Genomic DNA, 115,343 nt, shown 5'->3' with positions numbered 1-115,343 from the left:
GCGCTACGTACTTCGCTTCCTTGAAGAAAGAGGTATTGCCGCTTAAATCCGGCGACGTAACGTACGACATCAAGAAAGGCCTGTTCACAGGCGGCACGCTTGCCATGAACATCGACGGCCCATGGGCAATCGGCGACATCAAGAAATCCGGCATCAACTTCGGCGCGGCGCCGATCCCAAGCATCAACGGCAAGTCGTCCGTGTCGTTCTCCGGCGTTAAAGCTTGGTACGTGAACTCGTACACGAAATACCCGAACGCTGCGAAATTGTTCGCTCGCTTCGCTTCCACGAAAGAAGCTCAGCTGGATGACTTCTCGCTGACTGGCGCGATTCCGGCGAACAAAGAAGCAACGCAAGATCCGAAGATCCAAAACGATGAAATCGTGAAAGCATTCGTCGAGCAGTTCAAGAACTCGCAGCCAATGCCTTCGATCCCGGAAATGGGCAACGTTTGGATGCCGATCGGCGCTTCGCTCTCCGACATCTGGAACGAGGGCAAGGATCCGAAAGCTTCGCTTGATAATGCCGTGAAGCAAATTCAAGACGCTAACGCAGCAGCAAAATAAATAATTAGCTGCTTATGCAGACACAGCCCAGCCGGCTGTCAATGATTCAATACCGTCACCCGCCCTTAATCTACTGGGGGCGGGTGACGTAACTTTATTCGGATACGGGAAAGGAGCTGGAGGTGGATGCGGCGGCATCAAAAAACAGCCACGATTTTATCTGTTCTCGCGATGGGTCTAGGCCAATTATACAATCGTCAGTTTATCAAAGGCATTCTTCTGCTATGCGTTGAAATTATGGGCGGCTACTATTTCCTTCAGAGGCTTCCCCATGCGGTTTGGGGATTGGTAACGCTCGGTGATACGCCGACGAAGCTTGTAAAGGTCGGCAAACGCTACAAGAACGTGGTCGGCGACCACTCCGTCAACCTGCTGATCGGCGGACTTGTCATTCTTATTCTATTCGGTTTATTTGTCACTCTCTACGTCATGAGCGTCAAGGATGCGAACCGAACCGGCAAGCTGCGGGACGAGGGCAAATCTCCGGCATCGTTCAAGGAAACGGTTCATTTTGTTACGGATAAGCGGTTCCCTCAGCTTCTGCTGACGCTGCCGGCTATCTCCGTGCTGTTCCTCACGATCATGCCGATTTTGATGGCCATCCTGCTCGCATTCACCAACTACTCCGCGCCGGAGCATATCCCGCCGGCCAAGCTTGTCGATTGGGTTGGCTTTCAGACGTTTATCGATTTGCTGCAGTTGAAAACATGGAGCCATACGTTCTACGGCGTTTTCATTTGGACGGTCATTTGGGCGGTTATCGCGACCGTTACGACTTACTTCGGCGGTTTGCTCGTCGCGCTGCTGATCGACCAGAAAGGCATTCGCTTTAAAGGCATGTGGCGCTCGATTTTTATTATTCCTTACGCTATTCCGCAGCTGATCTCGCTTCTGGTTATGCGGAACCTGTTTAACGGCCAGTTCGGCCCGATCAACCAGTATCTCGGGTACTTCGGCATTGGCAAGCTTCCATGGCTGACCGATCCGTTCTGGGCAAAGGTCACGGTCATCATCGTCAACATGTGGGTCGGCATACCGGTCTCCATGGTGCTGATTCTCGGCGTATTGACGGCCATTCCGAAGGACATGTACGAAGCGGCCGAGGTGGATGGCGCTTCGGCGTTCCAGAAGCTGCGCGTCATTACGCTGCCGTTCGTGTTCTTCGCGACGACGCCGATTCTCATTACGCAATTCGCGGGCAATATCAACAACTTCAACGTCATCTTCCTGCTGACGAACGGCGATCCGGTCAAGGGCGATTACCAGTATGCAGGCAGTACCGACTTGCTCGTTACCTGGCTGTATAAGCTGACGCTGAACAACAATAAATACAATTTCGCCTCGGCGATCGGCATTATTATTTTCGTCATCGTCGCTTCGCTCTCGATTTGGAGCTACCGCCGTTCGAAGTCGTATAAAGAGGAGGATATGATCCAATGAGCAGCATGAAATCAAGGAACATCTTCCGTCTTTCCGTTTCCTATGTCCTTCTGACGCTGATTGCGATTTGCGCGATTTATCCGGCGGCTTGGGTGTTGTTCTCGTCGCTCCGCCCCGGGAGCTCGCTGATGAGCGAAACCTTAATTCCGCGCAATCCGACGCTCATTCATTTCAAAGAGCTGTTCACCTCGCCGAGCTTCCAGTTCGGACGCTGGTATTGGAATACGCTGAAGATCGCCACGCTGTCGATGCTGCTGTCGACTTTGCTGACGACGCTCAGTATGTACGCGCTGTCGCGCTTCCGGTTTAGAGGACGGAAGACGCTGCTGACGACGATGCTCGTACTCGGGATGTTCCCGGGCTTTATGAGCATGGTGGCGATCTACATTTTGCTGCTTCAATTGGACTTGCTCGATACGCATGCGGCGCTTATTCTCGTGTATTCATCGGGCTCCGTTCTGGGCGGCTTCATTGTAAAAGGGTTCTACGACACCATTCCGCGCAGCTTGGATGAAGCGGCCCGAATTGACGGCGCTAGCCATTTGACGATTTTCTGGCGCATCATGCTGCCGTTGTCGCGTCCGATGCTGACGTATATCGGCCTCACGACCTTTACGGGCGCTTGGGTTGATTTTATCTTCGCGAGACTTGTCCTGCGTTCGAAAGAAAACTGGACGCTTGCCGTCGGCATGTGGGATATGGTGGCGACCTTCCAAAACAGTAATTTCACGATGTTCGCGGCGGGCTCCGTCTTGATCGCGGTTCCGATTATGATTCTGTTCGCTTTCCTGCAGAAGTTCCTTGTTCAGGGGCTTACGGCAGGCGCATCCAAGGGGTGAGGACCATCCGGACTACGAAGAAGGATCGTTTCGGCATGAGTCGGGGAGCAGCCGCTGCACTAAGCGCTGCGCTGCTTCTTCTTGCGCTCGCGGGGTGTTCCTCCGCGGAGAACAATATGGCGAAGACGGACCAGGACAGCCAAAAGGATCAAGCGGCCGTGCGGGTCGATGAACAGCCGGGAACGGTGTATTATGAAATCTTTGTCCGTTCCTTCTATGATTCGAACGGGGACGGGATCGGAGACCTGAACGGCGTCACCGAGAAGCTAAGCTACTTGAAAGAGCTTGGCATCGGCGGCATCTGGCTCATGCCGGTCAATCCGTCGCCGAGCTACCACGGGTATGACGTCACCGACTATTACGGCATCAATAAGGATTACGGCACTTTAGACGATTTGAACAAGCTGACGGAAGCCGCGCACAAGCTCGGCATCAAGGTCATCATGGATCTCGTCGTCAACCATACGAGCAAGGAGCATCCTTGGTTCAAAGAAGCGATCGGGAACCCGGACAGCAAGTACCGGAACTGGTACCGTATCGAGGCGGCGGACGCTCAGGTGCCGGCTGACGGCGCCGTTGGCGGCAATCCGTGGCATCCGTACGGCAGCGTCAAGTATTTGGCCGATTTCTGGGAAGGGATGCCCGATTTGAACTTTGACGAGCCGGCGGTCCGCAGCGAAATCATCAAGATCGGGAAGTACTGGCTCCAGCAGGGCGTTGACGGCTTCCGGCTGGACGCAGCGAAGCATATTTACGGGGATTTCGCCTCCACGATCAACACGGATGAGGTTAAAGCGAGCAACCGGAAGTGGTGGCAGGAATTCCGCAGCGGCATTGCTGGCGCGAAGAAGGATGCCTTCCTCATTGGCGAGGTTTGGGACTCCTCCGTCATCATCGCGCCGTATTTGGACAATGCGCTGGATTCGGCGTTCAATTTCGACTTGGCGAAGAAGCTGCTGTCCGGCGCGGACCGGGAGCAAAATCCCGATATCGCGTTTAGTTTAGGCCGGATCTACGACATGTACAGCAAAGCGTCGAATGGCAAGTTCGTGGATGCGCCTTTTTTGACCAACCACGACCAGAATCGGACGATGAGCGAGCTTGACGGCAATGTGGATCATGCCAAAATGGCAGCCTCGCTGCTCCTTACGCTCCCGGGCAATCCGTTCATTTATTACGGCGAGGAGATCGGCATGGCGGGCATGAAGCCGGACGAAGCGATCCGCGAGCCGATGCCTTGGTACGCCTCCGGTACCGGAACGGGGCAGACGACCTGGGAGGCATTACTCTATAATACGACGCCGAAAACGGTGTCGGTCGAAGCGCAGCAGACCGATCCGGATTCGCTGCTCTCGCATTACAAGAAGCTGATTGCCTGGCGGAATGAGCTTCCTGCGCTGCGTGACGGCGGGATCGCGGAGCTGAGCACCGGCAATCCGGCGGTAGCCGCTTATGTCCGGGCCGCGAACCAGGAGCAGGTGCTGGTCGTCCATAATCTGTCGGCTGCCGAGCAGACGGTCGATCTGACCGAGAGCGGCAAAGCATCGGGGATTGCGTTTAGCGAAATTGCCCGCGCCAGCAAGGACGGCGCGAAGCTGGACGGCGGCAAGCTGAAGCTGCCGGCATTTAGCACCGTTATTTTACAGTGAGGAAGAGGGACTGCCCTTTGGAGGGGCGGTCCTTTTTTGCGTTTTGCTGGGGCGTGGATTGTACGATGCATGCCGCTAACGAACCGTAGAACGCTTATTAGCGCTGAAAGGGTTCGTTAGGCGCGCGCGAGGGTGACCGGAAGGCCCGACCTGGCAGCGGGAAAGCGGATTTATGCGAGAGTTCCCATAGAGGAGACTCGTTGGCATTCTCTAAATATTTAATTTTAACCTTGTAAAATTAAAAACTATTTATTAATATAATCAATACATACCTTAACTTATTTAATTTTGAAGGAGGGACCACTCTGAAAAAGTACGCACCGCCGCAGCAATGCCCCGTATGCGACAGCAAGCTGACAATCCAGGAGCTAAAGTGCGACCACTGCCACACGACGATTAAAGGCAGCTTCGAGTCGACCCGGCTGGCGTCCTTAAATGACGAGCAGCTCAGATTCGTCGAGGTGTTCTTGAAGGTTCGCGGCAACATCCGGGAGATGGAGAAGGAGCTTGGCATCTCCTATCCGACCGTACGGAACCGGCTGGACCACATCGTTGAATCGCTCGGCTTCCAGACATCTCGGACGGACGAGCCTGCCGCGCCGGAGAATGACTCGCACCGCAAGCAAGTTTTGAAGCAGCTGGATGAGGGCGCCCTATCCGTGGAGGAAGCGCTCAAGCTCATCCAAGCCAGTAAAAAATAAGGAGCGATGAACCATGCATGAAGAGCGCACAATGATCGCCAGAATGATCGAGGAACGAAAAATTACCGCCGAGCAAGGCTTGGCTCTGCTAGAAGCGCTTGAACGCAGCGAAACGAAGCCGGAGGCAGCCGCGGCTGAGGACCGCGTGCAAGAGGATCGCTCGCCGGCGAAAGAGACGAGCGGCATGCAGGATGGACAGGCATACTGGGAGAGCAAGTGGCCGGCGTTTCCGACGGAATATGCCGAATTTAAAGTCGACAACGCTAACATCCAATATCGTGCATGGGATCAAACTTATACGCAGGTGCACGTCTCCGCGGTAAGCCGAAAGGCCAATGGCAGCCTCGATCTGCAGCGCTGGCTGGAAGACGCGATCAAGCAAAGCGGCGACGACGAACGCTACAAGTTCATCTTGCTGACCGAAGAAATGAACAAGTATCAGATCGAAGCCCAAGTCACCATCAGCGCTCCGGAAGGCCAATCCTATGAAATGTTCCGGCTGGAGTCGGAAAACGGGAATATCGATGCGGGGCAGGTGAATGCGGAAACGGCATTCTTCTCGACTACAAACGGCAACATCGGGCTTGCGGGCGTGAAAGCCGAAACGGTGCAATCGACAACCGTGAACGGAAACCTCTCGGTTAACGGCATGTTGGCGGAATCTGCGCATCTGAAAACAACGAACGGCGAAATTTCGGTAAACGGGCGCTGCGAGACGCTCGCATGCCAAACGACCAACGGCAATATTCGCCTGGACGATGTCGCGGCGGAACTGATCACGTCAACGACCTTGAACGGGAATATCCACGCGAACAGCCGTTACGAGGAGCTTTCCTGCAGGACGCAGAACGGGTTCATCGCCATCCAAATTCAAGAGGGCGGCGAATGCGGCGTGACGGCCGATACGCATAACGGCACTATCGACATCAAAATTCCGGAGCAAGCCGAGGGCGTTTATGGCGAACTAAGTACCTTCTCCGGCACGGCGACCTGCATCCTAAACGGCAAATGGCTTGTCAATAAGCAGGCCGACGGTCAGGTGCAATCCGCCTTTTTCCGTCAAGATGACGAGGAGCGGCTGCGCCTTAAGGCAACCTCCGTCAACGGATCGATTACGGTAACGAACGGGTAATAACCGATTTATGTATTGCCTTCGAGCGGCGGGCCGGATTAAAATGACCTAAACTCCCTAATGTTAGGAGAATCAAAAGGTGGAGACACATGCAACAAGCCGCAAGAGGAATACGCTCCTACGCAATTTGAAATGGCTCCTGAAGACGCTATGGCAGCATGACAAGCTCGCTGTTTTCTTCATGACCGTCGCTTCGGTCGCGGAAGCCGTCGTGCCGATGGTCGTGGTGCTCATCCCGAAGCTCGTGCTCGACGCGATTGAAAGCAGCGAAAACGTGAAAGCGCTGTACGGCATTATTGCGGCGCTTGGCCTGCTGCTGTTCGCGGCCCATTCCGCGGCCACGTGGTCATCCAATCAGCTTTGGCCCCGGTACTCGGTGTTCCGCATGCAGCTGGTCAGCCTGTTCGGCAGGAAGTTCATGAATATGAACCAGGAGGACATTGAAAATCCGCGCATACTCGACTTCAGCCAGAAGGCGGACAATGCGGTGCAGGATGACTTCAATGGGGTCGAAGGGATGCTGTACAATCTGACGGAGATCCTCAACCGGGCGCTTGTCGTGATCGGCTGCTCGGCCATCCTTTCCAATTTGAACGCAGTCGTCATCCTTGTGCTCGCCATTATCGTTTCAATCAATTTTTACGTCAATCTGCGAAATCGCCATGTGGAGAAGAGCATCCTCGACTCGCTTTCCACCGTGTTCAGGCAAACCGACTATATTATGGAGGCCACGAAAAACTTCAAGTTCGGCAAAGACATCCGGTTGTTCGGGCTTGGCAAATGGCTGTCCGATAAGTTTTGGAGCGTTGTAAGCGTTGACATTGAGAAAAGCTGGCTGCTCCGCAAACGGTACATCATTATCGACGCGGTGTACAACATCGGGGTCGTCGTGCAGGAAGCCGCCCTGTACGCATGGCTGATCTATAAAGTGCTCTATGCGGAAATGTCGATTGCCGATTTCACGATGTACGCGGCGGCGGTACGCGCCTTCTCGTCGAACCTTGGCCAACTGCTGGAACGTTTCACGGGGTATTTGCAGCAGAACTGGCGGATCGACGATTATCTCGCCTTTATCGAGCTTCCGATCCCCGACACCGGGCTGGAGCGGCTCCCGCTTACGCCGGACCGAAACGCGGCCTATACGATCGAATTCGAAAACGTGTCGTTCAAGTACAGCGGCAGGGACGAGTATGCGCTTCGAAACGTTTCAATCGTCTTGAAGCCAAAGGAGCGGCTGGCTATTATCGGGTTGAACGGCGCCGGCAAAACGACCTTCATCAAGCTGCTGACGCGGCTGTACGAGCCGACGGAAGGCCGGATTCTCTTAAACGGCACCGATATCCGCCATTTTGACAAGCAAACTTACTATAAGATGTTCTCCGTCGTCTTCCAGGAGATCATGATGTTCGCGTTCTCGGTTAAGGAGAATGTCGCGGTGCAGGAGGTCAGCGAGCTTGATGCGGCTAGAGTGGAGCGGGCCGTGCAAGGTGCGGGGCTCGGCGGCAAAATCGCGAATTTGCCGAAGGGCTATGACACCTACGTGCAAAAGGTGCTGGATGAGGAGGGCATCGAGTTCTCCGGCGGCCAGAATCAGAAAATCGCGCTTGCGCGGGCGCTTTACAAAGATGCGCCGATCGTCGTCCTCGACGAGCCGACCTCCGCGCTGGACGCCTTGGCGGAGTACGAAGTCTATCAGAGCTTCGACCGGATGATCGGCGACAAGACGGCCATCTACATCTCCCACCGGCTCTCGAGTACGCGGTTCTGCACCAATATCGCGGTATTCAATGACGGTCGAATCGAAGAGTACGGCGCGCATCAAGAGCTGATCGCGCAAGGCGGCACGTACAAAAAGATGTTCGACATGCAGGCCGTATATTACAGCAATGAGGTGAAGGTCGTTGGATAAGCATAATTCTGTAGGCCTCGCCAAGACGCTAAGCTATTTTTACCGGTTCACCTGGCGGCACAACAAGAAATACCCGCTGTATATCGTGCTCAGCATCGCCCTGAAGGCGATCCAGCCTTTTCCGAACATTCTGATTCCGAAATCTATCATCGATGAGCTGCTCGGCGGCAAGAGCATGGAGAAGCTGGTCATGTATACCGCGCTGCTGATCGGCATCAATCTCGTCATTTCCTCGCTGCTGTCCGTCTGCAACCATTTGCTGCAGTTCATCAACATGCGGACGAATAAGCTTCTCGACTTTGTCATCATCGGCAAGGCGATGGAAATGGATTATGAGCATGTCGAGAACGCCGAAATATTGAACTTATCGAAGAAAGCGACGTCGTCCATGAAGTGGGGGACGTGGGGCATGTATGGCGTTACCTCCAAAACGGTCGAAATTATCGCGGGGATCATTACGCTTGCAGGCCTCGGCTACGTGTTCTCCTCCGTAGAATGGTGGATTACGGCGCTTATTCTGCTGTTTGTCATTGCGAACATGTATTATGGGGCCAAGCTGTCCGACGCCAACCACGGCTTCTGGGAGAGAATGAGCGGTTATCACCGCAGGTTCGAGTATTTCCGGAACATTTTGAAGGATTTCCGCTTCGGCAAGGATATCCGCTTGTACGATGCGGGGGGACTCATTCTAAGCAGGCAGAGGGAGAGCATTCAATACGGCCGCAAAATGGCAGGCGAGTGGTCTTCGATGAATGTGAAGTACAATCTGTTTTTCAACTTCCTGAACGTGATGCAGCAGATGCTGCTGTACGGCTATTTTGCGGCGAAGGTGTTCGTAGGCACGATCACGGTCGGCAGCTTTACGATGTATATCGCCGCCGCTTCGGCCCTCAAGGACAGCATCCAAAATGTTTTCGGCGAAACGATGGGCTTGCGCGAGCAGGCCAAGTACTTGGCCGAGTTCGTCCGGTTCGCGGAGCTGCCTGACGTGAAGCCTCGCGGCCATGGGGCGCTGCCGGCGGAGCGGGATTTCGTCATCGAATTCCGGAACGTGTCCTTCAAGTATCCGGGCAGCGAACAGATGATTCTGAAAGACTTCTCGATGACGATTCCATTCGGGCAGAAGCTGTCCGTAGTCGGCATGAACGGCGCCGGCAAGACGACGTTCATCAAGCTGCTGACGCGGCTGTACGACCCGACGGAAGGCGAGATTTTGCTGAATGGCGTGGACATTCGGACGATCGACCTGGCAGAGTACGCGAAGCTGTTCTCCGTCGTGTTCCAGGACTTTGCGGTTTTCGCCTTCAGCATGAAGGAGAATATCCAGATGACGATGGGCGACGAAGCGGATAAGCTGCGGGAGGTCGTCGATAAAGCCGGGTTGACCGAAGTGGTCGGGGAGCTGGAGAAGGGCGCCGATACGGCGGTTTATAAATATTTCGACGAGGACGGCGTTGAATTTTCCGGCGGGGAGACGCAGAAGATCGCGCTCGCGCGGTCACTCTATAAGGATGCTCCGGTCGTCGTGCTGGATGAGCCGACGGCGGCGCTTGACCCGATCGCGGAGTATGAAATTTACAACCGGTTCAACGAGATTATCTCGGGCAAAACGGCCGTTTACATCTCTCACCGTTTGTCCAGCTGCCGGTTCTGCGACGTGATCGCCGTCTTCCATGAAGGCCGGCTGATCCAGTATGGCAGCCATGACGAGCTCATTCGCCAGCCGGATGGGAAGTATGCGGAGATGTTTAACGCGCAGGCGCAGTATTATGTGGATGAGGCAATGTCCGTTTAATGCATGAACCGTGCGAAGATACAGGCAATCGAGAGGACTCCGTCAGGAGGCTCTTCGGTTGCTTTTTTTATTTCCGCAGGATGAGGCTCGAGGTCTTTATTTTATAAAAAAGTGGCATCAGTTTAGAAAGACGGGCTATCCCGGTTTGGATACACTCAGAGGTGAAGCGCTTACATAAAAAATAAACCGGGGAGGCATTACAGAAATGAAAAAAATCGTTACCGTAGTCGTAAGTTTGCTGCTGGTCATGGCGTTGTCAGGCTGCTGGGCCGGCGACGTCAACTCGGGCTTGACCATTACCTCCGCAGCGGGAGCCGGGTACAAGACGCTGAGAATCGAGATTTTGAAAGATCATGTGGAGAAGCCGGACAAGAACGGGAAGGTAGACGACAACTCGGATTATTTTCCAAACGGCATGAACGCCGTAACGAAATTTCTGAAGAAAAGCGTACCGGCGGGCTTCAAAATCGGCTTCCGGGAAGAGAAGAACAAGTATGTCTATTCCGTTACTTACTCGTTCAAGGATATCAAGGATTACAATGCCAAAACGAAGCAGCTGATCGGCAGCAAAGTGTGGGCGGAGAAGAAGCTGAAAGACGCGACCATTACTTCCGTTGCGGCTGCTGGCGGCAAGAAGGTCACGTTCAAGGAGGATGCGAGCCTTACGGCGACGAGCGTTCTCGAAGTGATCAAGAAGGTCTACCTGAATCCGGACGTGTTCGATCCGACTCATGGCGGTCATGAAGTCATTACGATCGACCAAGTCTACGCGCTCAAAGGCATTTCGGCCAAGGTCGGCAACAGCGCCGTTAAGACGTTTGATATGACGGTGAAAGGGAAGCCGGTCACGACGATTCAACAAACGGGCTTCATTAAAACAGCGTCTAAATAATAGGAGTGGCATGGGGCGTTGGGGATCCAACGCCCTTGCTTTCCCTATCAAAGCGCACGGAGATTTTATTGTTCAGGGGGAATCGGGCGGTGAAAGCGAGACGAAAGATCAGCATGGTTCTCGCCATTGTTGCGTTGACTGCAGTGCTTGCTTTAGGCTATTTTCGCTTCTTCAATAAACAGGATGAGGCGTTTGCCGCTGAGCCCGCTTATGGGGTGCAGCTGTCGGCGATTGCGGCGTCGGCGGACGATGCGAAAGGCTTCAGTGCCAATAAAGCCGTGAATAATTCCGGGATGTCCGGATCGATCGGAAAGCTCCGCACGCACGGCAGAATGCCAAACGCCATGTGGCAAACGAAGGTGCTGGATCAAGAGGAAGTATCGATTACGTTCGATTTCGGCAAGGTGGAGCCGTTGTCTGAAATGTGGGTGTGGAATTACAACGAACCGGATCAGAAGGGCGATGCCTTTACCGCCCGGGGACTCAAGCATATCCAGATTTATTACTCGCAGGACGGAGAAACATGGTCGGAGTGGAAAGGCAAAGGCTACCCTTACCAGCTGGCGAAGGCGGAAGGCTCGAATGCGCAGCAGGCGACTAATCTGCGGGACAGTCATGCGCCTGTCGAGTTTGACGGCCTGCCGGCCCGTTTCGTGAAGCTTACGGCGAAAGCGGTGCCCGGGGAAGGGAATTGGGGCGGAAAATCGGGCCATGAGGCGGTCTTCGGCCTCAGTGAGGTCTGCTTCTATAAATATGTGCACCGGCCTGAGGCGGATGGCATGATCAGCGCCGAAGCGGTTGGCGGCGATGAGAGCCAGGAGACATTGGCTGTCAACACGGTTAACGGCTATGGCATGAGCGGCTTGCTGTCGAAGAAGGATACGCACGATAACGACGCGTCCGGCGCGACGATGTGGCTTGCGGAGCCAAAGCAGGGCCAGGCGGCGGTCGATGCCGTCTATGACCTGGGCGGAACTTATCCGCTGCGGGAAATGTGGGTCTGGAACTACAACCGCCTGGATCCGGAGCACCCGGAGAATGATTATACGGGCGAGGGAATGCGGCGGATCAAGGTGTTTTACTCGCTGGACGCGGTTCAATGGACGGAGTTAAAAGGCGAAGGGTTCCCTTATGAGCTGTCTAAAGCAGATGGCTCCGCGAAGCTGGACGCGACGAACCTGAACGACGAGGCGCATTCGCCGATCCAATTTGGAGACGTCTCGGCCCGCTATGTGAAGCTGTCCGTGGATGCCAATGATCCGGCGGGCAATTGGAGCGGCTCGAAGCGGGGGTTCGGCCTCAGCGAGGTGCGCTTCTATTGCGGAGAGGGCATGGCGGCAGAGCCGGCACCGGAATGGACCGCCATGTTCAGCAATAACTTAGAATGGACGGGCGCGGACGGTATTTTCTCCATCCCGGCTTCCGGTTACGACCAGCCGGGCGGCAGCGCTGACGAGAAGACGCTGTGGCTGTTCAGCGATACGTTTATCGGGCAAGCGGATCCGACCACGCATGTCAGAACGGGCAAGCTCGTGAACAATACGATGGCAGTGTTGAACGGACAGGAGCCGAGCCCGGGGCAGATGAAATTTTACTACGGGGATAAAGGCGAAGGAACGACGGTCGACGCGATCTTCAAGCCGGACGTGAGCCGGGTCAAGCCGGAAGCTTCTACCGGGGGGGACGGGATGCCTGCCGCCTACTGGTATTGGCTGCAGGATGGGATCGTGCTGAACGAGCAGCTGTACCTGCTCCCGATCTTGATGAAGCATGATCCGAACGGACCTGCGGGCTTTCAGTTCGCCATTGACGACGTTTCGATGATTCGGGTTCCGTTAGGCGGGGAAGATGGCCTTCCGCAATGGGCCCAGGCCGAGCAGCGGGATACGCCGCTGTTCCATCGCCCGGCTTCGGCGGATGCGGGGAACCACGTGTTCGGCGCCGGCATTATGGCCAATACGGAGTCGGCCGGCGCCCCCAGTCCCGATGGTTACGTGTATGTATACGGTTATCTGGACCAGCCTTCCGATAAGCAGCTGCTAGTGGCGCGCGTTAAACCGGAGCAGATCGAGCAGTTCGACAAGTGGACGTACTGGGACGGCGAAGGATGGTCGGCGGATATTGCGAAGGCGGCCGCGCTCGCCGACCACGTATCGCCCGAGCTTAGCGTCACTCCGATGAAGGAGGGGCCTTTCAAGGGCAGCTATGTGCTTGTCTATCAGAAAGGAACGGTCGGAAGCGGTACGGCTATCCGCGTAGCCGAGCATCCGTGGGGACCGTTCGGCGAGGAAACGGTTATCTACGCGAATGACGAGGCGAGCGCGGGCCAGGGGATATTCACGTACAATGCCAAAGCGCACCCGCATCTCTCGAAGCCGGGCGAGCTGCTGATTTCCTACAACGTCAATACGGCAGACGGAGCGGCCAATATGGCCAACAGCGATATTTACCGCCCGCGGTGGATGAATCTGCGGGAAATCAAAGCGAAGGAGTGAGCGTAATGGGAACAGGCATCTACCGGCCGCAGCGCAACTATGGCTGCCGCATCCATGATCAAGTGACGACCTTCGGCATGCGGACGGTCGTTCTGGAGAATGACAAGGTGCGGGTATCGATTTTGCCGGATAAAGGGACGGAAATTTTCGAATATCTCTATAAGTCTGCGGATCTAGACTTTATGTGGCTTAGCGCGCAGGGCGTTCAAAATCCCGGCGCCTACTTGCCGACGTCGCCGGATTCGGTATCTTCGTTCATCGATTACTATCCCGGCGGCTGGCAGGAGGTGTTTCCGAACGGAGGCCCGCCAAGCCTGTACATGGGCGCGCAATTCGGCCAGCACGGCGAGGTCGCGCATATGCCGTGGGACTATGAAATCGTAGAGGATACGCCGGAGCGGATCGGCGTGCGTTTCCGGGTACGCCCGAAGAAGGTGCCGTTCGAGCTGCGCAAGACGATACGGCTCGAACTAGGGTCGCCGGCGTTATTTATCGAGGAAGAGCTGGAGAATTTGGCAGGGCTGCCGCTGCAGTTTATGTGGGGTCATCATATTGCGCTCGGCCAGCCGTTCGTCGAACCGGGCTGCCGGATTCGGCTGCCGGAGGGTGCGGCAATCGTGACGGAGGAGATGGATTCACAGGTGCCGCCGGGCCGCGTGAAGCGGGGGAAGCGGTACGAATGGCCGCTAGCGGAAGACTTGAATGGGCAGCGCTTCGATCTATCGGTTCTCCCTGACCGAGGCGAGCCGTCGGATATCGTCTATTTAACCGGATTCGAAGACAAGGCCTGGTACGAGGTGGAGAATCAACGGCTCGGTCTCGGCCTGCGCGTGGAATGGGACGGGAAGCAGTTCCCGCACGCGTGGTACTGGCAGGAGTTCGGCGATACCAAAGCCTATCCGTGGTACGGCCGGCATTACAATATCGGCTTGGAGCCTTTCTGCGGCTATCCGACGAGCGGAATCGAGGAATCGCTGCGGAACGGCTCGGCAGGCACGATCGGGCCGATGCAGACGCTGCGGTTCTGGCTAAGAACCGTGCCTTATGAAGCGAAGAAATAAACAAGCAACGATCATGCGGGAAGGAGTGACTTGCCATGCAGATAGCGACGGAATTTCAAGGGAAGGTAGCGGTAGTGACAGGCGGGACCAAAGGAATCGGCTATGGGGCGGCAAGACGGCTGGCCCAGGGCGGCGCGGCTGTCGTCATCTGCGGAATTAGCGAAGCGGAATGCGATGAGGCGGTCGATGCCATGGCGAAGGAAGGTCTGAGCGTTACCGCCTATCGAGCGGATATTCGGCACGCCGAGGAGGTTCAGCGGCTGATGCAGGCGGCCGTCAGCCTTTATGGCGGCATCGACATTCTGGTGAACAGCGCCGGCGTCCAACGCTACGGGGATGTCGTGGATACGTCCGAAGAAACATGGGATGAAGTCCTCGGCATCAACGTGAAAGGCGTCTTCTTAAGCTGCAAGTACGCGCTTCCGGAAATGCGTAAACGCGGAGGAGGCGCGGTGGTGAACGTCTCTTCCGTGCAGGCGTTCGCTTCGCAGAAGGGCGTTGCCGCTTACACGGCGAGCAAAGGTGCGATCAATGCGCTCACGCGCGCCATGGCGCTAGACCACGCGGAGGAGGCGATTCGCTTCAACGCGGTATGCCCGGCTTCCGTGGATACGCCGATGCTGCGCTGGGCGGCCGACCTGTTCAAGGGCGACAAGTCCATGGAGCAAATGCTGGGCGATTGGGGCGGCATGCACCCGCTCGGACGCGTCGCCAGGGCGGATGAAGTGGCGGAGCTGATTGCCTTCTTGGCCAGCGACCGGGCTTCGTTTATTACCGGCGGGGAATACAAAATCGACGGAGGCATGACAGCCGCGCTGGGCGTTCATTTGCCGGAATGAGAAGGAGCTTGAGAAGATGAAAATTACCGATATTAAGGCGACGACCGTTACCGTTCCGCTCACGGCTCCCCTGCGCCACAGCAATGGCGCCCATTGGGGGCGGTTCGTGAGGACGATTATCGAAGTGGAAACCGATGAGGGCATTACGGGCTACGGCGAGATGGGCGGAGGCGGGGAGAGCGCGGAGCTTGCGTTTGCGGGACTGAAGCGCTACCTGTTGGGGCACAATCCGTTTCAGCTGGAGGAGCTGCGCTTCAAAATTTGCAATCCGACGGCAAGCCTCTACAATAACCGCACGCAGCTGTTTGCGGCGATTGAGTTTGCCTGCCTGGACATTATGGGCAAGAAGCTGAATCTGCCGGTGCACCAGCTACTGGGCGGCAAGGTCCGCGATCAGGTGCCTTTCGCAAGCTACTTATTCTACCGTCTTCCGAACGAGAAAGGCGAAGCGGAGGTGCGGACGGTTCAGCAGCTGATCGACCACTGCCGCGAGTTAAAAAACCAATATGGCTTCACGGTACATAAGCTCAAGGGCGGCGTATTCCATCCCGATTATGAGCTGGAATGCTACAAGGCGCTCGCCGCGGCATTTCCGCAGGATAAGCTGCGCTATGACCCCAATGCGGCGCTCAGCGTAGAGGAATCCATCCGTTTCGGGCAAGCGATCGAGCACTTGAACAACGATTACTACGAAGACCCGACTTGGGGGCTTAATGGCATGCGCCGCGTACGCTCCATGGTGCGGATTCCGACGGCGACGAATACGGTGGTCGTCAATTTCGAGCAGCTGGCCGCCAATATTCTGGACCTGTCCGTCGATGTCATTCTGCTCGATACGACGTTCTGGGGCGGCATCCGTGCTTGCATCAAAGCGGCGGGCGTTTGCGAGACCTTTCAGCTCGGGGTGGCCGTTCATTCCTCCGGCGAGCTCGGCATCCAGCTGGCGACCATGCTCCATCTGGGCGCGGTCGTGCCGAATCTGGCCCATGCGGCCGATGCGCACTATCACCATCTGGTAGATGACATTATCGTGGGCGGCAAAATGACGTATGAGAACGGTGCGATCCAGGTGCCTGAAGGCCCGGGACTCGGCATTGACATCGACCGCGATAAGCTGGCCCGGTATGCGGAGCTGTACCGGGAGCTGGGCGGCTATCCGTACGACAGAGATCCGTCGAGGCCGGAATGGTTTCCGCTTGTTCCGAACGATCGTTGGGCGGATCCTAATGCATAGGAAGCGTAAAGGGGGCTTACGATGAAACCGGCATGGCAAGGGCAAGAAGCGCTGCTCCCGGCCGAGAACGGGGTTATGTTCTTCGACGGGATTTTTACCGAGCCGCAGCTTAATCATCCGGAATGCATCGCCTTCGATCAAGAAGGCCATGTATGGTGCGGCGGCGAGCGGGGCGAAATATTCCGCATCGATGCGAACGGGCAATCCATCCGCCAAATCGCGACCACGTCCGGTTTCGTGCTCGGCATTGCCTTCGATTCCGCAGGGCAGCTATATATTTGCGATCTGAAGCATGCGGCCGTGTTCAAGCTGAGCGCGGACCGGCAAGAGCTTGTTCGGTTCGCGGGCGGAGACGGATCCATCCGTATTCCGAATTTCCCGGTCGTTGATGAGAAGAGGGGCCGTCTGTACGTGAGCGACAGCTACGATTCCAACGAGGCAGGTCCGGGAATCTGGAGCTTTGACCTGCAAACCGGAGAGGGAGAGCTATGGTACCGCGAGCCGATGCGTTTCGCGAACGGCATGGCGCTCGCTGCGGACGGCAGCTGCCTCTACGTAGCCGAGACGTTCGGCCGGCAAATCTCGCGGATCCCGATTCTGGCGGACGGCCGCCCGGGAGAGAAGGAGCTTGTCGTCCGCGTGGACGCGCTGCCTGACGGGCTTGCGCTCGATGGGGATGGGCGGCTCTATATCAGCTGCTATGAGCCTTCCATGATTTACCGCCATTCGCAAGAAGGCGGTTTGGAGCTGCTCTACTACGATCCCGAGGCGCACACGCTTTGCCACCCGACGAACTGCGCCGTTCGCGGCCAGGATGTATACACGGCTAATTTGGGCCGTTGGCATATTACGAAAATTATAAACGCAGTTACATAGCCGGCATGAACGAAAAGGGCGATTTGCGGGGCTTGATGCCGCAAATCGCCCTTTTCGCATGAACCGTGCGGCGAAATTAGCGGCGAGGCCCCATCTCTCTTCCGTGTCCTCAAATTGTAAAACTGTGGCCTTCGGTCGTAAAGACACCGCCGTTTAGCGCCAGTATAATCCGAGTAGGTCATGAAAGCGGTTTATTCATATTCGGAGGTGCCTTTTCCTTATGTCCAAAATCAAAGAGATATTAGTCTATCACCATAGCCATCTAGATGTCGGATATACGCATCCGCAGCCCGTACTGTGGGAGCTGCAGCGTGAATATATCGACCAGGCGATCGATCTGTGCGAGCGGACGGAGCAGGAGCCGGAGGAATCGCGGTTCTATTGGACCTGCGAAGCGACGGCGCCCGTTATGCGCTGGCTGGAATCGGCAACGCCTCCGCAAGTTGACCGGTTCGCCCGTTATTTGAAGAACGGCCAGATTTGCATCGCAGCCATGAACCTGCACACCACGCCGCTTTGCAATGCGGAGCAGCTCGCGCGGATGTTCTATCCGGTGAAGCAGCTGCGGGAGCGGTTTGGCATCGCCGCCAACACCGCCATCAATCACGATATTAACGGTCAGCCATGGGCTTTGTCGCAGCTGATGCTAGACGCCGGCATCGAGCTGTACACGACGGGGATCAATACTCACTTCGGCGGCATACCGCTTTCCCGCCCGGGCGCGTTCCGCTGGCAGGCTCCGGATGGCCGCGAGCTGATGACCTTCCATGGCGAGCATTATTCGATGCTTACGCAAATTTGCTATCTATGGGAGAAGAGCACGAAGCGTATGAAGGAAGGGCTGGATAAGTACATTCAACGCATTGAGAGCGAAGGATACAACCAGGACTTCATGTACATCTCCGCGACCAACATTCCGATGCTCGACAATACGCCGCCCGACCAGGATTTGCTCGAAATGTTCCGCAGATGGAACGAAGAGGGCCACGAGCAGCGCATCCGTCTCATCACGCCGGAAATGCTGCTTAAACGGCTGCGGACGATTCCGAAGGAACAAATCCCCGTGCATGCCGGCGATTGGACCGATTACTGGAATTTCGGCGCGGCAAGCTCGGCGGAGGAGACCAAACTGAACCGGAGAACGAAGGTCAGCTTGAAGAGCGCGGAATTGCTGGAGGCTTTTCAGGGTACGCCGAATTCCCGTTACAAGCAGCTGAACGAAGAAGCTTGGGATCATGCGAACTTGTATGACGAGCATACTTGGGGAGCCAACGTATCCATCCTTGAGCCGGACGCGCAGTTTACGAAGACGCAATGGATGCACAAGGCGCACTATGCTTACCAGGCCAACAGCGTCAGCAGCTACTTGCTTTCGAGCCAAATGGAGAAGCTGGCGAACAATCCGCTTCAATCCGAGCAGCCGGAAGGCATTCTGCTGGTCAACCCGACGCATGCCGAGGCGAGCTGCGACCTGCGCATCCCTGAAGAGTTTCTGCACGAAGGACGCCATACCGCGGCAAACCGGTACAAATTCCATTGGAACAACATGGACGATAACTGGAAAACGCCGTCCTACGGCATCGTCACGCTTCCGCCGTTCAGCTGGCGCACGATCCCTGTGAAGGAGCTCAAGCCGGTGCGAAACGCCGAAGCCGTCGTCACGACGGATCGTTCCATCGAAACGCCGTACTATCGGCTTGCGTTTGAGCCAACAACCGGACGCATTACGGAGCTCGTCGACAAGTCGCTGAATTGGCCGATGCTCGATACGTCGAGCGAATGGACCTTCTTCCAGTACGTGCATGAGAGCATCGATCCGCTGAAGCATCCGCAAACGCGGGTGACCTTGTTCCCTCGGGAAATCGAGAAATGCAACAATAGCATCAGCTGCTGGAACAACGAATGGTCGTCCGTCCGTAAAGGCGCGAGCAGGCTGATTTCCTCAAGCATCGAGCGGCATGATTCCGGCGCTACGCTTGTGCTGAAATGGGAAGCGCCCGGCGTGAGCGGTCTGGAGCAGCGGATCACGTTCTTTGCTCACCGCCCCGGCATCGAGCTGGTTGCGACGTTCCATAAGACCGATATCCGCGAGCCGGAAGCGATGTACTTCACGTTCCCGCTGAACTTGAAGAACGGCTGGGAGGCTGCGTTTGACAGCGCGGGCACGTTCGTCAAGCTGGACCAGGAGCAGCTTCCGGGCGTATGCCGCGACTGGGTGACCGTCGATCAGACCATCTCCGTCTATGATGGCTCGCACGGCGTCATCTTGGCCTGTCCGGACGCGCCGCTCGTGCAAATCGGCGGCTTCAACTTCGGCAAAGAGCAGAAAGCGGTGTCGCGCCAAGAGAACCCGCTGCTGCTGGCTTGGCCGGTCAACAACTACTGGGATACGAATTTCAGAGCTTCTCAGCCCGGCGTCCTGACGGTGAAGTACGAATTGCTGGGCATTTCCGAATTCAAGCCGGAGCAAGCAACGGCATACGGCATTCAGGTCTCCCATCCGGTTCAGAAATTCCCGGTGGTCAACTGTCCGCGCGAAGCCTCCGGCGAATGGCTCTCCGTGGAAGGGGACGGCGTGGCTGCATACCACGTCAAGCCGGCCGAGGGAGAAGAGGGCGCCGTCATCATCCGCGTCCAGAATCTGCTGGATACGGGCAATGCCGCGGTGATCAAGCTGGCTGACTCGGCCGTGAAATCAGCTTCGCTGACGGACCTCCTCGAGCAAGAGCTTGCTTCTCTTCCGGTCGATAATAATATCGTGCATCTGGAGCTTAAACCGAAGCAGCAGGCTACCGTGAAGGTAGCGCTGGAATAGCCTTTGAACGGACAAAAGTCCGCCTCCTGCGCATCTGCGCGGGAAAGGCGGACTTTTTAGCTGTAATTGAGTTTCTTATTGAATTCGCCGGGCGTAACTCCCATCTCGGCTTTGAATACCGAGGAGAAGTAGTGGACCGTATCGAAGCCGGTGTCTTCCGCGATTTTCTTAATGGACAGCCGGCCGGCCGAGAGAAGGGTAGCGGCCTGGGCGACTCGCTCCTTGCGCACGAAATTGGTGAACGTCATCCCTAATTCCTCGGTAAACAGACGCGACAGATGGCGAGGAGAAATATGCAAGTAATCCGCCACATTCTGCAGCCTTAGAGGCTGGGACAGGTTGTCCAGAATGTACAGCTTGGCGCGGTGGCAGATCGTCGTGGAGGCGCGGACAACCTGCTGATTCAAGTATGCAGGCGGGATGCCCTGCGAGATGTTGAATTCGTTCTCGAGCGAAGTGAGCAGCGCAATGCTTAGCGCTTCAATCGTATCCTTGACGAAGGCCGGCCGCTGCAGCACGAGCGTCAGCAGTGATTTCCACAGCTGTATCGCCGGCGAAGCGGCGGCATCGGTGATGTGAAACCTGTCGGTCTTGGCAAAGGACTGGAACCGCTTGATCGCAAAGGCGGAGGATTCCGATTCCAGCAGCTCGAAGGCTACGAAGATGATGTGCAGCCCTTTCTCGCTTTGAATCCGGTGCCGGATATGCGGCCGCGAAACGAACAGGACGCCTTTGTGAAGCGGGTATTCCTTTCCGTTCTCGGAGTAGACCCCTTCACCATCCTCGATATAGCAGACCTCGTAGAACGAATGCTTGTGCAGCACATTATCGTAGAGAACGAGCTCCCCGCCCCAGTAGTGGATATATAGGCCGACATCCGTCCCCTTGATCTGGACGGCATGTTTATTTAGAAAGGCATTGCTTTCATGAAGCTGCGCTTGCGTAAAGTCCAAGACTGAACCCTCCCAGTACCTTCCACTGACATGGCGGTATGTCTCCATTTTATAAAACTTTGGCACTTAAACGTAAAGACTGGTGTAGCACAAATCTATTATAATCAGTGATGAAAGCGGATTCAATAGGGAAGTTTGAATCCACGGGTATGGATGTATTTTGTAAAAGGGAGCTAAGTCATGAATACCTACAGCAGTGTGAAGACCAGTTTATTTATTCACCGAATTATGGTGTACAGCCTGTTGATCGCCGGCAGTGTCCTCTTTATTCTTCCTCTCTTATGGATGCTGTCCACTTCGCTCAAGGGCGACGTCGGACTGTTCGATCTCCCGCCGAAGTGGGTGCCGGAGCCTTTCCAATGGGACAACTACGTGAAAGCCGTACAGTCGTTTCCGTTTCTGAGGTACACCTACAACACGCTGTTTTTAACGTTCGTGTCGATGTTCGGGACGGTGTTGTCATCCTCGCTTGTCGCGTATGCGTTCGCCAAGCTTAGGTGGCCGGGCCGAAACGTCTGGTTCGTCATCTTGCTTGCCACGATGATGCTGCCCCCGCAAGTGACCATGATCCCGGTCTTCGTCCTCTTTAAGAAACTGAATTGGATTGATACCTATTTGCCGTTAACTGTGCCGTATTTCTTCGGAGGCGCCTTCTATATATTTTTGCTGCGGCAGTTCTTTATGACCATTCCGAAGGAGCTCTCCGAAGCGGCTAAGATCGACGGATGCAAGGAGATCATGATTTACGCCAAAATTTTTCTGCCGCTGTCTAAGCCGGCCCTTGCTACGCTGGCAATCTTCACCTTCATGGGAACTTGGAACGATTTTCTGGGGCCGCTCATTTATCTGAATGACCCCGACAAGTTTACGCTCGCTCTCGGGCTTCGGTCGTTCCAAATGCAGTACGGCACACGCTGGAATGTCATGATGGCGGCTTCGATTATTGTCATGCTGCCGACGATCGTGCTCTTCCTCAGCTGCCAGAAATACTTCATTGAAGGCATTACGCTCACGGGCATTAAGGGCTGATTGGTCCGCATGTGCTTCATCTGAATCTCAATAAATACTAGGGGGTTTATGCAATGAAGATGAAAAAAGGATTGAGTTTATTCTGTACCGCAACGATCATGCTTGGCGTTATGGCAGGCTGCTCCAATGGGGCTAACGAAGGAAGCAAGAATAACGGAGAGAATGCAGCTGCTCAAACCAACAACAGTCAAGGCACATCAACGAACAGCGGAACGGATACGGAGCCGGCGGCAGAGCCGGAGAAGAAAGAGCCGGTCGAAATCGACTTCTGGCACGTGTACTCGGAAGGGCCGATGAAGGATCTTTACGAGAAGCTGATAGCCGATTTCCAGAAGGAGCATGATTACATCACGGTCAAATCGCTCGGCGTTTCGTTCTGGGACTATTGGACGAAGCTCTCTACGGCGGTAGCCGGCGGAAGCGGCCCGGACCTTGCGCTCAATGATACGAGCACGGCGCTGAACCGCGCGAAGTCCGGCGTCATCCTCAATTTGGACAGCTACATCCAGCGGGACGGCATTAAGCTGGAAGACTACTTCCCTGTTCTTGTCGACCGGGTAAAATACAACGGCAGCATGTACGCCATGCCGAACGATACCGACGTCCGTCTGTTGTTCTATAACAAAGCGGCCTTCCGCGAAGTGGGCTTGGATCCGGAGAAGCCGCCTACCAATTGGGATGAGCTCGAACAGTACGCGGATAAGCTGACGATCGTCAACGAGGATAAGATGCTCGACCGCGTCGGGTTCTCCCCTACGATGGGCAACTTGAACTTCTGGACGCTGGCTTGGACCAACGGCGGCGATTTCTGGGATGACAGCTTGAAGCCGACCTACAATAAGCCTGAGAACGTCGAAACGCTCCAATGGATGGCGAAGATTCAAGGCAAGTACGGCTCGAAAGCGCTGCAAGCCTTCAATACGCAGAACGGTGCCCTGCAAATGAGCCCGTTCATCGCAGGACGCGTGGCGATGATCGTCGACGTCAACAACCTGTACGGCGACATTAAACGCAACAAGCCGGATATGGAGTTCGGCGTAGCGCCGATTCCGTTCCAGAAGCAGAATGCCAGCTGGTCTGCCGGCTTCGATCTGGAGATTATCGACAACAAGGATCAGGCCCAAGCCGATGCCGCATGGGAATTGATGAAGTATCTGACGAGCGTGGATGTCCAGAAGCAAATTCACCGCGAATCCGGTTCGTTGGTATCGAATATGCTGGCAGCCAAAGACGCGGAATTCATCAGTGACCCGGTATGGAAAATGGTCGTGGATCAAATGGACAGCTCCCGGTTCATCGAGTATGTGGAAGGCTCGCCGTCGTGGCATGCAAGCTTGTCTCCGAAGATCGACGAGGTGCTGCAAGGCAAGAAGGACGCTCAGGCCGCCCTGGATGAAGCGCAGCAGGCCATCGAGAAGGAACTGGAGAACTACGCGGCAACCCAATAGGTTTGAACCAGAGAATCAACTGCTTCCCGCCGGTGCGCGCTGCATCGGCGGGAAGCACATATAAAGGAGCAAAATGATGAACATGCCGAAGAAGCCGAGGATATCGATGGATAGGCAGGAAGCCATCAACGGATATTTGTTTTTTTCACCATGGCTGATTGGGTTTTTCCTATTTATGGCCGGTCCGATTCTGTACTCCCTCTACTTAAGCTTCACGTCGTACAACATGCTGAAGCCTCCCCGTTGGATCGGGTTTCTGAATTATAAAATTTTGTTCACGGAAGATCCGCTCTTCTGGAAGAGCTTGTACAATACGCTTTATTTCGTGTTTTTCAGCGTGCCGATCAATATTTTCTTCGGCGTCCTGATCGCGCTGCTGATGAACCAGAAGGTTCGCGGCATCCGCGTTTTCCGGGCGATCTTCTATTTGCCTAGCATCGTGACGGGCGTCGCCGTCGCGCTGCTCTGGCAGTGGCTGCTGGACCCGAACTTCGGGCTGATCAACGACGGGTTAGCCAAGCTTGGGATCGAAGGTCCCGGCTGGCTGTCGGACGAGAACTGGTCGAAGCCGTCGTTGATACTGATGAATATTTGGAGCGTCGGCGGCGGGATGATCGTCTATCTCGCGGGACTGCAAGGGGTGCCGAAGGATTTGTATGAAGCGGCTACCGTAGACGGCGCAGGCAAAATGAAGCAGTTCTGGCGCATTACGCTGCCGATGCTGTCGCCTACGATTTTCTTCAACCTGGTGATGGGCATCCTCGGCGGGTTCCAGGTCTTCATTCAAGCTTATATCATGACGGGCGGCGGTCCGGTCAATTCGACGACCTTCTACGCGCTCTATTTGTATAACAAAGCCTTTAAAGATTTGCAGATGGGTTACGCATCCGCGATGGCGTGGGTGTTAATGCTGATTACGCTCATTTTCACCTTGATTATTATTAAAACGAGCCGCAGCTGGGTGTACTACGAGGGTGCGGAGAACAAATAGCGGATTGGGGAACCAGGCATGTCAGGGAAAGCAACGTGGATTTGGTATCCGGATGATTTCGAAATCTGGCTGCATCAGAAGGTATCGCTGCGCCGGCAGGAGAGGCATGCGACCGTTCCGCCGATCTGGAAGCTGGATTCCTGCCACAGCAGCGTCAGCTTTCGCAAACGCGTTGAGCTCGAGCGGGAAGAAACGATTCTCCTGGCGGCTGAAGGACAATTTTACGTGTCCATTGATTATGTCATCATTCATGACCCGCCGGACGCTATTCTTCTTCGACCGGGGACTTATGAGCTTACGGTATGGGTAGCCAATGAAAACGGGCTTCCGGCCATTTATGTAGAGGGCGACACCATTAACAGCGACGGCAGCTGGGAGGTGTCCTACAATACGCGTAAGTTCGTGCCCGCGGCGCATTTGCAGTTCAATGATGCCTCCGAACCGCCGAGCTGCTACCGGCTTGAGGTAGAGCCGATCCGTCCGGTAGGCTGGATGGCGTCCACGGAGTCGCCGTACGGCCGCATTTATGATTTTGGGAAACAGACCTTCGGCTATGTTCGTCTTCATGGCTTGCAGGGCACGGGCACCATTCATCTGTATTATGGCGAGTCGCTTGAGGAAGCTCTGTCGAAGCGCTTCTGCGAAACGCTTGACACCATTAAGGCGGAGTCCGATTCGGCCGTCTATACGAACCCCCGTTCAAGGGCATTTCGCTATGTCCATGTTGAATGCGAGGGAGAGGGCGCTTCCTTCGAGGAGCTAACCGCGCTTTACGAATACTTGCCTATCGAGCCCAAAGGAACGTTTCGCTGCTCGGATGAGCTCGTAAACCGAATATGGGATACGTCCGTATACACCCTTCATTTGAATACGCGGGAGTTTTTTCTGGATGGCGTCAAACGCGATCGCTGGGTTTGGTCCGGCGACGTCTATCAGAGCGTCTTGATGAATTTCTACAGCTTCTTCGACGATGATGTTTGCAAGCGGACGATGATTGCCGTGAGAGGCAAGGATCCCGTCGAGACGCATTTGAATCATATCATGGATTATTCTTTCTATTGGTTTATAAGCATATACGACTATTACACGTACACGGGAGACACGTCTTTCCTTGCGCATCTCTATCCGAAAATGGTTTCGCTGATGGCGTTCTGTCTGGAGCGCCGCAACAAGGACGGCTTCATGGAGGGGTATCCGGAGGACTGGGTGTTCGTGGACTGGGCGGAGATGGATAACCGCGGCGTTGTCAGCACGGAGCAGCTGCTGCTTGCGCGCAGCTTGGAGGCGATGAGCGCATTTGCTTCGGCCATGGGCGACTCAGAACGCGCGCGTACGTATCGGGAACTGCATGATGCGCTGCTGCCGCAAATTGAAGAGCGCTTCTGGGACGAACGGCAATCAGGGCTTGTCCACAGTTGGAACGAGGGGAAGCTGAACCGCCATTTGACCAAATACCCGAATTTGTTTGCGGTGCTGTTCCGTTATCTAAGCGAGGAGAAGAGACGCGGCATTGCAGCCGGCGTCCTGTTGAATGAAGGCGTACAAAGTATTACTACGCCCTACATGCGATTCTATGAACTGGCGGCGCTTTGCGAATGCGGCGAGCACGATCGCGTGATGGAGGAGATCGTGAGCTACTGGGGCGGCATGCTCGATTTGGGAGCGACTACGTTCTGGGAAGCGTACGATCCTTCGCAAACAGGAGCGGAGCATTATGCGATGTATGGAAGGCCCTTCGGCAAAAGCCTCTGCCATGCTTGGGGAGCGAGTCCGCTTTACTTGCTGGGCAAGTATTATTTGGGTGTTCGACCGGACGCGCCAGGATATGAGCGATATACAGTGGAACCTCGGCTAGGCGGGTTGGAGTGGTTGGAAGGCAGCGTTCCTACGCCTAGAGGACCGATTGATGTCTATATGGATCAAACAACGATTAAAGTGAAGGCTTCGTCCGGAACAGGACGATTGCGCATCCCGGCCGGCAAACGGGCGGTCGCTTCCATTGGGGAAGTGATTGAACGGGAAGGCGGATACGAAATCGTGATCGACCGCCCCGGGGAGACGTATGTAGTGACGTATGGCTAGCGCAAGAGAAGACGCGAGAGAGAGGCTGCTTGTATGAATGAATATGCCATTGCGTTTGATGTAGGCGGGTTGTTTATCAAATCGGCGGTGCTGAGCAGCCACGGGAACGTGTGTAAGGATACGATGGTTATTTACCCGGCTAAAGCGAAAGAAGAGAAAGAGAAGCTGCTGGAGCACTTCGTTTCGATTATTCAACAGCAGATTAACAAGATCAACGACAAATGGTTTAAGGTATTCGGCATCGGGTTTGCTTTTCCCGGACCTTTCGATTATGAGAACGGCATCAGCTACATTCGGGGCATCGATAAATTCGAGCATATTTACGGCGTGAACCTGCGCGAGGAATTAATGGAACGGCTCGGCTCCCAGCCCGGTTTGAAGAAGAAGCTGTCGCCGAACTACAGGATCGTCTTCGATAACGATGCGAATTTATTCGCTCTTGGCGAGCTCTTATCGGGCAAAGCCAAGACGTATGCCAAGTCGATGTGCGTCACGATCGGAACCGGGACGGGCTCGGCTTTCATCGAGCATGGCCTGCTGGTCAAGGAACGCTCCGATGTGCCGGAGAACGGGTGGATTTACAATACGCCGTTCGAAGCATCCATTATTGACGATTACATTTCCAAACGGGGCATTATGCGCTTGGCGGCAGAGCAGGGATTGCCGTCCGGCTTGGATGTGAAAGAGTTAGCGGAACTATCCAGATCAGGGCATGAAGGGGCTGCAGCCGTATTCCATCAATTCGGAACGAATATGGGGCGTGCCTTCCTGCCGCTGATTGACGCTTTTCAGCCGGAGGCCGTAATTATCGGGGGGCAAATCGCCAAGAGCCATGATTTGTTTGGGCGGGCATTCTTGGAGCAGCTTCAGGGCGTAACGCTTCAGATCGAATATGTCGAGCAAACGTCGCACAGCACGTTCGTCGGGGTATCCAAGCTGCTTCGGCTGGCCATGGATCAAGATTCGGAACAATCCGAGGGGAGTGAACGGCTTGATAAATTATCTTAATAGGCCTGAAAAGAAAGGCGACCGGATTCCCGTTCGCGGCGTCTCCAGCAGCAAACCGGCATCGGAAGGGATGTCGGCGGACAATTTAATTGTCCAAGCCGGCGCAATCGAGCATTCCGGCAAAGCGATGCTTTACACGAATGCGGTGTCAGGCCAGTCCATGTGGCTGTCCCATCATACGCCCGAGTGCCCGGCTTGGGTCTCCTTTGACTTTGGAGCGACCTACCCGATCGGGGAAATGCGGGTATGGAACTATAACCAGCATCATGACGACTTTCCGGAGCTGCATCGGCGCGGCATGAAGCGCGTTGCTATCGAATATTCGCTTAACGGTAAAGACTGGACGGAACTGCGGAGCGAAGGGCATCCGTTCGAGTTGGCACCAGCGGATGGATCCCCGGCTTTGAAGGCGACAAATCTGAATGACGGCGCCGGCAGTCCGGTTCTGTTTCGTAACGCGCTGGCCCGCTATGTCCGCATTTCCGCACATGCCGAGCATGGCGCCGGCAATTGGGCGGCAGATGAGAAGCAAGTCCCTTATTGCGGCTTAAGCGCCGTTCAATTCTATGCGGGTGCGGGCTTGGCCGCGGAACCGGCGGACGATTGGACGGCATTGTTCCACAAGCGTTCAGGCTGGAGCGGATCGGACGGAATCAATTCCATTCCGTTCAACGGCAACGAATCGAGCGGCGCTGCTTGGGAGACAAAAACGCTGTTTCTATTCGGCGACACCTTCGTCGGGGAAGTGGATGAAGCGACCGACAACCGCCTTTCCTTTGCCATGGTGAATAACACGTTTGCGGTGCTGGAAGGGGAGGCGCCGGATCCGTCCAGCATTTCCTTCCATTGGGGGGCGGGGGAGAATGGCGAACCGGATAGCGTTCTGGTACCCGCTACTTCGGCTGCGCTGTCGGAAGCGGATACCTATTACTGGCTTCAGGATGGGACCTCGATCGGAGGCAGGTTCTATTGCTTCCCTTTAATCATCGGACCCGATCCGTCAGGGCCGGAAGGGTTTCAATTCAAGGTTCACGGCGTCACGCTCGTATCGGCTCCGTTCGGCGAGCATGGGCTGCAGCTGTCTGAGCAGGAGCAGGTCGATACGCCGCTCTATTACCGGGCCGCAAACGGTTTGATGACGTATTTCGGGGCAGCGGTTATGCCGAATACGATAGAAGCGGGTGCGCCCAAGGCAGACGGATTCGTCTATATTTACGGCCTGCAAAATGACACGGGCGTCGTCAGGTTGATGGCGGCCCGCGCAGCTGCTGAACAAATTAGCGCTTTCGAGCAGTGGACCTATTGGAACGGCACGGAATGGGTTCCGGATAAAGAGCAGGCTGTGCCCGTAGCGCAGGAAACCTCCTGCGAGGTCAGCATTTCGCCGATGAGCGGCGGGGAGCTGGACGGCAAATACGTTGTAGCTTTTCATCAGAAGAATGTTACGGGCGATTACGTTTCCATCTACGCCGGCGACAGCCCTGCAGGTCCGTTTACTCAGAGCATCCCGCTTCATTATTGCTCGGAGCCGGAGGCCGGCAACGGCATCTATGTGTATAACGCGAAGGGACACCCGCATTTGTCAAAGCCGGGTGAGTTGTTAATTAGCTACAATGTGAATACGACCAGCTGGGAAGCGCATGAGAAACAGGGATCGGTGTATCGTCCGCGTTTCATCCGGCTTCATCAAATCGGGTAGTTCTCCGTCATGTGGTGGACCGGCTTTGGCCTTGTGCTCCATGAGTTCATGCGAGCCATGAAGAATATTGAACCTTTTTTAGCCAAGAAGGAAGAGGGGCGACATGACAATAGACCCCTTGGGGTCTATTGTCTCTAAAAAATCAGGCCTGCTTAGTTATAAACATTACCAGACCCAGATGCTGAACAGCTATCAACCATATTCGTGATTCTAATCCGCATTTCCTTATTTACTTCAACACCATACCATTGGTAAACGTAAGTTTGGGTGATGTAGTCGTAAGGAATTTGATGAGGCGTTCCATATTCAACATCTGAAAATGTTCCTTTCTTTACAAGTGCATACTCAATAATGGTATTTGCATTACATGCTCCATCTTGCTTACCCAAAATACTAGGATTGGGATTGGTATTTGTAAACACATCTCCATACAGTTTGTTGTATTGAAACTGAATAGACCAACTATAATAATCAACACTTACTCCTGCAAATGCAGATTGAGCAAAAACCAATGCCATCATTAAAGTTAATGGTACGATTAAGAGTGATTTCTTTAGCTTCTTTTTCATTAAACTTTAACCTCCGACCTTGTATTGGTCAATATCTTTATACTGTATTGATTGGCCAATAATGATCTTCCAGCTTCCATCATCAGTAAGTGTCACAGGGAACTTTAAAATGATATCACCAGTATCTTCTGTATAAACATTCAATGTTGCAGTGAAATTTTTCTCATCATTTTGCTCAATCTTGACTATGTCATTAAGATGAGCAATATCTGATTTCATAATCTCTTGGTAATCTGGTTTACGCGATGCTTCTTGTTCAGTTGAGTACCTAGTGTCAATGGAGTACTTTACCATATCATCTACATTTTTGGACTCAATAGCATTAAAATAATTTAACACCGACTGCTCGACATCTTTTTCATCAAGTTGCGATGCATTCGTTGAAGTCGAGTGCAGTATATAACCTGATCCTCCACCCAACACGATTACCGCAGTCAGTACGCCAGCCATTAGAAATTTCCTTCGCCTGCTCAAATTACAACATCTCCTTCTGAAATATAATTTTTAATATTTTCCTTTTTAGGAAATTTGTTACATTATCGCATGATATGTCAGCACTGTATAGTTCATTAGTCCTTTTTTAATAAAACTTTAGAATCGAATAACTTAAAAATCTTTTTTACATATTAGACGGGTTTAAGCAGCACTGGGTTCATTTGAGGCATGAAAAATATTGAACATTAGCCATAAAGGAGGATCCGATAGATAGAGGAAGTGCTCATCAGAATGAAGAAGAATCATTTGCCGCAGATCACATTCACCCAAGAGGTTGGAGTGAAGCAGGAGTTCCATGTGCCGATCAAGTGATGGAGCTGATTATGTCGGCGCAAGATGAATTTGAGGATCTTGATATTCCTCCCTCGTCCCCCAAGTTAGATGTCTTTGCCTCGTCAGCCCTGCCGGTTAACACGGTGAAATGCGGTCAACACTCGGATTACGGGCGATTACGTGTCCATCTACGCAGGCGACGGCCCTGCAGAGGGCTCCGTTTATCGTCCGCGTTTCATCCGGCTTCGTCAGATCGTATAGCTCTCCGCCCAACGATCTCCATGGAATAATTCGCTTCGCCGCAATTCACACTAACATGGCGGATGCGGAAGGGTGGAGATTTCAGGCATGATTGATGAGAAAATCGTAGGCATACTTGATGACCGAATCGAGACGATCAAGAGCAAGAACGGTACCTTGATTCTGGTCGGGCCGATTCAGCTTCCGGTCAATCTGGAAGGGGAGACGCACACGTTCAAGTGGTACTGCTGGCTGCCGTGCAAGGACCTGGTGCATACCAAGGGCGGATGCAAGAACAAGGAGCGGACGGAGTTTCTGATCGAGCAGCTGTCCGCGTCCAACCTGGCCGAGAAGCAGCAGTCGAGCGCGCTCGTGTACGGCGACTTCGCGGGCAGCCCGGATGCGCTGATCCGGATGCACAGTATCTGCCATACGGGCGATATTTTCGGCAGCAAGCGGTGCGATTGCGGGTTTCAGCTGCACCAGTCGATGAAGATGATTACTTCGCATGGCGCGGGCGCGCTGTTCTACCTCGCTAACCATGAGGGGCGGGGGATCGGGCTGTTCAGCAAGGCGATGGCTTATATTTTGCAGGAGAAAGGGTACGACACGGTGGAGGCGAATCTCGAGCTGGGGTTCAAGGACGATGTGCGCAGCTACGAGGAAGCTTTGCTCGTGCTCGCCCACCTGCGGAGCAAGCCGGTAACGCTGATCACCAATAATCCGAGGAAGCTCTCCGCACTCAAGGCGTCCGGGATGAATGTAGAGGATCGAGTGCCGCTTTGGGGCGATATTTCCGAGTTTAACCGGAAGTACCTGGAGACGAAAGTGAACCGGTCGGGGCATTTTGCCGAAGAGCTGACGATTCCTTAATTGTAAAAAGAGGCTGGCCGGAACGGTGTGCATACGCACCGTTCCGGCCAGCCTTTCTTCGTTAGCCTACATATTTGTACACGGCGAATCCGAGGCTGCCGAGCGCAATCGAAAGCTGCCGGCCCTTCACCTGCGTCTTGCCGCCTCCTCCGATCATATCCTGCCACTCGCCGTTTGCAGCTGGAACGTCCAGATTGCGCGGGCGGCTGCCGGCATTCATCGCAATGATGAACACTTCATCGCCGCTTCGGCGTTCATAGACTATGGCGGCATCCTTCTCTGCGGCGTGGAGGAAGACGATGTCCATAGAGCGGAGAGAGGCGTGCTGCTTGCGAAGCGCGATCAGCGCCCGGTAAAACTTCAGCAGGTCGCCGTTCTGCTGCTCTTCATCCCACACCATGCACTGGCGGCAGTCGGGATCGCCCGCGCCGGACATCCCCACCTCGTCTCCATAGTAGATGCACGGAGTGCCCGGATAGGTCATTTGAAACAGCGCGGCCAGCTTCATCCGGCGCTCTTCGCCGCCGCAAATCGTGAGAAGCCGCGGCGTATCGTGGCTGTCCAGCAGGTTGAACGCGACCTCGGTCGCCTGCTGCGGGTAGTTCGCCAGCTGCGTGCCGATCGCATTCGCGAAGCCGCGCCCGTCCAGCTTGCCGTACGCGGCGTAGTCCAGTACGGCGTTCGTGAACGGATAGTTCATGACGGCGTCGAATTGATCGCCCTCGAGCCACATCATCGAATCGTGCCAGATCTCTCCAAGAATGTACGCGTCCGGATTCACGTCCTTGACCGTCTTGCGGAATTCGCGCCAGAAATGATGGTCAACTTCGTTCGCTACGTCAAGGCGCCAGCCGTCGATGCCGATTTCCTCGACCCAGTAACGAGCTACCTTAAGCAGGTATTCTTTGACCTCCGGATGCTCGGTGTTCAGCTTCGGCATGATCGGCTCGAAGGCGAACGTGTCGTACGTCGGGATGCCGTCCTCCACGCGCAGCGGCCATTCCCGCACATGGAACCAGCCGGCGTACTTGGAGTCCGCGCCTTTTTCCTGGACATCCAGGAATGGCGGGAACGTGGCTCCCGCATGATTGAACACCGCATCCAGAAGGACGCGGATGCCGCGCTTGCGGCACACCTCGACCAGCTGCTTCATCAGCTCGTTCGTGCCGAAGTGCGGATCGATCTTCAGGTAATCCTGCGTATCGTATTTATGATTTGTGGTCGCTTCGAACACAGGGGTAAAATAAATCGCGTTTACGCCAAGCTCGGCCAAATAGTCCAGATGATCGATGACGCCTTGCAGATCGCCGCCGAAGAAGTTTTTCGGCGTCGGCTTGCCGCCCCACGGCTCGACATGCTCGGGATCGAGGGAGGAATCGCCGTTCGCGAACCGTTCCGGGAAGATCTGATAGAAGACGGCTTCTTTCACCCATGCCGGCGGCTGGAACACGTCGACCGGGTTGATGAACGGATAGTCGAAGAACGTCAGGCAGTCGGCAGGAGGCGCGGTCACAAAGCCGCTTTCGGTCAGCCACAGCTTCTTCTTTCCCTTCTCCAGCTGGAAGGCGTAGCGCAGCCGGCGGAAAGGCGGCTCCACGGCGGCTTCCCAATAATCGAACATGGCGTCCGTCGCGAAGATCCGCATCGGCACGGTCTGTTTCGTATCGTCCCAGGCGTATTTGTCGCCGACTATGGCTTGGACGGCGTCCATGTCGGCTTTTTTGGTGCGGATTCGAAGATGAAGGGTCGAGCGGTCGTAAGCGTACGACCAGTTTTGCTTCGGGCGGTGATAGATCGCTTCGAGCAGCATAATAGGGTCACTCTCCTAAGAAAAGGGTGGGTCCGACAACGCAAAAAAGGTACAACCTCGTTATTCCTAGCGAGGTTGTACCTTTTTCGGTAGCATGGCCTTTTAATTACGTCTATTATACCACATTTGAGGTAGAGTATTCACCCTCAAATTCAAGAGTGGACACGGATGGCTAGCTTCGGGAATGCGCGCATGAGCTCCTCGCACCGGGCTTTGACGCGCGAAAGGTCGAAGCCGCCTTCGAACAGCTCTTGATCGGGCAAGAAAGTAACGCTTGTGCCCGTTTCGCACGTTACGCCGACCGTGAGCAGCGGGTGCTGCGGAATGCCGTGCCGGTACTGCTGCCGGACAATGGTCCCTTCCCGTTGGATGTCGACCTGGAGCCAATCGGACATGGCATTGACGACCGCGATGTTGATGCCGCGGGCGCTGCCTGGCGCGGTAAGGACGGCGCCTTGCACGGCCAGCTGCTCCAAGTCCGTCATGACGGTATGCAGCAATGTTTTCCCGCTGCCTTCCAATGCCCGGGTCGGGATCCCGCGCCCGTTATCCGATGCAGTGATGGAGCGGTCATCGTGGAGAAACAGATGGAGCTCGCTGCAAAATCCCGCTTCATGCTCCAAAATGCTATTCTCCAGCACCGCCCACAGCAGCAGATGCGGATCGTGCTTCCCCTGCGCCGCAGGGTTGCCCAGATAGTCGCCCGCCCGCTCACGGGCCTCGCTCATCGCCAAATAATCGCTTGTCTCGCTCAAGTCCTTGGCTGCGGCAAGCAGCAGCAGAATGGGGAGCAGCCGGTGTTCGGGCACGCTATATGTGCCGCCCCGCTCCTCCTGGTGCAGCAAATCGGCGCCGGCCAATGCTTTAATATGATGATACAGCTGGCCCGTAGTGCCCATATTCAGCCGCTCCACAAGCTCTGCTCCAGTCCGCGGCTCCTCAATGATCGCGCGGAGGATGTCCAGCCGCTGCTTGTGCCCGAGGGCGGCTATGATTTTGGCGCCTTTCTCGCTGTCAAGCTTCGTCAGCTCGCTGATCGGCCGCTCCTGCGGCGCCCACTTCAGTGTCCCGCTTCCATGCTGGAATGAACCGGCATAATGCAGCATGCCGCCATGCTCGTTGGCGGCATCCAGCTGCTCGCCGGGCTGTGGCTGCGCAGCCCATGCGCCGCCTGAGCTGCGCCCGCCTGGTTGCTGCTTCATCATCTGCGCTTGCAGCTGGAGCAGCTGCTCCTTCAACCAATCAAGCTCCGCGCCGAAATCCCGCTTCTCACTCATCGGAACCACCTCATCGTTATTATTTAATTACGTAATTACATAATTACATAATAACATAATTTGTGAGAGCCGACAAGAAGAAGCGATTCCGCTCAGGTGGGCTGTGGAAGACTATATAAGTAGCCACAGAGAGGTAACAGTTACTGCATATGGGGCGGGAATCGTCTGATGTGAGCGAAAGAGAGGTAACAGTTACCGCACATGGAGCGGGAATCGGCCGATAAATGCGCGGCACCGTGCTGCTTTACTCCGCGAAAAGCGCTTGACACCCGACACCAAAGAAGCTATGATCACTTGAAACTAACTAACGTTCGTTAGGCGATAAGGTCGACGAAGCAAGGGGAGAACTAAGCATGACGGCGAGCCGGTTAAAGCAAGCAGCATTGACGTTATTTGCGGAATCGGGCTACGAAGGCGTGTCCTTATCGGAGATCGCCAAGTCGGTCGGCATCAAGACGCCGTCGATCTACGCCCATTTCAACTCCAAAGAGCAGCTGTTCATCGAGCTGCTTGAGGATGCCATAAAGGAAGAGCTGGCGAAGCTGATGGAGCTGATGCGGGAAACGGAAGCCAAGCCGCCGATCGATCGAATCCACGCCGTGTTTCTTTTCTATGCGGATCTCGATCAGATCACGAAGGGGCAATCGTTCCTCAAACGCACGCTTGTCATGCCGCCTAGGCATTTGGAAGAGCGGCTTAGCCGATATCTTACGGCGTACGAAGAAGAGGTAACGCTCCAATTAACGGCGCTGCTCCACGGTTGTGCCGCGCAGCCTGCAGCTCTAAGCATAGATCAGACGGAACGGCTGCTCGCGTTATTTTACGCGCTTATTGACGGCTTGTTAGTGGAACATAAGTTGTACGATTCGGCGCTATACCGGAAGCGGCAGGAGCTGCTCTGGGATTGGCTGCAAGAGGGGATCAAACGGGAAACGGGAGGTTGAGACATCATGGCGTGGCTGTATTTGCTGCTGGCCGGATTGCTCGAGGTAGGCTGGGCATACGGGATGCAGGCCTCGGAAGGATTTTCGCAGTGGCTGCCGAGCTTGATTACTATTGCGCTCCTGATCGTCAGCTTCATGCTGTTCGCAAGGGCGATGCGCACGATTGAAATCGGAACGGCTTATGCCGTATTTACCGGGATCGGGACGGTGGGAACCGTGATCGTCGGCATCATTCAGGGCGAGCCTGCGGATGTATTGAAGCTGCTGTTCATCGCGCTGCTTGTCGGCGGTATCGTGGGACTCAAAATCATTTCCAGCAAAGAAGAAACGACCGCCGCTTCTGCGACAGCGGCTTCGGATCATTCGGAGTAGAAGGGAGGCTCAAAAAAGATGGCTTGGTTGTTCTTGCTTATTTCGGGATTGGGCGAAGTAGGCGGCGTAACGGGGATGAAGCTGTCGAACGGGTTCAAAAACTGGAAGGGCACGCTGCTCGCGCTAGCGTCAGGGGCCGTCAGCTTCTACTTCCTGTCGAGATCGCTTCAAGATATTCCGATCAGCACGGCGTACGGCGTATGGACGGGAATCGGCTCGGTCGGCAGCGTGCTGCTCGGGATGCTTGCGTTCGGCGAATCCAAAAACAAAAGCAAACTGCTCTTTATCGCGATGATTATTATCGGTGTTGCCGGACTACGGGTCATTGGCGGCGGTCATTAACGGACCGCCGCTTTTTTCAGTCCAACGAACATGGGCGTTCTTCATGTACTGCTTCCAGACGAAGCCGCTCCGGTAATTCTCCAGCATGAGCAGCGTAATCCCTTTATCGATGCCGATCAAGAAATCGAAGCTCTTGCGGCTTTCCTCCTCCAGCAGCGGGTCTCCGTACGAAGGACTGTTTCCGTTCCATCATTATACGCCCGTATTGACGCCGCCCATCAGGCCGAACATCTCCTCGGCCGGGTAGGCGCCGGAAAGCGCATAGCGGTTATTGAAGATGAAGAAGGGTACGCCGGTAATGCCCAGCTGCTGCGCTTTGCGAAGGTCGGCGTCAACCGCTTCTCTGCCCTCGCCGCGCTCGAGTCTTTCCTGAAGGTCAGGCGAAAATACGCCGAGACGTTCGGCAACCGACAGGATGACGCTCATCTGCGCGACGTCCAAGCCTTCCTCGAAATAGGCGCGGAAAAGCTCATCCACCGCCTCCTCTTTGCGGTCTTCAGGCAGCAGCGCAATAAAGCGGTGCGCCAGATACGTGTTCGGCATCCGCGTGACCCGGTCAAACCGGAACGTGACGCCAACGGCCGCCCCCGCTTGCGTGACATGCTGGGTAGCGCGCTTGAGCGATTCAGGGCCGCCGCCCATCTTTTTGATCATCACTTCATCAAACGGGCGCCCTTCGGGCGGCAGCCCGGGATCGAGCTGGTACGCATGAAAGGCGACGGTAACGGGCTCATCGTTTGTCTCCGACCACATCGCGATCGCGCGGGTTAAATTTTGCTTGCCAATGCGGCACCATGGACAGACCACATCGGAGTAAACGTCAATATGCATGCGGGAACGACAACCTTTCGGCTAATATTTGATTTCCGAACGAATCGGGAAGTAAACTTAATCTCATAACCCATGCTAATGTAGTTTAGCTGATCAAGCAAGGGACATGCAGGCTTATGGGCTAAGGGAGGGGACGTTACGCATGATCGAGATCGGTTTATGCGGCTGGGGCGATCATTCAGAGCTATACCGGGATGCGGGCAGCGCCAAAAACAAACTGCCGGCCTATGCGCAATGGTTCCGCGTCGTTGAAGTGGATAGCACCTTCTACGCCATCCAATCGCCGCAGACGCTCGAAAAATGGGCGGCGGAAACGCCGGAAAACTTCCGTTTCGTCATCAAAGCTTACCAGGGCATGACTGGGCATGCGCGCGGCGGCAAAGGATTTCACCCGTATGAGAGCGAACGGGCGATGTTCCAGGCCTTCTTGGACGCGATCGAGCCCATTCGCAAAGCGGGCAAGCTGTTGGCCGTCCTGTTTCAATACCCGCCATGGTTTAACTGTACCCGGCCCAATGTAAACACGCTGCGGACCGCCAAGGCGCTCATGGGCGATGTGCCCGTTGCGCTGGAATTCCGGCATCAGAGCTGGTTCGCGCCGGAGATGCGGGAGAAGACGCTGGCCTTCACAAAGCGCGAGGGCTGGATACATACGGTATGCGATGAACCGCAGGCAGGTGACGGATCCATCCCGATCGTGGAGGCGACCACGGATGACCGGTACACTTTGGTGAGGCTGCACGGCCGCAACACGGATGGCTGGGTGTCCGCCGGACAACCGAATTGGCGGGATGTACGCTACCTTTACCGCTATCATGAAACGGAGCTCGCGGAATGGGCGGAGCGGCTAAAGCGCCTTGAACAGCACACCGGCACGGTCTGCGTCCTCTTCAACAACAATTCCGGCGGGGATGCGGCGGATAACGCGCTGCAGCTGATGGCGATGCTGCACCAGCTGCCGCCGCGCGGTTCGTTCCGCTTGCCGCCCCCGCCAAAGGAAACCGCCGAACAGCTGGAGTTGTTCGACTAGAAGCTTGCATAGATCGAGGCCCGAATTCGCAAAATAGGATAACTGCCGCTGTTGACAGGAATAACTGTAACTGATATGATTACAGTACAAAGCGGGGTGCCGTTAAAGCATGAACAGCGAATTCACCATTGCCGTACACAGTTTAGTTTATCTGGCTTATTTGCCGGAGCGTATGGCGCCTAGCGAGGCCATTGCCGACAATGTCGCGACCAATCCGGCGCGGATCCGCAAAGTGATGAGCTGCTTGAAGCGCGGCGGTTACGTCGATACGCGGGAAGGCGCGGGCGGCGGCTACCGGCTGACGCTTGATCCGGCGGTCGTCACTTTGGCCGATATTTACAAGCTGATGGCGCAGGGCTCCGTCATTCCGAGCTGGTGCTCGGGCAACCCGGAGATGGACTGCGTAGTCGGCTCCAACATGCGGGAAGTGATGGACGGTATTTTCTGCAGGGCGGAGAAGCAGCTGGAAAGCTATTTTGGCGGCATTACGATTTCCGATGTATTAGGTCAGATAAAGGAATGCAAGCAATGCTGAATTAGGTGAGACGGGGCTTCCCTTCCCATAAGCTTGTGAACTTATTAAATAGAGAGGATGAATGATTATGGCAGTAGCATTGACGAAAGACACATTCAACCAAAGCATCGAGAGCGGCGTAACGCTCGTTGATTTCTGGGCGCCATGGTGCGGACCTTGCAAAATGCAGCTTCCAATCGTAGAAGAGCTTGCAGGCGAGCTTTCAGGTACGGCTACAATCGCAAAAATCAACGTAGACGAGGAGCCTGAACTGGCATCCCAATTCGGCGTCATGTCGATCCCTACGCTGATCCTGTTCAAAAACGGCCAACCGGTTGACAAAATGGTCGGTCTGCAATCCAAAGACGCCCTGAAAAACAAAATTCAAGGCCAGCTGTAAAGTCAGCAAGAACAAGCCCTCGCGCCGACATGGCGTGAGGGCTTCGTTGTTTGCCTGAAGTTTTCGGCCATACAAAAAATACATACGTTTCAGCGGGATTTTTATAACCGATTCCACGTCTATTACGTTATACAAAGGAGTAAACGACAAGGGGGACGGACCGATGCAGAAATGGCTGGCCAATCTGCGCAAAGGCTATGGGAAGAAACTGGTTTCTCTTCACTCATGGAATGGGTGGATCGTTGTCATTCTCGCGCTGACCGGGCTTATTTTGTTCCAAGGGCTGTGGCGCGGCATTTTGGGCGAGGGCAGAGTCATCATTCGTTATGTTCATATCGTGGTCGGCATCGCTTCGCTGATACCGGTTCTTTATTATCTGGCGCTGGCGGGGAAGCATTGGAAGCAGCTAAAAGGGAAGCGGTTGCAGAAGGCCAACGTCCTTATCGTGCTGGGGCTGCTGGTCGGCTGGCTGTTGTCCGGCCTGCTGCTATGGCAATTCAAGGCCGTCGGTCCGGCCTGGTCGAACAATGCTCTCTATGTTCATGACGTGCTGACGTGGACCGGACTTCCTTATATCATTTATCACTCCCTCACCCGGCTGAAGTGGCTGAAGGAGCCGCATCGGCGCACGATCAAAACCGGGAGCGCGCGTGAAGGCTTGCATCCGGCTGCAAAGCCGGAGGCCGTTATGTCGAGACGGGCGTTTATCCGGACGGTCGTGGGCGCAGGCATCGCCGTGGCGGTCGGGCCTTCTTTTCTGAAATGGCTCGGCAATCAGATGAGCCCGGGCGCACAGCTGGACGAAGTCATCCAGGCGGATGCCAATAACCTGATTCCAGCGCCGAAACCGCTGCCGGCTTCTTCGCCGCCGATCGGCGGGGGAAGCCGCGGCTCGTTCCGCATCTACACGGTAACGCCGATTCCGGCATTCGATAACAGCAATTTTACGTTCATTATCGACGGGCTTGTAGAAAAGCCGCAGCAATGGAATTGGGAGCAATTCGTGGCGCTGAAGCGGGAGGCGCAGGTCAGCGATTTTCACTGCGTCACCGGCTGGTCGGTGCTCGGCAATACGTGGGAGGGCATCAAGCTGAAGGATTTCTTGAAGATGGCCGGCGTGAAGCCTTCGGCTAAGACGGTGAAATTTTATTCCGGGGACGGTGTTTATACCGACTCGCTGACGCTAGAGCAAGCCGACATGGACGATGTCATGGTGGCGGTGCTGCATGACGGCAAGCCGATTCCAAGCGACCTCGGAGGTCCGGTGCGGCTGATCGTGCCGAAAATGTACGCCTACAAGTCGGTGAAGTGGCTGAACCGGATCGAGCTGATCGAGGGGAATCACACCGGATACTGGGAAGAGCGCGGTTACGATACCGATGCGTGGGTCTGATTCGGCCGAAAAATAGGTTTGACATTCACGTTGCGTAAAGGTGTAGAGTGGGGTTGTCGGGAGGTGAAGCTGTGGAATATACCGTGCAGAAGCTGGGCAGGCTCGCGGGCGTCAGCACAAGGACATTGCGGTATTACGACGAGGTAGGTCTTCTTAAGCCGGCAAGAATGAACTCCTCGGGCTACCGCATCTACGGTCAGGCGGAGGTCGACAGGCTGCAGCAGATTTTATTTTACCGGGAGCTTGGCGTCAGTCTGGAGAGCATTAACGCAATCATGAATGACCCGTCCTTTGACGGAAACGCGGCCCTAAGGCAGCACAAGGAGCAGCTCCTCGACAAACGAAAGCAGCTCGATATGCTGATTGCGAACGTGGAGCAAACGATCGCGGCGGCCGAAGGGAGAATGACGATGAGCGATAAAGCGAAATTCGAAGGCTTCAAGCAGCGCATGATTGACGAGAACGAGCAGAAGCACGGCAAGGAAGCGCGCGAGAAATACGGCGACGATGCGGTGAACAAGTCCAATGCCAAGCTTAAAAATATGACGCAGGAAGAGCATGAGCGGGTTACCCAACTGGCGGAGGAAATCAAGGAGACGCTCGCGGAGGCGTTCAAGCAAGGCGATCCGGCGGGCGAGCTCGCTCAGAAGGCGGCGGATTTGCACCGTCAATGGCTGACCTTTTACTGGAGCGATTACAGCAAGGAAGCCCATGCGAATTTGTCGCAGATGTACGTCGACGACGCGCGGTTCACGGCGTATTACGATGCGGACCAGCCGGGAACGGCCGAGTTTTTGCGGGATGCGATTCATGTTTACACAGGCGTAAGCAAGCCGTAGGCAAGTAAAAGAGTGCCCGCAGGTCGGCGATGATCTGGCGGGCACTCTTTTTTGAGAGGGAGGAAGTTCGGACAGGCGGATTACTTATCGGTTTCCTTCTTCACGTTGCTGTAGTTGGTGACGGACTTGGCATCCTCGATCGTATCGTTGACGAAGGCCATATCCTGATTTTTCGCGTGCATCTTGGTTGTGCCTTTGTAATTGCCTTTATGGGTCTGGTTCTCCATGCCGGGTTCACCTCCGAAGGATGTCGCTCGTGATGTAGTATGTTCGGAATCAGGGGGCGGCATGCAGGAGCGGGACAGGCGCCTTATTGGCGTAAGTTTACAATCGGATAGGGCGGATCTTGCTTTTTTATTTCCCCCCCTTCATGTATAATGTTTTGAGATTGTTTATTACGGAACAGGGGTGTCCTTATCAATGGCTTTGAAAGCTGGCATCGTCGGCTTGCCTAACGTGGGCAAATCGACTTTATTTAATGCAATTACGCAAGCGGGCGCTGAATCCGCGAACTATCCGTTCTGCACGATCGACCCGAACGTCGGCGTCGTGGAAGTGCCGGATGAGCGTCTGGATAAATTGACGGAGCTGGTCGTGCCGAACAAAACGGTTCCGACCGCATTTGAATTCATCGATATCGCAGGGATCGTAAAAGGCGCGAGCAAAGGCGAAGGCCTCGGCAACAAGTTCCTTGCGCACATCCGCGAAGTGGACGCGATCGTGCACGTCGTGCGCTGCTTCCAAGACGAGAACATCACGCACGTATCGGGCAAAGTGGATCCGATCGGAGACATCAATACGATCAACCTGGAGTTGATTCTGGCGGATATCGACTCGGTCGATCGCAAAATCGAGCGCTCCCGCAAAAACCTCAAGGGCGGCGACAAGAAGATTGCGCAAGAGGTTGAAACGCTCGAGCGGATCAAAGAAGCGCTGTACAACGATCAGCCTGCGCGCAGCGTAGAGCTCACTGATGACGAGAAGCTGCTGATCCGCGACCTGCACCTGCTGACGATGAAGCCGGTGCTGTATGCGGCGAACGTAAGCGAAGGCGAAGCGGCTAACTCCGAAGGCAACAGCTACGTGGAGCTTGTCCGCGAATTCGCGAAAGCCGAAGGCGCGGAGGTTGTGCCGATCAGCGCGAAGGTGGAAGCCGAGATCGCGGAGCTGGAGGGCGAGGACAAGGAAATGTTCCTGGCTGAGCTCGGCCTTGCGGAATCCGGCCTGAACCGTCTGATCCGCGCGGCATACAAGCTGCTTGGCTTGTACACGTACTTCACGGCGGGCGTGCAGGAAGTACGCGCTTGGACGATCCGCAAAGGCATGAAGGCGCCGCAAGCGGCCGGCGTCATTCATACTGATTTTGAACGCGGCTTTATCCGTGCGGAAGTGGTGTCCTACGAAGATCTGATGGCTGCGGGCTCGATGAACGCGGCTAAGGAAAGAGGGCAGCTCCGCCTGGAGGGCAAAGAGTATATCGTGCAGGACGGCGACGTCATGCATTTCCGTTTCAACGTGTAATGCAGTGTGATGCAGGGACCCGATAGCTCGGGTCCTTTTGCTGTGCGCGGCGGCGGCCGCTATGCGAAAGCCGGCAAATTCTCCAGAATTGTCACGTTTATGGATTAGCGTGCGTTATGTTATACTAATGGAACGACCAATAGGATTTATTATAAAAAATAGAGGTGAATGACAGTGTTGGACCGTTTACAGGCACTCGCTGACCGGTATGAGAAATTGAGCGAGCTGCTTTGCGATCCGGATGTCGCGAGCGATCCGAAGAAGCTGCGCGACTACTCCAAAGAGCAGTCGGACTTGCAGGCCCCTTACGCGGCATATACGGAATATAAGCAGGTGTCCGAGCAGCTTGATGATGCGAAAGTGATGCAGAACGAGAAGCTGGACGATGAAATGCGCGAAATGGTGAAGATGGAAATCGACGAGCTGAGCGAGCGCAAAACCGAGCTGGAAGCAGAGATTCAAGTGCTGCTTCTGCCGAAAGACCCGAACGACGACAAGAACGTCATCGTCGAAATCCGCGGCGCGGCCGGCGGCGACGAAGCGGCGCTGTTCGCATCGGATCTCTATCGCATGTATACGAAGTTTGCGGATACGCAAGGCTGGAAGGTCGAGGTTATGGAAGCGAGCGAGAGCGACCTCGGCGGCTTTAAAGAGATTATCTTTATGGTGGCGGGCAAAGGCGCGTACAGCAAGCTGAAGTACGAGAGCGGCGCGCACCGCGTGCAGCGTATTCCGGTAACGGAGTCGGGCGGCCGGATTCATACGTCGACGTCGACCGTTGCGGTTATGCCGGAGGTTGAGGAAGTCGAAGTTGAGATCCTCGACAAGGACATCCGGATCGATACGTTCTGCTCCAGCGGCGCGGGCGGTCAGTCCGTCAACACGACCAAATCGGCCGTGCGCGTGCTTCACGTTCCGACAGGCATCATGGCTCAGTGCCAGGACGGCAAGTCGCAGAACGAGAACAAAGCGAAGGCGCTTCAAGTGCTTCGCGCGCGGATTTCGGACATCCGCCGCCAAGAGGAAGAAGCGAAATATGCCGGCGAGCGCAAGAGCAAAGTCGGTACGGGCGACCGCAGCGAGCGGATCCGGACGTACAACTACCCGCAAAGCCGGGTAACGGACCACCGGATCGGGTTGACGCTGCACAAGCTGGACTCCGTTCTGAACGGAGACATGGAAGAAATCATCAACGCGCTTACATTGACCGCCCAGACGGAACTGATGGAACGCGAAAATATGGCTTGATTTATGGATGACGGGAGCGGCTTAGGCTGCTCCCGTTTGTATAGTTATAAGCTTGTGAGACGGTTCGGAGTAAGGAACTGGAATAGAGAATAGGACAACAGCAAGGATGGGGTCGAGGCTTAGGTACATATATTAGTAGTTGTGCGAAAATAGGCAGAATCGGGATATAGAGGGCAAGAGATAACGGCGAGCGAGACAAAGAGCAAGAGCGAGTACATGGACGAGCAGGACACAGAGGGCAGGAGTAAGTACCGGGATGAGCAGGATATAGAGGTCAAGAGTAAGTACAGGAATGAGCATTGTTCGAGAATGCAGCGAATTCGTGCGAAGATGTGCCCGTGGAGCACTACATTGGCGGGAAATGTGGCGGATTCGAGAGTAAAAGTGCCCGTAGAGAACTACATTGTTCGAGAATGCAGCGAATTCGAACGAGAAGTGCCCGTAGAGCACTACATTGGCGGGAATGTGGCGGATTCGAGAGTAAAAGTGCTCGTAGAGCACTACATTGTTCGAGAATGCAGCGAATTCGTGCGAAGATGTGCCCGTGGAGCACTACATTGGTGAGAATATGGCTATATCGAGCAAAGAGAGGCTCAAGGAGCACTATATGCAGGATATAGAGGCAAGAGTAAGGTTGGAGTACAAGTTGTAGAAAGAGAGGGTGCTGGTTGTGGAGGAGCTGAGTGTTGGAGGTACAATTGAAGGCTGGGAGCAGCTGATGATCGGGGAGGCTTGCGTTCGCGCGGCGTCGATGCTGGAGGCGCGGAGCATCACCGAGCCGCGCAATAATGCGGAGCTGCTGCTTCTTCATGTGCTCGGATTGGACCGGGCCGCGCTGCTTCGCGATTGGCGCGATCCGTTCCCTCAGCGGCACGCGAAGCAGTGGGAAGCGCTGCTGGCGCGCAAGGCAGCCGGTGAGCCTGTTCAGTATTTGATCGGTGAGCAGTGGTTTTACGGCTTGCCGTACAAGGTGACGCCGGCGGTGCTGATCCCGCGGCCGGAGACGGAACTTCTCGTCGAGGCCGTGCTGGAGGCGGCCGACCGGCTATGGCCGGGGGCGGCTGGAGAGAGTGGGGCGGACGATGGTGCCGGGAGCGATGCTGTTCAGGCGGGCGCTGAGGCGGGCGGAGCACGGGAGGGCGAGACGAGCGGGAGCGATGTTGTGCAGGCGGGCGGTGAGGCGGGCGGAGTGCCGACGGTTGTTGACGTCGGCACCGGCAGCGGCGCCATCGGCGTGACGCTGGCTGCGCTGCGTCCGCGATGGCGCGTGTGCGCGTCCGACCTGTCGCCGGACGCGCTGGCGGTCGCCCGCACGAACGCGGAGCACCATGGCGCAGCGGCGCGCATGACGTTCGTGCAGGGCGACCTGCTAGGGCCGTTCGCGCAGCCGCGGCCCGGTGCGCACGTCGATGCAGCGGCCGAAAATGTGGCCGGCCTCCGCATCGACGTGCTCGTCTCGAACCCGCCGTACATCCCGGCGGGTGACATTGCCGGCCTGCAGACGGAGGTGCGCGACCATGAGCCGCGCCTTGCGCTCGACGGCGGCGAGGACGGCCTCACGCCGTACCGGCGCATGGCCGAGCAGCTCGCGCTGCTGTCCGCGCTGCCGCGCATCGTCGGCTTCGAGCTCGGCATGGGACAAGCCGAGGCGGTGGCCGACCTGCTGCGCGGCATCGGCGCTTGGCGCGAGGTGCGCATCATCGACGACTACGCGGGCATCGGCCGCCACGTGTTGGCAGTGGAATAACGACAAATAACGAGGGCACCCATAACGCGGATGCCTTTCGTTTGTCGTTGTCTAACGAACCGTATAGCGCTTATATGAGGAAATCAGCCTGAAATCCGGGCTAACGAACTCCAGCGTCGTTATTTTTCTAAAGTCGGGTCATTTGGGGGCCGTTTCAGGGGAATAGCGATTCTGAGGTTCGTTAGCTTCCTCAAGAAGCCCATTTTCCGCAAATAAGGATTACTGGATTCGTTAGCGTTTGTTCGCAGCCGTCTACGAAACTTTTACGAGACTGCCAGTCTTGCTAGGTTTAGAGAGACCCTGCTAGGGACATAATGGGGAATAAGATCGTTCCGGAACGCAAGCCGCCGCACCGACGGGTGCCACAAAGGAGCTTGCCGTTATGATTCGCACTTATTCCCGTTTTCCTTATCGTCCGATTTATGGGTATGTTCTTCTTATCGCTGCCGTGCTGCTCATGAGCTGGGAAAGTCAACGCGCCGATGCGTCTATCGCAGGCGGCGGCATTCCGTCGGAATCGATCCGTCTGCGCATTTTGGCCAACTCCGACAGCGCTGCGGACCAATTGGTCAAACGCGAGATTCGCGATGCGATCGTGGCGGAAATGAACGGCTGGGTTGCCGGTCCGCAAACGATTGAAGCGGCACGCGTCACCATCCGCAACCATATGAGCGAGATTGAATCGATTATCGCGGCCAAGCTTAATTCGCGCGGCTTTCACTATGAATTCAAGGCGGAACTCGGCATTGTGCCGTTTCCAACTAAAATATACGGAACACAAGTGTACCCTGCAGGCAATTACGAAGCGCTCCGCATCACCCTCGGTGCAGGCGCAGGCCAGAACTGGTGGTGCGTGCTGTTTCCTCCGCTTTGCTTCGTTGACGCGGTGAGCGGGGAGTCTTCGGCTCCTGCCGCAGCAGCGGTGACGGCGAGCGCAAGCGCAGATGACGACGTGAACGTAACCAAAGCATCAGCGGACGCTCCTGCCAAAGACCAGGCTAACAAGCAAACCGAAGTTCAAAAAGATGACGCACCCAAGCAGCCGGAAGTTAGATTTTTTTTGTGGGATCTGCTCAAGTCGATCATCAGCATTTTCAAAGGGTTGTTCAGCTAATTGGATCAATCAACAAAGGCTCTCTCGCAGCGGCTGCGGGCGGAGCCCTTTTTACATAAACAAGGTGCGCTTTGGGTGCCGCTTCCCGGCATGTGGTATAATGGGGCAAAACAAAGCAGAAGCTGGGGATACGACATTGACCATCCATCTTAGAAAAACATTGCAGTGGGAAGTAGACGGCAATCATCCGCGGGAGAATGATCTAGACGAGGCCGCAGAACTGCTGCGGACAGGAGGCACCGTCGCGTTTCCGACGGAAACGGTGTACGGCCTTGGTGCCGACGCAAGGCGCACGGAAGCGGTAGAACGGATCTTCGAGGCAAAAGGACGCCCATCCGACAATCCGCTTATCGTGCATATTTCGGATCGTGCTCAGCTGGAGGAGCTGACGGCTCCGCTTGAAGGAAGCTCGGCCCTCCTTGCCGCGAAGCTGATGGATCGCTTCTGGCCGGGACCGCTGACGATCGTACTGCCGGCGAAACCGGGAGCGGTATCACCGCGTGTTACCGCCGGGCTTGCAACCGTTGCCGTACGGATGCCGGCGCATCCGGTCGCGCTGCGGCTGCTCGCGGCATCGGGCTGTCCGCTGGCGGCGCCGAGCGCGAACCGCTCCGGCCGTCCGAGTCCGACGCTAGCCTCGCATGTGCGCGATGACCTAAGCGGTCTCATTGACGGCATCGTCGACGGCGGCGCGGCCGGCGTCGGGCTGGAATCGACCGTCGTGGAAGTTGACGGCGATGCGGTACGCATCCTGCGGCCCGGCGGCGTAACAGCCGAAGCGCTGCGCGAAGTCGCGGCGCGCGTCGAGTACGACGCCGTAGCTGAGCCGGGCGCCGGCATCGCGGCCGCGGCTGCCGCACCTGCGGCTGCAAAGGCGGAGGCGCCGCGCTCGCCAGGCATGAAATACGCGCATTACGCCCCGCAGGGCGAAATGCGCTTGGTCCGAGGCGAGCAAGACGCCGTCGAAGCCTACATCGCGGCGAAGGTCCGCGCGGCGAAGGAGCGCGGCGAGCGAACGGGCGTGCTCGCGTTCGCCGAGCATGCTGCCCGGTATGAAGCCGACTGCGTGCTCGTTGTCGGCAGTCTGGCGCAGCTGGATACGGCAGCGCAAGGCCTCTATCACGCGCTGCGGGAGTTCGATCGCCAGGGCGTACAGCGCATTTGGGCCGAGACCTGCCCCGAGACGGGCATCGGTCACGCGCTGATGAACCGTTTGTCCAAAGCAGCCGGCCACAACGTGATCCGCGTGTAGCAAGCGGTCGGTATCGAGCCAGCTTCTCGCGCCTAGTGCCTTACAAATTGCGGGCCGGTCCTAACCCCGCGCGCCTAACGCGCGCCCTTGATCCGAGCGAAGCATGAGCCAGCGCCGGCTCAAGCATCAAACGCCAAGCCGTGCGCAGGCTTTTCACGCACTTAGCCCCGTCTCACTCCACCGCGCCGGCAAGCAAGGTGGACATCTTTCCATTCTTGTCCGCATATGATTGTGAGGAGGTTGCGGACAAGGAGTGGATGAAATGGTTGACGCGGGGATGCATGCCGGGCAATTGCTGACGCTGATGATTATTGCGCTGGCGCTGGGGATGGATGCTTTTTCGCTGGGTGTCGGCATCGGGCTCAAAGGCATCCGGCTGTTCGATATAATCAAGCTGAGTGCGGTCATCGCGATTTTTCACACGATCATGCCGCTGATGGGCATTTTCACGGGCAAGTACGTCAGCACGCTGCTCGGCAGCGTGGCGACGACGGCCGCCGGGGCGCTGCTCTTGCTGCTTGGCGGGCATATGATCTACAGCTCGCTGCGAGGCGACGCGGTGGGATCGATCGATTACAACAGCTCGTGGGGCATGCTGCTGTTTGCGCTCGGCGTCAGCATCGATTCATTCTCCGTCGGCATCTCGCTTGGCATGTTCGAGGCGGATATGCTGCTTACGGTACTGATGTTCGGTATCGCGGGCGGGGCGATGTCCGTGTTCGGCCTGCTGCTCGGCAGCAGGGTTAGCGCGAGCCTGGGCGGGTACGGCGAAGCGTGCGGAGGCGTGATTTTGTTCACGTTCGGCTTGCTGTTTCTATTCTGATTTAACGAGGGGTGCGACCAAGCTTGAAACGGATACTATTCGTATGTACCGGCAACACATGCCGGTCTCCTATGGCCGAAGCGATCCTTCGGGCGCTGTCTCGGGAGCGGAGCTTGGAGCTGGACATTCGTTCCGCCGGCGTCTCGACCATCGACGGCTTGCCTGTCTCGAATCACGCGCAAAAAGTACTGTCGCGCCGCGACATCGCGCATAGCGGAACCTCGAAGGCGCTGGAAGGCGGCTCGGTTGCCTGGGCGGATCTTATTTTGACCATGACCGGGAGCCATAAGAGAAAGCTGTTGGAGCACTATCCTAGCGCCGTCGACAAGACGCATACGCTGCTGGAGTTCGTGAACACGGACCCGAAGGTTCTGGCGAATATCGCCGAGCTGGAAGGGCTCTATTCGAGCTGGCATATCAAACAGGCGCTCGGCCAGCAGCTGTCGGAGGAAGAACGCACGCGGCTGCTCGAGCTGGAGCGGCAGATGCCAAGCTTCGACGTGGACGATCCGTTCGGCGGCTCCCTGGAGGTTTACGAGCAGAGCGCGGCCCAGCTTGAAGCGGCGCTACGCCGGCTTCTCGACCGGCTGCAAGGGTAAAAATGGGCGGGGGCGCCGGAAAAAACTGCTCGCACCGCCAAAGGAAGGCTTATGCCGTTTATTCCCGAACCAATTGATTTTCACCCCGCAATCCGTTATGATAAAAGCAACTAAAGACGGTTTCCGATGTAACTGGCGACGAGAGTGGGTTAAACCACGGTGGAGCATCGGATCATACGGCCGGTCGCCTGGGCAAAGAGCAGCGTGCGTAAGCATGCTTGCTCTTTTTTCGTCTTTTTCGGCGAAATTAGGTATACTAAAGCCATTGCGAATCGACAATTTCCGCCATGCGCGGATCCATTGGGAGGAATTTGGATTTATGAAAATCGCCATCGGAGCTGACCATGCGGGCTACCGCTTGAAGAACGAAGTGGTCCCGTTCATCAAATCGCTCGGTCACGATATTGAGGATGTAGGCTGCGACTGCGAACAGTCGGTCGACTACCCGGATTACGCGCTGCCTGTCGCGGAGCTTGTCGCACAAGGCAAGGCCGACCGCGGCATTCTGATCTGCGGAACCGGCATCGGGATGTCCATTGCCGCGAATAAAGTCAGAGGCATTCGCTGCGCGCTTGTGCACGATATGTTCTCGGCTAAAGCAACCCGGGAGCACAACGATACGAACGTGCTGGCGATGGGCGAGCGCGTCATCGGTCCTGGCGTGGCTCAGGAAATCATCCGCATTTGGCTCGAAACGCCGTTCTCGAACGGCGAGCGCCATGTGGGCCGCGTCGGCAAAGTGATGAAGCTTGAAGCGCAATACGCCGATGCGGCGAAATCCGAGTAAGGAGCGGATCCGGACATGAGCGAACGCGACCCCGGCAAGAGCATTGAACCGGCTGCGCTGGCCAAGGACGTCGAAACCGCCGTCCGCGAGCTGGCGGCCGTCTCCCGCTTGCGCGAAGGACAGCTGCTTGTGATTGGCTGCTCGACCAGCGAAGTGCTCGGCGAGCGCATCGGCACCTCCGGCACGCTTGAAACGGCTGCGGCCATCTACGCGGGCGTGGAAGCCGTTCGCCAGGAGCTGGGCTTCCATCCGGTCTACCAATGCTGCGAGCATCTGAACCGGGCGCTCGTGCTGGAACGCGAAGCGGCGGAGCGGTACGGGCTGGAGCTCGTGTCGGCTATTCCGGTGCGCAAGGCCGGCGGGTCGATGGCGGCTTACGCGTATCAGACGCTGCCGGACGCGGTGCTGGCCGAGACGATACTGGCCCATGCGGGCATCGATATCGGCGACACCTTTATCGGCATGCACCTGAGACGCGTAGCGGTGCCGGTTCGCGGGACGATCCGGTCCATCGGGTCGGCGCATTTGACGATGGCTTATACCCGGCCGAAGCTGATCGGCGGGGAACGTGCGGTTTATACGCGTGAGGCAGCCGGCTTGGCGCCGAATGCCGGAACATGCGATTGATATCTTTTATTTAATCAAGGAGGACGAATCAACATGGAAAACCTACGCAAACAAGATCCCGAAATTATGAGAGCCCTTGGCCTTGAGCTGCAGCGCCAGCGCGACAACATCGAGCTGATCGCATCCGAGAACATCGTTTCCGAAGCGGTTCTTGAAGCCATGGGAACGGTGCTGACGAACAAATACGCGGAAGGCTATCCGGGCAAGCGTTATTACGGCGGCTGCGAGCACGTGGATATCGCGGAGGATATCGCGCGCAACCGTGCCAAGGAATTGTTTGGCGCAGAGCACGCGAACGTTCAGCCTCACTCCGGCGCTCAAGCGAACATGGCGGTTTACCTGGCCGCTCTGAACCCGGGCGACACGGTTCTCGGCATGAACCTTGCTCACGGCGGTCACTTGACGCACGGCAGCCCGGTGAACGCATCCGGTCTTCTGTACAACTTCGTACCTTACGGCGTAAGCGAAGACACCTTCACGATCGACTACGCGGAAGTGCGCAAGCTGGCATTCAAGCACCGTCCCCGCATGATCGTTGCGGGCGCATCGGCATACCCGCGCATCATTGATTTCGAAGAGCTCGGCAAAATCGCCAACGACGTAGGCGCGCTGCTCTTCGTCGACATGGCGCACATCGCGGGTCTCGTTGCCGCAGGCTTGCACCCAAGCCCGGTGCCGCACGCGCACTTCGTGACGACGACTACGCACAAAACGCTTCGCGGTCCTCGCGGCGGCATGATCCTTTGCCGCAAAGCATGGGCGCAAGCGATCGACAAAGCGGTGTTCCCAGGCTCCCAGGGTGGTCCTTTGATGCACATCATCGCGGCAAAAGCCGTTGCTTTCGGCGAAGCGCTTCAGCCTTCGTTCAAAGAATACGGCAAGAACGTCATCGACAATGCCAAAGCGCTTGCTGAAGCATTGGTCGGTCAAGGCATCAACATCGTTTCCGGCGGTACGGACAACCACTTGATGCTGATCGACCTTCGGAACCTCGGCATCACCGGCAAAGACGCGGAGCACGTGCTTGATTCCGTTCAAATTACGGTCAACAAGAACGCGATTCCGTTCGATCCGACAAGCCCGTTCATCACAAGCGGCATCCGGATCGGCACGCCTGCGGCAACTTCCCGCGGCATGGGCGTAGAGGCGATGAAGACGATCGCGGAAGTCATCGCGATGACGCTCAAGAATCCGAAGGACGAAGCCGTGCTTGCCAAAGCGCGCGGCATGGTCAGCGACTTGGTGTCGCAATACCCGCTTTACCCGGGCATGACTTACTAATAGCGGCCTTTTGCCGCCTTGCAGAACTGCACCCCTGATTCGGGGTGCAGTTTTTTTCAATTGGTCACCGCGCACTATATATCGCCGCCGGTTAGAGACGCTTCGCACTGCTTCTAAACCCTAACGGTTGCCACAGCGCCTATTTCGCTCGAAATGCTTGAATTTCGGCTATAACGGTTGCCACAGCGCTTATTGGTCTTAAATTCCGCCAATTCACGCCGATTTGCATAAAATAGGCGCTCCTACAACCGTTACTAAATCAATACCGGCCTTTTCGGGGGGATAAGCGCTGTGGCAACTGTTAAGCCATGATTCACTGCCTCCGCCATTGCCTCTGCCATTGCCTTCGCCCCCGACCCCGCTCAGCCGAATGGGCTCTTTCCTTCTCAACTTGCTTCTTCTCATGAGTCGATACATATGAAATCGCTGCTTTTGCCGCTCCGTTAGCCGTCCGAAGGACGAACATGCTAGGGGTTCCAACCCGCCATGTCGAGAAAAATAGTTGTTGCAATCGTTTTCTTCCTAGTTATATAGTGGGAGTACAAGGCTAACCGAAACGTTTCGGATGCCTGCAAAAAGAATCGATCCGAAGGAGTCGAATGCTAACCATGAAACTGGGTATTATCGCGGATTACCGTGCAGAGAGCTTTGATAAGGCAGCTCGGCAAGGCTTGGAATTTTTGGAGTTTTGCGTCAATGTTGGTGTTCCCGCAGCAACCTTTACGGCGTTGGTGCCGGAGCTAAAAGCCGCTAGCGAGCGGACAGGCGTAGGCGTTGCGTCCATCGGCCGCTGGGGCCCTGACCGCATCGCGAAGGACGGCAGCATCAACGAGGAAGAATTGAATGCGGCGTATGCGCTCATCGATGCGTGCCAAGAGCTTGGCTGCCCGGTGTTCGTAAGCGGCTGCAACTACGTCGAAGAGCTTACCTACTACGAAAATATTACGGCGGCGATCAACCTGTTCACCGTCCTCATCGAATACGGCAAGGCGCGCGGCGTCTCCATCGCGACGTACAACTGCCACTGGAACAATTTTATCGTGGACGATACCGCTTGGAAGCTGATCCACGGCCACTTGCCGGAGCTCGGCATCAAGTACGACCCGTCGCACGCGCGTTACGCGGGACAAGATTATTTGAAGGAAATCGTGGATTGGGGCTCCCGCATCAAGCACGTTCATATCAAAGGCTCCGTCATCGTGGACGGCAAGCGCTTCGACGACCCGCCGGCGGGGCTTGATCAAACGGACTGGGGCACGTTCATGTCCGTCCTCTACGGAGTCGGCTATCAAGGCGGCCTCAGCATCGAGCCGCATTCCCATACGTGGATGGGCGAGCTGGGCGACAAAGGCGTTCAATATACGATCGGCTATTTTAACCGCTTGCTTCTTCGCGGATAATCGGATTAGAAAAGCTGCACTGCCTAAGCGGTGCAGCTTTTTCCTGATTTTAGTGAAAAATTCAGCGGCAAGGCGCTGGCTTCATGGTATGATATTCGTATATCCATAAAAGGCGGTGAGCCTCTAAGCCATGACTCTATTTGGGGTTTTCTTCATTATCATCCTTGCGGTAATCGTCATTAAGCTCGTTCAGAGCCGCGGCGGCCAGCCGGGGCCCGGGCAATTCCGATCGAGAGGTTCCGCACGCCGATCGACCGTGCCGATGCGCAAGCCGCCGGAGGCTCTCGGCGTTCCGGAGGGGCACCCGGCACGATCCGCGGCGGAGCGGCTCGAAGCGTCGCTGTCGCCGGACTTCGAGGCGCGCGTCAAAGACCGCGTGCTGAAGCGCACGCCCAGCATGCGCGAAGGGGAATGGCAGTGGCAGTGGTTTGAGCTGAAGCGTTATTTTCTCATGTGCGGCGTGCTGCGGAACGTGCCGATGTACAGCGTTCGCGTCGACGAGGTTTGGCATGAGATGCTTATGTTTACAAGGGAGTATGAGCAGTTCTGCAAGCAGTTTTGCGGGGCTACCATCCATCACGCCCCTCATGGGGCGGATACCCGGCCGGAGCCGGGCGAGCGCGCATGGTTCGACTGGATCTACGGGGAGCTGTTCCTTCCCGTGCAAGTCAGCGGGCAGCTGTGGGGCGCCTTTTACAGGTCGCCGATGCCGCAGGAGCTCATGAGAGAGCTCGAATTCGGCGATCCTGACGAGCTTCGCGGGAAGCGGTTCAATGTGCGGGCCGCAGAGCAATTCGGTGATTTGGCCGCGACCATCGACTATCTCATTGGGCGGGGCAGGCAGCTTACCGCCGTCCGGCATGAACCTTCCTATCGGGCCGATTCGGATTGGACGTCAACCGGCTTGATGACGGGCATGCTCTCCGGGATGTTCTTCTTTTCGTCGTACGGGCCGACCGAACAATTTCATGATCAGATGGATCAGGTTCGGGAGGAAGAGCAGCGGAATGGGTACAGCGGCTGCGGCGGATCAGTGGTGGTTTGCAGCGGAGATGACAATGGCGGCGGTGACGACTCTGGCAGCGGAGGCGGCGACGGAGGCAGTTCATGCTCCTCGGGCTCCGGCGACGGAGGCGGAGGCGGCTCATCCTGCGGCAGCGGCTGCGGCGGCAGCAGCTGATTTCAATTGACGTAATAAAGGCTGCTTTCGGGTATACTTTGCATGTGTTTCGCTAAGAAGCGCCTCGAATGGCACATTGATGCACCGAATGCTATAATAGTCAGTTGAAAAGCAATCCAGGAGGATGAATGACCAATGGGCAATCTTACAATATGCGACCATCCGCTTATCCAGCATAAGCTGACCTTTATTCGCGACAAAGATACGAAGACGAAAGACTTCCGGGAGCTTGTCGACGAAGTTGCCACGATGCTGGCCTATGAAATTACGAGAGATTTGCCGCTTGAAACCGTTACGGTGCAGACGCCGGTCGTGGAAGCGACCAGTAAGGTGATTTCCGGCCGCATGGTAGGCCTTGTGCCGATTTTGCGCGCGGGTCTCGGCATGGTGGACGGGATGCTGAAGCTCATTCCATCGGCCAAGGTCGGCCATATCGGCTTGTTCCGCGATCCGGAGACCTTGCAGCCGGTTGAATATTACGTGAATCTGCCTTCCGATGCGACGGAGCGGCTGCTGATCGTGATCGATCCGATGCTCGCTACGGGCGGATCGGCGAACGCGGCGATTCAAGCGCTGAAGACGCGCGGCTGCACGCAAATTAAGCTGATGTGCCTCATCGCGGCGCCGGAAGGCGTGGAAGCGGTGCAAAAGGCGCATCCGGACGTTGACATTTACCTCGCTGCCCTTGACAGCCACCTCAACGATCACGGCTACATCGTGCCGGGTCTCGGCGATGCCGGCGACCGAATGTTTGGAACGAAATAATTTAGGGGTGACATAACGTTGGCAAAACTTAAAGTAATGACGATTTTCGGCACGCGGCCGGAAGCGGTTAAGATGGCTCCGCTCGTGCTGGAGCTGGAGAAATACCCGGATCAAATCGAGCCGATCGTGTGCGTAACCGCGCAGCATCGCCAGATGCTCGATCAAGTGCTCGATTTTTTCAAGATTGCGCCTGACTACGATCTCAACGTCATGAAGGAGCGCCAGACGCTGACGGAAACAACGGTCCGCGTGCTGGAAGGACTCGATCCGATTCTTCGGGAATCGAAGCCGGATATCGTGCTCGTGCATGGCGATACGCAGACTTGCTTCTTGGCAAGCTACGCGGCGTTCGTGCAGCAAATCCAGGTAGGCCATGTCGAAGCAGGCTTGCGTACGTGGAACAAAATGTCCCCGTATCCGGAAGAGATGAACCGTCAGCTGGCCGGCGTGCTTTCAGACGTGCATTTCGCGCCAACGGACCAGTCCGCGGATAATCTTCGCAAAGAGAACAAACCGGAGTCAGCGATCTACATAACCGGCAACACGGCGACGGACGTATTCCAGTACACCGTGGACGCCTCCTTTACGCACCCCGTCATCGAATGGGCGAAAGGAAAACGGATGATTCTGATGACCGCTCACCGCCGCGAATCGATCGGCGAGCCGCACCGCAACATTTTCCGCGCGGTGAAGCGCATTGCGGATGAGTTTGAAGATGTGGCGATCGTCTATGCGGTGCACCTGAATCCGGCCGTCCGCGAGCCGGCGAACGAAATACTTGGCAATCATCCGCGTATTAAGCTGATCGAGCCGCTCGACGTGTTCCAATTCCATAACTTCTACCCGCATACTTACATGATCATGACCGATTCCGGCGGCCTGCAGGAAGAAGCGCCGTCCTTCGGCGTGCCGACGCTGGTGCTCCGCGATACGACGGAACGTCCGGAAGGAATCGCTGCCGGGACGCTTGAGCTGGTCGGCACCGACGAACAGGTCGTTTATGATCGCGCTCACGCGCTGCTTTCGGATTCGAAGCTATACGACAAAATGAGCCAAGCCGCCAACCCGTACGGCGACGGACAGGCTTCCGTCCGCATCGTCCAGGCGATTCTTCATCATTTTGGGAAAACGGACAATCGTCCGGAGTCGTTCACACAACGTTCATAGTTGACATGGAAGAGAGAGCATCAGCAACAAGGCTACAGCATACAGTGCTACTGTACGGTTTCGAAACCCGAAAACCCCAGGTAAATCAAGGGTTTTCGGGTCATCGTTCACTAAATGTTTGAATTTATATCAATTGACAAACCGGAACCCGCTTGGCTAAAATAAATAAGAGTTTTGGAGTGATTCGGGCGATGAATTCATCCAATAACGACAAAAATCGAGGCACGGATAACGGCAGCTTCGGGGATAATCCTTGGCGCGCCATGGGTCTGATCGGATCCGTCGGCGGCACAATCGGCGCATGTCTTGGACTGGGCTATTGGATTGGCGGTAAGGTGACTGGGGCTGAGAATACATACGGCTCCATTGTCGGTATGTCTGTTGGTTTCGTCATCGCTGTTTTCATGACCATACTTTTGATCAAGGCGTTTACGGGGGGCAAAGCGAAATAATGGATGATTTGTCCGGCCACCTTCGAACGGTTAAGCGCATCACGTTCTTTTTTTTGTCTGTATGCTTCATTGGATGGGCCCTTCTTCCGGAATATAAGCCGCTCTTCGGCGGACTTGTTCTCGGCGCTGCGGCGAGTCTTGCAAACGCCTTCCATCTTTCGTGGAAAGTACAACGCGTCGGAGCGTTATCGGCTGCGGGCGTCGTCAAGCGCCACAATCTCGGTTTCTTGACGCGCGCGTGCATCGGCCTGCTGGCGGTGGTCATCGCGACGAAGTACTTTTCGTTCAGCCTCTATGCAACAGTAGCTGGATTATTTGTTGCTCAATTGGCAACACTCATATTGGGAATTAGAGCCAAGAGAGGGTATCCGGCAGTACGGCAATCCACCGATGAAAGGGGTGAAAACAACTAATGGATCATATTTTTCCTGAAGTACATCTAGGTGGCATTCGATTTGATTTGGCTGCCATTTTCATGATTGTTCTCACCAGCATTATCGTATTCGTTATGGCTAAGCTGGCGGTTCGGGGCGCTTCGGTCACCAATCCTACCAAGATGCAGAACTTCTTGGAGTGGGTTATCGAATTCGTGCAGAACATCATCGGTACGACGATGGATCTGAAGAAAGGCCGTCCTTACTTGATGCTCGGCATCTCGATGATCATGTACTTGTTTGTTGCCAACTTGCTGGGTCTTCCGTTCGGTATCATTACGGAGGCGCATCACGGCGCGACATTCTTGGGCATGGAGCTTCATATGGAGGGTGAGGAAGCGCACATCGCGTGGTGGAAATCGCCGACAGCCGATGTTGCCGTTGCAGGCGCGCTGATGGCTATCGTAATCGTGCTGACGCACATCGAAGGTCTTCGCCGCAATCGCAAGCATTACCTCAAGCACTACATCGAGCCTTACGCGGCATTCTTCCCGCTTAACGTCATCAAAGAGATCGCGAAGCCGCTTTCGCTTTCGCTTCGTCTCTACGGTAACATTTTCGCGGGCGAGGTTATGATCGGCGTTATCATGGGCATGGGCTGGTTCGGTATTCCGGCGCTGATCGTGTGGCAAGGTTTCAGTATTTTCGTAGGCGCGATCCAATCTTTCGTATTCGTTATGCTGACGATGGTTTATATGTCGCAAGCGATCGTTCACGAAGAGGGTCATTAAGACAGTAACAAACCTGCTAATCGCAGGAACCAATAAAACTATATGTAAACATTTTAAGGAGGATTTCTCTAATGGGAGCTTTAGCATTAGTTGCAGCAGCAATTGTATTCGGTCTTGGAGCACTGGGCGCAGGTATCGGTAACGGTTTGATCGTAGGTCGTACTGTTGAGGGTATCTCCCGTCAACCAGAACTTCGCGGTACTCTTCAAACTACAATGTTCATCGGTGTAGCGCTCGTCGAGGCACTTCCAGTTATCTCCCTCGTTCTTGCGTTCATCTTCTTGGGTCAAGCTTAAGATTATTTGTCAAACCACATGGCGGGGAGTGCCAATGCCTCCGCGCCTTCCTTTTGCTGACTGCCCTAGGATGGTCGGCTAATCTACGGAAAGGAGTGACGTACGTTGGATATCGTATGGTCCAATTTTTTCATCCAACTGGTTGCATTCGGGATTCTTTACTGGCTGCTTAGCCGTTACGCTTTCGGTCCGCTCTTCTCCATCATGGAACAGCGCAAGCAGTTCGTGAAAGAACAGCTTGAAAGCGCGGAGAACAGCCGCAAGCAAGCCGAAGCGCAATACGAAGAGCAGAAACAATCGCTTCAACAAGCGCGCAAGGATGCTTATGACATCATCGAGCAAGCGAAGCAAACGAGCACGAAGCAAGCCGACGAGATCGTCAACACAGCTAAATCCGAGGCAACTCGCCTGAAAGACGAAGCTGTCAAAGATATCGAGAGCGAGAAGAACAAAGCCATTTCTGCGCTCCGCAGCCAAGTTAGCGGCATGTCCGTCATGATCGCTTCGAAAATCATCGAGAAGCAAATCGATGACAAATCGCAAGAGCAGCTTGTTGACCAATACTTGAATGAGGTTGGAAGCAAATGAGCCGCGAGAGCGTCGTAGCTAAACGCTACGCTAAAGCGCTGTTTGAACTGGCACAAAGCAATAATGCGGTCGCAGATGTTGAGAAACAGCTGAAAATCGTCGTCGACGTGCTTGCCGGAGATGCGCAAATCCGCAAATTCCTCGGCCTGCCGAACGTCGAAGTGTCGAAGAAGATCGACATTATTAAAGGTGCATTATCTGACGCGGTTACGGTGATGGTACTGAACACGGTTGAGCTTCTTATCATCCGCGGCCGTCATGACGCGATCGCTGATGTTTACGAAGCTTATACGAAAGTAGCGGGCGAAGCGCTTGGTCAGGCACACGCTACTATATATACGGCTAAATCGTTGTCGAATGAAGAGCTGAACAAAGTGTCGGCTCAATTCGGATCGATGATCGGCAAACGCATTATCGCAAAACAAATCGTTGAACCAGCTCTGCTCGGCGGCGTACAAGTGCGCATCGGCGACCGTCTGTACGACGGCAGCCTCTCCGGCAAGCTCGCTCGACTTGAACAAGCTTTGAAAACTCAAGCATTGTAGATAGGGGTGAACGGAATTGAGTATCAGACCTGATGAAATCAGCACGCTGATTAAACAACAGATCGAACAATTTAAATCCGAAATTCAAGTCGTTGACGTCGGTACGGTCATCCAAGTCGGTGACGGTATCGCGCGCGTACACGGCCTTGAGAACGCTATGGCCGGCGAACTGCTCGAATTCTCGAACGGCGTTATGGGCATGGCCCTTAACCTTGAAGAGAGCAACGTCGGTGTCGTTATCATGGGTCCTTACACAGGCATCCGCGAAGGCGACCAAGTTAAGAGAACTGGCCGTATCATGGAAGTTCCGGTTGGCGAAGCGCTGCTTGGCCGCGTTGTAAACGCACTGGGACAACCGGTTGACGGCAACGGTCCAATCAACACGACTGCAGCACGTCCAATCGAATCTCCGGCACCGGGCGTAATGGCTCGTAAATCGGTATTCGAGCCGATGCAAACAGGTATCAAAGCGATCGACGCGATGATTCCAATCGGCCGCGGTCAACGTGAGCTTATCATCGGCGACCGTCAAACAGGTAAGACACAAATCGCGATCGACACGATCGTTAACCAAAAAGGCAACGGCGTTATCTGTATCTACGTTGCTATCGGTCAAAAGCAATCCACTGTTCGTACGGTTGTTGAGTCCCTCCGCCAGCAAGGCGCTTTGGACTACACGATCGTCGTAACGGCGAGCGCTTCCGAGCCGTCCCCGCTCCTTTACATCGCGCCTTACACGGGCTGCTCGATGGGCGAGTACTTCATGTACAACGGCAAACACGTACTCGTTATCTATGATGACCTTTCCAAACAAGCGGCAGCATACCGTGAGCTTTCCTTGCTGCTCCGCCGTCCTCCGGGTCGCGAAGCTTATCCGGGCGACGTATTCTACCTGCACTCCCGTTTGCTCGAGCGTGCAGCTAAGCTGAACGATGAGCTTGGCGGCGGTTCCTTGACTGCACTGCCATTCATCGAGACGCAAGCCGGCGATATCTCGGCTTACATCCCGACGAACGTAATCTCGATTACGGACGGCCAGATCTTCCTTGAGTCCGACCTATTCTACTCCGGTCAGCGTCCAGCGGTTAACGTTGGTAACTCCGTATCCCGTGTAGGTAGCTCCGCTCAAATCAAAGCAATGAAAAAGGTTGCCGGTACGCTCAAGACTGACCTCGCGCAATACCGCGAGCTTGCGGCATTCGCAGCGTTCGGCTCCGATCTCGATAAAGTAACGCAATCCCGTCTGAACCGCGGTGAGCGCACGCTTGAAATTCTGAAGCAAGGCGTTAACGCGCCATTGCCTGTAGAACGTCAAGTCGTTTCCCTGTACACGGTTACTCGTGGACACGTGGACGATCTTCCGGTTCAAGACGTACGCCGTTTCGAACAAGGCTTCCTGGCCTACGTGGATGCTAACAAGCCAGAAATTTTCGCTTCCATCCGCGATACGAAAGATTTGACTTCCGACAATGAGAAAGTGCTTGTTGAAGCGATCAAAACATTCAAGAACAGCTTTGCAGCGTCGGTTTAAACTCATCTAATAGCGCGGAATAGAACTGTCCCGGGTGAAGCTGAGCTTCACCCCGGGCGCAGTAATAAGGTGGTGACAACGAATGGCTAAAGGTATGCGCGAAATTAAGCGCTCGATCAAGAGCAAGCAAAATACGAAACAGATTACGAAGGCTATGGAGATGGTTGCATCCGCGAAGCTCAAGAGAGCCCAAGATGCAGCCGTAGCTTCCCGTCCATATACGGAGAAAATCAAAGAAGTCGTAGCGAGCATTGCATCGGGCGGAGGCGCGATTAAGCATCCTATGCTGCAAACCCGCGAAATTAAGCGTACGGCCTATCTGGTCGTGACGTCGGACCGCGGTTTGGCGGGCGGATACAATGCGAACGTGCTTCGTAAAGTATGGACGGAGATTCAGGAGAAACATAAGTCTCCTGCTGAATACGACGTCTTCGTCATCGGACGCAAAGGCCGCGACTACTTCAAGCGCCGGGGCGTAGCTCTTGCCGGAGAAGTAACGGGACTTTCCGATACACCTAAATTTGCCGATATCAAGTCCGTGGCGGCAGCAGCCGTTAAAGGCTTCGAGAGCGGCACTTATGACGAATTGAATTTGGTTTATAACCAATTCTACAATGCCATGACCCAAGTTCCTGTCATTAAGCAGCTGCTTCCGTTGGATCAGTCGCAATTTACAGGCGCGAAGGCTAGCTACGAATATGAGCCGTCACCTGAGAAGGTGCTCGACGTTCTGCTTCCTAAATACGCCGAAACGGTTATTTACAGCGCGGTATTGGAAGGCAAAGCGAGCGAGTTCGGCGCACGTATGACTGCGATGGGCAATGCAACGAAGAACGCGACGAAGATGATCGCCGGCTTGACGTTGACGTACAACCGTGCTCGTCAGGCAGCAATCACGCAAGAAATCGCGGAAATCGTCGGCGGCGCGAACGCGCAGGCTTAGGATAAGCGATACAGCATTTTCCTTCGGAAAAACAATAAGGAGGTACACCAATGAGCAAGGGGCATGTAGTCCAGGTAACAGGTCCGGTTGTCGACATCGCGTTCGAGAACGGTCACCTGCCTGAGATTCTTAATGCGATAAAAATTGAGAAAAAAGCTCAAAACCCGGGCGAAGTCAACATTAACCTTACGGTTGAAGTTGCGACTCACCTTGGCGATAACCTGGTTCGCTGCGTTGCGATGTCTTCCACTGACGGTCTCGTCAGAGGTACAGAAGCTATCGACTTGGGCAACCCAATCACAGTACCTGTAGGACCAGCAACACTAGGCCGCGTATTCAACGTACTCGGCGATCCTATCGATAACAACGGCGATGTTGACCGTACGATCTCTAACCCGATCCATCGTCAAGCGCCGACGTTCGAAGAGCTTTCCACGCAACAAGAAATCCTGGAAACAGGTATCAAAGTTATCGACCTTATGGCTCCTTATGCTAAAGGCGGTAAGATCGGTCTCTTCGGCGGCGCGGGCGTAGGTAAAACCGTAACGATGCAAGAGCTGATCCACAACATCGCGCAAGAGCACGGCGGTATCTCCGTATTCGCCGGCGTTGGCGAGCGTACTCGTGAAGGTAACGATCTTTACCACGAGATGAGCGACTCCGGCGTTATCAACAAAACAGCGATGGTATTCGGTCAAATGAACGAGCCTCCGGGCGCGCGTCTTCGCGTAGCTTTGACAGGCTTGACAATGGCTGAGTACTTCCGTGACGAAGAAGGCAGAGACGTACTACTGTTCGTCGATAACATCTTCCGCTTCACGCAAGCTGGTTCCGAAGTATCCGCATTGCTCGGCCGTATGCCGTCCGCGGTAGGTTACCAACCAACGTTGGCAACTGAAATGGGTCAACTGCAAGAGCGTATCACTTCGACGAAAAAAGGTTCCGTTACTTCCATTCAAGCGATCTACGTTCCTGCCGATGACTACACGGATCCGGCTCCTGCAACGGCGTTTGCCCACTTGGATGCAACGACTAACCTTGAGCGTAACATCGCCGCGATGGGTATCTTCCCAGCCGTTGACCCGCTCGCGTCGTCTTCCCGTATTCTGACGCCGGAAATTCTTGGCGAAGAGCACTACCAAGTAGCGCAATCCGTTAAGAAAGTTCTGCAACGTTATAAAGAGCTTCTGGATATTATCGCGATCCTCGGTATGGACGAATTGTCTGAAGAAGACAAGCTGATCGTTCACCGTGCGCGTCGTATTCAAGTGTTCTTCGCGCAACCGCTTCACGTTGCGGAGGCGTTCAATGGTATCCCGGGCTTGTACGTTCCTGTTAAAGAAACCGTACGCAGCTTCAAAGAAATTCTTGAAGGTAAGTACGACCACCTTCCAGAATCGGCATTCCACAACGTCGGAACGATCGAAGACGCGGTTGCTAAAGCGGAAAAACTCGCTCAAGAGGTTTAATCGCCTAAGCGCTGAGGAGGTAATACCATGAGCTCCTTTTTATTGGAAATTGTAACGCCTGAGCGTAAGGCTTACGCTGAGGATGTAAATATGATTATCGTCAAAGGCTCTGAGGGTGAATTGGGTATTCTGCCTAATCACATCCCGATGGTTACGCCTTTGCGAATTGCTCCAGTCACGATCAAGAAGGACCGCTCCGAAGAGGTTATCGCCGTGAACGGCGGTTTCCTCGAGATCCGCAAGGATAAAGTGGTCATCTTGGCTGAGAGCGCCGAGCTGCCGGGCGACATCGATATCGCCCGCGCAGAAGCGGCGAAGCAGCGTGCAGAGCAACGCCTGAACGGCAAGCGCGATGAGTTCGACCAAGTTCGCGCTGAGCTTGCTCTTCAGCGCGCCCTTAACCGGATCTCGGTTAAGTCGCGCGTTTAGACGCTAGCGGCAAAGACTGATTTTCCCGCAGTCGCACTGCGGGGGAATCAGTCTTTTTTTTGTTAAAGGCCTCTAATTATTTTTTCATAATCCTAAGGAATTTCTAATTCTTCACCCTATTTCGATTCGACTTTAGTATAATAAAGTGACGAATCATGAAGGAGTTTGTAGAATGATCGACATTCATACGCATATCTTGCCGGGAATCGACGATGGTGCCGCAGATTTTGACGAATCTCTCGATTTAGCTAGAGCGGCAGTGGCCGATGGTATAACAGCTATGATTGCTACTCCACACCATGCAAATGGTAGATATATGAATGACGCGGCTTTTACCCGGGAGCAGGTTGAGCGTTTACGGGAAAGTTTTGCTGCGCACAAAATACCTCTCGATCTATACATCGGACAAGAAGTTCGAATCCATAGTGATATGTTTGATGCGTGGAGCGCAGGAGAGCTGGCTACATTAGCCGGGTCGCGATACATCCTATTGGAAATGCCGTCTTCTACGGTTCCGAAGCGAATGCTAGAGTACATACATGAGTTTACGATTATGGGGATCAGACCGATTATCGCCCACCCTGAGCGAAATGCAGAGGTCGTGCAGAACCCGGACAAGCTGAGAGAGATGGTAGATGCGGGTGCATACGGACAAGTGACCACGCATTCCATTCTGGGCGGCTTCGGAAAGCAGATTGAACGCTCGGCGTGGCAGCTCTGCAGAACCGGGCTTATCCATACGTTATCCTCGGATGCCCATCACATTCATCGCCGCGGATTCCGCTTGCGGGAAGCCTATGATCGAGTGAGATCCGAGCTCGGCGAGCAATTTGAACAATGCTATATACATAACGCGGAAGCTATTATCGCTAATCAAGAGCTGATAGAGTCGCCTGTGACAAAAACGAGACAAAAAGGGAAAAGCTGGAGAAATATCCTAAATTTCTTTCAAAGTTAATTGACCTATTGTTAGAGTCAATGGTAGTATTGGTAGTGATTGTTACATAAAGCGGCAATATCAGACAAAAATTGAGACTGAGGTGACTTGAAAGTGACTTTCAAAAAGAAACTAGCAGTAACAACACTAGCAGCCAGCCTTGTAACTGGTTCGCTTGCAGGATTGCCACTTAGCAGCAAGGGTCTTGCAGAGCAACTTGGTTTGGTTAACGTTGCTTCGGCAGCGACTGCGACTCCACCGACTTATGCAGAATTTATGGCTAGACTGGACCGCATTCATACTGCGCTGATCGCAGGCGGCGAAGCGCAAAGCGTTCGCGATCTTCGCGATGCAATTGCTTCTTTGGACTATAGCACTCATGGTTCTCTTGTGGATCCATTGTGGGCACTTCTCCCAAGCGAGATTAAAGATAACGCAGACGTAAACTTCAAACAAGTATTGTTTGATGTGTTCCAAAGCGTAGGTACTGTCATGTACAGCACACGCAACGAAGAGATCGATGCGATTCGCGCCGATGCCGATCTGCAAGCTGCTCTGGTAGAGCTAGCTAGCATTACTGGCACATCCAAGCTGACAGTGAACGATCTGCTGGCATTCGGTAACGCTGTTGAACTTGCAGCTGTTCACCAAGTGAAAACAAACCTCCCTGACTTGCTTGCAGGCGGAGATAAAGCAACAATTATAAGCAATTTGATTGAAGCTGCTATTACAGAAGCATTGAGCGATGAATCGCTCAAAGTGAATGCAATCATCGGCTGGTTCGCAGACCATACTACGGCTACAGAAGAAGAAGTGGCTGACGCTGTAACTGCTACTCTTGAAGGCCTTCGTGCAGCTGCAACGCCTGCAGATAAAGAACTAGTAGCTAAAGCTACTACGGCTCTAGCTATTGCTTTTGTTCGTGCTGAGGCAACTAACGCTGTTGTTGAATCAAACAACGGCCGTACAAAATCTTTTAAACTCTCGCTGGAAGGCATTGAGATTCCTTCTGCATTGTTGACTTGGTCTGTGACTGGCGACGCTAACATAACTGTGGATCCGGATAATGCCGGCGTAATCAATCTTGCAAGCTCTGCAACATCGGGTACGGCAACACTTCAAGCAAAACTCTTGAATAGAGTGGTTTTCCAGCAAGTAGTTACGCTCAATTATAACCCTGGTGGCATTTTTGTTCCTCCAGCCCCTACAGTCTTCGACGCACTTCGTGACCTTAAGAGCAAGATTGCTAACGCTACAGGCGCAGAGAAAGACAAGCTGATCCAAGAAGCTATCGCGAAAGCGATGGAAGCGATCAATGCCATTTCTACAATCGATGTTAGCAAAGACGTCGTAATCGTTGACGGCAAAGCTAAAGTAAACGTGAGCGGCGCAGCAGTCGGTAAAGTCATTGCCGATATTACTGCCATTATCAATGCTCTGAAGGATGCTGCTCCTGGCGCAGAGAAAATACTGCCCAAAATCGTAGTAACTCTTCAAGCTGGAAAATTGGATTCCAAAGATATCACGTTTAACGTTGATGCAGATAGCATCAAGAAAGTGACTGCGGGCGGTATCTTTGGTGTTAAGTTCGGAGTAAATGGCTTCGGTGCTGTTATTCCAGTAGGCCAAGCAAAAGATAACAAGATCAGCTTCAATGTAAAGAACGCTGCGGCTACAAAAGAAGTAATCGGTTCCGCGAAAGGTGTATCCGATGTATTCGACTTTAGCCTCGTAGTAGGAGACGAAGCTGTTCATCAGTTCAGCCAACCGGTACAAGTTGAGATTCCGGTACCAAGCACAACTGGTGTTGATACGGATCTTCTTACATTAGCGAAAATTGTTAATGGCAAGCTGCAATTCTTTGGAGGTAAATTTGCGAAAGGATTCTTTACAGAATCCCGCGATTCTTTCTCTTCCTATGTAGTTGTTGAGAATAAAGTAGCATTCTCCGACATCACTAAAGTTAAAGCTTGGGCTGGTCGCCAAATCGAGGTGATGGCTGCTAAGGGCGCAATCCAAGGCCGTGCTGCTGGCAAATTCGTACCAAGCGGTGAAGTAACTCGCGCTGAGTTCGCGAAAATGCTTGTTCAAGCACTTGATCTGGACAATGCATTAGCTAAAGAAGGCTTCAGTGATGTAAACGCTACGGATTGGTTTGCTCCATATGTAGCTGCAGCATCGGAAGCAGGCATTATTAAAGGACGTACAGCGACATCTTTCGCGCCTAAAGCTACTATTACACGCGCAGAGATGGCTGTCATGGTTGCTCGCGCATTGGAAGTTACTAAAGGCGTTAAAGCTGGTGCAGAAGATCTGAAGGCTCTGGAGGCATTCAAAGATGCTAGCTCCATAAACGCTTCCTTGAAAGACGGAGTCGCATTCGCGGCGAACAATGGTTTGGTTGTAGGCGATAAAGGCAAGTTCAGCCCTAACGCTACAGCTACACGTGCTCAAGCGGCAGTAATCATTTACCGTGCGTTCAATTTCAAGGGCTAATTATGTAGCTTTGATGCAGTTTTAATATACATCCCCCTTCAGTGGGGGATGTATATTGCTTTTAAGAACGAATTCTTACCAAAATTAACCCATGACCTATAACTGAAAATGTGAGGGATATGATGTGCAGATGGAATTAGAGCTCCGAGACTATATCCAGATCATCAATAAGCGAAAGTGGATGATAGTAGCTATTGTATTGGTCTGTTCAATGGCAGCGGGGTTGTATAGTTACTTCATGATTAATCCGACCTATGAGGCGTCAACGAAAATTGTTGTCAATAACACATCGATTGATAAGACAGGTACTGATCCGGGTTTAGGTGATATCGAAAGAGACCTCCGGATGATTAATACTTACAAAGAAATTATCAAAACGCCGGCCATTATGAAAGAGGTGGCGGAGCAGCATCCTGACTTCAATATGAATGCCGATGAATTGATGAATAAAGTAATGGTTAATTCGGTCAACAACACACAAGTGATGACTCTGATTGTTAAGGACCAGTCATACGAGAAGGCCGCTAAGATTGTTAATGCTGTTTCGCTAGAGTTTAAAGAGCAAATCCCTACAATTTTTAATGTACAGAACGTGACGGTACTAAACTTGGCTGAGTATAACCCGGAAAAAGTTTATGCTCCTGTGGGTCCAAATATTAAATTGAATATCGCGATTGCTCTTATTGTTGGGCTTATGGCTGCGGTAGGAGTAGCCTTTATGCTTGAATATATGGATGACACGATTAAGACGGAAGCGGATGTGCTCCGTTATCTGGATCTTCCGACGATTGGCCAAATTGCAAAAATGGATCATACAGAGTTAGAACAGAAGACAGCTAAGAATGCAAGAAACATTAAGGCAGGTGAAGCGAGTCATGTCCAAATCGGAAAATAAGCGGCAGTTAATTTCCTTCCTGGAACCGAAATCACCGATTTCAGAGGCATATAGGGCGTTGAGGACCAATATCGATTTCTCTTCCATTGACGAGAAGATTCAAGTCATCATGACAACCTCCGCTTCGCCTGGAGAGGGAAAGTCCACAACGATCGCCAATCTTGCGGTTGTCTATGCGCAGGCGGATAAGAGGGTTGTCCTCATTGATGCCGATTTAAGAAAACCAACGGCTCATCACACCTTCGGTGTGAGTAACCGCAAAGGACTTTCATCTGTTCTTTCCCGCCAATGCGAGCTTCATGAAGCGGTCCAAAGTACACATGTACCTAATCTTTCAGTCATTACATCCGGGCCTATTCCTCCCAACCCATCCGAGATGGTAGCATCCGGACGTATGAGCGCATTAATAGAAGAGCTGCGTAATCAATTCGATATTATCCTCATCGATACGCCCCCAACGCTAGCTGTTACCGATGCGCAAATTGTAGCCACGAAGGTTGACGGCACTATTCTTGTACTTGATTCAGGTAAAGTCAAACGAGATATGGTCATGAAAGCGAAGCAGCAACTCGCTCAAGTGAATGCGAATATACTTGGTGTCGTACTGAATAACATCAAAAAGAAAAATAGTGATGGTTACTATTATTATTACTATAGCAACGCTGAAAACTAGTCCCAAAGTATTGTTAAGATAGTAAAAAAGTTCTATTATTATATATGGGCACCTTGTCGAATACTGCCAAATTTGGTGAGATAAGACTGCCTATATTAGTGAGGACGCGGGGGAAGTCAAATGCTTTATAAGAAGCGGTCAATGATTTTATTCGTGCTTGATATTTTAATCGTTTGTTTCAGCGTCGGGACATCTTATTTGTTTCGCTATGACTTCAAAATTCCTAGCGATCAAGTACCGCAGATGCTGGCTTATGCTTCGTTTACTTCGTTGATTTGCGGCCTCATGATGATTTACTTCAAAATGTATCAACGCATATGGAGATATGCCAGTATAGGCGAGATTACTTCGCTGCTTAAGGCTGTAGTACTTGGTTGGTTAATTTCTTACGGGATAACCAACTACTATATTAACGAGCAAGTAGAACCGTCGGTTGCTGTTCGATCAATTGAAACCATGCTGCTTAGTATGGGGGGCATTCGTTTCTTATGGCGAATGATCAGTAAGAGCGCGAAGCCTACTAAAGATAAGGCGAAGGTTCTAATTGTCGGTGCAGGAGACTGTGGCGTACTAATTGCGAGAGAAATCATGAGTAATGCAGCTTCGGATTTAACCATTGTCGGATTCGTTGACGATGATATACACAAATACCGGATGCATGTACTTGGAAAACCGGTTCTAGGCAATCGAAACCATATAGAGAAGATTGTTTCAGAACATTCGATTGATGAAATCGTCATTGCAATACCATCTGCGGCTAAATCTGAGTTAGCTCCTGTTATCTCGATGTGCAAAAATACAGGAGCTAAAGTCAAGATTATCCCTGGCATTCATGATTTGATTGCAGGTAAGGTGTCTGTTAACGCAATGAGAGACGTCGATCTGGAAGATCTCTTGGGTCGAGATCCAATATTGCCGGATTTGAAGGGCATCGCAGATTATGTAGCAAATAAGACAGTTCTTGTCACTGGTGCTGGAGGCTCGATCGGCTCCGAGCTGTGCCGTCAAATTATCGTATTTAGGCCGACAACATTGTTATTGCTAGGTCACGGCGAGAACAGTATTTATTCCATTGAGATGGAGCTGCGATCACGTTTCCCGGACCAGAAGATCGAGACGATTATCGCAGACATCCAAGATCGTTCGCGAATTGATGATGTGTTCCGCAGGTTCAGACCTAATGTCGTATTTCACGCAGCAGCCCACAAGCACGTGCCATTGATGGAAAGAAACCCGGCAGAGGCCGTTAAGAATAATGTGTTCGGTACGAAGAACGTTGCAGATGCTGCAGATAAATATGGGGTAGAGCGTTTTGTTCTCATATCTTCGGATAAGGCCGTTAACCCTTCCAGTATTATGGGGGCGACTAAGCGTATCGCAGAAATGTACATACAAACAATGGATAAACAGAGCAATACCAAGTATGTTGCCGTTCGTTTCGGAAACGTGCTGGGAAGCAGAGGTAGTGTTATTCCAAGATTTAAACAGCAAATTGCTTCAGGTGGACCGGTGACGGTAACCCATCCGGAGATGGTTCGATTCTTTATGACTATCCCGGAGGCTGTACAGCTTGTTATTCAGGCAGGTGCCTTCGCTGAAGGTGGAGAAATCTTTGTGCTCGATATGGGACAACCAGTGAAGATTATAGAGCTGGCAGAAGACGTCATTCGTTTATCGGGATTCGAACCATATACAGAAATTCCGATTGAGTTCACAGGTATTCGAGAGGGAGAGAAGCTTTACGAAGAGCTTCTACTGGATGAAGAAGCCATTGCGAAGACGAAGCATAATCGGATCTTCATCGGTAAACCTCTCGGAATTAATCGTGTTGAACTGGAGCTGCAGTTTAAACGATTAGAGAAAGCAATCATTGACGAAAAAGATGCTGTCAGAGATGTGATCGAGTATATTGTTCCGTTGTATAAAGATGTTTCTTAACTTCACGATCTGAACTAAACGTGAAAGGATTGAATCAAATGCGTAAAATGAAGCGGTGGAAAAGGGTAGCGTTGTGGATTGCAACAATTCTTATAGTACTCGGAGCTTCAGGTGCGTTTGTTGCTAACTACGCAGTAAATAAAGCGATAGGTTCCTTGGCAAGTAATCTTGAGACAGATTTGATAACAGATTTAACTGCTGAAGTACCTACTGATGAAACATCGAAAGCTGATACTTCTGCAAATGCTAGTGCTAGTACTGAAATTAGTGCAGATGCTAGTGCCAATGTAAGTAGTGTAGGTTCGAACCATAAAGATGCAAACACGGCAATGTCTGAAAAAATTAGCGATAAAACTAACAGTATTATGGATCCAGAGCAATCAAAAGGGACTTCACAAAATGGGGGTACATCAGTAAAGGGGGATTTAAATGGTTACTCCCCTGAAGTGTCTCCTGAAAAGGCGAAAAAAGTTCAGGGTAGTGTAACGATGAAAGAAAAGGCAGCAGTCACCTCGATTCTTCTTTCGAGTCTAAGCATGAGTGATTTGAAGAAGCTGCAGAAACTAGCAAGTGGTGGACTATCGCTCGCCGAGAAAAAAGAAGCTAGATCAATTATCTTAAATAAAGTTAGTCCTGATCAATATAATAAACTCTCTAACATCGCGAAAAAATATGGCGTAAGTAGAGGTATGAATTACGATGCAGTAGTAAAAGAAGAAATTAGTAGTAATTAGTAGTGATTTCGAAACAGGTTGAAGAAAAATGTCGCTTTCAGTGTTCTTTTTTGATCATGGTGATCAAAGACACTCTGAAAGCGATTATTGTATAAGGCTGAATACGATGGGGTTTGTAAAGTAATTAATGAGATTTTTCCTTTAGAAGATTGTATAGGGGTTGAGAATTTGTCTTATATAAGAATAAAACGAGGAATAGATTTAATACTATCCGTGATAGGACTAATAACTTTATCTCCAGTTTTTGCGCTTCTAGTAGTTTTGATTAAAGTAAGTTCAAGAGGTCCAGTTTTATTTAGACAAAAAAGAATTGGAAAAGATAAGATATTATTCGATATATTAAAATTTCGAACTATGAGGATTGATTCACCAAAGGATACACCAACACATTTGCTGGAAAATCCCGAAAAATATATTACTTGGATTGGGAAAATCTTGAGGAAAACTAGTCTTGATGAGCTGCCTCAGTTAATCAACATTTTGAAGGGTGAGATGAGTTTTATAGGTCCACGGCCCGCCCTTTGGAATCAGTACGATTTAATTAAGGAAAGAGATAAATACGGTGCCAATAAAGTGACACCTGGACTCACAGGATGGGCTCAGATAAATGGTAGAGATGAGATTCCTATCGAAATAAAAGCCAAATTAGATGGCGATTATGTAAAACAGATTAATTTCCAAATGGATATGAAGTGTTTTTTTGTAACTTTATTAAGCGTTGCAAAAGGCACTGGTGTAGTAGAAGGTGGAACCGGTAAGTTGTTAGGTAGTGAAAAAAGTCAACGGATTTAATAACGGAAAAATGCACTGCTGGGTGATAATAGAAAACGGCTTTTTGAACTACTTACATCAATATTAAAATGTGAGAATCCTGCAAGGGAGATAAATTGAATTGAAGATATTATTTATTACAACTGAGGGTTTTGATACCCCTGGACCAAATAATCAAATGGCTATGGTAATGATTAATGACTTTCTAGATGCAGGATTTGAGGTCCATTTAATTCAAAGCAGACGAAAAAGAATAAACCCGGATATTCCACCTTTATTACAGGGACGAAATGGATTAACATATGACGTTATTGATAGAAATGTGATAGATAAAACAAGATTTATTAATCGATATTTAGATGAAGCCATTTTCGCAATAAAGAGCTATAAAAAATGGAGAAAGATAAAAGATGCAGATATAGTTTTTTTGCAATCTTGTCCGACTGTACTATATCAACAAATTATGCTCAAATTCTTCAATAGAAAACCGGTAGTATATAACATATATGATGTATTTCCTGGGCATGCTTTTGACATTGGGGTAATTAATAATAAAACAGTGTACAATACACTTAAATATATACAAAGATTCACCTATAAACTAAGTACGATTATTACTGTGCTTTCTCAGGATATGAAGGACAAAGTTACAGAACAAAATGTTCCTTCTGAAAAAGTCAGAGTAGTTCCTGCTTGGTATGATGATAAAGCAGTTAAGGAGATTTCTGTAGAAAACAACGAGTTTATAAAAAAATATAATATTCCAACTGATAAGTTTTATATTCAATTTGCAGGAACTATTGGATATGTATTTAATTATAAGGCGATTGTCGAAGCTGCTACTATCTTAAAGCACGAAGAGAATATTGTATTCCAAATAGTCGGCGATGGGAATGTTAAGGAGCAGTTCATGGATGAAGCGAGGGATCGAGGGTTAAGTAATATTCAATTCTACCCACTTCAACCCCTTGAGATTGTTCCCGATGTATATAGTGCTTGTTCAATTTGTATTATTCCCCTTAAAAAAGGTGTAATAGGCAATGGAGTGCCTAGCAAAGCGCCGCTACTAATGGCTTGTCGTCGAGTAATAGTGAATTCCGTCGAATCTAATTCTCAGTATTCGAGAATGTTTAATGAAAATGGTTTTGGCATATCGGTATCAAATGATGATCATGAAGCATTAGCAAATGCAATATTGGACTTATACAATCACCCTGACAAAGTAAAAGTGATGGCAGATAGAGCCAAAGCATTTGGAGAGGTGAACTATACAAGTACTATAAATACAAAGAAATTTATACAAATTTTTCAGGAGCTTTTGAGGTGAGATATGTTATGAAGATTTTAATGATCGGTTTTACAAAACTAGCCTATATGCCTTATATGAATTTCTACCTGGAACAGTTAACTCAGAGCGATAATGAAATCCATTTACTATATTGGAATCGCGACGAAAAGGATGAAATCACATTACCATATAAAAATATAATATTACATGAATTTAAGTTATATCAAGAAGATGAGGTTTCTAAAGTAAGAAAAGTAAAAAGTTTTATAAAATTCAGAAAAAATGCAAAGCGGTTATTACTTAATAATAATTTTGATCTAGTAATTGTTATGCATACAGTCCCAGGAGTACTACTTAATGATATTTTATTTAGGTACTATTCAAAGAGATTTATACTAGATTATCGTGATATAACCTTTGAGAAAATAGGTTTATACAAAAAAATAGTTAATAGGCTTGTAGAAAATTCGATCGCAACCTTTGTTAGCTCTAATGCCTTTAGAGAGTATTTACCTGTAGTTGATAACATATTTACCAGCCATAATATTTTAATAGACTCACTTGACAATAGAGATATACGGAGATGTAAATCACGGAAGTCAGAACCGATTAGAATAAGGTTTTGGGGGTTTATTAGGCATGAGTTAATAAATAGAGCTATTATAGATGGTATAGCTAATGATAATCGTTTTGAACTTCACTACCATGGTAGAGAGCAAGATACTGCGAATAATTTAAAAAAGCATTGTGAAAGAAATAAAATAAAAAATGTTTATTTTCATGGGCAATATAATCCCGATGAAAGGTATGAATTTGCTAAAGAGACTGATTTAATCCATAACATATATGAAAATGATAAAATGACACAACCGGCAATGGCAAATAAGTTTTACGATGGCATTACTTTTTATATTCCGCAATTATGTAGTACTGGGTCGTTTATGGGAACTCAAATTACAAAAAACAGTATTGGTTTAAGCTGCGATCCTAGTAACAAATCTTTTGCGGATGACTTATTTAGTTACTATAACTCTATTGCTTGGAGTGAATTTGAGATAAATTGTGATAAGAAGCTAAGAGAAATATTAATGGAGTATCAGAGTGGGACTAATATAATTCGAGACATAGTTAAATAACGTAACTGTTTTATAATGTAATAATACAAGCAGGGAAAGTGGATTTTAATTTCTTTGCAAGATCTTTATTAGGAGGATATGATTTGCAAAGGCATATTTCAAGTTATCTTACGGGCTTTAATATAAGAACTGACATAGAAGATTCGAAACAAAAAGAAAGTTTCAGCTCCTATATTATAATTTTCCTCTTATTATATATCACATCGTCATATTATCTTAATGTGTCAAACGTAGTGCCAGGCATAGTATCTGTATTACTTTTATTATTTTCAGTGATTATAGGAATCTTTTTGAATGCAAAAGATTTTAAGTTAAACTTTAGTCTTGAAAGATTATTTCTTTTGTTCTTTTTATTGATTGTTGCTTTGATATCAGCATTTATTTATCAAGATGGTATATATAATCATGTAATAATTCTTGCTGCGGTAATCTCGGGATATTTATTTACCCTCTCATATTCGTTTAATAGGTTCGTTAAGATATATACAAATCTAATGTATTTTATTTCGATATTTTCATTAGTAGTGTTTTTAATTGTATCACTTTACCCATCAATACTGTATTTTGCCCCAATAGTAGGGCAAAGAGTTGGAGTAAATGTTCATAATTTATTCTTCTCTGTTGCACTACCTGGGGCGGAGTTTAATAGGAACTATGGTTTTTTTTGGGAACCAGGAGCATTTGAGGTGTACCTCAATATGGCTTTGATGTTTGAATTGTTTTTGACTACAAAAGTAAGAAGAAAATATATAATAATTTTTATTGCTACAATTGCTACAACATTTTCAACAACCGGTTATTTTGCGCTTGTGCCAATAATAATAGCTTATATTTTGAAAGATAAAAATTATTTGTTAAAGAATTTACGTATTTTTAAGTATATTGCATTGTTGATAATAGTGGTACCTTTAATGTTTAAACTTATGCCTGAAGATTATTCACGCCTATTGTTTGGAAAACTTAATGGTGTGTTTACCGAAAGTGGAAGTACGCACTTTTCAACATCAGTTCGGATTAATGCCGTAGTTTATCCTTTTTATGAATTTATTAAGTCTCCGTTTATTGGTATAGGATATGAAAAATATCTTTCGATGGCTGCTGAAAAGTTGTATACGATGCCGACTTGCACACCAATAAATTGGTTTACCCTTTTTGGAGTGCTATGGGGGATTCCATGCAACTACTATTATTTAAAAAATTCATTTCGATATAAGTGTGGAACATTTTCAAAAATTTTATTGGCAATTGCAATGTTAATAATTATCTTTAGTGAGGATTTTATAAGAATTGCTTTCATTTATGTTTTAGTTTTTTATGGGGTAGATAGTGTTAAATTTACTAATAAAGTTGAGAACTAAATATATAGATTGTTATGTTGGAGGTTAGTTGTGAAAACGATTTTGTTTTTGGTTGGAGAAAAGCTCTCTGCAAATGGGATTTGTGCGGATGCAGTTATGAATGAATTTTCTAGCATGGGATATAAAGTATTATGCATAACAAATGAAGAATATAAGTCAAGTAAATCAGAAATAAGTAATGGTATACACATTGTAAGAATTAAGCCGCGTTTAACATATAGAATGAATAATTGGTGTAATAACAATACTGGGGCTATATCTTGGATAGTACGTAAATTATCATTCGTATTAAATAAGTTTAAATTAATCTTAAGTATACCTACTTGGCCTCTAATCTCTCCAATGTATGCTTTTCGTTTCTATAGAGCAGCATCAAAAATGTATAATACTAGCGATTTCGATTGCATTATTCCAATCTATACTCAAATTGATACTATAATTGCGGGATACTTTTTGAAAAAAAAACACCCAGAACTAAAATTTGTCCCTTATTTTTTAGATTCACTCTCAGGAGGATATGGACCAAAAAAGTTCTCGAAAAATTGGATTGTTACTAGAGGGATAAAATGGGAGAGAAGATTGCTTAAAAATGCTGATAAAATAATAGTTATGAAAGCAAGTCAAGAACATCATGATCTATACACAAAAAATGAGGGATATTATTCAAGGATGCGAATACTTGATATTCCGTTACTTACATCTTTTAAGAGTAATAATAACAGTCCTTCCTCAAAGATACTTGATACGAATCAGATTAATCTAGTATATGTAGGATCAATACCTATACATATTCGTAATCCAAAGTATATTTTAGAAGTATTTAGTAGATTAAATATAGACAACTGTACACTTACACTAATTGGGACAAACACATGTCCGGATCTTATTAAAGAAGCACAGAAAAATTCAACAAAGAACCGTATTAGAGTGATAAATAGCATACCACACGCTGAAGTAATTAGTGTATTGAGAGATGCAGATTTCCTAATTAACATAGGTAATAATATCTCAACTATGGTACCAAGTAAAATATTTGAGTATATGACAACTGGAAAACCGATTATATCGACGTATCCTATTGAAAATGAGCCAAGTTTGTCTTATTTAAAACAATATCCATTATCATTGTTGTTAAATGAAAACAGGGAGCAGATTAATGAAGATACTTTAAAGCTAGAGAATTTTATTCAGAATTCTCGTGGAAAAAGTGTGAATTTACAGGGGCTCAAAGAGAGTATGTACTATAACACACCTCAAGCTTTTGTGAAAGAAATAGAGACACTTTTTTAGCAGTACTAATGATTGGGCGATTATTACAATTATATAAAAATGTGATATAGACAAGGAGATAGCTAGATGTTCAAGAATGGAACTTTATTAATCACAGGTGGCACTGGTTCTTTTGGTAATGCAGTAATGAGGAGATTTCTAGATATTGATATAAAAGAAATTCGAATCTTTTCCCGAGATGAGAAGAAACAAGATGAAATGAGAAAACATTATAAAAACGATAAACTTAAGTTTTATATTGGTGATGTGAGGGATTTGGCTAGTGTTAAGAATGCGATGCATGGGGTAGATTATATCTTCCATGCTGCAGCACTTAAACAGGTACCTTCATGTGAATTTTTTCCTCTAGAAGCTGTGAAAACAAATGTACTAGGAACAGAAAATGTATTAACGGCTGCAATTGAAAATGCAGTTAAAAAAGTCATCTGCCTATCTACAGATAAAGCAGCCTATCCTATAAATGCAATGGGTATCTCTAAAGCTATGATGGAAAAAGTATTTGTCGCAAAATCAAAAACTGTAGATCCACAGAGAACATTGATTTGTGGTACACGATATGGAAATGTTATGGCATCAAGAGGTTCTGTGATTCCGCTTTTTATTGATCAGATTAAAAATGGGCTACCACTAACAGTGACAGATCCAAACATGACAAGGTTCCTAATGAGTCTTGAAGAAGCAGTTGAGTTAGTTGTGTTTGCTTTTCAAAATGCTGAAGCTGGGGATATCATGGTTCAAAAAGCGCCAGCATCTACTGTTGGAGATTTAGCGATTGCACTTACAGAGTTATTTAATGTTGATAACGAAGTTAAAATTATTGGTACTCGTCACGGCGAGAAGTTATATGAAACTCTGTTAACCAAAGAAGAGCATGTAGTTTCAGAAGACTTAGGTGGATTTTATAGAGTACCAGCGGATAAAAGAGATCTTAATTATGATAAGTACTTTATTGAAGGGAATCAGAGTTTATCTTATGAAAGTGAGTACAACTCTCATAACACGAAAAGATTAAATATCGAGCAGATTAAAGATAAGTTATTATTATTGGATTATGTAAGAGAAGAATTGAAAGGTTGGAATAAGGCATGAAAATTCTAGTGACTGGTGCAAAGGGGTTTATAGGTAAGAATCTCATTGCGGAGTTAAAAAATCGAAATTACACGGATATCTTTGAGTATAGTAAAGAAACAGATCCAAATTTACTAGATGAGTACTGTAAAGAAGCGGACTTTGTATTCCATCTTGCTGGAGTTAATCGTCCTATAGACTCTGCTGAGTATATGGATGGTAACTATGGTTTTACATCAATTTTACTTGATACATTAAAAAAATTTCAAAATGCTTGCACAGTTATGATTTCCTCATCTACCCAAGCTGTATTAAATAATCCCTATGGTATTAGTAAAAAAGCAAGCGAAGATCTAATTAGTAAATACAGTAGAGAAACAGGTGCAAAAGTATTAGTTTATAGGTTTCCTAACGTTTTTGGTAAATGGTGTAAACCGAATTACAATAGTGCAGTAGCAACATTCTGTCATAATACTGCTCATGGACTACCGATCACTGTAAATGATCCCAGTGTTGTCATGAACTTGATATATATTGATGATATTGTTGAAGAGCTTATTAATGCACTTAGTGATAAAGAGACAAGGGTTGGAGATCTCTGTGAAATTCCAATTGTGCATACTATTACTCTTGGAGAAATTGTTAAATTGATATCTTCGTTTAAGGTAAGCCGTGAAGAACGCTCTATTCCCGATATGTCTGATGCATTTACTAAAAAGTTATATAGTACCTACTTAAGCTATTTACCAGACAATATGTTTAGTTACGATCTTAATATGAATATTGATCATAGAGGTTCCTTCACAGAGTTTATTAAGACTCCAGATAGGGGCCAGGTATCAGTAAATATCTCAAAGCCTGGCATAGTTAAAGGGAATCACTGGCACCATACTAAGAATGAGAAGTTTTTAGTAGTTAGTGGTCGAGGGGTTATTCGTTTTAGAAAAATTGATACAAATGAAGTATTAGAGTATTTTGTAAGTGGTGAAAAGTTGGAAGTAGTCGATATCCCTACGGGTTATACTCATAATATTGAGAACTTAGGTAATACAGATATGGTCACTATTATGTGGGCAAATGAATATTACAACCCTGAGAAGCCGGATACGATCTATTTGGAGGTTTGATCTATGGAGAAACTTAAAGTAATGACAGTCATTGGAACCAGACCCGAGATTATAAGACTATCGGCTGTTATAAATAAATTAGACGAATCAGAGGCCATAGATCATGTGCTTGTTCATACTGGTCAAAATTATGATTATGAATTAAATGAGGTATTTTTTTCAGACTTCAAATTAAAGAAGCCTGACTATTTCCTTAATGCAGCGTCTGGAAATGCAGTGGAGACTATTGGGAATATTATAATGAAAATAGATCCTATCATTGAGAAAGTGAAACCAGAGGCATTCTTGGTCCTTGGGGATACCAATAGCTGTTTATGTGCAATTGCAGCAAAAAGAAGGCATATTCCTATTTTCCATATGGAAGCAGGAAACAGATGCTTTGATCAAAGGGTACCCGAAGAGACTAACAGAAAAATTGTAGATCACATAGCGGATATCAACTTAACTTATAGTGATATTGCAAGAGAGTATTTACTTAGAGAAGGGTTGCCTGCAGATAGAATCATTAAGACAGGTAGTCCAATGTTTGAAGTGATTAACTCCAGAATAGAAGATATAAATAATTCTGCTGTTCTTGATAGGCTGAACCTTGTGGAAGGCGAGTATTTTGTAGTTTCTGCTCATAGAGAGGAAAATATAAATTCCGATATTAATTTCTCATATTTAGTTGATAGTTTAAATGCAATTGCCCAAAAGTATTGTCTTCCGGTGATTGTAAGCACGCATCCTAGAACAAAAAATATGATAGACACTAAAGGAATAGAGTTTAATCCCTTAGTTACAATATTGAAGCCATTAGGTTTTAATGATTACGTTAAGCTTCAAATAAATGCTAAAGCTGTTCTTAGTGATAGTGGAACTATTAGTGAAGAGTCTTCAATACTTGGTTTTAAAGCACTCAACATCAGAGAAGCCCACGAGAGACCTGAAGCAATGGAAGAAGCTTCAGTAATGATGGTTGGGGTTAGAAAAGAAAGGATATTGCAAGGATTAGAGGTGCTGGAAACTCAGGGAAAAAACACTCTAAGAATTGTTGAAGATTACAGGATGCCGAATGTTTCCGAAAAAGTACTCAGGATTATTTTATCATATACCGATTATGTGAATAGAATTGTCTGGGGAAAATAAAATCTTCAATCTAATATATGGCTCTACCGCTATAGGTGGAAGGTGAATTTAGTGAGTCGACATATAAAAGTGCTTCATATAAATTCGGTAAATTTTGGCAGTACTGGAAGTATTATGTTGAATATATCCAGAGAAGCGAATATGTATGGATATATTTCATATGTTGCATATGCAAACTCCCGTACTAACAAACAAATCGAAGTGGAAAACAACATTTTAATTGGGAGTATAATTGATAGAAATCTACATCTACAGTTGGCATATTATACTGGATTAAACGGATGTTTTTCAAACTTGACTACAAAAACGTTCATTAGGAAACTCGAAGAAATTAAGCCTGAGATAATTCATCTGCATAATTTGCATAACTGTTATATTAACTTGAAATTGTTGTTTGATTATATCAAAGAAAAAGAAGTTAAGGTAGTATGGACATTGCATGATTGTTGGGCGTTCACGGGTCAGTGTCCACATTTTACTATGGTACAATGTGAGAAGTGGAAAAAAGGCTGCTTTGAGTGTCCACAGTATAATGATTATCCTGCGAGTATAGTAGACAGAACTAAAAGGATGTATAGCTTAAAAAAGCAGTGGTTTACAGGGGTGAAAAATCTAACAATAGTAACACCATCGAATTGGCTGGCAGGTTTGGTTAGTGAATCTTTTTTGGGAAGTTATCAAATAAAGGTAATTAATAATGGGATTGATTTAAAACTCTTTAAACCAACAGAAAGTGACTTTAGATTAAAATACGGTTTACAAAATAAGAAAATCATTCTAGGTGTGTCGAGTATTTGGAACAAGAGCAAAGGGCTCGATATATTTATAGAACTATCTAAACGATTGGACAGTGGCTACTCGTTAGTATTAGTTGGTCTGTCTACTGATCAGATTATGAATCTTCCTCAGAATATAATTGGACTGACGGCACGTACTTCTAAAGAGTTGGTTGAAATCTATTCTGCAGCAGATTGGTTTGTAAATCCAAGTATGCAGGAGACAATGGGACTAGTTACTGTTGAAGCATTAGCTTGTGGTACACCTGCAATTGTTTCAAATTTAACTGCTGTACCAGAAACAGTTGATTTAAGTTGTGGTGTTGTAGCAGAAGAATATAATGCCGACACTTTCTATAAAATTTTATCTAATACTAGCCATACTATTTCGAAGGCAGATTGTCTAAGACGTGCAAGTAATTATGATATGTCAAAAAAATATAAAGAGTATATTGATTTATATAATTGCTTAAGTGGTGAAGGAGAAGAGTATGAAAAAAATTGGCATCCTGACTTTTCATAGAAGTATCAATTATGGTGCTGTGTTGCAAGCATATGCTCTAAAGAGCGTAATAACTAAGTTAGGGGCGCATTGCAATATAATAGATTATAAAAACCAATATATTGATGAGATAAATCGAGTGAAATTATTTGACTTTAACAGTAGTAAAAGTTTTATTAATGGGATATTAACTTATGCAGCAAAAAAGGAAAAATACGAAAAGTTTGTAGAGTTTCGTGAAAAATATCTTGTTGATGAAGAGAGAGATCTTGATATTAGTACTCTAAATCAACGTCAAAATTATTATGATGCATATATTACAGGTAGTGACCAAGTTTGGAACTACGGACTCTCCAATTTTGATAAAACTTATTTTTTAGATTTTGTTTCCGATAGTAAGAAGAAATATTCATATGCTGCAAGCTTTGGATTCCTGGAAATACCCAAGGATTACATTAACAAATACAGAGAGCTATTGGGTAACTTCAATAAAATATCGGTCAGAGAAGAGCAGGGAAAAAAAATAGTTAATTCGCTATTACAGAAAAAGGTCCCTGTTGTTCAGGACCCTACACTACTATTAAATGTCAATGAATGGATCGAAGCTTTTAGAATATCTAAAAATAACAACCCCAAAAAGTACATCTTATTATATTTAATGATTCCTGAACCTAATATTGTTAAATTTACAGAAGAACTAGCTAAAGAAACGGGATATGAAATAATATATATTACTGATAGGATTGCTCGAAATATTAAAGCTACATTTGCGCGGACAGTATCGCCTGTAGAGTGGCTAGAGTTGTTTTTGAATGCGACGTATATAGTTACAAACTCTTTTCACGGCGTAGCTTTTTCTATTAATTTTAACAAGAATTTTTTTATGGGCTTATTGCCTTCACCTGCAAATGTAAATTCAAGATTAGAGAACATTATAAATATATTTGGGTTAAAAGAGCGGCAAATTGGAATAGGTAATAAAATAGATATTGGAAATGTCATTGACTATGATCCAATTAACCGTATATTATCTGATGCACGCGAGCAATCAATGGCATATCTAAAGACAATAATAAGTGATACTGATGAGTAGAACAAAAAATTTCCTCTATAATTCAGTTTCAACTGGATTTTATCAAGTATTAGTCATGTTAACCGGTTTCATTACTCCGAAGATAATGCTTCATTTTTATGGATCAGAAATTAACGGATTAGTTTCTTCAATAAACCAATTTATTATTTATTTTAGTTTAGTTGAATCAGGGTTATCTGGTGCTGCGATTTATGCCTTATACAAACCTTTAGCAGAGAACAATTATAAAGCTATTAATGGTGTGATAAGTGCGGCTAAGAAATTTTATACTCAGTCAGGATATATGTTTGTTTCGTTGACAATTGGCTTAGCGTTCATTTATCCAATGTTCGTGAAATCGATGGCTGTGACACCATTAAGTGTTGGTTTACTAGTTTTAGTTTTAGGCGTGAATGGCTCATTAGAGTTCTTTACACTTGCTAAATATAGGGCATTATTAACTGCAGACCAAAAGGGTTATATAATTTCAATCGCATCAATTGTTGAAATTGTCATTAGTACGTTACTTATTGTTATATTAGCAAATCTAAAAGTTGATATAGTTACTTTACGCTTTGTAGCATTATTTTCAATATTTATTCGGTCATTCATTCTTATGATTTATGCTAAGAAAAAGTATAAATATATAAATTATAAAGAGAAGCCGGATCTTACCGCATTAAATAAAAGATGGGATGCTCTATATTTACAAATACTTGGAGCGATACAAATCGGTGCACCGATAGTTATTATTACACTTGTATGTAATGATTTAAAGCTAGTGAGTGTGTTTGCCATTTACTATATGGTTATTGCAGGAGTAAACGGTATACTTAGTATTTTTGTAAGTGGTTTATCGGCATCGTTTGGTAATATTATTGCTAGAAAAGAATTAAATACACTACAAAATGCGTATAAAGAGTTTGAGTTTTCATATTATAGTCTGATAACAATAGTGTATGCAACGACCTTTGTTACAATAATGCCCTTTATTCGATTATATACAATAGATATTAAGGATATTAATTATGATCTGCCGATTCTAGGTTTTTTATTTGTGTTAAATGGGCTATTGTATAACATTAAAACCCCACAAGGAATGCTAGTAATTGCCGCGGGAATGTATAAAGAAACGAAAGTTCAAACTACTATTCAAGGAGCAATCACTGTAATAGGTGGTGTAATACTGACACTGTATTTCGGAATGATAGGTGTTCTTATTGCATCTATACTTTCTAACATTTACAGGAGTATAGATTTGATGTGCTATATTCCTAGGTCAATTACAATGTTATCTATTAAAAGTACAATGTATAGAATAAATAGAATTTTTCTGTGTATATTTATTATCTACATCCCATTCTTAATAATAAAACCAGTCACTAATAACTATTTATCATGGTTAGTTACTTTGTTCGTCATAATGGTTTATTCTCTAGTAGTAGCAGCATTAAGTGGGTTTTTGTTTGATAGACAAGATATGTGGAATATTGCCAGAAGAGTAAATGCTATTCTAAAAAAGCGCCAAGTTAAAAAAACAAATTATATTCGTTAATGTTCGTTTTAAAAGCGCACAAAAGTTAAATAATATTTAAAAAGAATTCATAAAGAACAATAATGAATTGTGATTATATGGAGGGTTAAATAGTGATATCTTTTTTAAAGAAAAGACTTAGACCTATAAAGATAATATATACACTAATAATGAACTATTATTATGACTTTAGCAGATATTATCGGTATACATCTAGAACTAATTATCAAAAAAATCTTGAAGCAAATATAATAAAACATTATCATGTGTTGGAAAAAGGATTATCAATGCCGGTAGTAAAACAGGGATTTGGAGTAGATGTTGCGACTTCTTTAATCTCCCTTTGTGAGAGATATATAGAGAATGGTTACTCCTTAGAAAGTAAACAATTTTTATCGGCTTTAAGTGTACTTGAAAAATATATCAACTATAATTCAAAATATTATGATCTCACTGACATGAAAAAAGGTTATGGAAAAATTACAAGGGAGCTAGTAGTAAATAAAAATCAGACAGAGGGAGGATTTAAATACTTAACGAAGGACGAAATCATCAAATCAGCAAATAGTGGATTTATGGAATTTTCAGCATGTAGATATTCCGTTAGAAATTATACAGATGAGGAAGTTGACATTAACCTTTTAAAGGAAGCGATTAAAGTTGCCCAGAAGACTCCTTCGGCCTGCAACAGACAATCATCAAAAGTATATGTCGTTTGTGACAAGAATTTAATTAATAAGGTACTAGGATTTCAAAATGGGAATAGGGGATTTGGTCACCTAGCAAATAAATTACTAATTGTAACAAATGATTTGAGGGTATTTGAAGGGGTACATGAGAGAAATCAATCTTTCATTGATGGTGGAATGTTCGCAATGTCTCTCTTATACGGTTTGCATTACAATGGTCTCGGAGCATGTCCCCTTAATTGGAGCACTACTACTGAAGTAGATCGGAAATTTAAAAAAGCTGTTGGGATAAATGATTCTGAAAATATTATGATGATGATTAGTGTAGGTCATCTTCAAGATTCGTTTAAAGTTGCGGTTTCCAAAAGAAGGGATATCGAAGAGGTTCTAAGCTTTATGTAATTAAATAATAAATAATATCTAATATAAATGTATAATTATAGCCAATTCATACTGCAATTAATACTGAAAATACGTCATTTTATTTGAAAAGAGAAAACTTTTATGATTGAACATGTTGTAATTATCAAATTTAAAGAAAATACTTCGAGTGAACATTTACATGAGGTTTGTAGCCGATTTAAATTATTAAAAGGCCGGATTCCAGGATTGGTTGATGTACGAGCGGGGATTAATTTTACAGATAAAAACCAGGGTTATCAGATCTTGCTAACGGCTCAATTCGAAAATCGGGCGGCCCTTGAATCATATGGACCTCATCCGGACCATCGAGCTGTAGCAGATTTTATTCGTGAAGCAGGCCGCATAGATAGTATTGTACTTGATATTGAAATATAGCATAATGACAAATCTGAGCATGTTTATCTTGATGAATCTAATTGAGAGGTGTATCGATTGTATTTACAAAAATCTAAACTAATGCTGTCACTAACTCTATTGAGTGCACTTATTTTCACTATCCATTCCATCGTCGCAGCGGCACCATCTGCTGCCGTGAAAGTCAAGACAAGCTCCTTTAACATGGTCTTTGACGGCAAGAGGCTCTTGCTGCCGGACGGTCAATATGTGTTTGCCGTAAAGGGAACATCATACGTGCCACTTCGCTTCGTATCGTATGCGTTACAAAAAAGCGTGTATTGGGATGCGAAGACACTTAAAGTAACAGTATCAAATCCATCGAAGCAAGAAGCTGTCGTTTTGAAAGATTATCTTACTAATCTCATCGCATATGGCAATCAAGCGTCGGCTAAGGGTGGAGTAACCATACAGCTTACGCCAAAAGCTGTTAAGTTTGTTGTGAATGGCAAGGCAAAGGCGCTGTCTAATGGACAGGCTGGCTACATCGTAAATGGTACTCTGTATGTACCGGTTCGCTTCTTATCCGAGGCGGTTGGAACAGCCATTCAGTGGGATGCGGTGAAGAAGCAAGTATCCGCAGAGTCGGCCGCATACCAGGCAGAGCAAGGCAAGCCGGGGACAGGCGCGGGTAACGGAAATACAGGCGGGTCTAATGGTGGTTCGAACGGCGGATCTAACGGTGGTGGAGGTGGCGGCGTCATTACGAAGCCTTCCTATGAGTCCATTACGGCTAATGCTGAGTCGAGGCTAACCGCATTGCAGAACAGCTGTCAATCGGCATTGATGGATATCGGGATCCAATATATCAGCACGGATGATGCGAAATTGAAAGAAACGTTGAAGAACAAAGGCTATGCTCAGCTTGACGCGTGCACAGCGAAGTTCAACACCATCGTGAGCGAGACCGAGACGCAGCTGAAGTCGAACGGCTACAGCACCGACATTATCGCGGAATATCGCAAAGAGTTTAATGAACAAGTTGAGGCCGGACGAGAAATTATGAAAGGCATGGCTTAATCGGTTCGTATTTACTGTACAAACAAGGCTCCCCTATCTAGGGGAGCCTTGTTTGTGTTATTGCAGAGCTAATTCGTTGGAAGTCTATGGCATGACATCGGTATAGCCGTTTACGCATTTTCAATATGCTGGTTAATTCATTGGAATAGATGCAAGGAGCAGGCTTTGATATAATCGAGGAGAACCTTAAGCAAAGGGGCCTTTTTATGTATAAAATAGCAGTGGCGGGAACCGGTTCTGTTGGCTTGGTTGCAGGTGTATGTTTAGCCCAGGTCGGCCATCAAGTGGTGTGCGTTGATGTTGATGAAACTAAAATCAATCAGCTGAAGGCCGGTATTTCGCCCATTTATGAGGCCCAACTTGAAGAACTGCTAAGGGAGAATATTGCGGCAGGTAAAATGGAGTTTACTATTGATTACCGCTCCGCCTATAAGAATGCGGATGTCATCTTTATCGGCGTGGGTACGCCTGAGTTGCCAAACGGCTCTGCGGATCTTACCAACATAACAACCGTAGCAAGCCAAATTGCCGAGTCCGTACAGCAAGATTGCCTCGTCGTCGTGAAATCGACTGTACCTGTAGGGACTAACGATCGAGTAGAAGAACTGATTTGGAACGGCTTGGTGCATAAGGTGAGGGTCGAGGTTGCATCGAACCCTGAATTTCTGGCCCAAGGAACGGCTGTGCGGGATACGCTTCATGCCGAACGCACCATCATCGGGACTGAGAGCAAATGGGCGGAGGAACGGCTGATGGAGATATATAAGCCTTTTCAGCTGCCGATGGTGTCCGTTTCACGAAGATCAGCTGAAATGATTAAGTATGCCTCAAATGACTTCCTTGCCTTGAAAATATCGTATATGAACGAAATTGCAAATCTGTGTGAACGGGTTGGCGCGGATATAGAAGATGTAGCCAAAGGGATGAGCTTCGACAGCCGGATAGGCGGCAAGTTTCTTCGAGCGGGGATCGGATACGGGGGATCTTGCTTCCCGAAGGATACGAAAGCGCTGGCGTATATGGCAAGGCAGCATGAGTATGAACTGCGAACCGTTACAGCCGCAATTGAAGTGAATAATGAGCAGAAAACGGTGCTGGTTCGTAAGGCCATTGAAAGACTAGGCGGTTTCAGCGGGTTAAAGGTGGCGGTGCTGGGACTTACGTTTAAACCGGAAACCGACGATGTGCGGGAAGCGGCTTCACTCGTGAATATCCCTTTACTCCTAGAGCAAGGTGCAAACGTTTATGCATATGATCCGGTTGGAGTTGACAATTTCTCTAAATGGTATCCGCAGGGAAATAAGCAGACTGGGAGCATCACGTATGTGTCAGATGCGATGAAAGCCATTGATGAAGCGCACGTATGCTTTATTTTGACGGAGTGGAAGGCCATTCAAGAGATTAAACCTGAGGCTTATAAAAGAAGAATGAATACGCCGTTGGTGTATGACGGAAGAAATCTCTACTCGGTTCACGAGATGGAGCAGGTCGGTGTTGAGTATCACTCCATTGGCAGAAGATCAACTGGCAGAGCAAGCTCGAAGGAGACAGAAACCATTGAAGTCCAAACCGATTGACCCTAGTAAAAGCTATCTGATTACCGGTTCCGCAGGGTTTATCGGATACTACCTATGCAAGAAGCTGCTCGAACAGGGCTGCAGGGTCATTGGGATCGATAATCTAAATGATTATTATGATGTCAATCTGAAGCATGCTCGGTTGAAGCAACTACAAGCATATGAGTCTTTCGGGTTCATTAAGGCCGATATTTCGGATAAAACGGCGCTTATGGGTATCTTTGACGAATACAGACCCGATATCGTGGTAAACTTAGCCGCTCAAGCGGGGGTTCGGTACTCCTTAGAAAATCCCGATGTCTACATGGAGAGCAATGTGATGGGATTTTTCAATATTCTCGAAGCATGCCGCCGCCATCCCGTAGAGCATCTCGTGTACGCCTCCTCTAGCTCTGTATATGGAGAGAATCAGAAGGTGCCGTTTGAAGAAAACGATCGGGTTGACCACCCGGTATCGCTTTACGCGTCAACCAAAAGGACGAATGAACTAATGGCTTTTACGTATAGCCATTTGTACAAGATCCCAGCTACAGGGCTGCGGTTTTTTACGGTGTACGGCCCGATGGGGCGTCCAGATATGGCTTACTTCTCGTTTGCCGATAAGTTTTTTGCAGGCGAGCCGATAAAGATTTATAACAACGGCGATATAGAAAAGGATCTATATCGTGATTTCACTTACATAGATGACATTATTGATGCGGTGGAACGTTTACTGCAGAATGCGCCGAGCGATAATGATGTCCCAAACCGGATCTACAACATTGGCAACAGCAGACCGGAGAAGCTGATGGTATTTATTGAAACATTAGAGAAAGCGCTAAGCAGGGCAGCCGGAAGAAACATTGCGTTTCAGAAAGTGTTTGAGCCACTAAAGCCGGAAGATGTGCCGGTCACGTATGCAGCGACAACGCTTCTGGAGCAGGCAGTCGGATTTAAGCCGAAGACTTCAATTGAAGAAGGTTTGCAAAGATTTGCAGAGTGGTACGTAGAGTACTACGGCAAGAGCAGCTCCCAGCCTTTACTATGAAGGCTGGGGGCTCTTTTTTTCCAATTCGAAGGGGATTGAATTGACGAGCCTTGGCATGCCGACTATACTAAATGATAATGATAACGGTTCTCAACTATAATGATAGAAACGTGTGGACAGATGGCGGGAGTGCGTATGAAGAAAGCGGGAATTGCCGGCGGCGGCTTGTTGATGGCAGCCGTGTTTGTTTGGCTCTCGATGCGGTGGTTTCGGGGGCGCGAGATTGGCGCAGCATTCGGGGAGCTGGTGCATTCGCCGTGGTGGATCTTGATGATGACGGTTTTCTATGGTCTATCGTTTTGGATGAAGGCAGTCGCTTGGCGCCGGTATGTAGCTCGTGAGAAGGAAGATCGGCTGAGCGGTTACGTCTACCCTTTGTTCGTGAGCCTGCTGGTCAATCATGTGCTGCCCATAAAGCTAGGCGATTTGGCACGCACAGGTATGCTCGTGCGGATGACACGGATGGGCTGGGAGGATGCGCTTCACTCGGTGGCCATTATGCGGTTGCTGGATATGGTTTCACTTTTGCTAATCGGTTCTATTGGCGCAACCCTGCTTGGATTATCGGTCTCGGTTTCTCCTTGGATTCAGGTTGCACTAGGGCTTGGAGCGGCAGGGGGACTGTTGGCGGTTTCTATGTACATACGTCGAATGAAGACTGAAGGGGGCAAGGCGAACCCGCTCATTGCGGTTATACAGCGGCATGGGGAACGGCTGTCGACGACGATCGGCTCGCGCAGGGGAGTGGGTATCGCTGTGCTGACGTTGGGGAGCTGGGTGTTGGAAGGGGCTGTCGTATTCGGCGTCGTACATGTGCTGCATCTAGATGTAAACTGGCTTCAAGCGGTTTGGGCGAATAGCATGACGATTGCGGGTCAGCTGTTCCATATTACGCCGGGCGGCATTGGTACGTATGAGATGACTTTGACTGCTTCACTTGGCGTGCTGGGCGTCGCGGGCGTGGATGGCTACACGGTTGCGCTGCTGTCGCATGGATATAAGTTCGTATTTGCTTACGCGTTTGGTGCGGTATCGCTCGTTCTGGCGGCGGTAACGCTGGCGGAGCTCAAAGAATGGGTTGGTTTGAGGAAGATAGGGAGGAAAAACACGGAATGAAGAAAGCGTCTGGTTTTGAAATCATAGCGGCGCGCTGCTGGAATTTATTGAACGAGGGGAAGCCGTTTACGCCGATTTTCACGATTGGCGTCTATGCGCTCTACCATATGAATGCTTGGGGAGACGGGAGCTTCTGGCTGCATTTCGGGCTTGGCCTGCTGGCGGCGTTTCCGCTGTTTGCGCTCTATTTCTATTATGATTTTCCGCTGTTTCTGCGCAATTATTTATGGCTTCCGGTCGTGGCTGCGCTCGTGCTGTGGCGCGATGCGCATTTGGAACTTGGGCTGTATGCGACTGCAATCGGGTTGTTCTTGTTCTTCACGATCTATTTCTGGGGCACGTTCTACTACCATCTTCGCATTGGGACTTCGTGGTGGAATTTTAAGCGGTTTTGGAAGCTAGTGCTCAAAAATAGCGACTCGACGAGCGGCAACGCCCAGGAACAGCTGCCGAAGTTTCTGCTGCTGTTGTTCGTGATCGATACGGCCGGGCCTTACCTGGCGGATGGCGCCGCGGCACGGGGGGATTTTACATGGAGCAGCTATGTAGGGTTCGTCGTCGGTGTAGCCTTGTATGCGTATATTCTTCATCGGAATTTGTTTGATTGGAAGCCGAAAGAGATCGAAGGTTATACGGTACCTGTTGAAAAGCCTGAGCAGGCGAGCAGCGGCAAGGTGTTCGTGCTGGTCGTTGACGGCATGCGCAAGGACCGGTTCGAGGAGGCGAATGTGCCTTTTCTGAAAAAATGGCGGGCGGAAGGCACGGAATATACGCAGATGGAGACGGTTTATCCGGCACGGACGGTGGTCTGCTTCTCGTCCATGTTCACGGGCACGTACCCGAGGGAGCACGGCATTACGTCGAATATGGTGTGGAAGCTCGGCATTAAAGTCGAGTCGATTTTCGACAGCCTCCGCAAAGTTGGCAAACGTGGCCGGTTGCTGGGCATTGCCCATCTGATCGATTCCATGGGAGACGATGTGGAGAGCGTCACGGCCGTCATGCACAACGACAAGGCGGACCGAAACATTATGGAGCGCGCGAAGCTGATCATGGCGGAGCAAAATCCGGACTTGCTCGTCGTCCAGTTTATTGCGACCGACCAAACCGGGCACAGCATGGGCGCGTTGTATGACGAGTACCGCCAGAAAATAGAAGAGGCGGACGCGCTCATTGCGGAGTTTGTGACTTGGCTTCAGGAGCAGGGTCATGCTGAAAATGCAACGTTCATCGTGTGCGCCGACCACGGGCAAGCAGACGGCATTGGCGGGCACGGTCACTTGGATGAAGGCGAACGGTTTGTGCCTTTCTTCATGTATGGGCCGAACGTGCGGGGCGGCGTGAAGGTGGAAGCGAAGCATTCGCTCGTCTCGGTTGCGCCGACGCTCAGCTATTTGCTCGGGGCTCCGTTGCCGAGCCACAGCCGCGGGCCTGTGCTTACGGAAGCATTCGGCAAGGAGAAGGCCGAAGGATAAATATAGGGTAGAAAGAAGCGAAGCAGCATGGATAAGAAGAAGCTGGTAGTATTCCTTCCGGCGCATAACGAAGAACTGAATATCGGCAAAGTCATCTCGCGTGTGCCGCGCCATATGCACCCGGATTGGCTGGTGGAAGTGCTGGTCATCGACGACGGCTCCGCGGATGCGACGGTGCAGGAAGCTCGAGCCGCGGGTGCGGACCATGTCGTCTCGTTTCCGCGCAACCGGGGGCTGGGCGCCGCGGTCCGCGAGGGGCTCGCTTCTTGCGTGCGCCTCGGGGCGGACATCGGGCTCATGATCGATGCGGACAATGAGTATCCGGCGGAGGAAATTCCGAACGTGGTGGCTCCGATCATGGAAGGACGCGCGGACTATACGATGGGCTCGCGTTTTAAAGGCGTCGTCCGCGGCATGAAGCTGCACCGCAGAATCGGCAATTTTTGCTTTACGCTGCTGCAGACGTTGCTGTTAAGACGGTTTATTTGGGATGGTCAGTCCGGCATGCGCGGCTTCTCGCGGGAGGCGATGGAGCGGGCGGAGATCATCCATGATTACAACTATGCCCAGGTGCTGACGCTGAATTTGGTGCGGAAGGGCTTTGTCATGGAAGAGGTTCCGATTACGTACCAAGTGCGCGTACACGGGGAGTCGTTCATCACGTTCCGCAAATACGTGGGTAACGTACTTCCTGCGGTTTGGAAGGAGATGCGTCGGCCTGTAGGAAACAGTCAGCGGGCGGGACGGAAGCCGGCGCGCAAGGTGGCGCTGGAGCCCGGGACGAATTTGCATAAGTAACAGGAGCGGCGAATCGGCGAAAAAAGGCATGCTTCCGCATGCCGTTCGGCATGGACGATTGGAGAAGGTTAGGTGCGGTGAGCTATGCGGGGAAGTGTGAATTCTCGGAAGAAGAGGTTGAGAGATCGAGCAAAGTCGGTGGCCGCGCCGGCTTTTCTTTGTGCTGCGGTCGTCGTGTGGGCGCTCGTCAGCTTCATGCACAGAAGCCCTTTTGTGGCGAGCTGGGACGAGGTGGATTTTGTCCTGGCGCTGGATCGGTTTGATTTGCTTGCGATGCAGCCTCATTTCCCGGGCTATCCCTATTTCGTCATGGGCGCAATGGCCGCAGCACGCTTCGTGAGCAATCCACCGCAAGCGTACGCGTCTTTTAACATTGTGCTGATGGCGCTCGCGACCATTCCGATTTGGCTGCTGGCAAGGCGGCGGCTATCGCCGGTGTGGTCGGCGCTTGCCGTGCTGCTCGCGCTTACGGCGCCTTATCTCTGGCTGCAAACGGTTCGGCCGATGTCGGAGGCGGCTGGAATCGCGATGCTGTGGTGGTTTCTATGGAGCTGGTGGCGGGCGATGGAGCGGCGGACGTTGGGACGGATCCTAGCGGCGCTGTTTCTGTTCGGCATCGTCATGGGCATCCGGCTGTCTTTTGCGCCGTTTGGTCTGGCCTTGGTCTGGCTGCTCGTCTTGAGCGGCATGGACTGGCGGCGGCAGGGGAAGCGGCTTTGGCCGCGGATCTTACTGTTTGGCTGCGCTGCGGCGGCCTTCCAGCTGCTGTGGGTGGCCGGGCTGGCGCTCAGCGAAGGCGGCCTGAGCGGCTTCGCGAAGCTGGCCGCCGCGTTTACGGCGGGCCACTTCAGCGAGTGGGGCGGCGGGGTGACGTCCGCCGCCGAGCTCTCCTTCGCGGAGCGCGTGCTGCGCTTCGCGGGCGACAACGTGCTGTGGACCGGCATGTTCGCCCGGTCCACGGCACTCCTCGCCACGGCGGCGGCGCTGCTCCTCGCCGCCGTGCTCGCCGCCGGCGCCGCGCGCTCGCCACGCGGCAGCGCTCGCGCGGGCTCGCGCCTGGCTCGGGCGGCGGCATGGCTATGCCGCCCGTCGCTGCCGCGAGCGCTAGCCGCGCTCGCAGGCGCCTACGGCGCCTGGGCGCTGCTGGCGCAAAACATCGACAAGCCGCGCCACATGACGCCCCTGATCGGCGTCATGTGGCTGCTGCTGTCGATGCTCTGCGCGGCAGCGCCCCAAGCCGCACCGGCACACCTCGGTGCGGCATCGGACGCTTCGCCGGCGCAGCCCGGCTCCGCGCCGGAGCGGCGCGGCGCGCGCATGCGCCGCGCGCTGCCGGCCGCGGGCGCCCTGCTGGCCGCAGGCATGGTCGCGCTGCAGGCGGCCGTGGGCGGCGCGCTCATTGCCCGGCAGGCCAGCGAGCTGCCGGCCGTCTACCAGCTCGAGCAAGGGCTGCGCGAGCTAGCCAAGGCGAAGCCCGAGGAGCGGTTCGTCGTCTACACGTGGGAGGAGACGCGCGTGCTGCAATACTTGCATTCGCCGGTGACGAACCGCCGTATCGAGACCTACGGCTATTTTCTTTCGGATGTGCAGGCGGATCCCTCGGCGACGATTTTGCTGACCGACCATGTGCTGCGAGGCTTCGAGGCGCAGGTCGGTCCGCTGCGGGAGCAAGTACAGCCGGTGGCGCGTTATCGGAGCGACGGGCGGTTCGAGCCCGTATACAACGATATCACGCTATATAAATGGATCGGCGAACCCAAAGGAGCGACCCCGAAAACATAGGGGAAACTTCTTTGTTTTTTATGCAATAAAATGTATTGACACCTCAATTGAAAATGATTATCATTGTTATCGTGCCCCGGTAAAAGGGTATTTTTACAAGATATAACGATTGACGGAAGGTGATAGGCAATCATGCGTAAGATGTTCATGAAGACCGCCATGCTGGTCGTTGCGATATTCTTGGTTCTGGCACCGACAAGCGCCTGGGCGTATTCGTATGGCGACGCCAATACGGAGGACGTGGCCGAAACGTTCAAGGTAGTCGCGGCCGCGCTCAGCAAGTCTTCTCCGGATTGGAAAACGGCGGAGGCGGCACATAAGGAAAGACGCGAAGAAATCGCGGCGCATTTCGGCGAGTCCGTCGCCAAGACGCTGGACTCGAACATCAAGGCCCGTCAAGCGAAAGAGACGATCGCGAACTATAAGGCGCTGCTCGTCATGAACCTGGACCGCCGGTTCGAGAACACGCTGAAGGATGTCAGCGATTATACCAATGCGAAGATGCTGCTTGCCAAGGCGCGCGCGACTTTCGTGGTATTGTCGCCCTATGCGGAAGCGAAGCTTTCGGCAGCCAAGATTCAAAGCTTAAACGCCGATTTCGATACGGCGCTCGAAGCGATCGGCAATCCGGGACTGTTCGGCGTCGGCCAGAAGGATGCCGATGAGAAAGCGTTGAAGGACGCCGTGAACCGGATTTACGGCAGTTTGAAGCCGCTGTTTCCGTACACAGTCTACAAGGCACCGGCTAAGCCGGCAGCCGGAGGCGGTACGAGTTCAGATAAAGGCACGACCGCAAAACCGCCGACAACGGCAGGGACGGGCAATACCGATAAAGGCACGGCGTCAAAGCCGGCCGCATCGGATGCCAAGCCGAGCACGCCTGCGAAGGATGCGGAGAAGGAGCAGCAAGACGATAAGGCGGTTCAAACCGCGCCTGATGCCGCTCCGCCAGCCGATGCTCCCGACGCGGCAGCCGGTGATGCAGCAGCTGACGAGGGCGCGACGGATGCAGCAGCGGACGACACGGCCGCAGAGGAACCGGCCGCGGATCAACCGGCTGACGCCGCATCGACCGACGATCAAGCCGTAGCGGACAATGCAGCTGCAGACGATACGGCGGCGGAAGGCGAAGTCGCTTCGGCCGAGCCGGACACGATCGACGGCACGAAGGAGCATGCCGCCATGGCGCGCACCGACAAAACCAATCCGGCCGTTACCGTCGGCGTAATCGGAGGCGTTGCCGTAGTCGGGGCTGGAGCCGTATGGCTGGCAAGGCGGAAAGGCTTTTTCTAAGCAGGAAGCAGTAAGATCATTTTTCAAGCAGCAGCAATCATTTTACAATCATACAAGGAGTGTTAAGAAACGATGAACCGAATGAAGAAGTCTTTATCCATCCTTTTGACGATCACCATGCTGGCCGCATCCGTGTTTGCTTTCGCAGCAACCGCATTTGCCGATGACGCGCCGACGAAAGCGCCGGTCAATACCGACGTGGCACCGCAAGTAAAGGCGTATCAGAACCTGCTCGACATGTTCGCGCAGAAGAAGCCGATCGCGGACATCGAGAAGCAGTATGCCGCCGACTTCAAGCAGAACGTAAAGGGCATCGATGACAGCATCAAAGCCGGCGATCCGGTTGTAAATGAGAACATCGAATTCGTATTGAGCAACGCGGTGGCAGGCAAGCTTACATACGCGCAAGCTGAGCAAGCGGTAGACAAGGGCCTTCAATGGTACTTCTACTTCCTGATCAAGAACCTGACGAATGCCGGCGCGAAAACGGCGCTGACAAACGGCGATAAAGCGGCTGCTCAAGCGTTTATCGACAAATCGGTTCTGGTTTACACATCCGTTCTGGATCAAACCGTAAAAATGACGGACAGCGTATACGGCACTTCGTCGTCCGCGCTTCTGAACGATACCGTTCTTCCAGGCTTTAAAGCCGACATCGAAAAAGGCGACGTAAAGGCGCTTAATGTACACCGTCAATTGCTCGACAAAACGTTGATCAAAGTATACGGACTTGCAACGCTTTCCGTAGCGGAAAAAGTAGGCACGCTGGCAGCTGCCGATCAGCCTGCCGCGGTTATCCAAGGCTACTTCTACTTCAATAGCGTATACGGCTACCTGAAGGGCGGCGACGCTCCCGATGCCGATCTCATCAATAAGGCGTTCGCTTCCGGCGACGCGAAGAAAATCAGCCCGTCCGCAATCCGCAAAGCGCTCGCTCGCTGCAACATCGCGAAAGTAAGTGCTTATACAACCGAAGTGCTTGAGAAACTCAAGAAAAATGACGTTACGGGCGCAGCCGGCACAGGCGGCGAGCTGTATGGCTTCTTCTCCGCGCTGGAGCCGCACCTTGACGCAGCCGTTTACGCTGAAGCGAAGCCGCTTCTTGACCAAGTCCTTGCAGCATCCGGCGAAGGCAATGCGGATGCAGTTCGCGCAGTTGGATTCAAAATGGCCGTATATGCAGCAAAGGTTGACGGCATCGATTTCAAAGTAGGCGACAAGCAAGTTGCCGTAGCAGGCGAAGCTCTGAACGTTACGCCTTCCTTCATTGAGAAGTCGACTGGCCGCACGTTGGTGCCAACTCGTTACCTGGAGCTGCTTGGCTTCGTAGTGAACTTCGACAATGCGACGAAGACGGCAAACGTTTCGAAAGACGGCGTAACGCTGTCCTTGAAGATCGGCAGCGATGCCGTATTGAAGAACGGCGAGCCTGTTGCCGACTTCAAACTGGATCAGCCGGTAGTCGTGAAGAACAGCGTGACTTACCTGCCGCTCCGCGCGATTGCCGAGCTGTCGGGCAACCACATCTACTATGAAAAAGGTCAAGTCATCGTCATCAAATAGTATAGGGCTTTGCCCATTGCCTCCCGTCCTCTTCATGAGGGCGGGTTGGCCTATTTATTGACCTAGGCTAGAGGGAGTGATACTTCGCCATGAATTTGCAAGCTTTTCTCATCACGTTTCGGGAAGCGTTCGAGGCGATCTTGATTGTCGGCATCATTATTACGTACTTAAACCGGATCGGACAGTCCAAATGGAACAAATGGGTGTGGGTCGGGGTATTGATGGCGGTCGCCGCGAGCCTCGGCGTTGCGCTGCTGTTCCAAATCGTGCTGGACGGCTATGCGACGATGGGGAGCAAGGATTATTTGCGAATCGGCATTCTGCTCGTGTCTGCGGGGCTGCTGACGCACATGATTCTGTTTATGAGCAAGCAGAACCGGGACATGAGGAGCAAGCTGCAAAATAAAGTGGCGCTGATCCTGACGGCCGGCGGCGCGCTGAACATGATCGTGCACTCGTTCCTCGTGACGCTGCGCGAAGGCGTCGAAACCGTCTTCTTCTTCGCGGCGATTTCAGGGGGCGATATCTCGCAGGCGCTGCAGAGCTGGGGCGCTCTGACGGGGCTCTTGGCCGCCGCCGTGTTAGGCCTTGTCGTGTTTAAGAGCAGCAAGCGGATTCAGATCTCCACCTTCTTCCGGGTGACGAGCGTGTTCCTGATCATGATCGCGGCGGGCCTGTTCGTTCAAGCCGTCGGAGTCATGCAGGATTTGAAAATCATCGGCAGCGTCTACAAGACGGCCGGCGGCGAAAATGCCGCGATGTATGATCTGACTTGGTTCATGCCGGAGCACCCGATCGACGAAACGAATTATATTCGCGATACCGGGGAGCACCCTGTGCTGAACGGCCAGATCGGCATTTTCTTCAAAGCGTTCCTCGGTTACACGCAGGATCCGTCGCTGGAGGAATTCGTGCTGTACTGGATGTACTATTTGTTCGTCTTCGTCCTGATCGCGCGGCAGAAAAAGCTGATGGCGCTGGGAGAGGCGAAGACCGATGAAGAACAACCTGCGCCCGACAGCAGACGCGCGGACACGCCGACCGCGGTCTAGTATCTATAGAAGCTCCCGTTACGTCCCTGTGGCAAAGCGGGAGCTTTTTTTGCTCGCGGGCAAGTTTGCATATAATTTCCAATGACAGTATATGATAATGGGTGGTGTTTCCAAGAAATTAGGGGTTATTTGTCAAAAGGAAGCGCATCCAACTCCGTCATAGACGCAGGTGGGAGCTTTTGTTATAATTGTGAGGGAAATTTGACCAAGGTGTCAGCACCTATCCCGCCCTATAAGACTCTTAACCATGGAGGCGAATTGTGTGGAGAAGTACATCAACAATTACGTGATTGTGACGATCTTCATTCTTCTCGGCATCCTGCTTCCGGTGGTCGCTCTGGCTGTCGGACGCTTGCTGCGTCCGCACAAACCGAATGAGGAGAAGAAAACCACTTACGAAAGCGGGAACGAGCCCGTTGGGGAGGGGCAGGTCCGCTTTAATGTGCGCTATTACTTGTTTGCGCTCATGTTTGTCATCTTTGATGTCGAAACCGTTTTCCTATACCCTTGGGCCGTCGCGTATAACCAGCTCGGCCTATTTGTGCTTGTAGAAATGGCTATTTTCACGGGACTATTGTTAATTGGATTACTCTACGCCTGGAAAAAGAAGGTGCTCAAATGGAATTCAATTTAGAGTCGATTACCCCCGAAGAGCGAAAAGAACTGGAGCGCAACGTGTTCATGGGCACGCTGGAGGAGCTGAAGGCGTGGGCGCGCAGCAACTCGCTGTGGCCGCTTACGTTCGGACTGGCTTGCTGCGCCATCGAAATGATGGGCACGGGCGCTTCCCACTACGACTTGGACCGGTTCGGCGTCATGTTCCGTACATCGCCGAGGCAATCCGACGTAATGATCGTTGCCGGTACCGTCACGAAGAAGATGGGACCGCTGCTTCGCCGTCTGTACGATCAGATGCCGGAACCGAAATGGGTCATTGCCATGGGGTCCTGCGCGACCGCGGGCGGGCCTTATGTGAGATCTTACGCCGTTATGAAGGGCGTCGATCAGATCGTCCCCGTCGATGTGTATATTCCTGGCTGTCCGCCGAATCCGGCAGCGCTTATCTATGGCATTAACAAGCTGCAAGAGAAAATCCGCTATGAGGCGAAGACCGGGAAGCGGGTGACGAGCCGATGAGCGATGAGAAAGAGAAGGAGCTGAACCGGCAGGAGCAAGCGGAGGCTCAGCCGGGCGAGCAAGAGGCGGAGCCGAAGGGGGAAGCGCCTGCGGCCGAGCCGGCGGCAGAAGCGCAGCCCGCCGAGGCGGCGCCAAGCGAGCCTGCTGCAGCGGCACCCGCGGCCGAGCCGACCGCGAAGGTATCGGCAGCCGCGCCGAGCGAGCCGGCGGCCGCGGTAGACCCGGAGCGCGAAGCGAAGCTGAAGGCAGCGGCGGAAGCGCGGGCGGCGCGAGCCGCAGCGAAGGCGGCGGCCGAGAGCGCTGAGAACGCCGAGGCGGCCGCGGTGGACCCGGAGCGCGAGGCGAAGCTGAAAGCCGCGGCGGAAGCGCGGGCGGCGCGAGCCGCAGCGAAGGCGGCGGCCGAGGGCGGTGACGGTGGCAGCGGCGAAGCGGCCGCGGTGGATCCGGAGAAGGAAGCGAAGGTGAAGGCCGCAGCGGAAGCGCGGGCGGCGCGTGCCGCAGCGAAGGCGGCAGCCGAGGGCGATGCCGCGCCGGCGGAGCCGAAGCAGCCATCTCCGAAGCAGCCGCAGCTGGACGAAGCAGTGGCGCTGATCCGCGCGCAGGTTGGCGACGACGCCATTGAAGAGGCGTACATAAATGAATTGAACGGCCATTTGCCGACGCTTGTCCTTAAAGCGGAGCGCCTGCTCGCATGCGCCGAGCTGTTGAAAACGCAGGAGTCGCAGGATTACAGCTATTTGCGGAATCTGTCGGGCGTCGACTACGAAACGCATCTGGAGACGGTGTACCACTTGGTATCACTTAAGTCCGGGAGCGATTTGGCCTTGAAAGTAAAGGCGGACCGCGAGAATCCGCAAATTCCGTCCGTGGTTTCCGTTTGGCATACGGCGAATTGGAACGAACGCGAAGTCTATGATTTGCTTGGCATTCATTTTCCGGGTCATCCCGACTTGCGCCGCATCATGATGCCGGACGATTGGGTTGGATACCCGCTGCGCAAAGATTACGAACCGCTAGACCCGGAGGTGTAATGAGCCGTGATCCGTACAGAAGAACTGCTGCTTAACGTCGGCCCGCAGCATCCCAGCACGCACGGCGTGTTTCGCATCATCGTCAAGCTTGACGGCGAAGTGATCACGGAGGCGACGCCGGTCATGGGGTACCTGCACCGTGGGACGGAGAAGCTTGCGGAGAATTTGAACTATACTCAAATCATTCCTTATACCGACCGGATGGACTATGTTTCGGCGATGACGACCAACTATGTGCTCTGTCACGCGGTCGAGACGATGATGGGGCTGGAGGTTCCTGAGCGCGCCGAGTATATGCGGCTGATCGTCATGGAGCTGCAGCGGGTTGCCAGCCACCTTGTCTGGTGGGGCACCTACCTGCTGGATATCGGCGCGATGAGCCCGTTTCTGTTCGCTTTCCGCGACCGGGAAATCATTATCAATTTGTTCAACGAGCTGTGCGGCGCGCGCCTGACGTACAACTACATGCGCGTCGGCGGCGTCAAATGGGATGCGCCTCCCGGCTGGATCGAGAAGGTGCGCGACTTTATTCCTTATATGGAAGGCAAGCTTGACGAGTACCACAGGCTCGTCAGCGGCAACGAAATCTTCCTGGCGCGGATCAAAGGCATCGGCAAGTACGACGCGCAGACGGCGATCGATTACGGCCTTTCGGGCGCGAATCTCCGCTCGACGGGCGTTGATTGGGACTTGCGCAAGGCGAAGCCGTACAGCCTGTACAGCCGTTTTGAATTCGACGTGCCGCTCGGCAAGAACGGCGATTGCTATGACCGCTATTTGATCCGGCTCGAGGAGATCCGCCAGTCGCTTCGCATTCTGAAGCAAGCCGTCGAGCAGTTCCCGTCCTCGGGCGACGTGATGGGCAAGGTGCCCCGCGTCATTCGGCCGCCGGCCGGCGAGCTCTATGTCGGCATCGAATCGCCGCGCGGCGAGATCGGCTGCCATATCGTATCCAAAGGCAAAGCCGAGCCGTACCGGTTGAAATTCCGCCGGCCGTCCTTCGTCAATCTGCAAATATTGCCGAAGCTGCTCGTCGGAGAAACCATGACGAACCTCATAACGATATTGGGCGGCATCGATATTGTCGTCGGGGAGGTTGACTGCTGATGGGAGCTTGGCTTGAAGAAACGCTGACGTGGGGAAACGCGCTGCTGTTCTTCCTGTGGGGCGTCATCCTGCTTGCGATCGTGCTTGGCTTCGTTACCTACGCGATCTTCTTTGAACGCAAAGTCATCGGCTGGATGCAATACCGGATCGGCCCGAACCGCGTCGGTCCGTGGGGGCTGCTCCAATCGGTGGCCGATATCGCGAAGCTGCTGATCAAAGAGGATACGATTCCGCGCAAAGCGGACAGGGTGCTGTTCATTCTCGCGCCTGCGCTCGCTTATGTGCCGGCGTTCGCCGTACTGGCGGTCATTCCGTACACGCAGAACCTTTATTTTGCCGACATTAACGTGGGCCTGCTCTATTACGTAGCGCTGTCGGGCATCTCGACGATCGCGATCGTGCTCGGGGGCTGGGCGTCCAACAACAAATACGCGCTGCTCGGCGGCATGCGTTCCGCCGCGCAGATGATCAGCTACGAAGTGCCGCTTGTCATCTCCGTCGTCGGCGTCATCATGATGTCAGGCACGCTCAACCTTCGTTCCATCGCGGATCAGCAGGGCGACTGGTTCTGGCAGTGGAATTTCATTCCGCAAATCATCGGTTTCGTCGTCTTCGTCATCGCGGCCGTTTCGGAGCTGAACCGGACGCCGTTCGACCTGCCGGAGGCGGAATCGGAGCTGGTGGCCGGCTACCACGTCGAATACAGCGGCTTCCGCTTCGCTTTCTTCATGCTGACGGAGTATGTTTACGTCTACGCCATTGCCGCGCTCACGACCGTGCTGTTCCTGGGCGGCTGGCATGCGCCGTTTCCGTTTCTGACTTGGGTGCCGGGCATTATCTGGTTCCTGCTCAAGTTCTCGTTCATCGTCTTCTTCCTGTTCTGGATCCGGGCGACGCTGCCGCGTATCCGCGTCGATCAGCTGATGGGACTCGGCTGGAAGGTGCTTCTGCCGGTCTCGATCTTGAATGTGTTTCTGACGGCGGTCTACTTGGAGCTGTTCGTGAAGTAAACGGATGAGGCGAATTTACGCAATAACGTACAGGAGGGAACAGGAATGAAGGGTCTCTTCAAAGGGCTTGGCGTCACGCTTAAATCATTGACCGATAAAAAGGTTACCACTTCCTATCCCGATGTGCCGATCACGATGCCGGACCGTTACCGCGGCATCCAGCATTTCGAGCCGGACAAATGCATCGTGTGCAACCAGTGCGCGCGCATTTGCCCGACGGAATGCATCACGCTCGTCGGCAAAGCAAACCCGGATCCGGAGAAGAAAGGGAAGGTTATCGACACCTACGATATCAACTTCGAAATTTGCATTCTATGCGATCTGTGCACGGAGGTTTGTCCGACGGAAGCGATCGTCATGACGGGCAATTTCGAATTGGCGTCCTACAGCCGCGACGAGCTGTTCAAGGATTTGAAATGGCTGGACGAGAACAACCGCAACGTCCGCCAAGACAACAACAATATCGGGGCTCCTAACGCGGCCAAGGGAGGAGCCAAATAGACGATGTTCAACTTCAACTTTTCCGGCGAATTTGTCGCTTTCTTCGTCTTCGCGGTCATGATCATCAGCGGTGCGGTACTGATGGTCAGCTTCGCGAAGGTCGTGCATATGGTCGTCTCGCTGGCGGCCGTATTCATCGGAGTTGCCGGCATGTTCGTGCTGCTTGAGGCCGAGTTTCTGGCGTTCGTGCAGGTGCTGATTTACGCGGGCGCCGTGTCCATCCTGATGATCTTCGGCATTATGATGACCAAGCACCAGGAAGCGGATGCGGAGCAGGCGAAGCCGCTGCATGAGACGCTGACGGCGATCGGGGCGCTGGCGCTGTTCGGCATTCTGTTCTATGCCATCCGCCAATCCGATTTCCCGGAGCCGGAACAAGCGCTCGCGCAAGGAACGGACAATACGATGGAAATCGGCAAGCTGCTGTTTACCCAGTATGTCATTCCTTTCGAGCTCGTATCGGTGCTGCTGACGGTCGCGTTTATCGGCGCGATCGTGCTGGCGAAGAAGGAGGCCGAATAGAATGCTATCCTCGTACTTAACCATGGCGGCCATCTTGTTCTGTATCGGACTTTATGGCGCGCTCGTCAAACGCAACGCCGTTATCATTCTGCTTTCGATCGAGCTGATGCTCAATGCGGTTAACCTCAATCTGGTTGCGTTCTCCAAATACGGGGTCGTGCCTTCGCTGACGGGACAGATGTTCACCTTGTTCAGCATTGCCGTCGCAGCCGCCGAGGCGGCTGTCGGAATCGCCATCCTGATCGCGCTGTTCCGTGCCCGCGGAACCGTTAACGCGGATGAGTACGACGAGATGAGGAGGTAACGGCAATGGATACAACGTTTTCGCAATGGGCCTGGCTGATTCCGCTCTTTCCTTTCGCCGCCTTCCTGATGCTCCTTGCCTTCGGGCGCGGCCAGCGGATGCTGGGGGTGACCCTTGGGGCGGCAAGCTCCTTTGCTGGCCTCGTGCTGTCGATCCTCGTGCTGATCGAGCATATGACGGACGGGACCGCTTATTATCAATACGCGTTCAAATGGCTTCACTTCGGCAGCGTTACGCTGAATGCGGGCTTTGAAGTTACGAATTTGACGGCGATCATGCTCGTTGTCGTCACATCCGTCAGCTTCTTGGTCAATGTCTATTCGGCTGGCTACATGAAAGACGACGAGCGGATTTCGGTCTTCTTCAGCTACGTAGCGCTCTTCTCGTTCTCCATGCTCGGTCTGGTGCTGGCCGACAATATGCTGACGCTTTATATTTTCTGGGAGCTGGTGGGCGTCTGCTCGTTCCTGCTCGTCGGCTTCTGGTACAGCAAGCCGGAGGCGAAGGCCGCTGCCAAGAAAGCGTTCATCGTCACCCGGATCGGGGATGCGGGGCTCTTGCTCGGCATTCTGCTGCTCTACTGGTACATGCCCGACCACGCGCTGGATTTCGTGCGGATCGGCAATGTGTTCGAAGGCAATACGGGCGTCATTGCTGCGGGCGTGACGACATGGATCGCGGTGCTCATCTTCATCGGCGCCGTCGGCAAATCCGGTCAATTCCCGCTCCACGTCTGGCTTCCGGACGCGATGGAAGGCCCGACCCCGATCAGTGCGCTGATCCATGCCGCGACGATGGTTGCGGCGGGCGTGTACTTGGTTGCGCGGACGTTCGATATTTTCCAGGCTTCCCAAACCGCGATGGATATCGTCGCCTATGTCGGCGGGTTTACCGCCATCTTCGCCGCCACCATCGGCGTGGCGCAGAATGACATTAAACGGATCCTGGCTTATTCGACGGTCAGCCAGCTCGGCTATATGATGATGGCTCTAGGCCTCAATTCGTTAACCGGCGGTATTTTTCATCTCTTTACCCATGCGTTCTTCAAAGCGCTGCTCTTCCTGGGAGCGGGCAGCGTCATTCATGCGGTACATACGCAAAACATTCACGAGATGGGCGGTCTCGGCTCCAAAATGCGGATTACGACTTGGACGTTCGCCATCGGAGCGCTGGCGTTATCCGGCATTCCGCCGTTCTCGGGCTTCTGGTCCAAGGATATGATTCTCCATACGGCGCTGCAAGAGAAACCGTTTCTCTTCGTCATCGGCGTAGCGGCGGCATTCTTCACTGCGTTCTACATGTCGAGGTTGTTCTTCCTCGTCTTCATGGGCAAGCCGAAGGGCGACCATGCGCATGAATCGCCGTCTTCCATGACGATTCCGTTAGTGGTGCTTGCCGTGCTTGCGGTTGTGGCGGGCTTCATTCAAACGCCTTGGAACGATACGCTCGGCACTTGGCTCACGGACGGTGCGGAGAAGGCGCATGGCGGCGGCGGTCTGGTCATGGTCATTTCGGCGGCGGTCGGGCTGCTGGGCTTGTACCTGGGCTGGCTCGTCTTCGTGAAAGGGACCATCGCGCGGGACGCGGTATCTTCTAGAGCGCCATGGCTCGTTCGGCTGCTGGAGCGCAAATATTACATGGATGAGCTGTACGAGATGCTGCTGGTCCGTCCGCTTCGCGGGCTGGGCTTGCTGCTGAATTTGATCGACGATTACGTCGTGGACGGCATCGTGCGCGCCGTCGGCGGAACGGCGGTGCTGTTCGGACGCGGCGGCACGCGGCTGCAATCCGGGCAAATCCAAACCTATGGATTGGTTACGCTGCTCGGAATCGTCATTCTCATTGCGGCCATTGTCGGAAGGAGGTTCTGGTAATGCTAGCGGATCTTCCTATTTTATCGTTGATAACGTTCTCGCCTCTGCTCGGCATTCTGGTACTGCTGCTTCTGCCGAAGCACCGGAGCCGCTGGCTCAAGGTGACGGCGATTACCGCTACGATTATTCCGTTGCTGCTGTCGCTGTGGCTGTATGCCGATTATGACGGCACGAAGGGCGGCAAGAGCTATGAAGAGAAAGCGACCTGGATCGAGACTTCGCTGAACAAAGAAGCGGTCGGCGAGGTGACCTCGTACACCGTTAACTTCCAATACCATATGGGCGTGGATGGCCTGTCGATGCCGCTTCTGCTTCTGACGACCATCGTAGGCGTCATGGCGGCGCTTGCGTCCGTCCATGTGAAGAAGCGGTGGAAGTCGTTCTATATTTGGTTCCTGCTGCTCGAAATCGGCATGATCGGAGTGTTCCTCGCAAGGGACGTATTCCTGTTCTTCGTCTTCTTCGAGCTCACGCTGATCCCGATGTTCTTCCTCATCGGCATTTGGGGCTTCATGAACCGCGAGAAAGCGGCCAACAAGTTTCTGCTGTATAACGGAATCGGCTCCGCCATTATGCTGATCGCCTTCGTGGTGCTCGTCGCGACGGCAGGCTTCAGCGTGGAGCAGCTTTCGGATAAGCAGCAAATCAATCTCAGCTACAGCGGAAGCTATGAAGTGATCAGCTCGAATCTGACCGATCCGGGATCGTACGTAAACATGCCGGCCGATCAGAATCAGGGTCAGGATAACCCGCTGTATCTCTCCGAGCGGATGAGATGGGTCATCTTCCTGCTGCTGCTGATCGCCTTCGGCATTAAGCTCCCGGTCTTCCCGTTCCATACCTGGATGCTTCAGGTACATGCCGAAGCGCCGCCTTCCGTAGTCATGATCCACTCCGGCGTCCTGCTCAAGATGGGGGCATACGGCTTGCTTCGCTTCGGGATCTTCATGTTCCCGGGCGTCGCGCAGGACTGGGCGGTGGCGCTGGCCATTCTGGGCGTCATCAACATTCTGTACGGTGCCGTATTGGCGCTCGTGCAGAACGAATTTAAACTCGTACTGGCGTACTCGTCGATCAGCCATATGGGAATCGTGCTGCTCGGGATCGCGTCGTTCAACGAAGTCGGCCTGAACGGGGCGCTCATCCAGATGATATCGCACGGCTTCATCTCGGCGCTGCTGTTCCTCGTAGTAGGCAGCCTCTACGAGCGGACGGGATCGACCGAGCTTAAGGATCTTGGCGGTTTGGCCTGCAGCATGCCGTTCATGAGCGGCATACTGCTGGCGGCCGGCATGGCCTCGCTCGGACTGCCGGGCTTATCCGGCTTCATAGGCGAGTTCCTCTCGCTCCTCGGACTGTTCGGCTCCATGAAGGTCATCACGGGAATCGCGGTGCTTGGCGTCATCCTCACGGCGGTTTACGTGCTGCGCAGCATACTTGGCATTACGTTCGGCGCGATGCCGGAACGGTTCGGGGCGGTACGGGACGTGCGGCTGATCGAAGCGGTGCCGATGATCACGCTGCTTGCGTTTATCGTATTGATCGGGGTTTACCCGGCTGTTCTGACGGAGCCGATGAAGCACGGCTTTGACGTGCTGCTCCAGCAACTAACAGAGAAGGCGGGGCGATAGACAATGGATGCCGCACAACAACAGCTGCAGTCGCTCACCTGGAGCGACGCGGGCTACCTCGCCCCGGAATGGATTCTAATCGCATTCGCCATCCTGCTTGCCGTGCTTGATTTGTTCATGCCGCAGCGCAGCGGCCGCAGCATTATCGGTTGGCTGACGCTTGGCGGGCTGCTGACCTCGCTCGGGTTCGTCGTATGGCGGGTGCTGGATATGGCTAACAAGGCGTCGGATGCGGAAGCGGCCGGCCAAGCGGCGAGCGTCACCATTCGGTTGATGGCGGATAGTTACCGGATCGACTATTTTTCCAGCATGCTCAAGATCGTCTTCCTGGTCGCGACCGCGCTGATCGTGCTGATGAGTCTGGGGACCGTGAAGCGGGCCGAGATTCCGGATAAGGGAGAGTTCTACTACTTGCTGTTGCCGGCCGTGGTCGGCGCGATGATTATGGCCTCCTCCGGCGATCTCATTACGCTCTACATCGGGCTCGAGCTGCTCAGCATCACGACCTACGTGCTCGTCGGCATGCGGAAGCATGCCGTGCAGTCGTCCGAAGCCGCGTTTAAATACGTCGTTACAGGCGGGATCTCATCGGCGCTTATCCTGTTCGGGATGTCGTACCTGTACGGCGTTACGGGCGCAACGAATCTGGGCGCGATCGCGCAAGGGGTTCAGCAGCACGCCGCGGATTATCCGGCGCTGCTCTATGTCGGCTTCTTCTTTATTCTGGCAGGCTTAGGCATCAAAATCGCCGCGGCGCCGTTCCATTATTGGGCCGCGGATGTGTACCAAGGGGCGCCAACGCCGGTTACCGCTTTCTTGGCGGTTGTCTCTAAGGGCGCGGCATTTGCGGTCATTTTCCGCATTGTGTATAACGTGGCCTTCTACGCGTCCTCGCCCGGCAAGCCGATCGCGGACGATGTTTTCCTCGCCGTGAACGTGCTTGCTGCCGCGGCGATGCTGATCGGCTCGACCATGGCGCTGAGGCAGTTTAACGTAAAGCGGCTCATCGCGCTTTCGGGCGTTGCGAATGCGGGCTATATGCTAGTCCCGCTCGGTCTCTCGCTTAAAGGGATGCATGCTTCCAACTTTGGCGAATTTGTATTCTACCTGGCCGTCTACTTGTTGATGACCATCGGCGCGCTCAGCGTGTTCTCCGTGATCAGCAAATCCGTCGGGCATGACGAAGTCGGCGGCTTCTCCGGGTTGTATTATCGGGCGCCGTGGACGGCCGCAGCGATGATCGTATTCGTACTCTCGCTGGCTGGCTTGCCGGTAACCGGCGGGTTCTTCGGGAAGCTGTTCATCCTCCTCGGCGCGGCGCAGTCTCGTCTGTACTGGATCGTGGCGATCATGGTCGTAAGTAGCGTGATCTCGTATTATTTCTACTTCAGGGTCATCCGGCAAATGTTCATGCGCTCTACAATCGACAACGAAGTGGATGTGCCGGCGACCAGCGGCGTCGTGATATGGCTATGTGCCATCGCTACCGTTGTACTCGGCATTGTACCCGGTCCGGTGCTGGATTGGATCCACTCCCATTTCTCGATCGTGAACGATTTGTTTATTCGATAACGGAAGAGGCAGAAGAAGCAAAAAGATGGGCCATATGGCCCATCTTTTTTATTTACGCTCGATTACAATCGAATTTTGTCGAAATGTACCGAAAACTTCCTATTAAATTTCAAATATCGACCAAAAAGTTGTCAATTTTTTATGATAAGATAGAACTATCGAACTATCAGAAGTTTAGGGGTGATGGATGTGAATGTGCTAATCACAGGTGGATGCGGATTTATTGGGTCTTATGTTGCCGAACGCTTCCATAAAGAAGGCCATAAGATTTTTATCATCGACAATCTATCCGCCGGCCAAAGAACGAATGTCACCGTCCCCCACAAGTTCTATAAAATAAGCGTGGAAGACCGCAAATGCGAATCGATTATTCAAAGCATTTCTCCCGAAATTATCATTCATTTGGCGGCACAAGCCGATGTGATGACCTCGATTGAACGTCCTTATTACGATACCCAGTCCAATATATTGGGGCTTGTTAATATGCTTCGCTGCGCTCAGCAAGCAGGGGTAACGAAATTTATATTCGCCTCATCGGCCGCAGTATACGGCCCTTACGATAGAGTCTCGCTAAGCGAAGATCTGGCTGCAAATCCGGTATCCCCGTATGGAATCAATAAGCTGATGGGCGAGTACTATTGCGAGAAGTGGAGGGAGCTCTACAATCTGGAAACGCTCAGCTTCCGGTTCTCGAACGTGTATGGTCCGCGTCAGGGCACTGCAGGGGAAGGCGGCGTCGTGTCCACCTTCATGCAGAAGCTTCGGGACTGCCAGGATTTGAGCGTCTTTGGCGACGGCGAACAAACGCGGGACTTTATTTACGTGAAGGATCTTGTTGACGCGATTTACCGCGGAGCGACCAGCGGCGCAACGGGCATCTACAATTTGTCGACGAATACGGAAACAAGCGTCAATCAGTTCATCCAGGCGTTAAAAGGCAAGGAACAGGTGAGAGTCAATTATTTGCCTCGACGCGAGGGGGATATTTACCGTTCAAGCTTGGACAACTCCCGCGTGAAACGCGATCTGGACTGGGTACCGATCTACAGCTTCGAAGAAGGCTTGGATGAGACGTACGACTGGTTTATGCATAAGCAGAGAGAGAAGAGGAAAACCGCTAAGCATCCGGAGCGCATCTCAACGTTAAAGATTTGGAAGCTGCTGAAGCCCTTTGCCGAGAACCTGCTGGCCTTTGCGGCAGTGGCGGGCATTACTTTGTATGGCTCGGAAATGCTGTTACATACCGGAGTGGACGTTAAACTGATCTATGTCATCCTTCTTGGACTTATATACGGAACGAGACAATCAGCCTTGGCTGCGTTTTTCGCATCGGGCTTGTACTACTACGATAGCTTGAAAGACGGACGCGACTGGATTTCCCTGCTCTACGATCCGGATGCGCTCTTTATCATCGCAATGTATTTGTTCTTCGGTCTCATCGTTGGGTACGTGGCGGATAAGGCACGCCGGGACAATAATCGAATCAAAGAAGACCTGAAGAGCATGGAGAACAATTATCAATTTCTGAAAGACGTCTATGCGGATACAAGGAAAGTGAAGGAAGAGCTGCAGCGCCAATTGATCAATAGCAAAGACAGCATCGGCCGCATCTATGGCATTATCCGAAAGCTTGAGAGCATGGAGCCGGAAGAAATCGTCAATTCCTCGGTCGGCGTGCTGAAAACGTTACTGGAAGCGGACCGCATTTCCGTGTATTCAGTCAACAATTCCGATTTTATTCGAATTATGATCAAATCCGGCGCGCAGCAGTTTGATCTGCCGAAAACGATGCGGTTGTCGGATTATCCGGCTATGCTGCAGGTTGCACGCCATGGAAAGCTGTTCGTCAACCGTTCGATGGATGCGGCTCTGCCGACGCTGATTGCTCCGATTGTGCACGAAGGGCAGGTTGTTGCTCTTGTATCGGTGCATGATCTGCCTTTCGAACGGATGAATTTGAATGTGGAGAATTTATTCCGGGTCAGCGTGGATCTCATTTCGGGTTCGCTATCCCGCGCGTTCAAATATATGGGCGCAACGCGCAGCGAACGTTTCATCGATGACACTGCTGTTCTTAGGCCGGAAGCGTTTATGCAGCTGCTGGAAACCAAATCGACCGCAAAGCTGCAGCATAACGCGGAATTCGTGCTGCTGGATGTCGAGACCGACGACCAGCCTGTCAAATCGGTCGCGGAACGACTCGCTTCTTCCTTGCGCGATTCGGATTATATCGGGTTAATCCGCGAGAAAATAGTGCTTTTGTTATCGAACTCGAACTTGAATGAAGCGGATTATGTCATGCAGCGCCTGAGCAAGCATGGCATTACTACACGCATCATGAGCGAGGAAGAGGTTTATGGTTAATATCCTGATCGGCTATTATATTCTTTCGGCCGTTTATGTGATGTTCAGCGTGAGGCGCGGTCTTCGTGATTTCCGCTACACGCTGCTTCTAGTTGCGTGCGTGCCTATCTTTGGCTTGCTGCTTTCCCTCGTGCAGGATGCTGCCGCTCGTACGAAGCCCAATGAAAACGACAATCGGTTCACGGAATTAATGGACGTAAGCGAGGATCAAGAGCGTATTTTCCAGCATGTTAACGTCGACAAAGAGGTAAACTTGCTGCCTCTTGAGGAAGCGCTGGTCGTGAATGATAACGTAACGCGGAGACGGCTGCTTCTCGACATGCTCAAAGAGGATATGGATGAACGGATGATTCCGCTTCTTGAGCGAGCCGTCAACAATGAGGATACGGAAACGTCGCACTATGCGGTAACGGCGATTATGGAGATTAAACGCAAGCTGCTCCTGACGATCCAGAAATGGTCCGTGAAATACGAGGATCAGAAGAAAAATCCCCAAGTATTGCTCGAATATGCCGGCGCCATCAAGAACTATTTATCCAGCGGGTATATGGATAAGCGGACGCAGATGACTTACAGGCTTACCTACGTAAGCTTGCTGCGGGAACTGCTTCAGACCGAGGCCGCCAGCGTCATGCTCTACCGGGAGCTAATCGAAAACGAAAAGGCGCTTGAGCGCTACGACGAGGCGCTTCTCAGCTGCGAACAATTCCGCAAGCAATATCCGATGAGCGAAGAGTCCTATCTCGCGGCGCTGGATCTCTATTTCACGCTGAAGATGAAAGAACCGTTCTACACGACGCTGAATGAACTGAAAGCCTCAAAAATAAGAGTGTCCAATCGAGGATTGACTATCATTCGCTGTTGGTCCGTCAAAGGTGCTTAAATTGTGGAAAAGTTTAATTTGAGTCGACAAGTTTACGTGATTCTGTCCTTCGTATTCGTGATCGCCCTCGGATTGCAGTTTACCCGATCTCAGTCGATTCTCTCTATAGGCGGCAAACTCAACGCCATTGACCATTCAGCGGAAGTACGGGATGCGCTTAGCGCGGAGCAGGTTGCCGCTCTGAATGAAAGCAGGACACTGGTACTCTATGATTCGGCCGCTGCCACGGACCAATCCAGTGGTCTGTTGAAAGCCAATGCGGAGCAAATGCTGCGCTATATGAAAAAGCCATACGCCTCGGTTCAGGTTGATTCCTATGCCGGGCAGGGAGAAGGCTATCAGTCTATCATCGTTGCCTTTTCGGAGCTGAGCAAGCTTCACGATGCGGATTGGCTAGTCAAATTTGTCGAACAAGGCGGCAAGGCGATGTTTGCCACCACGCCTGCCATTGAAAATGAACTGTATGCCATCTATCGTAAGCTCGGCATCGATGAGCTCGGCGATTATACCCAGGCGGAGGGGCTGACGTTCACCTCCAATATCCTTATTCAGGGCAAAGGGGAGACCTTCGGCAAGGAACTGGTCTTGAATACGTCTCTCCAGGTGCACCTTTCCGATAAAGCGAATGTGCATGCGGTCGATTCCAAAGGGATGCCGATTCTATGGGACATGCCGTACGGCAAAGGCAAATTTGTCGTGATGAACGGTACCCTCCTGCAGGAGAAGACAAGCCGAGGGATCTTGACAGGTTCAATCAATTTGATGCAGGAAGACGATATCTATCCGGTCATCAACACGAAGCTGATGTATATCGATGATTTTCCCGCACCCATACCTCAAGGATTTACGCAGGAATTGTTCGATATTTACCAACGCAGCGTGCCGCGGTTTTATAAAGAGATCTGGTGGCCGGATATGCTCATGCTCCAAAGCAGGTTCAACCTGAAATATACCGGAATGATTATAGAATCCTACAATGATAACATTAGCCCGCCCTTCGAGAATGCTCGGGATTCCGATACCGCGGGATTGGCAACATTCGGCCGCGAGCTGCTTAAGCGCGGCGGTGAAATCGGCATTCACGGCTATAATCACCAGTCGTTAACCACGGATCATGCCGTCAGCAGAGAGTTTGGCTATAAATCGTGGTATACCGTTGATGACATGGCGGCATCGATTGAAGGCGTCCGCGCGTATATTCAGAACTCATTCCCTAACTACGGCTTGCATAACTACGTTCCGCCTTCGAATGTCTTGAGCGCAGACGGTAGAGAAGCGCTGAAGAGGGGATGGCCCGACCTGAAATCCATTTCGTCTTTATACCTCTCGGATGCAACCAATTTAAGCTACATTCAAGAATTCGGCATTGCCTCGGACGGCATTATCGAGCTGCCTCGCATCACTTCAGGCTTTATAAAGGAGCGCTTCATCGAATGGGCGGCGATGAACGCCGCGTCATCGATTGGCGTATTTTCTCACTTTGTCCATCCCGACGATATTTTGGACCGCAATCGAAGCTCCGCTTATGCATGGGATGAGCTCTTTGAGATGCTGGGTGACTTTTTAGGAATGATTCAGGATAAATATGGCTGGCTGCGCGATATGACCGCAACGGAAGGCGGTGCCGCAACAGAACGGTTCTCGCTCAGCGAGCCGCATTTCGTGCATAAGCAAGATGGAATTGACGGCTATATCAATCGGTTCTACGAAGGCGAGGAGCTGTTCTATATTCTTCGCACGGAGAAGAAGATTACGAAGGAGAAGAACTGCTCCGTGAAACGCATCGATGAGAACGTGTATCTGGTTGAGGTGCGCAGCGAGAAGTTCTCCATCGGGCTGGAGGAGGCCTAGCAAGTGAGAATATGTTTAGTTGCGGAAGGCTCCTACCCCTA

106 protein-coding genes, 1 pseudogene and 1 riboswitch (2 of these 108 cut by a window edge) are annotated in these 115,343 nt (G+C 51.7%); of the genes and pseudogenes, 99 read left to right on the top strand and 8 right to left on the bottom strand.

The features are described 5' to 3' along the window. From DL346_RS23680 to DL346_RS23610, 16 genes and pseudogenes are all read left to right on the top strand, one after another. Positions 1–566 carry the 3' end of a sugar ABC transporter substrate-binding protein gene (locus DL346_RS23680; RefSeq protein ID WP_112884866.1) on the top strand. It extends 751 nt beyond the left edge of the window, so the window shows 566 of its 1,317 coding nt (coding positions 752–1,317); the start codon falls outside the window, past its left edge; it ends in the stop codon at positions 564–566. 126 nt (positions 567–692) lie between these two features. Then, the gene (locus tag DL346_RS23675) at positions 693–2,006 is read left to right on the top strand and encodes a carbohydrate ABC transporter permease (RefSeq protein ID WP_112884865.1); all 1,314 of its coding nucleotides are present in this window, start codon (positions 693–695) and stop codon (positions 2,004–2,006) included. After that, entirely contained in the window at positions 2,003–2,845 is an 843-nt protein-coding gene (locus DL346_RS23670; RefSeq protein WP_112884864.1) for a sugar ABC transporter permease, read from the top strand. Before DL346_RS23675 ends, DL346_RS23670 begins: the two co-directional genes overlap by 4 nt. A 35-nt stretch (positions 2,846–2,880) precedes the next feature. Further along, positions 2,881–4,494: an alpha-amylase family glycosyl hydrolase gene (locus DL346_RS23665; RefSeq protein WP_112884863.1), complete on the top strand. Its 1,614-nt coding sequence runs from the start codon at positions 2,881–2,883 to the stop codon at positions 4,492–4,494. 251 nt (positions 4,495–4,745) lie between these two features. Further along, a pseudogene (locus DL346_RS29940) lies at positions 4,746–4,874 on the top strand (hypothetical protein); the annotation flags it as partial. Between the two features lie 87 nt (positions 4,875–4,961). Beyond that, positions 4,962–5,195: a DUF2089 family protein gene (locus DL346_RS29935; protein WP_420849596.1), complete on the top strand. Its 234-nt coding sequence runs from the start codon at positions 4,962–4,964 to the stop codon at positions 5,193–5,195. A 13-nt stretch (positions 5,196–5,208) separates the two neighbouring features. Next, positions 5,209–6,327, top strand: a complete 1,119-nt coding sequence (locus tag DL346_RS23655) for a DUF4097 family beta strand repeat-containing protein (RefSeq protein WP_112884861.1) — start codon at positions 5,209–5,211, stop codon at positions 6,325–6,327. 79 nt (positions 6,328–6,406) lie between these two features. Then, a complete protein-coding gene (locus tag DL346_RS23650) occupies positions 6,407–8,236 on the top strand; it encodes an ABC transporter ATP-binding protein (RefSeq protein ID WP_112884860.1) in 1,830 nt (609 codons plus the stop codon). Beyond that, entirely contained in the window at positions 8,229–10,031 is a 1,803-nt protein-coding gene (locus DL346_RS23645) for an ABC transporter ATP-binding protein (protein WP_112884859.1), read from the top strand. The genes DL346_RS23650 and DL346_RS23645 overlap by 8 nt, the downstream gene beginning before the upstream one ends. 205 nt (positions 10,032–10,236) lie before the next feature. After that, entirely contained in the window at positions 10,237–10,923 is a 687-nt protein-coding gene (locus DL346_RS23640; RefSeq protein ID WP_112884858.1) for a hypothetical protein, read from the top strand. Positions 10,924–11,012: 89 nt separating this feature from the next. After that, positions 11,013–13,418, top strand: coding sequence for a DUF4185 domain-containing protein (locus DL346_RS23635; RefSeq protein ID WP_112884857.1), 2,406 nt, complete (start codon positions 11,013–11,015; stop codon positions 13,416–13,418). A 5-nt stretch (positions 13,419–13,423) separates the two neighbouring features. Then, complete coding sequence (locus DL346_RS23630; protein ID WP_112884856.1) at positions 13,424–14,479, top strand: DUF4432 family protein; 1,056 nt, start codon at positions 13,424–13,426, stop codon at positions 14,477–14,479. Positions 14,480–14,514: 35 nt separating this feature from the next. Then, positions 14,515–15,318, top strand: coding sequence for an SDR family NAD(P)-dependent oxidoreductase (locus tag DL346_RS23625; protein ID WP_112884855.1), 804 nt, complete (start codon positions 14,515–14,517; stop codon positions 15,316–15,318). A gap of 16 nt (positions 15,319–15,334) precedes the next feature. Beyond that, entirely contained in the window at positions 15,335–16,552 is a 1,218-nt protein-coding gene (locus DL346_RS23620; protein WP_112884854.1) for an enolase C-terminal domain-like protein, read from the top strand. A gap of 21 nt (positions 16,553–16,573) precedes the next feature. Next, positions 16,574–17,428, top strand: coding sequence for an SMP-30/gluconolactonase/LRE family protein (locus tag DL346_RS23615; protein WP_206098579.1), 855 nt, complete (start codon positions 16,574–16,576; stop codon positions 17,426–17,428). Positions 17,429–17,648: 220 nt separating this feature from the next. Further along, complete coding sequence (locus DL346_RS23610; protein WP_112884853.1) at positions 17,649–20,243, top strand: glycoside hydrolase family 38 N-terminal domain-containing protein; 2,595 nt, start codon at positions 17,649–17,651, stop codon at positions 20,241–20,243. A 56-nt stretch (positions 20,244–20,299) separates the two neighbouring features. On the opposite strand, the gene DL346_RS23605 is transcribed toward DL346_RS23610, so the two are convergent. Further along, positions 20,300–21,196 carry an AraC family transcriptional regulator gene (locus DL346_RS23605; RefSeq protein WP_165822642.1) on the bottom strand — a complete coding sequence of 299 codons (897 nt, stop codon included), beginning with the start codon at positions 21,194–21,196 and terminating at the stop codon, positions 20,300–20,302. Between the two features lie 180 nt (positions 21,197–21,376). Between DL346_RS23605 and DL346_RS23600 the strand changes: the two genes are divergently transcribed. From DL346_RS23600 to DL346_RS23575, 6 genes are all read left to right on the top strand, one after another. After that, complete coding sequence (locus DL346_RS23600) at positions 21,377–22,225, top strand: carbohydrate ABC transporter permease (RefSeq protein WP_112884851.1); 849 nt, start codon at positions 21,377–21,379, stop codon at positions 22,223–22,225. Between the two features lie 53 nt (positions 22,226–22,278). Next, positions 22,279–23,673: an ABC transporter substrate-binding protein gene (locus DL346_RS23595; RefSeq protein ID WP_112884850.1), complete on the top strand. Its 1,395-nt coding sequence runs from the start codon at positions 22,279–22,281 to the stop codon at positions 23,671–23,673. A gap of 82 nt (positions 23,674–23,755) precedes the next feature. Beyond that, on the top strand, positions 23,756–24,664 hold the full coding sequence (locus DL346_RS23590; RefSeq protein WP_112885083.1) for a carbohydrate ABC transporter permease: 909 nt from the start codon (positions 23,756–23,758) through the stop codon (positions 24,662–24,664). Between the two features lie 18 nt (positions 24,665–24,682). Then, a complete protein-coding gene (locus tag DL346_RS23585) occupies positions 24,683–26,746 on the top strand; it encodes an alpha-L-rhamnosidase-related protein (protein WP_112884849.1) in 2,064 nt (687 codons plus the stop codon). Between the two features lie 33 nt (positions 26,747–26,779). Further along, on the top strand, positions 26,780–27,754 hold the full coding sequence (locus DL346_RS23580) for an ROK family protein (RefSeq protein WP_112884848.1): 975 nt from the start codon (positions 26,780–26,782) through the stop codon (positions 27,752–27,754). Continuing rightward, a complete protein-coding gene (locus tag DL346_RS23575) occupies positions 27,738–29,453 on the top strand; it encodes a DUF4185 domain-containing protein (RefSeq protein WP_165822641.1) in 1,716 nt (571 codons plus the stop codon). Before DL346_RS23580 ends, DL346_RS23575 begins: the two co-directional genes overlap by 17 nt. A gap of 152 nt (positions 29,454–29,605) precedes the next feature. Here DL346_RS23575 and DL346_RS23570 read toward each other — a convergent pair whose 3' ends face one another. Beyond that, a complete protein-coding gene (locus tag DL346_RS23570; RefSeq protein WP_112884846.1) occupies positions 29,606–30,022 on the bottom strand; it encodes a hypothetical protein in 417 nt (138 codons plus the stop codon). 6 nt (positions 30,023–30,028) lie between these two features. Continuing rightward, positions 30,029–30,472 (bottom strand): nuclear transport factor 2 family protein, encoded by a 444-nt coding sequence (locus DL346_RS23565; RefSeq protein WP_133257565.1) that lies wholly within the window; start codon positions 30,470–30,472, stop codon positions 30,029–30,031. 666 nt (positions 30,473–31,138) lie between these two features. Here DL346_RS23565 and DL346_RS23560 point away from each other — a divergent pair. Beyond that, positions 31,139–31,903 carry a GTP cyclohydrolase II gene (locus DL346_RS23560; protein ID WP_112884844.1) on the top strand — a complete coding sequence of 255 codons (765 nt, stop codon included), beginning with the start codon at positions 31,139–31,141 and terminating at the stop codon, positions 31,901–31,903. A 61-nt stretch (positions 31,904–31,964) separates the two neighbouring features. On the opposite strand, the gene DL346_RS23555 is transcribed toward DL346_RS23560, so the two are convergent. Both DL346_RS23555 and DL346_RS23550 read right to left on the bottom strand, forming a co-directional pair. After that, on the bottom strand, positions 31,965–33,713 hold the full coding sequence (locus tag DL346_RS23555) for an alpha-glycosidase (protein ID WP_112884843.1): 1,749 nt from the start codon (positions 33,711–33,713) through the stop codon (positions 31,965–31,967). Positions 33,714–33,865: 152 nt separating this feature from the next. Continuing rightward, positions 33,866–34,990 carry a helix-turn-helix domain-containing protein gene (locus DL346_RS23550; RefSeq protein ID WP_112884842.1) on the bottom strand — a complete coding sequence of 375 codons (1,125 nt, stop codon included), beginning with the start codon at positions 34,988–34,990 and terminating at the stop codon, positions 33,866–33,868. 353 nt (positions 34,991–35,343) lie between these two features. Here DL346_RS23550 and DL346_RS23545 point away from each other — a divergent pair, with 353 nt between their 5' ends. Genes DL346_RS23545 through DL346_RS23535 form a run of 3 tightly spaced genes read left to right on the top strand, consistent with a single transcriptional unit; the run spans position 35,344 to position 36,648 of the window. Continuing rightward, positions 35,344–35,934: a TetR/AcrR family transcriptional regulator gene (locus tag DL346_RS23545; RefSeq protein ID WP_112884841.1), complete on the top strand. Its 591-nt coding sequence runs from the start codon at positions 35,344–35,346 to the stop codon at positions 35,932–35,934. Positions 35,935–35,940: 6 nt separating this feature from the next. Beyond that, positions 35,941–36,306 carry a DMT family transporter gene (locus DL346_RS23540; RefSeq protein WP_112884840.1) on the top strand — a complete coding sequence of 122 codons (366 nt, stop codon included), beginning with the start codon at positions 35,941–35,943 and terminating at the stop codon, positions 36,304–36,306. Positions 36,307–36,324: 18 nt separating this feature from the next. Further along, entirely contained in the window at positions 36,325–36,648 is a 324-nt protein-coding gene (locus DL346_RS23535; protein ID WP_112884839.1) for a DMT family transporter, read from the top strand. On the opposite strand, the gene DL346_RS23530 is transcribed toward DL346_RS23535, so the two are convergent. After that, entirely contained in the window at positions 36,622–36,768 is a 147-nt protein-coding gene (locus tag DL346_RS23530; RefSeq protein WP_206098577.1) for a glucoamylase family protein, read from the bottom strand. The genes DL346_RS23535 and DL346_RS23530 overlap by 27 nt on opposite strands. 72 nt (positions 36,769–36,840) lie before the next feature. Then, positions 36,841–37,479, bottom strand: a complete 639-nt coding sequence (locus DL346_RS23525) for a DsbA family oxidoreductase (protein ID WP_112884837.1) — start codon at positions 37,477–37,479, stop codon at positions 36,841–36,843. 142 nt (positions 37,480–37,621) lie between these two features. Between DL346_RS23525 and DL346_RS23520 the strand changes: the two genes are divergently transcribed. The 5 genes from DL346_RS23520 (at position 37,622) to DL346_RS23500 (ending at position 41,655) form a co-directional block, all read left to right on the top strand. After that, positions 37,622–38,509 (top strand): DUF72 domain-containing protein, encoded by an 888-nt coding sequence (locus DL346_RS23520; RefSeq protein WP_112884836.1) that lies wholly within the window; start codon positions 37,622–37,624, stop codon positions 38,507–38,509. 109 nt (positions 38,510–38,618) lie between these two features. Beyond that, positions 38,619–39,044 (top strand): RrF2 family transcriptional regulator, encoded by a 426-nt coding sequence (locus DL346_RS23515; RefSeq protein WP_112884835.1) that lies wholly within the window; start codon positions 38,619–38,621, stop codon positions 39,042–39,044. 67 nt (positions 39,045–39,111) lie between these two features. Beyond that, positions 39,112–39,423: a thioredoxin gene (gene trxA, locus DL346_RS23510; RefSeq protein ID WP_112884834.1), complete on the top strand. Its 312-nt coding sequence runs from the start codon at positions 39,112–39,114 to the stop codon at positions 39,421–39,423. Positions 39,424–39,586: 163 nt separating this feature from the next. Then, entirely contained in the window at positions 39,587–40,816 is a 1,230-nt protein-coding gene (locus DL346_RS23505) for a molybdopterin-dependent oxidoreductase (RefSeq protein ID WP_112884833.1), read from the top strand. Between the two features lie 71 nt (positions 40,817–40,887). After that, a complete protein-coding gene (locus DL346_RS23500) occupies positions 40,888–41,655 on the top strand; it encodes a MerR family transcriptional regulator (protein ID WP_112884832.1) in 768 nt (255 codons plus the stop codon). An 80-nt stretch (positions 41,656–41,735) separates the two neighbouring features. Here DL346_RS23500 and DL346_RS29180 read toward each other — a convergent pair whose 3' ends face one another. Continuing rightward, complete coding sequence (locus tag DL346_RS29180; protein WP_165822640.1) at positions 41,736–41,882, bottom strand: hypothetical protein; 147 nt, start codon at positions 41,880–41,882, stop codon at positions 41,736–41,738. 193 nt (positions 41,883–42,075) lie between these two features. On the opposite strand from DL346_RS29180, the gene ychF reads away from it, so the two are divergent. The 68 genes from ychF to pelF form a co-directional block, all read left to right on the top strand. Beyond that, positions 42,076–43,176, top strand: coding sequence for a redox-regulated ATPase YchF (gene ychF / locus DL346_RS23495; RefSeq protein ID WP_112884831.1), 1,101 nt, complete (start codon positions 42,076–42,078; stop codon positions 43,174–43,176). Positions 43,177–43,350: 174 nt separating this feature from the next. Then, positions 43,351–44,424 carry a peptide chain release factor 1 gene (gene prfA / locus DL346_RS23490; RefSeq protein ID WP_112884830.1) on the top strand — a complete coding sequence of 358 codons (1,074 nt, stop codon included), beginning with the start codon at positions 43,351–43,353 and terminating at the stop codon, positions 44,422–44,424. Positions 44,425–45,094: 670 nt separating this feature from the next. Continuing rightward, positions 45,095–46,171, top strand: coding sequence for a N5-glutamine methyltransferase family protein (locus DL346_RS23480; RefSeq protein ID WP_240633381.1), 1,077 nt, complete (start codon positions 45,095–45,097; stop codon positions 46,169–46,171). Between the two features lie 382 nt (positions 46,172–46,553). Further along, positions 46,554–47,285: a stage II sporulation protein R gene (gene spoIIR / locus DL346_RS23475; RefSeq protein ID WP_112884828.1), complete on the top strand. Its 732-nt coding sequence runs from the start codon at positions 46,554–46,556 to the stop codon at positions 47,283–47,285. Positions 47,286–47,385: 100 nt separating this feature from the next. Beyond that, a complete protein-coding gene (locus DL346_RS23470; RefSeq protein WP_112884827.1) occupies positions 47,386–48,537 on the top strand; it encodes an L-threonylcarbamoyladenylate synthase in 1,152 nt (383 codons plus the stop codon). Between the two features lie 262 nt (positions 48,538–48,799). Beyond that, positions 48,800–49,360: a manganese efflux pump MntP gene (locus DL346_RS23465; RefSeq protein WP_112885081.1), complete on the top strand. Its 561-nt coding sequence runs from the start codon at positions 48,800–48,802 to the stop codon at positions 49,358–49,360. A gap of 23 nt (positions 49,361–49,383) precedes the next feature. After that, the gene (locus tag DL346_RS23460) at positions 49,384–49,959 is read left to right on the top strand and encodes a low molecular weight protein arginine phosphatase (RefSeq protein ID WP_112884826.1); all 576 of its coding nucleotides are present in this window, start codon (positions 49,384–49,386) and stop codon (positions 49,957–49,959) included. A gap of 118 nt (positions 49,960–50,077) precedes the next feature. Further along, positions 50,078–50,160, top strand: a riboswitch (ZMP/ZTP riboswitch). Positions 50,161–50,278: 118 nt separating this feature from the next. Then, positions 50,279–50,746: a ribose 5-phosphate isomerase B gene (gene rpiB, locus DL346_RS23455; protein WP_112884825.1), complete on the top strand. Its 468-nt coding sequence runs from the start codon at positions 50,279–50,281 to the stop codon at positions 50,744–50,746. A gap of 15 nt (positions 50,747–50,761) precedes the next feature. After that, positions 50,762–51,373, top strand: coding sequence for a TIGR01440 family protein (locus DL346_RS23450; RefSeq protein WP_112884824.1), 612 nt, complete (start codon positions 50,762–50,764; stop codon positions 51,371–51,373). 33 nt (positions 51,374–51,406) lie between these two features. Continuing rightward, on the top strand, positions 51,407–52,654 hold the full coding sequence (locus tag DL346_RS23445; RefSeq protein WP_112884823.1) for a serine hydroxymethyltransferase: 1,248 nt from the start codon (positions 51,407–51,409) through the stop codon (positions 52,652–52,654). Between the two features lie 608 nt (positions 52,655–53,262). After that, the gene (locus DL346_RS23440; protein WP_165822639.1) at positions 53,263–54,054 is read left to right on the top strand and encodes a sugar phosphate isomerase/epimerase family protein; all 792 of its coding nucleotides are present in this window, start codon (positions 53,263–53,265) and stop codon (positions 54,052–54,054) included. 130 nt (positions 54,055–54,184) lie between these two features. Further along, a complete protein-coding gene (locus DL346_RS23435) occupies positions 54,185–55,234 on the top strand; it encodes a glycine-rich domain-containing protein (RefSeq protein ID WP_112884821.1) in 1,050 nt (349 codons plus the stop codon). Positions 55,235–55,369: 135 nt separating this feature from the next. Continuing rightward, positions 55,370–55,999, top strand: a complete 630-nt coding sequence (gene upp, locus DL346_RS23430; RefSeq protein WP_112884820.1) for a uracil phosphoribosyltransferase — start codon at positions 55,370–55,372, stop codon at positions 55,997–55,999. An 18-nt stretch (positions 56,000–56,017) separates the two neighbouring features. Then, entirely contained in the window at positions 56,018–57,166 is a 1,149-nt protein-coding gene (gene wecB / locus DL346_RS23425) for a non-hydrolyzing UDP-N-acetylglucosamine 2-epimerase (protein WP_112884819.1), read from the top strand. Positions 57,167–57,357: 191 nt separating this feature from the next. Continuing rightward, the gene (locus tag DL346_RS23420; RefSeq protein ID WP_112884818.1) at positions 57,358–57,618 is read left to right on the top strand and encodes a hypothetical protein; all 261 of its coding nucleotides are present in this window, start codon (positions 57,358–57,360) and stop codon (positions 57,616–57,618) included. Beyond that, positions 57,618–58,031, top strand: a complete 414-nt coding sequence (locus DL346_RS23415; protein ID WP_112884817.1) for an ATP synthase subunit I — start codon at positions 57,618–57,620, stop codon at positions 58,029–58,031. The genes DL346_RS23420 and DL346_RS23415 overlap by 1 nt, the downstream gene beginning before the upstream one ends. Further along, positions 58,031–58,783, top strand: a complete 753-nt coding sequence (gene atpB, locus DL346_RS23410; RefSeq protein ID WP_112884816.1) for a F0F1 ATP synthase subunit A — start codon at positions 58,031–58,033, stop codon at positions 58,781–58,783. Before DL346_RS23415 ends, atpB begins: the two co-directional genes overlap by 1 nt. A gap of 71 nt (positions 58,784–58,854) precedes the next feature. Beyond that, positions 58,855–59,079 carry a F0F1 ATP synthase subunit C gene (atpE, locus tag DL346_RS23405; RefSeq protein ID WP_112884815.1) on the top strand — a complete coding sequence of 75 codons (225 nt, stop codon included), beginning with the start codon at positions 58,855–58,857 and terminating at the stop codon, positions 59,077–59,079. Between the two features lie 105 nt (positions 59,080–59,184). Continuing rightward, positions 59,185–59,667, top strand: a complete 483-nt coding sequence (atpF, locus tag DL346_RS23400) for a F0F1 ATP synthase subunit B (RefSeq protein WP_112884814.1) — start codon at positions 59,185–59,187, stop codon at positions 59,665–59,667. Then, entirely contained in the window at positions 59,664–60,212 is a 549-nt protein-coding gene (locus tag DL346_RS23395) for a F0F1 ATP synthase subunit delta (protein ID WP_112884813.1), read from the top strand. The genes atpF and DL346_RS23395 overlap by 4 nt, the downstream gene beginning before the upstream one ends. A 16-nt stretch (positions 60,213–60,228) precedes the next feature. Continuing rightward, on the top strand, positions 60,229–61,743 hold the full coding sequence (gene atpA / locus DL346_RS23390; protein WP_112884812.1) for a F0F1 ATP synthase subunit alpha: 1,515 nt from the start codon (positions 60,229–60,231) through the stop codon (positions 61,741–61,743). A gap of 82 nt (positions 61,744–61,825) precedes the next feature. Then, positions 61,826–62,686, top strand: a complete 861-nt coding sequence (atpG, locus tag DL346_RS23385; protein WP_112884811.1) for an ATP synthase F1 subunit gamma — start codon at positions 61,826–61,828, stop codon at positions 62,684–62,686. A 50-nt stretch (positions 62,687–62,736) separates the two neighbouring features. Next, on the top strand, positions 62,737–64,155 hold the full coding sequence (gene atpD, locus DL346_RS23380) for a F0F1 ATP synthase subunit beta (protein ID WP_112884810.1): 1,419 nt from the start codon (positions 62,737–62,739) through the stop codon (positions 64,153–64,155). Positions 64,156–64,182: 27 nt separating this feature from the next. Further along, positions 64,183–64,584, top strand: coding sequence for a F0F1 ATP synthase subunit epsilon (locus DL346_RS23375; RefSeq protein ID WP_112884809.1), 402 nt, complete (start codon positions 64,183–64,185; stop codon positions 64,582–64,584). A 172-nt stretch (positions 64,585–64,756) separates the two neighbouring features. Then, positions 64,757–65,542: a tyrosine-protein phosphatase gene (locus DL346_RS23370; protein WP_112884808.1), complete on the top strand. Its 786-nt coding sequence runs from the start codon at positions 64,757–64,759 to the stop codon at positions 65,540–65,542. A gap of 93 nt (positions 65,543–65,635) precedes the next feature. Next, positions 65,636–68,017 carry an S-layer homology domain-containing protein gene (locus DL346_RS23365; protein ID WP_112884807.1) on the top strand — a complete coding sequence of 794 codons (2,382 nt, stop codon included), beginning with the start codon at positions 65,636–65,638 and terminating at the stop codon, positions 68,015–68,017. Between the two features lie 130 nt (positions 68,018–68,147). Then, the gene (locus DL346_RS23360; protein ID WP_240633403.1) at positions 68,148–68,912 is read left to right on the top strand and encodes a YveK family protein; all 765 of its coding nucleotides are present in this window, start codon (positions 68,148–68,150) and stop codon (positions 68,910–68,912) included. After that, positions 68,893–69,585: a CpsD/CapB family tyrosine-protein kinase gene (locus DL346_RS23355; RefSeq protein ID WP_112884805.1), complete on the top strand. Its 693-nt coding sequence runs from the start codon at positions 68,893–68,895 to the stop codon at positions 69,583–69,585. Before DL346_RS23360 ends, DL346_RS23355 begins: the two co-directional genes overlap by 20 nt. Positions 69,586–69,705: 120 nt before the next feature. Beyond that, positions 69,706–71,523, top strand: a complete 1,818-nt coding sequence (locus DL346_RS23350; protein ID WP_112884804.1) for a polysaccharide biosynthesis protein — start codon at positions 69,706–69,708, stop codon at positions 71,521–71,523. Positions 71,524–71,561: 38 nt separating this feature from the next. After that, entirely contained in the window at positions 71,562–72,257 is a 696-nt protein-coding gene (locus DL346_RS23345) for a hypothetical protein (protein ID WP_112884803.1), read from the top strand. A 168-nt stretch (positions 72,258–72,425) separates the two neighbouring features. After that, positions 72,426–73,049, top strand: a complete 624-nt coding sequence (locus DL346_RS23340) for a sugar transferase (protein WP_112885080.1) — start codon at positions 72,426–72,428, stop codon at positions 73,047–73,049. Between the two features lie 100 nt (positions 73,050–73,149). Then, positions 73,150–74,355 carry a glycosyltransferase family 4 protein gene (locus DL346_RS23335; RefSeq protein ID WP_112884802.1) on the top strand — a complete coding sequence of 402 codons (1,206 nt, stop codon included), beginning with the start codon at positions 73,150–73,152 and terminating at the stop codon, positions 74,353–74,355. A gap of 8 nt (positions 74,356–74,363) precedes the next feature. Beyond that, entirely contained in the window at positions 74,364–75,452 is a 1,089-nt protein-coding gene (locus DL346_RS23330) for a glycosyltransferase family protein (RefSeq protein WP_133257564.1), read from the top strand. A gap of 83 nt (positions 75,453–75,535) precedes the next feature. Further along, positions 75,536–76,810, top strand: a complete 1,275-nt coding sequence (locus DL346_RS23325; RefSeq protein WP_112884800.1) for a hypothetical protein — start codon at positions 75,536–75,538, stop codon at positions 76,808–76,810. Between the two features lie 30 nt (positions 76,811–76,840). Further along, positions 76,841–78,100: a glycosyltransferase gene (locus DL346_RS23320; protein WP_112884799.1), complete on the top strand. Its 1,260-nt coding sequence runs from the start codon at positions 76,841–76,843 to the stop codon at positions 78,098–78,100. Positions 78,101–78,166: 66 nt separating this feature from the next. Further along, entirely contained in the window at positions 78,167–79,189 is a 1,023-nt protein-coding gene (locus DL346_RS23315) for a polysaccharide biosynthesis protein (protein WP_112884798.1), read from the top strand. Next, positions 79,186–80,295: a capsular polysaccharide biosynthesis protein CapF gene (locus DL346_RS23310; RefSeq protein ID WP_112884797.1), complete on the top strand. Its 1,110-nt coding sequence runs from the start codon at positions 79,186–79,188 to the stop codon at positions 80,293–80,295. The genes DL346_RS23315 and DL346_RS23310 overlap by 4 nt, the downstream gene beginning before the upstream one ends. 3 nt (positions 80,296–80,298) lie before the next feature. Next, positions 80,299–81,423 (top strand): non-hydrolyzing UDP-N-acetylglucosamine 2-epimerase, encoded by a 1,125-nt coding sequence (gene wecB, locus DL346_RS23305; RefSeq protein ID WP_112884796.1) that lies wholly within the window; start codon positions 80,299–80,301, stop codon positions 81,421–81,423. 51 nt (positions 81,424–81,474) lie between these two features. After that, positions 81,475–82,722, top strand: a complete 1,248-nt coding sequence (locus DL346_RS23300) for a glycosyltransferase (protein WP_112884795.1) — start codon at positions 81,475–81,477, stop codon at positions 82,720–82,722. Next, positions 82,691–83,794: a polysaccharide pyruvyl transferase family protein gene (locus tag DL346_RS23295; RefSeq protein WP_112884794.1), complete on the top strand. Its 1,104-nt coding sequence runs from the start codon at positions 82,691–82,693 to the stop codon at positions 83,792–83,794. Before DL346_RS23300 ends, DL346_RS23295 begins: the two co-directional genes overlap by 32 nt. Beyond that, positions 83,787–85,328, top strand: a complete 1,542-nt coding sequence (locus DL346_RS23290) for a lipopolysaccharide biosynthesis protein (RefSeq protein WP_112884793.1) — start codon at positions 83,787–83,789, stop codon at positions 85,326–85,328. Before DL346_RS23295 ends, DL346_RS23290 begins: the two co-directional genes overlap by 8 nt. A 92-nt stretch (positions 85,329–85,420) precedes the next feature. Further along, positions 85,421–86,398: a nitroreductase family protein gene (locus tag DL346_RS23285; RefSeq protein ID WP_112884792.1), complete on the top strand. Its 978-nt coding sequence runs from the start codon at positions 85,421–85,423 to the stop codon at positions 86,396–86,398. A gap of 102 nt (positions 86,399–86,500) precedes the next feature. Beyond that, positions 86,501–86,794 carry a Dabb family protein gene (locus DL346_RS23280; protein ID WP_112884791.1) on the top strand — a complete coding sequence of 98 codons (294 nt, stop codon included), beginning with the start codon at positions 86,501–86,503 and terminating at the stop codon, positions 86,792–86,794. Between the two features lie 57 nt (positions 86,795–86,851). Continuing rightward, entirely contained in the window at positions 86,852–87,832 is a 981-nt protein-coding gene (locus tag DL346_RS23275; protein ID WP_112884790.1) for a stalk domain-containing protein, read from the top strand. Between the two features lie 206 nt (positions 87,833–88,038). Continuing rightward, positions 88,039–89,409 carry a UDP-glucose dehydrogenase family protein gene (locus DL346_RS23270; RefSeq protein ID WP_240633380.1) on the top strand — a complete coding sequence of 457 codons (1,371 nt, stop codon included), beginning with the start codon at positions 88,039–88,041 and terminating at the stop codon, positions 89,407–89,409. Further along, on the top strand, positions 89,390–90,436 hold the full coding sequence (locus tag DL346_RS23265; protein ID WP_240633402.1) for an SDR family NAD(P)-dependent oxidoreductase: 1,047 nt from the start codon (positions 89,390–89,392) through the stop codon (positions 90,434–90,436). The genes DL346_RS23270 and DL346_RS23265 overlap by 20 nt, the downstream gene beginning before the upstream one ends. A gap of 135 nt (positions 90,437–90,571) precedes the next feature. After that, positions 90,572–91,552 carry a lysylphosphatidylglycerol synthase transmembrane domain-containing protein gene (locus DL346_RS23260; protein ID WP_165822638.1) on the top strand — a complete coding sequence of 327 codons (981 nt, stop codon included), beginning with the start codon at positions 90,572–90,574 and terminating at the stop codon, positions 91,550–91,552. Then, a complete protein-coding gene (locus DL346_RS23255; RefSeq protein WP_112884787.1) occupies positions 91,549–93,027 on the top strand; it encodes an alkaline phosphatase family protein in 1,479 nt (492 codons plus the stop codon). Before DL346_RS23260 ends, DL346_RS23255 begins: the two co-directional genes overlap by 4 nt. Positions 93,028–93,054: 27 nt before the next feature. Then, the gene (locus DL346_RS23250) at positions 93,055–93,825 is read left to right on the top strand and encodes a glycosyltransferase family 2 protein (protein WP_112884786.1); all 771 of its coding nucleotides are present in this window, start codon (positions 93,055–93,057) and stop codon (positions 93,823–93,825) included. Positions 93,826–93,942: 117 nt separating this feature from the next. After that, complete coding sequence (locus DL346_RS23245; RefSeq protein ID WP_165822637.1) at positions 93,943–95,607, top strand: glycosyltransferase family 39 protein; 1,665 nt, start codon at positions 93,943–93,945, stop codon at positions 95,605–95,607. A 132-nt stretch (positions 95,608–95,739) separates the two neighbouring features. Further along, positions 95,740–96,900 (top strand): hypothetical protein, encoded by a 1,161-nt coding sequence (locus tag DL346_RS23240; RefSeq protein WP_112884784.1) that lies wholly within the window; start codon positions 95,740–95,742, stop codon positions 96,898–96,900. 72 nt (positions 96,901–96,972) lie between these two features. Then, positions 96,973–98,463: a copper amine oxidase N-terminal domain-containing protein gene (locus DL346_RS23235; protein ID WP_112884783.1), complete on the top strand. Its 1,491-nt coding sequence runs from the start codon at positions 96,973–96,975 to the stop codon at positions 98,461–98,463. 89 nt (positions 98,464–98,552) lie between these two features. Next, positions 98,553–99,515 (top strand): FTR1 family iron permease, encoded by a 963-nt coding sequence (locus DL346_RS23230; RefSeq protein WP_112884782.1) that lies wholly within the window; start codon positions 98,553–98,555, stop codon positions 99,513–99,515. A 247-nt stretch (positions 99,516–99,762) separates the two neighbouring features. Continuing rightward, the gene (locus DL346_RS23225) at positions 99,763–100,149 is read left to right on the top strand and encodes an NADH-quinone oxidoreductase subunit A (RefSeq protein ID WP_112884781.1); all 387 of its coding nucleotides are present in this window, start codon (positions 99,763–99,765) and stop codon (positions 100,147–100,149) included. Next, positions 100,134–100,652 carry a NuoB/complex I 20 kDa subunit family protein gene (locus DL346_RS23220; protein ID WP_112884780.1) on the top strand — a complete coding sequence of 173 codons (519 nt, stop codon included), beginning with the start codon at positions 100,134–100,136 and terminating at the stop codon, positions 100,650–100,652. Before DL346_RS23225 ends, DL346_RS23220 begins: the two co-directional genes overlap by 16 nt. Continuing rightward, positions 100,649–101,683: an NADH-quinone oxidoreductase subunit C gene (locus tag DL346_RS23215; RefSeq protein WP_112884779.1), complete on the top strand. Its 1,035-nt coding sequence runs from the start codon at positions 100,649–100,651 to the stop codon at positions 101,681–101,683. The genes DL346_RS23220 and DL346_RS23215 overlap by 4 nt, the downstream gene beginning before the upstream one ends. A gap of 6 nt (positions 101,684–101,689) precedes the next feature. Beyond that, positions 101,690–102,790, top strand: coding sequence for an NADH-quinone oxidoreductase subunit D (locus DL346_RS23210; protein WP_112884778.1), 1,101 nt, complete (start codon positions 101,690–101,692; stop codon positions 102,788–102,790). Further along, on the top strand, positions 102,790–103,800 hold the full coding sequence (gene nuoH / locus DL346_RS23205) for an NADH-quinone oxidoreductase subunit NuoH (protein WP_112884777.1): 1,011 nt from the start codon (positions 102,790–102,792) through the stop codon (positions 103,798–103,800). The genes DL346_RS23210 and nuoH overlap by 1 nt, the downstream gene beginning before the upstream one ends. Positions 103,801–103,845: 45 nt before the next feature. After that, positions 103,846–104,301, top strand: a complete 456-nt coding sequence (gene nuoI, locus DL346_RS23200; protein WP_112884776.1) for an NADH-quinone oxidoreductase subunit NuoI — start codon at positions 103,846–103,848, stop codon at positions 104,299–104,301. 3 nt (positions 104,302–104,304) lie between these two features. Beyond that, a complete protein-coding gene (locus DL346_RS23195) occupies positions 104,305–104,823 on the top strand; it encodes an NADH-quinone oxidoreductase subunit J (RefSeq protein WP_112884775.1) in 519 nt (172 codons plus the stop codon). Between the two features lies 1 nt (position 104,824). Further along, positions 104,825–105,127 carry an NADH-quinone oxidoreductase subunit NuoK gene (gene nuoK / locus DL346_RS23190; protein ID WP_112884774.1) on the top strand — a complete coding sequence of 101 codons (303 nt, stop codon included), beginning with the start codon at positions 104,825–104,827 and terminating at the stop codon, positions 105,125–105,127. Between the two features lie 5 nt (positions 105,128–105,132). Further along, positions 105,133–107,001, top strand: a complete 1,869-nt coding sequence (gene nuoL, locus DL346_RS23185) for an NADH-quinone oxidoreductase subunit L (RefSeq protein ID WP_112884773.1) — start codon at positions 105,133–105,135, stop codon at positions 106,999–107,001. Next, complete coding sequence (locus DL346_RS23180; RefSeq protein ID WP_112884772.1) at positions 107,001–108,632, top strand: complex I subunit 4 family protein; 1,632 nt, start codon at positions 107,001–107,003, stop codon at positions 108,630–108,632. The genes nuoL and DL346_RS23180 overlap by 1 nt, the downstream gene beginning before the upstream one ends. Positions 108,633–108,635: 3 nt before the next feature. Then, on the top strand, positions 108,636–110,204 hold the full coding sequence (locus DL346_RS23175; protein ID WP_112884771.1) for an NADH-quinone oxidoreductase subunit N: 1,569 nt from the start codon (positions 108,636–108,638) through the stop codon (positions 110,202–110,204). Between the two features lie 189 nt (positions 110,205–110,393). Beyond that, positions 110,394–112,568 (top strand): NAD-dependent epimerase/dehydratase family protein, encoded by a 2,175-nt coding sequence (locus DL346_RS23170; protein WP_112885079.1) that lies wholly within the window; start codon positions 110,394–110,396, stop codon positions 112,566–112,568. Next, positions 112,561–113,451, top strand: coding sequence for a hypothetical protein (locus DL346_RS23165; protein WP_112884770.1), 891 nt, complete (start codon positions 112,561–112,563; stop codon positions 113,449–113,451). The genes DL346_RS23170 and DL346_RS23165 overlap by 8 nt, the downstream gene beginning before the upstream one ends. 3 nt (positions 113,452–113,454) lie before the next feature. Beyond that, positions 113,455–115,302, top strand: coding sequence for a DUF2194 domain-containing protein (locus DL346_RS23160; protein WP_112884769.1), 1,848 nt, complete (start codon positions 113,455–113,457; stop codon positions 115,300–115,302). A 3-nt stretch (positions 115,303–115,305) separates the two neighbouring features. Continuing rightward, positions 115,306–115,343: the start of a GT4 family glycosyltransferase PelF gene (pelF, locus tag DL346_RS23155; RefSeq protein ID WP_112884768.1), read on the top strand. Its footprint extends 1,381 nt past the window's final position; the window shows 38 of its 1,419 coding nt (coding positions 1–38); the start codon lies at positions 115,306–115,308; the stop codon falls past the right edge of the window.

Origin of the sequence: Paenibacillus montanisoli, assembly GCF_003268025.1 — a bacterium.
In the GTDB taxonomy this organism is placed as follows: Bacteria; Bacillota; Bacilli; order Paenibacillales; family Paenibacillaceae; genus Paenibacillus_Z; species Paenibacillus_Z montanisoli.
The sequence above is the reverse complement of the archived record's forward strand: the minus strand, read 5'-3'. Positions and strand labels throughout refer to the sequence as shown.

What these genes read in the sequence shown, in the direction of transcription:
- DL346_RS23395 (WP_112884813.1), top strand. Translation starts at nt 59,664, where the DNA reads ATGAGCCGCGAGAGCGTCGTAGCTAAACGCTACGCTAAAGCGCTGTTT.
- DL346_RS23545 (WP_112884841.1), top strand. Translation starts at nt 35,344, where the DNA reads ATGACGGCGAGCCGGTTAAAGCAAGCAGCATTGACGTTATTTGCGGAA.
- nuoL (WP_112884773.1), top strand. Translation starts at nt 105,133, where the DNA reads ATGGATACAACGTTTTCGCAATGGGCCTGGCTGATTCCGCTCTTTCCT.
- DL346_RS23580 (WP_112884848.1), top strand. Translation starts at nt 26,780, where the DNA reads ATGAATGAATATGCCATTGCGTTTGATGTAGGCGGGTTGTTTATCAAA.
- DL346_RS23515 (WP_112884835.1), top strand. Translation starts at nt 38,619, where the DNA reads ATGAACAGCGAATTCACCATTGCCGTACACAGTTTAGTTTATCTGGCT.
- DL346_RS23595 (WP_112884850.1), top strand. Translation starts at nt 22,279, where the DNA reads ATGAAGATGAAAAAAGGATTGAGTTTATTCTGTACCGCAACGATCATG.
- wecB (WP_112884796.1), top strand. Translation starts at nt 80,299, where the DNA reads ATGGAGAAACTTAAAGTAATGACAGTCATTGGAACCAGACCCGAGATT.
- DL346_RS23230 (WP_112884782.1), top strand. Translation starts at nt 98,553, where the DNA reads ATGAATTTGCAAGCTTTTCTCATCACGTTTCGGGAAGCGTTCGAGGCG.
- DL346_RS23270 (WP_240633380.1), top strand. Translation starts at nt 88,039, where the DNA reads ATGTATAAAATAGCAGTGGCGGGAACCGGTTCTGTTGGCTTGGTTGCA.
- upp (WP_112884820.1), top strand. Translation starts at nt 55,370, where the DNA reads ATGGGCAATCTTACAATATGCGACCATCCGCTTATCCAGCATAAGCTG.
- DL346_RS23570 (WP_112884846.1), bottom strand. Translation starts at nt 30,022, where the DNA reads ATGAAAAAGAAGCTAAAGAAATCACTCTTAATCGTACCATTAACTTTA.
- DL346_RS23525 (WP_112884837.1), bottom strand. Translation starts at nt 37,479, where the DNA reads ATGCATATTGACGTTTACTCCGATGTGGTCTGTCCATGGTGCCGCATT.
- DL346_RS23225 (WP_112884781.1), top strand. Translation starts at nt 99,763, where the DNA reads ATGGAGGCGAATTGTGTGGAGAAGTACATCAACAATTACGTGATTGTG.
- DL346_RS23640 (WP_112884858.1), top strand. Translation starts at nt 10,237, where the DNA reads ATGAAAAAAATCGTTACCGTAGTCGTAAGTTTGCTGCTGGTCATGGCG.
- DL346_RS23550 (WP_112884842.1), bottom strand. Translation starts at nt 34,990, where the DNA reads ATGAGTGAGAAGCGGGATTTCGGCGCGGAGCTTGATTGGTTGAAGGAG.
- DL346_RS23235 (WP_112884783.1), top strand. Translation starts at nt 96,973, where the DNA reads ATGAACCGAATGAAGAAGTCTTTATCCATCCTTTTGACGATCACCATG.
- nuoI (WP_112884776.1), top strand. Translation starts at nt 103,846, where the DNA reads ATGAAGGGTCTCTTCAAAGGGCTTGGCGTCACGCTTAAATCATTGACC.
- atpG (WP_112884811.1), top strand. Translation starts at nt 61,826, where the DNA reads ATGGCTAAAGGTATGCGCGAAATTAAGCGCTCGATCAAGAGCAAGCAA.
- DL346_RS23555 (WP_112884843.1), bottom strand. Translation starts at nt 33,713, where the DNA reads ATGCTGCTCGAAGCGATCTATCACCGCCCGAAGCAAAACTGGTCGTAC.
- DL346_RS23445 (WP_112884823.1), top strand. Translation starts at nt 51,407, where the DNA reads ATGGAAAACCTACGCAAACAAGATCCCGAAATTATGAGAGCCCTTGGC.
- DL346_RS23505 (WP_112884833.1), top strand. Translation starts at nt 39,587, where the DNA reads ATGCAGAAATGGCTGGCCAATCTGCGCAAAGGCTATGGGAAGAAACTG.
- atpD (WP_112884810.1), top strand. Translation starts at nt 62,737, where the DNA reads ATGAGCAAGGGGCATGTAGTCCAGGTAACAGGTCCGGTTGTCGACATC.
- DL346_RS23260 (WP_165822638.1), top strand. Translation starts at nt 90,572, where the DNA reads ATGAAGAAAGCGGGAATTGCCGGCGGCGGCTTGTTGATGGCAGCCGTG.
- DL346_RS23240 (WP_112884784.1), top strand. Translation starts at nt 95,740, where the DNA reads ATGCGTAAGATGTTCATGAAGACCGCCATGCTGGTCGTTGCGATATTC.
- DL346_RS23370 (WP_112884808.1), top strand. Translation starts at nt 64,757, where the DNA reads ATGATCGACATTCATACGCATATCTTGCCGGGAATCGACGATGGTGCC.
- DL346_RS23175 (WP_112884771.1), top strand. Translation starts at nt 108,636, where the DNA reads ATGGATGCCGCACAACAACAGCTGCAGTCGCTCACCTGGAGCGACGCG.
- DL346_RS23560 (WP_112884844.1), top strand. Translation starts at nt 31,139, where the DNA reads ATGATTGATGAGAAAATCGTAGGCATACTTGATGACCGAATCGAGACG.
- DL346_RS29180 (WP_165822640.1), bottom strand. Translation starts at nt 41,882, where the DNA reads ATGGAGAACCAGACCCATAAAGGCAATTACAAAGGCACAACCAAGATG.
- DL346_RS23180 (WP_112884772.1), top strand. Translation starts at nt 107,001, where the DNA reads ATGCTAGCGGATCTTCCTATTTTATCGTTGATAACGTTCTCGCCTCTG.
- atpB (WP_112884816.1), top strand. Translation starts at nt 58,031, where the DNA reads ATGGATCATATTTTTCCTGAAGTACATCTAGGTGGCATTCGATTTGAT.
- DL346_RS23520 (WP_112884836.1), top strand. Translation starts at nt 37,622, where the DNA reads ATGATCGAGATCGGTTTATGCGGCTGGGGCGATCATTCAGAGCTATAC.
- DL346_RS23535 (WP_112884839.1), top strand. Translation starts at nt 36,325, where the DNA reads ATGGCTTGGTTGTTCTTGCTTATTTCGGGATTGGGCGAAGTAGGCGGC.
- DL346_RS23450 (WP_112884824.1), top strand. Translation starts at nt 50,762, where the DNA reads ATGAGCGAACGCGACCCCGGCAAGAGCATTGAACCGGCTGCGCTGGCC.
- DL346_RS23470 (WP_112884827.1), top strand. Translation starts at nt 47,386, where the DNA reads ATGGGGCAAAACAAAGCAGAAGCTGGGGATACGACATTGACCATCCAT.
- DL346_RS23355 (WP_112884805.1), top strand. Translation starts at nt 68,893, where the DNA reads ATGTCCAAATCGGAAAATAAGCGGCAGTTAATTTCCTTCCTGGAACCG.
- DL346_RS23440 (WP_165822639.1), top strand. Translation starts at nt 53,263, where the DNA reads ATGAAACTGGGTATTATCGCGGATTACCGTGCAGAGAGCTTTGATAAG.
- DL346_RS23315 (WP_112884798.1), top strand. Translation starts at nt 78,167, where the DNA reads ATGTTCAAGAATGGAACTTTATTAATCACAGGTGGCACTGGTTCTTTT.
- DL346_RS23360 (WP_240633403.1), top strand. Translation starts at nt 68,148, where the DNA reads ATGGAATTAGAGCTCCGAGACTATATCCAGATCATCAATAAGCGAAAG.
- DL346_RS23295 (WP_112884794.1), top strand. Translation starts at nt 82,691, where the DNA reads ATGAAAAAAATTGGCATCCTGACTTTTCATAGAAGTATCAATTATGGT.
- DL346_RS23220 (WP_112884780.1), top strand. Translation starts at nt 100,134, where the DNA reads ATGGAATTCAATTTAGAGTCGATTACCCCCGAAGAGCGAAAAGAACTG.
- DL346_RS23420 (WP_112884818.1), top strand. Translation starts at nt 57,358, where the DNA reads ATGAATTCATCCAATAACGACAAAAATCGAGGCACGGATAACGGCAGC.
- DL346_RS23615 (WP_206098579.1), top strand. Translation starts at nt 16,574, where the DNA reads ATGAAACCGGCATGGCAAGGGCAAGAAGCGCTGCTCCCGGCCGAGAAC.
- DL346_RS23415 (WP_112884817.1), top strand. Translation starts at nt 57,618, where the DNA reads ATGGATGATTTGTCCGGCCACCTTCGAACGGTTAAGCGCATCACGTTC.
- DL346_RS23655 (WP_112884861.1), top strand. Translation starts at nt 5,209, where the DNA reads ATGCATGAAGAGCGCACAATGATCGCCAGAATGATCGAGGAACGAAAA.
- DL346_RS23250 (WP_112884786.1), top strand. Translation starts at nt 93,055, where the DNA reads ATGGATAAGAAGAAGCTGGTAGTATTCCTTCCGGCGCATAACGAAGAA.
- trxA (WP_112884834.1), top strand. Translation starts at nt 39,112, where the DNA reads ATGGCAGTAGCATTGACGAAAGACACATTCAACCAAAGCATCGAGAGC.
- DL346_RS23620 (WP_112884854.1), top strand. Translation starts at nt 15,335, where the DNA reads ATGAAAATTACCGATATTAAGGCGACGACCGTTACCGTTCCGCTCACG.
- DL346_RS23625 (WP_112884855.1), top strand. Translation starts at nt 14,515, where the DNA reads ATGCAGATAGCGACGGAATTTCAAGGGAAGGTAGCGGTAGTGACAGGC.
- DL346_RS23670 (WP_112884864.1), top strand. Translation starts at nt 2,003, where the DNA reads ATGAGCAGCATGAAATCAAGGAACATCTTCCGTCTTTCCGTTTCCTAT.
- DL346_RS23565 (WP_133257565.1), bottom strand. Translation starts at nt 30,472, where the DNA reads ATGGCTGGCGTACTGACTGCGGTAATCGTGTTGGGTGGAGGATCAGGT.
- nuoH (WP_112884777.1), top strand. Translation starts at nt 102,790, where the DNA reads ATGGGAGCTTGGCTTGAAGAAACGCTGACGTGGGGAAACGCGCTGCTG.
- DL346_RS23675 (WP_112884865.1), top strand. Translation starts at nt 693, where the DNA reads ATGCGGCGGCATCAAAAAACAGCCACGATTTTATCTGTTCTCGCGATG.
- DL346_RS23215 (WP_112884779.1), top strand. Translation starts at nt 100,649, where the DNA reads ATGAGCGATGAGAAAGAGAAGGAGCTGAACCGGCAGGAGCAAGCGGAG.
- atpE (WP_112884815.1), top strand. Translation starts at nt 58,855, where the DNA reads ATGGGAGCTTTAGCATTAGTTGCAGCAGCAATTGTATTCGGTCTTGGA.
- DL346_RS23630 (WP_112884856.1), top strand. Translation starts at nt 13,424, where the DNA reads ATGGGAACAGGCATCTACCGGCCGCAGCGCAACTATGGCTGCCGCATC.
- DL346_RS23590 (WP_112885083.1), top strand. Translation starts at nt 23,756, where the DNA reads ATGCCGAAGAAGCCGAGGATATCGATGGATAGGCAGGAAGCCATCAAC.
- DL346_RS23310 (WP_112884797.1), top strand. Translation starts at nt 79,186, where the DNA reads ATGAAAATTCTAGTGACTGGTGCAAAGGGGTTTATAGGTAAGAATCTC.
- DL346_RS23665 (WP_112884863.1), top strand. Translation starts at nt 2,881, where the DNA reads ATGAGTCGGGGAGCAGCCGCTGCACTAAGCGCTGCGCTGCTTCTTCTT.
- DL346_RS23585 (WP_112884849.1), top strand. Translation starts at nt 24,683, where the DNA reads ATGTCAGGGAAAGCAACGTGGATTTGGTATCCGGATGATTTCGAAATC.
- DL346_RS23350 (WP_112884804.1), top strand. Translation starts at nt 69,706, where the DNA reads ATGCTTTATAAGAAGCGGTCAATGATTTTATTCGTGCTTGATATTTTA.
- DL346_RS23600 (WP_112884851.1), top strand. Translation starts at nt 21,377, where the DNA reads ATGAATACCTACAGCAGTGTGAAGACCAGTTTATTTATTCACCGAATT.
- DL346_RS23465 (WP_112885081.1), top strand. Translation starts at nt 48,800, where the DNA reads ATGGTTGACGCGGGGATGCATGCCGGGCAATTGCTGACGCTGATGATT.
- spoIIR (WP_112884828.1), top strand. Translation starts at nt 46,554, where the DNA reads ATGATTCGCACTTATTCCCGTTTTCCTTATCGTCCGATTTATGGGTAT.
- DL346_RS23540 (WP_112884840.1), top strand. Translation starts at nt 35,941, where the DNA reads ATGGCGTGGCTGTATTTGCTGCTGGCCGGATTGCTCGAGGTAGGCTGG.
- ychF (WP_112884831.1), top strand. Translation starts at nt 42,076, where the DNA reads ATGGCTTTGAAAGCTGGCATCGTCGGCTTGCCTAACGTGGGCAAATCG.
- nuoK (WP_112884774.1), top strand. Translation starts at nt 104,825, where the DNA reads ATGCTATCCTCGTACTTAACCATGGCGGCCATCTTGTTCTGTATCGGA.
- DL346_RS23290 (WP_112884793.1), top strand. Translation starts at nt 83,787, where the DNA reads ATGAGTAGAACAAAAAATTTCCTCTATAATTCAGTTTCAACTGGATTT.
- DL346_RS23280 (WP_112884791.1), top strand. Translation starts at nt 86,501, where the DNA reads ATGATTGAACATGTTGTAATTATCAAATTTAAAGAAAATACTTCGAGT.
- rpiB (WP_112884825.1), top strand. Translation starts at nt 50,279, where the DNA reads ATGAAAATCGCCATCGGAGCTGACCATGCGGGCTACCGCTTGAAGAAC.
- DL346_RS23330 (WP_133257564.1), top strand. Translation starts at nt 74,364, where the DNA reads ATGAAGATTTTAATGATCGGTTTTACAAAACTAGCCTATATGCCTTAT.
- DL346_RS23255 (WP_112884787.1), top strand. Translation starts at nt 91,549, where the DNA reads ATGAAGAAAGCGTCTGGTTTTGAAATCATAGCGGCGCGCTGCTGGAAT.
- DL346_RS23610 (WP_112884853.1), top strand. Translation starts at nt 17,649, where the DNA reads ATGTCCAAAATCAAAGAGATATTAGTCTATCACCATAGCCATCTAGAT.
- DL346_RS23165 (WP_112884770.1), top strand. Translation starts at nt 112,561, where the DNA reads ATGGTTAATATCCTGATCGGCTATTATATTCTTTCGGCCGTTTATGTG.
- DL346_RS23345 (WP_112884803.1), top strand. Translation starts at nt 71,562, where the DNA reads ATGCGTAAAATGAAGCGGTGGAAAAGGGTAGCGTTGTGGATTGCAACA.
- DL346_RS23435 (WP_112884821.1), top strand. Translation starts at nt 54,185, where the DNA reads ATGACTCTATTTGGGGTTTTCTTCATTATCATCCTTGCGGTAATCGTC.
- DL346_RS23195 (WP_112884775.1), top strand. Translation starts at nt 104,305, where the DNA reads ATGTTCAACTTCAACTTTTCCGGCGAATTTGTCGCTTTCTTCGTCTTC.
- DL346_RS23375 (WP_112884809.1), top strand. Translation starts at nt 64,183, where the DNA reads ATGAGCTCCTTTTTATTGGAAATTGTAACGCCTGAGCGTAAGGCTTAC.